Origin of the sequence: Paenibacillus amylolyticus, assembly GCF_050990605.1 — a bacterium.
GTDB classification, from domain to species: domain Bacteria; phylum Bacillota; class Bacilli; order Paenibacillales; family Paenibacillaceae; genus Paenibacillus; species Paenibacillus amylolyticus_H.
The window spans coordinates 1,557,130-1,670,421 of sequence record NZ_CP158832.1 but is presented as its reverse complement, the minus strand read 5'-3'; the positions used below and the strand labels follow the sequence as shown (position 1 = coordinate 1,670,421).

Here is a 113,292-nt window from a genome sequence, read left to right as displayed (position 1 = left end):
GTGAAGGCAAACAATTAAAAAGGAGATTGATGAACATGTTTAATGTGAAGAAACTGAAAAAGAAACACTGGATGTTAAGTATGGGGGCCCTATTGCTTATTACAGGAGTAAGTACATCCACCGCAGTATGGGCATCAAACCATACCGTTAAAGTAAAGGCCGAGGCTACTGAAGATGTGCCTGTTCCTTCAGTATCTGAGACTCCTGAGATCGTGGCTTCTCCCTCTCCAGCCGGGGTTTCCGAAGCTGTAACTGTTCCCGCTGCTTCCGAAACACCTGAACTCGTGGCTCTACCTGAGGATGAAGTGGCAGAAAATGTACCAGCTCCTTCTTCCGTTGAACCTTCTGAGAATGAAATTGCAGAATCAGCCACAGTTCCTTCTTCTGCTGGATCTTCTGAGATGGTAGCCTTCCCTTCCGAGAACAAGGCTTCCGAGGCCGCAACCGTTCCTTCTCCTGCCTCATCTTCTGAAATGGTAGCGCTCCCTGCGGATCAGGTTTCGGAAGCTGTGCTTGTTCCTTCAGAGAAGTAACCTAACGTTAAGGAACAATAACATCCACATATGCAAACAGGACGAAGCATGGATCTCAAGCTTCGTCCTGTTTGCATATTTAGATAAATGTTTTGATCGTAGCAAAATATTCACGAATCATGTTAACCGGCTTCAAATATCCTGGTGACGGGGCGGATATGCCGTATTCTGCCGCAAAACCGTTCTTGGCAGCGATATACTTGGAGCGGAACATATGATAGTCACTCGTAACAATCATGATCTCCGGGTGCTCCAACCCGGATTCCTGAATAATTTTTTTGGAAAAGGCCAAATTCTCCTGTGTACTTGTGGAGCGATCTTCCATAAGGACTTGCTCAGGGCTAATCCCCTGTTCAACCAGATAGTTTTTCATAGCGAGCGCTTCGGGAATCGATTCCCCTGGTCCCTGTCCACCCGATACAATGACCGGCGTCTGAGGGTGACTGCGAATGTAGTCCAGACTGGCATCTAACCTTTGCTTCAAAGTCAAAGACAACTCCGTTCCACGGATACCTGAACCCAAAATAATGACATAGTCCGCTTCTTCCGGATCATTCGCACCCAGCTGTGTGAATACAAGCGCCTCAATAATGACAAAAGAGACGGCTGCCACGCCAAATCCGGTAAGGATAATCCGTTTCAAAATAACATGCTTCTGATAGTCAATCCGTCTTAATACAACAAAAGCCACCGTGATCATTCCGAAAAACATGACTGGAAATCGTTGGCCCCAGAAGACCAGAAACGCCACAAAACATGCCAACAGGACCAGATCAATGATCAGTCCATATTTTTGTAAGAACTTTTTTATCAAGTCCGTAAACACTCCTTTTGTACCAATTCCGCGTATCTCTATGATTCAAGCTGTTATTATCGTTAATTTGGGCCATTGTTCCTTCCAACACTTCCTATGGACACGCTGATTGTAATAGTCATTATCCATGAAGAACGGACTTTTGCGGACTACGAGTTGATACAGATCGTGCAAAACATCCCAGACATAATTACGAATATAACCTGCACCTATGTAACATTGTGGCAGATGGAGACTCTGAACGAGCTGTAGATCGTGCATTAATTGCTCGTGATCCGTAATTGCTTGAATGAATCTCTCCTCATGCAACATGTCTGCCTCCTGCGGTTCACCTTATAGTTCTCTCGTATTAGCGATAAACCCTTGTTCCAATATATCATGTTACTTATCTGCAATAAAATGAACAACGCTCGAACATTCACTTCACTGCTTCAAATTCTGAATCTATCACCTACAAAAAGCCCGTAACAGCTTGGGTTGTCCAAGTGTTTACGGGCTACATTATACTGAGATGGAGTTAGAAACGGTTAAAATTTATTTAATCGGTATCCAAATTTGTGGTGGCTGGTTCGGCCCAGGGTATACTTCCAGCTCTGGCATGTACGCATGCTCATAAGGATTGGATGGAAACCATTCCGAGATAATCCGTTTCCACAGAAGCTGCATACTTTCCGGCATCGGGCCTTCTACCTCAAATACACTCCATTTGGAAGCAGGCATGGTGAAGCTTGATAATCCTTCCGGTACTTCACCATCGTAATTCGTAGCAATCCAGTATTGCATCTGTTTCTCCTGAATTTCACTCTGATCCACAACGACACCGAGTAAACCTGGAATATCCCCGTTGTTCAGTTCAAACAAACGATCCTCTGTACCGCTCGTCCACGCTTCCTGCCACATCTTCCCGATCCCATGCAGATGTTCCCCATCTACATATGAGAAAGTCTGCTTCACTCCCACTAATGTAAATTCAGGATGTTCAACAATCTTATATTTCATCGGTTCTGCTCCTTTTAGACTCACTTGAATCACCAGACGATTATACGATTGGACAGAGCTACTCTTTTTGCGTGCCTCACTTGGTGCGATACCATGTTGTCTCCGGAATGCTTTGGAGAAAGATTCAGGTGTGTCATAGCCGTATTTAAGCGCCAGATCAATAATTTTGTGATCACTTTGCAGAAGCTCATGTGCCGCCAATGTCAATCGTCTTCGTCTTATGTACTCGCCCACAGTAACATCTGTTAATAAGGCAAAGGTACGCTGAAAATGAAATGGAGAGATATGAGCCTCCGCTGCAATTTGCTCCATCGTCATATTTTCGAGCAAGTGGTCTTCCATATATTGAATAGCGACCTGTAATGCGTTGATCCAGTTCATGTAATAATCACTCCTTGATGTCTAATATAAGGGATAAACAACCCAACAACCTGTCATGCTTTGCTCTCATGTGTCCAGTTAATGGGCAACGACGTAGTTCATATAACGACATCTCACAAAATTTGACAATGTAAACGATTTACTATAGCCTACAAGTATAATGATCGTTCTATCTTATTTTGAAGGGAGAGTGTTATTGCATATGAGCAGCAAAAAAGAAATGCTGTTGAATGTGGCTGAAGAATTATTCTACCTCCACGGCTTCCATTCCATCGGCTTGAAGCGTATTATCTCGGATGCCGGGATCGCCATCATGACGTTATATAACCATTTTGAATCCAAGGATGATCTCATCGTCCAGGTGCTCCTGCGGCGCGAACAGCGGTATTTAGAACAACTCCGGCAATATGCAGACAATAAAGCACAACCCATGTTCCTCAATCTGGCTAAAGGACATGCAACTTGGCTGAAAGAACACGATTCAAGAGGGTGCTTATTTTTACGCGCCAAAGAGGAATTCGGAGGTCATGCAGATCATATCATCGTGCAGACAGTGAATGCGCACAAAAGACATATGAGAACGTTAATTCAAACATTGGCACCTGCTGCAAGTGATCGAGATCTATTGCAATTCTCCCTGCTGCTGGAGGGTTCCACGGCACTTGCTGAGACAGAAAATGTAAATAACGTCTGCCGTGAACTGATACATATGACGCAGAACAGTTTCAAGTAATGCTATTCCGGGTGAGTTAGTAGTTCAACTCACTTTTTTTATTTCTTGAGAAATATAATGATCGTTCTATCTAAAAGGCGGTGGATTTAATGAAAAAAATTATCTTTCCAGGCATTGCACTCATCGCTGTATGTTATGCATTCGGGCGATTCAGTTATGGATTGTTTATGCCGGAAATTTCGGAAGCCTTACAATTGAATGATGCAGCCTCTGGCGCGATTAATTCAGGAACGTATATCGCCTACTGTCTGTCCCTTCTAACTGCACCACTGTTGATTAATCGCAAGGGACATCATTATGTCATTCAATTGGCAGGCATCAGCGCAGTGCTAGGATTAACCGGCATTGCCCTGGCTCAGAATGCATGGGTCCTTACATTTAGTGTATTTTTAGCGGGTTTGAGTACAGGCTGGGCCTCTCCAGCCCTCGGTAACACGGTTAATGCCGAGCTTGCACCCGATCTGCAAGCAAGAGGCAACAGCTGGATTAACACTGGAACCAGCTTCGGAATTATTATATCCGGCCCGCTCTACTGGCTGTTCACGGATTACTGGCGTCTAACTTACATCCTGTTTGCTATCATCGGTGTTGTGGTTCTACTCTGGAACAGACGTGTTATTCCAGCAACAAAGACCCTGCCTTGCACCAAGTCTATCTGGACATGTATGAAACCAACCAGACCAGGGTCTGCTCTGCTCATGGCTTGTCTGTTGACAGGTTTCAGTTCTGCAATCTATTGGACCTTTGCCCGAAATTTCCTCACAGACGAGAAAGGGGCCTCCGATTCGGAAGCCGTGTTGTTCTGGATTGTGATGGGTGTTATGGGGATACTCGGTGGATGCGCTGGTCGCATTATTGAACGTATCGAGATTGGGTGGTCCTACCGAATAGGCATACTTTTAATGGCTATCTCACTGGGGGTAATCCTTCTTCCATCCATGACTGCCAGTCTCATCTCTGCGGTCATATTTGGCAGCACGTATATTTTCCTGACCAGTGTATTTATCGTTTGGGCAACGCGACTATTCAGTCCGAATGTATCCATCGGAATTAGTCTTGCCTTTCTCGCGCTGGGTGCTGGGCAATTCTTTGGCTCATCCATGGCAGGTTACACGATTGAAGTGTTCTCCAATACAACGGCATTTATGGCCTTTGCTGTACTCGGCCTGTTCGGATTGTTAATTCGAGTGAAATAAATGACAGAACAACCTTCTGATCGTTGTTATTCTACGCGACGAACACTTCCGGTTACCCCATGTTGCAGCTGCACATCTGTAAAAGTAACCGTCGTCCCTTGTCCAATTGGGGATTGGGCCACAATGCCAACTTTGATCTCTTCCGGGCAGTCCAGACCGAAATAACGAACCAGCTTCCACTTCTCTCCATCCTGAGAATAATGGAATGCAAAACTATTGCCTGCCCGGGCTACACGTAAATAAGGCTTGTTAACGTCTACTGGAGCTGATACAGAATCATCCGAGTTACCTCGAGTAACAACACTGAGAATAGACGGCTGTTCTTCAAAATACTCAAAGCAGACTTTAGCCCAATTCGTATCGTCCACCATTACCATCAGGCAGCCCGAATCATACTGTTCTTTCATGTCCACCTGTACTTGAGTGACAATGCTGAAATCTCCCTTGACTATCGTATGTAAAAATGGAGCTGAGGCTTTTACCGGCTCACCTCCCGGATCAATGAAAAAGTCACTGATTGGCGAAACGGTTATCGTTACTTTGCCGTCTTCAATGGACCAATCTGTTGGCTCGTTCAGCCATCCCAGATTGGCAGATAATGTCTGACCTGAACAATGTTCGAATAGATTCGTCATGTGGCACACCCTTTGTGTTGGAGTTTAAGTTCTCTAATTTCTTTATTTGTATTCGGTATGTGTCATGGTTAATCCTGTATGTTTTTCATCAGGTTCCCATCACCGATATTGTACACCGAAGTCAACGGTTGGATAATATGTTCGTCCCAGACTTGTACCTCTATATATCGTTCCGGACCCTGATCGCCCTGCCGGTTCCATTCCTGCGGCCAACCATAGGTTTGAATCACTTCTATGATTTCATCTTTGGTATAGATCTGTTTACGGTAAGGTTTAGCATCATCAAACCTCATTGTTGGAAATAAGTCCCCGTAGGTAAAGCTCACAACTTCGGCTGTAAGATCTCCCCACGGAATGATCACATGACCGGGTTCTGAATACCAGGACGACAGCCATTCGCATGCACCGAGCGTCAAATAATGGGGATATGATTGTACCGGCTTCCCACCTTTGGCAACAAACTGCTCATATGCTCTTTGCTCAAGTGTTCTGCGGATGGTCATATAATCCGCTGATCGCTGACTGGCAAAATTCCGACCTTGATCACGGATTTGTTGAGTAACCGTCTCGGCTTCCTCAATAGACAGGCTGGAGAGATTTCGGAAAGGACCAAGACTTTGTTCAAAATAATGATACGCATTCCAGTCGTTCAACCATTCTCCTCCTTTGAACAGGATCGATTTGGACTTATAAAATCAGTTGTTAGAAATCGTCAATCTCTATTATTAATAAGGTAATTTTATCCAAAATATGATAAACTGGACATACGAGATTACTTCAATGATATGAATTACAACAGGAGGAGATCAACTATGTTTGGTGTTAACGTGAAAAAAATGGAAGATCAACTGATTATCCGCTGGCAGTTTTCCAAAATTGAAATTCCCATCGCACATATCACATCGGTCACCCTGGATGATACGTACGGTGGCAGCGAACCATCTGCTATTCGGATCGGTCCAGTCAATGGTACAAGCGAGAGGATTCTGATTCGCACGGTTAATCAATCGTACATTTTATTCACTTCCAGCGTGACTTTATATCCCAATATACAATCCATGTTAAATCCGTCAAATTAGATTATTATTCGTGCCTTATTCGCATGTTTCTTGGAAGAAGGGTTCCATTTACATATGTGGCTACCATCAAACGAAGCGTTAGTATTCGCATGAATTCTTACAGCGAATACTAACGCTTCTCTTATTCCAATTCAACAGTCTAATTAACCCACTACACCAGAACGTTCAATACTCTCCACGAAATACCGTTGCACAAACAGATACAAAATAATCAGCGGTGCAATCGCGAGCAAAATACCTGTATCCACAATCATGGCCACATAGTTCGGATCGGCTTTGATGCCCGAGTTCGAACCAAAGCCCATCAGTTGCGGAATCAACTGGTTCGCCTGAGCCGGTAAAGAAGCCACCTTCAGGGAGATCAGTGGACTCTCACTCATGAATAGCGCGGAATAGAACGTATCGTTGTACTGCCACACAAACGAAAACAGAATAACCGTAATCAACGGCGAGATTGCATTGGGCAACATGATTCGAGCAAACGTTTTGAATCCACCAGCGCCGTCAATCAGGGCAGCCTCCTCGATTTCCTTCGGCATCCCCTTGAAGAACTGTCGGAAAATATAGATGAACAGCCCCGCCTTCAGCCCTCCCGCTGTAGCCGCCGTAATCATGGAAGGCCAGTACGTATTCAGCAGATTGATGCCATTCTTCCCCGTGAACAACTGGATGATGCCCATAAAGTCAAAGCTGCGGAAATGCAGATACATCGGCACCATGAGCGTACTTGTCGGCACCAGAATCGTGAGAATCACCAGGATAAAGAGTACATTGCTACCCGGAAACGAAAATCGGGCGAAGCCGTATCCGGCAAGTGCACAGGATATCGCTGTCAGAAGCGTTGTGATGGTAACGAACAATAACGTGTTAGCCAGCAGAGGCAGGTAATCCATCACTTGCGCCGCTAGCCGAATATTATCCAGTGTAAAATGCTGAGGAATCATATAGATCGTTGGATTGTAGATATCCTGCTTATCCTTAAACGCGACTGATACTTTGAGAAATAACGGGTATAAAATAATAAATGAAATACCAATGACCAAAGCATATCTGAAAATGGAGTAGAGAAGGTCCGATGTTTTGTTTCGCACCCGATGCATGTGGTAATTCTGTTTCGGAACCACCACCATGCGATCTGTCCCTGATGCAGCCATAATCTGAAGCCTCCTTAATCTTAACCGTCAGTTGTAATGAACCCGCCGTGACAACACCCAGCCCACTACGATCAGTACAAGGCCAATCACCAGCGTGTACAGCCAGGACATCGCCGAGCTTAAACCAAAATTCTGGGTTTTGAATGCGGTCTGATAGATCGCTTGTGTGACCGGACTTCCGGCAAATGAATCAATGATCGTATAGATGACATTTGTCAGAATCAACGGACTGACCATGGGAAATGTAATTTTCCAGAACGATTCATAGGCTGTTGCCCCTTCGATCTTTGCAACCTCATACATCGATCCAGGTACCGATTGCAGCGCGGCGAGGAAGATCAGAATCTGAACACCTGAGCTGCTAATAATCTCATAGATCCGCATGATGGCTTCAACGATGTAATCCACATAGGCCATCGGCAATCCCACATCCGCCAGCATCCGCACAATGGATACCACGTTGAACGAAGCACCGCCATCAGCTGAAGCATCGACCGCACTCGCATCTCCCATCAGATTGATTAATCCCGCAGATTCGGCTGCTGCGACTGCACTGGAAGCCAGAATAACCGGCAGGAAAAAGATCGCACGTGCCATCGTTCTGCCTCTGAACTTCTGGTTGAGCAGTGTCGCCGTGAACAGACTGAAAAACAGAATCATCGGCACGTTCAGCAGCATAGCTCCAACCGAATCGACCAGAATCCGGTTAAACGTCGCGTCAACCAGAAGCGCATCCTTGAAATTTTTGAATCCAACGAAGTCCAGAACGTATCCGCCGGGAGCAACGGACAGATTACTCAGACTGAACCGAATCGATTGCAGAAGCGGTGTGGCAAAGAGGAAGATGAAACCGAGCAGCCACGGGGATATAAATGCAAGTCCAAGCAGTGCTCTCCGTGACTTCAGCGATAATCGAATGGTTCTCATCGGTTCACTCCTCTCACCACATAGTCCGTCCCGCCAACCATTGTTCCATCCACGGTTACTGCGTCCGCGTTGTAATTCACAAGGATGGATGTACCGCCAGTATAGGTGATCTGGACCACGCCATCCTGAATGCGTTCATGCTTGAGAATCTGCTCATTCACCAGATTTCCCAGCACTTCATTGGCCTGTTTATACAAGGCAACGGCGTCATCCACCCAATATGCATACTCCGTTGCGTAAGCCGAATCATAATTCGTCAGTTTCAGCCTGGATGATGGTTCATAGGTCCATTTAAAATACGGAGCGGCCCCAAGCTCCAGACTGCGCAGCAATTGTTTGCGGAGATCCTGATCCCCCGACGTATTCATCGGAGATGCTGCGTAGTTCATGTATCCATGAATGACCATCGCATAAAAAGGAACATCTTCATCGGTAATATTGAACCGACTCGACCCTGCGGGTACATTCACAACATGTTGTGCACTACCCCAAGCGTAGCTATTTGCGGCGGATATCATCAAGTTCGGATAGGACTGTGCCAATGTTCCCAGTTGCTCCTTCACAATGTGCTTCGCCGTCTCCCGATGAATCACCCGACTATCCCGGTAATCGGAAGTCAGGACCTGCCCGAGATCACGAAGGGATAATCCGCCGATGTCCAGTTGATTGAATTTGCCAGAAAACTCACTCACCACATAAGGAAGCTTGGCCGCGGAGAGCAAATAGTAGCTGTCCCTGCTCTGATCCATGCGATTAAGTGCAGGATTGTATGGATATAGTTCTGCTGTCTCCTTTGTGACAAACCGCGCCGCATCCGAGGAAGGAACAAAACGCATATCATCGTGATAAATGTGCTGGAAAGCCACATCCGGGAACAGAGCTCCACCCGACTGCTCCAGCTTGGCGGACAACGCCTGAAGTTCGGAACGACTGCCTACTTCGCTGTCCAACTTCACCTGGGTTGGCGTATGATGGCTGATGCCACCGCCGAACCATCCCTGATACCGCATTTGTACGCGGTTCACACCATCCTGCTGCAACTTTGCCGCCATTTCGGCAACTTGTTCGTACGTCGTCATTGCTAAAGTGGTCCGATAGGGCACGCTCAGGAACGAAGCCTTTTTGTCCACTGCACCAAGTACATCCACATAGAACGGCAACTCCGTCTGATCTGCGAGCGGCTCCAGTACATCCTGCTCTATCAACTGCTGCTGATACAGGCGGGCCATGCCCGAGTAACTGGCATCTTCTCCATGAAGGAAATGATAACGGACCTGAATATCTCCACGGTAACGCTCTTCGCTAAGCAGCTGAATCTCCTGCATTTTCTGCGAGGTGTACATCTCCAGCTCATCCTCTCCCCGCAGGTAGAAGGTCGCATGCACGTGGTTGTAACTGTTCTGCCTACCTCCAATATCTGCAGAGATACTAGCCATACCATCCCCTTTTTCAATGACTGCAAACCACGCATTCTCCCCGTTCTTCAGACCAAACACAGGCATATACGCGGATTCACTAACCTGAGGACGACTGAGCGAATTATCATTTGGATCTGCGCCGTACACGCGCTGTACATACTGCTCTTCCTGGGTTTTCCCATTGTTCAGGTGAATCAGGCTGCCGGAACCGTCAGGCACGAACATGTAACCCTCGCCTTTCGTATCCGCAGCACCAAAATAAGCGAGCAAATCAATATTGCGAATACGGTACTGCCCACTTTCTTCTATTTGGCTCAGAGGCACGGTCACAACAAGCGCTCCCTGCTCCAGTCGGTATTCTACAGAAATCACAAAGCTTGGCTTATCCGATACACCTCCGCCTTCAACCCCGTTCTCCTGATTGTCAAAAGCCAGATCATCCGCCGTATAACCTGCCGTCTCAAAAGCACCCAGCATCTTGTTCAGCACAAGCTGCTTTGAAATCTGTCCATCCAGCCGTTCCAGAATATCCGGATTGTTCTTGGTTGGATAATAACGGGCAGATGTGTATCTTGCGACAGTAGCGTCCAGTTTGGAAAGCACTTTCTCCTCCAGTCGCTGTTTGCTAATCAACTTCGGCAGTGCATCAATACCAAGCGACGTATCACCAAGCGTATAGTTCACCCGAATCCCCTGATCGATCTGCCCCACTGTGAATTGCTTGTTGCTGATACTGGAACTGAAATTCGGGAAATTCTCCAGTGTGCCCATCGCATCCCGGAAAGACACGTTCAACTGGGAGGACAGCACTTCTTTTTCATATGCGGAAGCAAGACTGTCCTCAGCCCGTTCTTTCGGATTGCTGTACCAGATCTCTCCACTTTTCCCGTCCCGTACGGCAATTTCCGTTGTCTCCTCGTTATAGTACAGGGCCAATCCCTGATCCTTGGCGACCAGCTGCATACCAGGTACACCCTGCGAAGAGTCGCTAAGGAACTGCAACGGGTCCTCCGTGACGGGCATGGCCTGGGTTGTTGTTTCCAAATAAGCCCCGGCTTCTACGGCAGGAATCCCCCTGTTGTTTATATACAACAGCCCGACTGCAATCATGATCACAGCTATTGCACCAGCCAGCACCGTATATAATCGTTGCCTTTTGTTCACGGATGCCGCCTCCTTTAGGTCCTAAAAATCAACTCGCGGTAAATGTTATAACCGAATTCGTACAGCTGTTGCAGCATGCTGAAGACGAGGGCACCAAGGAATACGATAATGCCCATCACAATGAGCGTCAGCACCATCGTAATGATTGTTTTAATCACGGTGTACTGGTGCACCGTCATCATGCCAATGAACAGAAGCAGTACAAACCAGAAAAACGCGATGCTATTGAACAGATAATAAAAAGCAGTCTCCTCCTGTACCATGAACCGGCTGATCACGATCATTGGGGCATAGATCAGAATAACCGGAATGAGCGAGTAACCTGTCGCCAGCAGGATCTCTCTGAACTTGCCTTCCCCTTCCATCAAGGTCGTTACCGCCCAATTGGCCGTGCACCATAGAAAGAACGGGATAGCAACTGTGGCGATCTCGATGATGCTGTTAATCGTGCGAGGATCGATGTAATTGACGAGAAATCCTGCGTACTGCTTTTGCAAAATCATCATGACAATGGTAAGCGCGAGTGCTGCAAAAGCAACAAACAGCCGTCCCCGGTTATCCGACTTGAGGTCCCAGAATGCATCAATGGGGTGAAAAATGAGATGCAGCGGAAACTTAATGAAATCCTGCTTCACGATCAGCCTGCCTCCTCCGTCTCCATTTAGCTGCCACCCGGGTCAGGATCAAAATGACGATCAGCGCGATAACAGCCGTCAGGAATGTACCAAAGTGTTCCTTCATCATCTCGCGCCGATGTCTCTTGAACGCGACAGAATAACTCTTGCGATCCATCCCAAGTTCGAAGTAACCCAGCGCTTCTTCATTTTTCTTCTCCATTAATAAGGACTTGCCGATACCGATATAGGCGATGTCATAGTTGGCATTCAGCTCCAGCACTTCTCTCCATATATTTACGGCCTCCGTATCCTCGCCCCGATAGTGGAGTGCCACCGCTTCATTGACACGGGCACCAAAACGGGTTGGCTCATAGACGACAAGGTTGTTCTTGCCCCGATCCAGAACCAAGTGATGCTCACCCGATTGTTCAATCGCAACTGGCGTTTTGAGCGTGCCCACCTGATTTCCTTTGCCACCGTATATGTAGAGCAGATGACCTTCATCGTCGTACGTGAACACCCGGTTCTGTGTCGCATCCAGTACACTGTACATGCCGTTACCCAGCACTTTCACATCGATGAGCTTGGATGGACCGGGATTGTTGCGAAACCGGATATCGCCTTTGACATCGTAATAACCAAACCGTTTCAGTACATCTTCGCCAGATGGATTCAGCCGTTTGATCGGTTCATTTGAGCCGGGATCAATATTCGTCGCATACACAAATCCTTTGGGGTCGATATCCGCATTGGAGAACTCCGTTGGAACAAACAGGACCATCTGTGCGCGCTGGGCTTTGGTCGATAACATACGCCAGATATATTCGCCGTAGTCCCGCTCCACTTTGTTGGTACCGACGTATCCGATAAATTTGCCACTCTCGTCAAACTGCATAATCCCCTCGTAGACCCCCTGTGCCACAACGTACACCCGGCCCACATGGTCCACCGTCAGTTTCAAAGGCTGGAACTGGAATTGGGTCGATAGGATATCCGACTCGGGCTTCGTGATGGTTTGTATAAGCGTCCCCTCTCCATCCAGGACAACCACACGACCGTTGCCTGTATCGGCGACGTATATGCGTTCTTGTTCATCTACAAACAATCCACCTGGAAGGTTAAAGGTCTCCTTGCTACCATCCATCATGAATCCATCGATTACGCGCAGCAGCTTAAAGTCTGGGTCCAATACGACAATTCGGCTGTTGCCGCTGTCCAAAATGTAGATCAACCCGGAGGGAGAAACGTTCACATCACCAGGGTCTTTGAACTCACTAATGCCGAGATCACGGCCTGATATCGTACGCTCGGGCAGATAGGCATCCGGTGAAGGTACAGCCTCTTTCCAGTAGTTGTAGTTATAACTCTCATACGGCGCCGGGGAGGCCGCCGCAGGCACGGCATTCACCAGCAGCAGAGATACTGCCGCCAGGAGAACAAGCCATCTTTTCACTGTGCGTGCCATATCGTTCCCCCTTAATCCTTCATGCCCGAACTCGCCATCGTCTCAATGATTCGGCTCTGAGAGAAAATAAATAGCGTAATCGGCACACTCATCAAAATCAGTGCTACCGCAGCACCCGCTCCTGCCCGGGATATTCCACCCTGGATAATCTGACCTGCTGCATAATGCAGGGTCTTGAGCTGCTCACTGTAGATATATCCATTGCCATCACTGCCCCATAACATCTGAAACAGCAGAATGATCAATGTAAGCCAGGCTGGCTTCACATTGGGCATGACAATGGACCAGAAAATTCGGTATTCACTGGCACCGTCAATCTTGGCTGCTTCCAGCAGTGCATCCGGGATCTGCTCCATGAACTGTTTCATCAGATACAACCCGAGTGAATAGGCAAATGCCGGGATAATAACAGCCCAGTACGTATCAATCCATCCGAGCCATGACATGATCATATAGTTCGGAATTGCCGTAACTGCTGGTGTGAACATCAGTGATAGTACGACCACTTGGAACATGAATACTTTGCCCGGAAACTTGTGCTTGGCGAGCGGGTAGGCCGCTGCGGAAGCTAGCAGCACATGGCCTACGATACCGATGCCTGTTATAAACACCGTGTTGAATATATAACGTGAGAACGGCACCCACGAGTCGCTTAGCAGATTCAGCAGATCCGTAAAGTTGCTGAACGTGGGATTTTTGACAAATAGCGTTGGTGGAAAGGTGAAAATCTCATCCAATGGTTTGAATGCATTGTTGATTGCATAGATCAGCGGCAGCACCATGAAGGCACCAAATACGAGCAGAAGGACAAACAGGGAGAGGCTTCCCGATAACGAGCGATTCACCCGCTTTTTGCCTGTCGCAATTGCAGCCATAGCTATTCTCCCACCCTTCGAAGCAGTTTCTGTACCAGCAAGTTGGTGCCCACCATAATCATGAACAGCACGGTGGCAATCGCCGATGCGTATCCCATCTCAAACCGCGTTGTACCAAAGTCGATCAAGTGGGTGACCACCGTCTCTGCCGCATAGTTCACGCTTGGAAATCCGGCCAGTGCGATCGATACATCGGCCACGGCAAACGAGGTGGTGAGCTGAATAACTGCACCGAACATGAGCTGCGGACGCATCGAAGGCAAGGTAATGTACCATAGCTCCTGCCAGCGATTTTTGATCCCGTCCACCGCTCCCGCTTCGTACAGCGTCCGATCTACAGTCTGTAAACCGGCGATAAACGCCAGAAATCCGGTTCCGAGACTCAGCCACAACTGCACGAGAATGAGGATGGGCATAATGTAGGCTTCCGTCTTCAGCCACTGGATCGGTTCCAGCAGAAAACCCCATTTGATCAACAGCCCATTGGCAATACCATAACGATCTCCCGAGAAAATCATGAGCCAGATAAAATACACATTGCCCGAGATGGAAGGCGCGTAGAAGATCAACGTCATGAACGCTCTCCATTTCGGTGTTAACTCATTAATGATCCACGCGAAGACGAAACAGGCAATATAACTGATCGGTCCGGTAATAATGGCGAACAGCAGCGTATTCTTGATCGCAATCAGGAATACATCATCCTCCAGAAACAGGCGGGTGTAGTTCTGCCAGCCAATAAACCGCGGGAATTCCAGCATGTTAAAGTAGGTAAAGCTGAGTATGATCGAGATGACAACCGGAATCACGGTAAACATGACGAACAGCAGCATGTAAGGTGCAAGCAGGACATAGGAATGTTTGCTGGCCTTCATTTCCTGGATCTTCCAGCTCCACCACGATTTCAAGCCCATCCTTGACGCTTTCTCAGGAGGACTGTTTTGTCCGTCTCGGAGTGATATTTGTGGCACGGTTAACCCTCCCTCTGCTTACGGAAGACCAAATTCATTACGCTTCACTCGAATCTCGTCCTGAATATATTGGGTATAATCCATGATGGATTCCCTTGCTTCCACTTGGCCAACAACGGTTTTGTAAAATGCATTGAACAGATGGCGGCCTGTAAAATAACCACCGGGTACTTCGGGAATGCCCTTCACCGTTTCGAATTGAGCCTTCAGATTGGCGTAATCCTCCGCAGGCCACGGCAGGGAATCCAGCGCCTTGATGTTGGCCGTTGGATAACGTGCAGCCGCACCCATCAGTCCTTCCATCTCCCGTCCGAATTCGGCCTGAATCGGCGTACTGGTCCACCACTTCATGAATTCCCACGCCGCATCCTTATCCTTCGCACCCTCCAGCATCATGACTGCGCTGCCTCCACCCGGGACGTCCCGATTCAAGGTTCCATCCGCCTGAACGGTTCCTGGTACAGGCACGAAACCCCATAATCCCCGAATCTCCGGTGCAAATACGGACAACTGGTTGTACATGGTGTAATCCGTTAACCCAATAGGCATCTGTCCCGTCCGGAAACGGTTCGCAAAATCATATTCCCGCTCCAGCTTGTAATCGGTATAGAACTCTGTCCACTGCTTGAACGTTTCGATGCCGATCCGGGAATCCAGATCCGACTCCTTGTCATCATTACGATAGAAGGCGCCACCGTTCTGAAGCAGCATCGTGGCATACTGTGAGTTCGGCGGAATATTGACTCCCTGCATATTCGCCTGGGTCACAATCGGCATACCAAATTCCATATGGTTTTTGCTCAGAATCGCGAGTAGAGCCTCAACATCCTCCCAGTTCTGAGGCACCTCAAGTCCCAGTTCTTCGAGCACGTCTTTACGATAAAACAGCATGTTAAAGGTCTGTGTTTCCGGCAGGGCATATACACCTGAATCATAGGCATACGGCACGATCGCGCTTTCCCTGAACTCCTGTTCCACGGTGCTATAATCACTGAATTGCGTAAGATCTACAGCCGAGTTCCGCATCGCAAAGTTCACCGGCAGATCATTGCCGATCTGCATGGCAACATCGGGTCCTTCACCGGACAACGTCGCTGGCAGCAAGGTTCCCATGTTGACCAGCTTCAGATTCACGTTAATGCCACTGTCTGGTGTGAAGGTCTTGTCAATCATCGCTTTCATCGTATTTGCCTGGTCACGTCCACTACCAATCCAGACGGTTACGGTCCGCTGATCTTCCGATGTAGCTACGTTGCCGATCTGGTTATAATCAATGAAGAACGAATGATAGAATATCTTCGCTTCATGACCGAGCTTGGCAAGTGGCCCCATGCCTGAACCGGGGATATCACGGTCAATGGAAGTGACGTACAGTGCGTCGATCTCAAGGGGCTGCTCTCGTGCCTGCTGCACCCATGTGCCGAGACCCCCTGTGTTGGTTTTGTATGCTGCAAGCCTTCTTGGAATGGTATTTGGCTTGTCAATCATCTCGTCCAGTTGCTGCGCCATCGTCTTGATCAGTGCTTCCTGATCGCTGGACTGTCCTGATAGAAGACGAAGCTGTGCGGCTACGTCTTTGAGTCGTTTACTTTCCCCGCTGAACACTTCCAGCAGGTTCGGGATCTGTTCCTCCACCCGATAATCCCGGAATTCATCAGGCTTGGTGCCTGTAATCATCAGAATGCGTCGGTACATGGAGTTCAAGTTGTACAGACTGTCCTCCACATTGCGGATAAGCGGTGCAAAGTCATCGAGGCTGTTCTCAAGCCGCAGCACATGTTTTCCCTTTTCCAAGTAAAATTTGTATGCTTCCTTGCCGCCCATAACATCAATGCGATAGTCACTTTGATAACGGAAAGGTGCTTGGGCCATCTCTGCAAACGGAACTTCACCATCAATGGTGAGCTTGCGTGTGGAATAGATGCCTTTAACGAAATTCTGCTGTGCGGTAAAACCGATATGATACAGTCCACTTTCCGGTACATCCACTTCCCATTCAATCCATTGTCCTGGCAGCCGCCAGTTAAAGCCACCAATCGTATTAATACGCACCTGGGAAGCGCTGTAAGGAGATACTGCAGAACTTGATCTTTCGCTCGTCGGGTATAACGTAGGTGAAGATTTGGCAATAGCGCCTTCTCCTTCAATGCGAATAAGGACATCCTTCGGCTGCCCGGAGGAATCCAACTGTTGTGCCCCCACAGTCTCTGCGTAAGGAAGGGCTGTCTTCTCATTGAAAAGGCGAATGGACCGAATCACCATGGGTTCACGCGATGATTTTAGCGTTAGGCTGTGTTCCCCTTTTTCCAAATAAAACTTGAATGGTGCCTGTTCGTACCCGTCGGAGTCCTGAAACGTCTCTTCCATCCAGCGTGGTTGTTCCACTTGTCTCGGACGAAGGTCATTGCCTTGATTATCCTGCTCCACGACATCTTTCTCATTGGTCCATACCCGGTCAAACTGCAAATAGGCGGCTTCCGCAAAAGGAAGTTCACCGTCAATGTACAATGCACGTTCGATGGCAGAGCTCTTGCCTTCAACGGGATAATAGAGCGCAGACAGGTTATACAGCCCCGTCTCTGGTACGTCAATGATCCAATCGACCTGTCCGGTCTCTCCGGTATGGAGAGATACACCATCCATTCCCTCATAATTATTGAGTTTGCGGACGTCTTCACCTTCGGCTCTTATGTAATTTCCCGCTTCAATGGTGATGTCCACATTCGGCTGTGTAGCCTGATCCGTTCCGGATCGATACTGTTCATATCCCTTCTTCTGCCGGGTCTGCTGCAAGATCGCATCCACTTCAATCGCAGGCAGACTGCCAGGTAGAACGTCCGCACTCTTCCCATCAGCGTCGGAAGTTACATATAGAATGATGCAAGCTGCCGCCACGATGATCACTGTGGACAATATCCATGTCTTACGTTGTAGAATTCCAGCCATCCTGCGAGTCCTCCTCATCAAGGCTGATGCCAGCAATGCCGATTTGGTGGTTCAGGAAAAAGGGGCTCCGTGCAACTTTGCCGACACGAGCCCCTGCCTGAATCGTTTGCTGGTGATAAGTGTTGTTATTGTTTGCCGAGTTTATCAATGGCAGCTTGTGCCTGTGCTTTGTATTTCTCGGCTGTTGCTGTGACGGAAGCATTGTTTTTGATGATATCGTTCACGTAATCTCCAAATGGGTAACCCGTGTAGGCATCATCCAGCAAGATGCGTCCCGTTCCAGCGATGTGCTCGCGAATGATGGCGATATCCTTCTCGTCGGTATAACGACTCTCCAGATAATCCTGACCTGGATACTCTTCAATCTGCGGGATGTCGAAGGTCTCTTCATAGATTTGGTAGACGATCTTTGGATCTTCCACACCTTTTGGAATGAACTTCGCCGATGCCGCGTTGTTTGCATAGGTTACCTCTTTGCTACCCTGTGGCCCGTTCGGAATCGGCACAACCCCGACAGCAAAGGTGAGATCGCCCAACTGCCATTCGGCGGCGGTGAACAAGGCTACGTCTCCATCCTTAAAGGTATTGCTTTCCTCCCAGTTGGTTTTGTCGCCGGTTTTGACCTTCACAACATTCTCCACGTTATACAGGCGTTTAACGAATTCGGCAGCTTCAATCGTTTTCGGATCGGACAATCCTTCTTTGCTATTGGTATCATCCACGATCGTGCCACCATTGGCTGCGGTAAAATGACGAACGACATCAAGGGCCCAGCCTGAGAATCCGTATACGTCAGTTTTGCCGTCGTTATTGGTATCTTTGGTTGCCTGTTTGGCAAGTTCCATGAATTTGTCCCAATCCCATTGGCCTTGGTTATACAATTCTTGCGGATCAGGCAATGAAAGTTTTTTGAACAAGTCACGGTTATAGTGAAGTCCCAGACCGATGCTGGTTGGAGATTCGAAGGCGTATTCGTTGCCTGCAATGGCAGGATATTTCACAATCAGGTTAGCCTCTTGGTTGATGTTGTTCTCAGGTGTAGTGAATTCGGAGATGGGCAACAGTTGCCCTTTGAGGATGGCGGGTAGTGCGGATTTGTACTCCATCTGAACGATGTCGGCGAACGGTTCGCCAGCCAGTGCAGACGTTGTGAATTTGTTCATGTATTCTTCGAAAGGTACATTGACGAACTCCAGTTTTACGTTATATTTCTTCTCGACCTCTGCAATTTTATCGAGTCTAGCCTTATCGGAGGCCGTCTCACCTGCTGGTTTCAGATCCCACCAGGCCGCGACCTTGATGACACGTCCTCCCAGATCAGGTACATTAACCACAGCTTCTTCCCCTCCGCCCTCTTTCTCTGTCTTAGCGACTTCGGTGCTGTTGCCTGAATTCGTTGTTCCCTCAGCATCAGCCCCCGTCTGCGTTGTCCCCCCACCACTGCAAGCGGATACAAAAAGCATCACGGCCAATAACATCAGAGGTAGAACATTCCATCTTCTCATCATGATTTAACAACCTCCCCGAATGTGTATACCAATCATGGTTCACCCTAAATCGTTAACCCCACTCATCAACCAATCGAAAATAAACAACCACCACCATTTGTTATTTTCTTGTTTGTTTTTGACAAACAAAATTTAACACAGCCAAATGTAAGCGTCAACATTTTTATTGTTAACATTTTCTAATTATTCTGATAAAATGCTGATAAAACTGTTATATCTCTCTGTTACAACTTATTCAACACCTTCAATCCTAAGTACACACTTATTAAAACCATGACTATAACTTTGTTTATTTTGTTATTTTTATATAATAACAAAATAATAATTTAACAGACAAATTTCGTCATTCTATCTGAAAATATTTTACTGTCACGTTGAACGTTCATCCTAAAATACTGTGCATCACTAACATTTTGAATTCTCTGTCCGTTATTAGATTAAGAGAAATACATCATGTTATACTAGGATCAGTTGGATATCGCTCCGAATAAGGAATACGGCAGAACTACGAGGGTAAGGATGGTATGATGAAGACAAAGGTAACAATTCAGGAGATTGCACATTTTACGGGTTTGTCGAAATTCGCGGTGTCACGAGCTTTGTCTGGAAAATCGGGAGTTAGCGATCAGACGAGGGATGTCATTCTCAAGGCCGCTGGCAAACTTGGATATTTCAAAGATAACAGCATGTTGTCTGGTGAACTGTCTCACAGCAGTGAATCACATGACTCGAAAAACACACGTTCAAGCGGTACCATCTTGATTTTGTTTCCCAATGTTCGGTACCAAAATCAAGACTCCGTATACTGGGGACCCGTCTTTAACGGGATTTCTTCCAAGCTGAACCAAAAAGGGATTAATATTCTGACCTTGACGGAACCCTCAGCAGACCAGCTATTTACCCTGCTCAACCCGGATGCCATTCGTGGAATCATTACCGTTGGCTCGATCTCAACCCCGATTCTGCTTGAAATCAAGCGTCTCAGTATTCCGGTTGTGATGGTGGATCATCTGGACCCTGTTTTTCACAGTGACAGCATATTCACCGATAACTTTGCATCCATGCGCGAGATCATGCTCTATTTGCTCCGCAAGGGTTTCAAAACATTCCAGTTCGTTGGAAATATAGGGGATGCTCAGAGCTTCTATGAGCGCTGGATTGCATATACTTCTGTACTTATGGGCCATGGGATGGAAATACATCAGATTCCTGAGCTGAGTAATCAGGCATTGGATGAGTTCCGCCAGACGTTCACTTCGGTAATCAATAAGGATAACCTGCCTGAAGTGTTTGTATGTGCGAATGATTTCTATGGGCTATACACCATAGAAGCCCTTGAGAGTATGGGTATTCGTGTACCCGATCAGTGTGTTGTCACGGGATTTGATAATCTATACGACAATATCCCATTACTGGCTACAGTCAATGTGAACAAGGAATTGCTCGGTGCACGTGCAGTGGATCAGATGTTATGGCGCATAGCGAATCCGGAAAGCAACGTCGAGAAAAAGTTGATTCTTGCTGACGTCATTATCCGTGAACAGTTCGGCAGGCATAGTGGATAAAAGCATATATGGATAAAGCTTATGTCCACACAGAACAGCACGCCAAACACCCCTTCAACCGTATTCGTGCGGCTATAGGGGTGTTTGCTTTGTTGTATGTTGTGTAATGTTTATTGTTTATTACATTAGGCCGTAACATCATCCAGTTCTACGTGTCTGTACGCACATCATCCCACGCCTGATCCAGATAACAGATCAACCAGTTCAATGCACGGTGACGTTCATAAGCCACTCCACCATTCAGTCCAGCGGGAGGTGTTTTGTCATTCACACGACTATCCACACACACCCAGTTATAACGGTAGATCAGATCTGCTTCATTCAGAATCTCGCTCTTGTTACGCAGAGATGCATCGGAGAGAAAGTCGGCAAAGCTGTCCTTCTGTTGCAAATAACCGACATCCTTCCCTACGTTACACAACTCCGTCGGTGCACCCAGTTCCTCCACATAACCTAGCGCCCACAACAACACGTGGTAAGCTTCATATCCCCAAGAGAATGCGATGATCTCCTGTTGCTCCGCTCCGTGCTGGTTGATAAACCTCTTCTCTACGGGTGAAAAAAAGGATTCAGCCTCATACTTGTCGATCACTTCCTGAACCAGTGCTGCGGTATCATCCGCACTTTCGCCGGCTCCCAGACACTCACCCTTAAGCGCGGCGAGACACAGGGCAACCGCACGACGCGCGACTTCCTCTTTACTCCGAATCGTGGTGTGCTCGTCTCCAGCCCTTACGGGCAAGTTCGCATTATACGGTACGCCTTGTTCAGTCAACAATTGCTCTGAACGCGCTTTACGTTGAGTTGCAGACTCTGTCTGGGTTCCAGCATCGTCCAGGAAACTGGTGTGCGCTGTCACCGTGTAATCCTCCACCTCAGATTCTCCACTCACATCCAGCAATAGCTGGCCTTGTGCATTCAGCAGAGATCCACCTCCCCAGAAGATCACAGCATCCAGAGCATCAGCCAGTTGCAATAACTCGCCGAAGAATTCCTCCGAAATATCCTCTTCCGTCTCAATACCAACCACCATATTGAGGGTGGAACATTTGATCAATACCTTTTCCTGAAGCGAAGCATTGCGCCCTTCAATCTGACTCAAAAATCCAAGCATTCCCTGAATCATGGTCGTAAATTCCTCAGGATGTGTCTGGCTGGTCATGATATTGAAGCCTTTTGTTTTTTTACTGAGCCATTTTTTCTGAGTCACTTGAATATGAGTCTTGTCTTCCCGGCGTTTAATCGTACCCTGAGGATAAATGGATTGAATTAATTCAAACAGCTGATCCAGGTCAAATTGAGAGCTGTATATCGCACAATTTCTCATGAAGTCCACCCTCTTCTTTCTGACTAATCCTTATAAGGATCGAATTCATTACCTCCGGCCATGGCGACACCAACGGGACGCAGCACATGGTTGATTTTCAGCGTATTCGCATGTGCGTTCAGTACGTCTTGCAGTTTCTTATACACAAACGGACTTTCATCTGTGCCCGCTCCCCGCAGTTCCACGCCATAGGCGCGAATCGCCTCATGCATCTGTGCTTCGCTAATCTCACCGCCCATGCGTGTGCGCAGCTTGTAATTCATTTTGCCAGCCGCCTGGGTTCGGCTCATCGTGCGACCTGCCCCATGTACGGTGCTGCGGAATGACTCGGTATTCTCTTCACTGTGGATCCCTTCCACAATTACCGAGATATCTCCCATACTGCCTCCCACAAAACCGAGTTGCCCGGGTGCCAGTGGCGTTGCGCCTTTGCGGACCACGACTACCTTTTCACCCATGTGCTGTTCTTTCCAGGCAAAGTTGTGATGATTATGTACGGAATATTCGGCATGTGCCCCAAGAATTCCAAGCACCTGTTCAATGACATAATCACGTCCTGCATAAGCGTATCGGCCCGCCAAAGTCATTCCATCCCAATACATATCACCCATTTCGCTGTTCAAGTCAAACAACGTAGGCGGTTGATCCATGGATTCGCCCGGCGCTTTGCCACTGAACTGACGCCCTGCGGCCAGGTTAAGGAATCCACTCGCCACTTTGTGACCGAACCCGCGGCTGCCAAAATGATTTGCGATCCACACCTTTCCCGTTGCCTCTTCTACAAAAATATCCACGAAATGATTGCCACTGCCTACGGTTCCGAGTTGGTTGCGTGCGAGTGTCTTCAGCTTATGTTGTAATCCAGGTTCAATGGTATCAAACAGCTTCCAGCTCGCGTCCTCGAACAGTTCATGATCCACGGGTGTTGGATTGTTACGACCCACGCCGAAAGATATGGTCGAATTGATGTCATCCATAATCGTACCAATCTGATCCCGAGTATCCTCCCACATCAGATTGGTACGCACAGCCTTGTTGCCACAGGCAATATCATATCCGACACCTGAGGGACTGATCATATTTCGATAAGCGACAACACCACCGATGGGTTGCGAGTAACCTTTGTGATGGTCAGCCATTAGAGCCACACCCATTACATCTCCATATTGCGAGCAAGTCACCGCCTGACTTACGGCGTTCTCCAGCGGCTCCCCCCAGACTTTAATGTTATCTACGATACGCATGATTGTGTTAACCTCCTATGTACTTTTTTGAATATTTTATCTTAAATTTCTGGCTGTTGCTTTCCTTAGTTTAACAAAGATCAGCATGACCCGAAACTTTCTCTTCCTTTAGATCACCAATTATTTACGCATAGAAAAAAGAGAGCTCAGCTCCCTTTTCTCACGGTTGGTTCCTATTCACTTCTTGCTAATCTTAAACTTGAACGCCCAAGTCGCTGTGTTACCAGAATATCGGCCTCTGTTCTCGGTCACTACCACGGAAAGTGTCTTGTTGGTTGATTTGGAGAACGAAGATAGTTTGACGTTGGTGCTTTTACTCCCGTAATCAGGAATCTTGTCTTGCTCTTCGGCGATGGCCTCCAGTTTCAACGTACCAGTGGACTTCAGATTTAAGGTGACCGATGAACCCTCTTCCAGATCTTTGCCGTTCACACTTGCTCCGATGGCCCACTCATTACCGACAGAATTATTCTCGACAAGTTCTGCGCTCACCAGCGTCACGGTCACCTTAACCGTTTTGGCGGCAGCATAGGAGGTTGGGGAACATACGGCGAATACCAGGCTCAGAATCATGAAAACATTAGCCCATTTTTTGAACACGAGAGTGCCTCCCTCTTATTCGTTCCTTTTGTTAAGACTATGCCTTATTCGCCACGTTCCCTAAGTAATCCTTCCACTTGTGTAAGAAATTTTCTCTTGAAGTGCGTGTTAAAGATGCTTCCGATAACCCTGAACCTTCTCATCCTTGAAACCCAGCTTCTCATAGAAAATATGTGCTTCCTTGCGCTGATCGCCAGACACCAGAATCATGTAACCACAACCCAGATCTTTCGCAATCCGCTCAATCTGGAGCATTAACCTCTGCCCAATGCCCTGCCTGCGTACCTGATCCGATACAATCACATTCTCTACAACCATGAACGGTTTGCATGGCCCTACCAGATCCATACACTCAATCCCCATAACGGACCCAACCAGTTCGCCATTGTAAAATGCCCCAAGCACATGATAATGACCGTTCTGCTGTATGTAATGAAACATCTTTTTCATCTGCTGCTCGTTGGTAGGCATTCCCATCAGCTCATCATACAATTTGCTTAAAGCCGACAAATCCTGTAGTTCAATAGCTTTGATCGTAACCATACAATATCCCCCTGACGTTCACTCTAATTTAGTATTCTATCTTAAACGAGGTCTTTCTTGAAATAATAATGTTGATGCCCTGTCGGTGCATTCTCGATCGTTGTGATCAATTGGTAGCCGTGCTTCTTGTAAAATTCCGGTGCTTGGTAAGAGAACGTGTTCAACATGACAAAATCACAAGATTTCTCACGCGCAATGCGCTCCACCTCAAGCAGCAATTGGGAGCCGTATCCCCGATGCCGCTGATCGGAGTCCACCCAAAGGATATCAAGCTCTACCCAGTTCCAGCATAGTGTACTAAGCACACCTGCGACAATCTCACCAGTCTCATTTTTGATATTGAAATTCAATTCTTCGTAACGATGCCTTAATTCCTCGCTCACATGCGCAGCATTAAATGCAATAAGTTGCTCGCGAACATATTCTGAATCTTGCTCGGTACTTGGGGTTATATTTCCTTTAGACATCTCCTATTCACTCCTCACATCCATGTCAGCTAACTGCCCTTTTTTCCATTTACGAATTCGGGTCCGAAAGGATTTAAAAGGAGCTACCGAATTAATCTGGATCCACTTCACCATAGCCCATCCGGGCTTGTTACCCGTCCACTGTCTCATTCCCTCTACAAATAACTCTTCTTCACTCAGTGAGTCAATCCAGTTCTGCCACTGTTGCTCTGTCTCCCGAAACAAAGAGCGCAGCTCCTCCAGCGTATAATCTGAATACTTTTCGTAAAATGATTCATTTAACGGCCCCAATCGGTTCCATTTATACCCTGGTGCAGGCATATGACATTCATGTCCCAACTGTTCATTTCGCTCCCAGTCCATCACCAGGTTCATCCATCCTATCTGGTAGGCAAGCATCTGGGCAGGCGTCTTATCCACACCTTCAACCCGTTTATCTTTGTCGCTGTTATGGATGTCATTGAATTCCCCCTCAAACAATACATAGGTGCGTCGAATCGTCTCACTTAACTCTTTCTTCGAGGCATATAGAATCCCAGGCACGCTACTCCACTCCCCTCGTTTCACCGTTTTACATGAATCAGAAGCATGGACTCTATCATCATTTCGACTCAATTCCATAATCATCCTTTTTTTCATGAGGCATTATACTTAGAAAAAGAAAAAAGAGCAGTCTGTAATCATTACAGCCGCCCTTTACTCAACCTATTTTGCTATATCAGCATACTCCTGATCCCAATTCTACAAAGCTTCCTTAATCACCCGTTTATAGTACCACACAGACAACAGACCAAAAATCGAATATAACAATGTATAGACTATCATGACAATGACCGTGGGTGTCGCCAGCTCCGTACCAAAGAAAAACCAACCTGATTTCACGGCAAAGTAACTATGACTCAATCCCACCACAAGCGGAATACCAAAGTTAAACAACTGCTTGATCTGAATACCCCCCAACAGATTGCTTTGTGTAAATCCAAGTTTACGAAGAATGGTATAATTGCCCTTCTCCTCTTCACTCTCATTCATTTGTTTAAAGTACAGGATACATCCCGATGTGATCAAGAACGTCAAACCAAGGAATCCAACAATGAACATAATTAGGCCCATCGTGTTACGTTGGTTATTTCTGAACTCAATCTGGGAGAAACTTGGGGCTTCCAACTGCTGCTCCTTATATACGGCGTATGCATCTTCAGCCTGTCCCTCGTTCACAATACGTACACCATAGTAGTCAGCCCACTCGGCTTTCTGCAGCTCGGGATCGATGTCCTGCTTCAGTTGCTGATATACCGTCTCATCCACGACCGCTACAGGCGTGCCCCCAGTATAATACGCGGGAAGAACTCCACGTTTGGTTGTTCCAATTAGTTGTTGTGCCAGCGTATGTTTCAACCCGTGCAAGACGATTGGACCTTTCTCCTGAATGGAAATTAACTGCTCAACGGCATTTCCATATCCCATAAAGACCGCTTCGCCTGGTTGCAGATCAATGTTATCTACCATGTTGTCACTCAACACACTACTGAACAGGTACTGTTCCGTCATGGACTCATCCATCACTTCATGAGCATCAATTTCAATATAAATAGGCTCTCTGTGATTCTCTTCATATGGAATCTGTTTGTTATCCAACTCCGCTACAAAGCGATTTTTTACATCCACCTGAGCAAAAGAAAAATCCTCCGGCAAACTTTCCTTGGCCTGCGCCTCTGCCGAGTAATACGAAATGTAACTGAGTGACAACATGCCAATAGCAAGCGCCGACACGGTTGTAATAATCGTGAGCAGCAATGCATTAGATTTCATGCGGAACATGATTGAAGATAAAGACAACACCTCATGAATGGTAAGGTATCCGTTTTTACTTTTGCGAATCAGATTAAAAATAAAACTTACCGAACCCTTATAGAACAGGTATGTCCCCAGTATGACCGAGAACAGAATCAGGATCATTGTATACATCAACTGCTGCATATCCATTGCCTCACCGCTGAACAACCGTGCAGACATGAAGTATCCATACACAATCAGGGCAATACCCAAGACGCCAATAATCATCTGTCCAAACGACATCTTCTGCACCTGCTGCTCCGAAGTGGCAGACACCCGAAAGAGCGAGAGAATGCTCTGTCTTTTGATAAAGGTGTAGTTCATCAGCATGATGAGCAAATACATAATCGTAAAGACAATCACCGTTTGCATCAGTGCCATCGGAGAGAAATACAATCTCGTAATCGCGTCCACACCGAGAATTTTGAACAATATCATCAATACCAGCTTGGACGCAAGAAACCCGATTAACACACCGATAGCCATGGAGCCAAAATAGAGAATACTATTCTCCGCACTCAAAATACCAAAAATTCTGCCTTTCGTCAGTCCGATCAATTGAAATAATCCAATTTCTTTGCTACGCCGCTTGATAAAGATCGTATTGGCATAGAGCAAAAAGATGCCGACAATGACAATTAACAGTACCGAAGATGCGCCTATAGCCGCTGCCCCTTTTGTTGAAGCAGCTACCTCATCCATGGAAGGATCATATTGTAACGTCACAAAGGAAAAATATAAGGCCACACTGAACACAAGCGCAAAAACATAGAGATAATAATTCTTCAGATTTTTCCTGAGATTGCGGAAGATAATATAATTCAAGCTCATTGCTGTACACCACCCAATACGCCCTGGGTTTTGATAATATCGTTGAAAAACGATTGCCGTGACTCATCTCCTTTATTCAACTGGGTGTAGATCTGACCGTCTCGAATAAAAATCACTCTGCTGCAATAACTTGCGGCAACCGGATCATGGGTAACCATAATAATAGTCGCCTTTCGTGCGCTGTTCATATCACTTAACTTGCCGAGCAGATCCGAAGCGGACTTGGAATCCAGCGCTCCTGTCGGCTCATCCGCAAAAATGATACTCGGCTCGTGGACAAATGCTCGTGCTGCCGAAGTCCGCTGCTTCTGACCCCCTGAAATCTCAGATGGATACTTGTCTTTCAATTCGTAGATTCCCAGTTCACGCGCGATCTGTTCAAACTTCCGGTGTGCCTCCTGCTTTGGAATGCTCGTAATCGAGAGCGGTAATAATACATTTTCCTTCACCGTAAGGGTATCCAGCAGATTGTATTCCTGAAAAATAAAGCCCAGATGATGTTTGCGGAACTCAGCCAGCTGTTTCTCCTTCATTCCGGTGAATTCCTTGCCCTCAATATCAATCGTGCCCTGACTCACCCGATCAATGGAGGAAAGTACATTAAGCAGCGTTGTTTTACCCGAACCCGAAGGCCCCATAATACCAACAAACTCTCCCTTACTTACCCCAAGATCAATCCCCTTTAGCACTTCCTGTTTGTTCAGTTTATTGCCATAGACTTTATGAATTTTTTTGGCTTCCAGTATCCACATATCCCACTCACTCCTCTTAGATCTTCTGCAAAATGCTCATGTCTATATCATAGGCGGAATGTGCAGTGTTATCGTGTGATTCACCGAACAAAACCAAAAAGCATGTGACATTGTTGTCACACGCCTGCAAGATGCACCATGTCGTTTTTTCGCGGAAAAGTAAGTGTGACGGTTGTGCCCTCACCAAGAGAAGACTCTACATGAATGCTCATATGAAGCGTCTGGACAACCTGACGAACCAAATATAATCCCATCCCGGTAGCCGCCCCATCCATTCTGCCTCGGGTGGACGTAAAACCTTTATCAAATATACGCGGCAGATCTTGAGCCTCAATCCCTCGCCCGTGATCCTGAATTAGGAGTATGATGTGTCCATCCTGTTCCCGACTTTCAATGAGGATGTCCGATGAATCGCTATATTTCACCGCATTACTTAACAATTGCCGGAGGATGAAGCCTAACCATTTGCTGTCTGTGAGCACACTGGATGCCATTAGCGAAACATCAAAGCCAATGCCCTTGGATATGCACCACGATTTCAGCGCTCGAATCTCACTATTCAATACCGGCTCAAATTCCGTCTCTTCGATGAACAGATCATTATGCATGAACGGAATACGCTTCTGATGAAGCTGCTGATCCAGCAACTGATGGATTCGTAACCATTCATATGTCATTTGGCTCTGCAACTTGTCATCTGGCAAACGCTCGATCATCAGTTGCAACGCAGTCAGTGGGGTCTTCACCTCATGAATCCAGGACAACATCTCGTCCTTCTCCTGTTCCAGAGCGATAAAATGATGTGACGACTCCCTACGATACCGCTCTGTCTGGGAACTGACGGCCTCATGTATGATCTGCTCATATGGACTTTCGGCGATATCGAGTTCTCCCAGATCATAGGTTTGATCCCAGGTGCTCAATTTTTTATAGAAACGAGTCTCTTTCAGGTATCTCGCCCAAATAAAAACAACACATACCACCACATTCAGGACTACGATATACACCACAGATTGGAATGGAATGGACGAGTCCATGTAGGCCACCAATAAAATAATAAGCTGCATACTTGCCAGTAGCCATAACCAACTAGCCCTTTCTCGTATGTACTTTCCGATCATGCTTCTGCCTCTTCCGTTGCCATGTACCCTTGACCTACTTTGGTTTCAATGTACCGCTCCAAGCCGATGGGTTCAAGCTTCTTCCGTAACCGGTTCACGTTAACCGTCAGCGTATTGTCACTCACGAAATGCTCATGATCCCACAAGCTCCGGATGAGATCCTCACGGGTAACAATCTGATTTTTGTGCTCGACCAGCACTTTAAGGATGAACATCTCATTTTTGGTTAACAGGACGGATTCATCCCCACAGGTCAACGTATTTTTCACATATTCAATAGCCGCACCACGCCAGGTTCGAAGTTCAATATGCTCTGTATTATAGTTGTACACCCTCCGCAAAGTTGCTTGGATCTTGGCAATCAATACATCGAAGTGAAAAGGCTTCTGGATAAAATCGTCTGCACCCAAATGCATGGACATGACCATATCGGCAGGATGATCCCGTGAGGACAAAAAGATAATCGGCACATTGGAGTGCGAACGAATGATCCGGCACCAATGAAACCCGTCATATTGGGGCAACTGAATATCAATAATGACCAGTTGGGGCTGAATTACGCTGTACTCCTGCAATACCTTGCCAAAATCCTGCACACCATACACATCATACGACCATTGGGACAAACGTTCCTTGATTTCACTGAATAACGATTCGTCGTCTTCAATGAGCATAATTTTAAACAAGAGACTTCACCACGTTTCTGATCTTCTAAGGTTGAACCAAGGTAAAGGTAATTAGACTCCGTTACTGGAGGGTCGTCACCGTTATGATTACGAATCGTTGCTCCGATCGCTGTTATCAGTGTACAGGGAAGTTGGACTTATATCAAAAGGTATCATACTTCGCAAGAAAACGAGCAAAACTACGTATACGATATTAGCTCCCGGTGGAGTGCGTAACATGGCTTGCATCACTGTGTTCGTCGATCCGCTCGATCAACTGCATCGCCACGTCTTGTGGTGATCTTAATTGGCCTGCCTCATATACTTGATTGAACATACCTGCAAGAGCAAACTCCTCTGTACTTTTGCCTCGTGCAACCGCCTGTAACTCCGTATCAACCATCCCCGGATCAAAAGCAATAATCTCAACAGGGTTCTGTTGGCCCGTTTGCTCCAAAGATACACATTGGGTGAACATGTTCAAGCCTGCCTTGGATGTGCAATACACTGCCATTGATGGAGCGGGATAACTTGCCGAACCCGATGAGAGATTAACAATCTTACGTCTGGCGGACAGGTGATTCGTTTGTTGAATAAAAGAAGAACTCCATATCATTGGCGCTGCAAGACTGATGTTGAGACTCCGACTTATCTCTTCCGCACTGCATTGATCGATAGGTCTTAGTGGCTCCAGCATCACTGCATTATTAATAAGTCCAATGAAATCGACTTCTTGAGACGGAATTTGGCTCAATACACGTGTAACCAAATCATCAATTCCTGTCAGATCGGCTAAGTCGTACTGAACATGGCGGTAACGCCCGATCCATTTCTCGCCTGATTCCAACTCATCTGAACGCCCGCGTGAAATACCGCAAACGTAATCCCCCTTAGCCAATAATAACTCTGCAAGTTGTAACCCGATCCCTTTGGATGTGCCTGTAATGATAAAGTGTCTTCTTCCTGTTTCTGTTTCTTTTTTCATTCCGATACTTCCCCTCCTCTATTTCCATTCGATCATGTCCCCATATAAGCTTATGAATCTTTCTTTCTCCACAACGTAGCCCACAGAAACGGTACACCAAAATACGGTTCATGCTGCTCCATCGCCTTCATTGCACGGAACTCCACGCATTCAAAGCCATCTTCCAGCATGTAGCGAAGCTTCTCCTCTGTGAACGCAAGACCACCTCGCATCGACTTCTCTTGATAGACCTGCCAATCATTCATAACGATCTCAGGCCCACCAATATCACCAAAACCCGGGGCAAAACAAGTCATTCCAAAATATCCTCCTGGACGGAGTGCATTGTGGATCATTTCTATGTAGGGAATGCGCTGATGTGGTAACAGATGATGTAGACAACCCGAGTCGTAGACAAGATCATATTCTTGCTCTGGAGCCAGTTCGAACACGGAGCGACATTCAAAATGTACGTCCAGTTGCTCTTCTGCCGCCCTCTCCTTAGCCCAGGCAATCGCTGTCTCCGAAAGATCATAAGCATCTACCTGATATCCTTGGCGGGTCAGATACAATGCATTTCTGCCTGGACCACAACCCAGTTCCAGTGCCTTGCCGCCGCTCAGCACACCTGCGTTCACATGCGCTACCAGATTCTCATCCGGTTTGTTTGGGAAAAAGGGGATGGGTCTGTTCCGATCCTCATAGAAAGGTTCCCAAAACTGCTTGGCAGATCTGAAGTCCGCATCGAGCATATCATACAGATCCTGTACACTTTTAATCGTCTTTTCCACAACCACATTCCTCCTTAAATGCTCCATCCAAACCTTCATTTCCGACTATCCATTCCTCGTCATTTTCAATAAATTAGCCACACTCTATTATAACATTTTTACCCAGTAGTTCTCTATTTTTCTTGTGCTTTTCTACTCCAAAATAGAAGCTTTTTCCCAACAAAAAAACGACCGACATGAATGTCGATCGCTTACAATCGTAGAGGTTTTGAGTTGTAACTTACTTCGCCCGTTCCAAGACTGCAAAGTAATTTCCTTCGTTATCTGCAAAGTTGAAGACACGCCCGGTGGGCATCTCAACAATCTCTCCCACCGTTACATGTTTACCAGACAAGTCAGCATATAACTGATCCAGTTTTTCGGTGAAGAACATTAACGAAGGTGTGCCCAGATTTACACCCGCCGACATCCGTTCGACGAACTCTTTGTCATGGAGAATAATACGCGTCTGCGAGTCTGCGGTAGGCGCAATCTCAAACCATCTCATGCCCCCATCAAGGTTTACTTCATCCACAATGTGGAATCCTGCGACTTCGGTCCAAAAAGCCAGAGATTCATCTTGATTATTGACATACAACATAATTTGGCCGACCTTGCTAAACATGGATCAATCACTCCTCTGATCATCGAATCTCTCAACATCCTGCTTATCATTCCTCAAATTCCAATAGAGTATAACATGCAAGACAGCTTTTTTATCATAAGTGGATTTATTTATGAGTATCAATCTTAAGTTATCAATGAATCTCCTGAAGTTACTTATAGTGTTTTAACAAGTGAAAGTCTATGAAACCCTGAGGTATAATAATTCATATCGATACTTTCCTTTTGAAAATTCATTCGTTCATAAAATACGAGCGCTGCTTCATTTTCTTCATGATCAAGTGTGTAAAGCATGACTTCACCACTGCCGAACTCAGCTATTTTCATACATATGTTTGTGATTAGTGTACGTGCTACTCCCTGTCGAAGGTGTGATTTGCATGTAACAACGCCAACAATCTCATACCGATTAACAGTAGGCTGAAAGATGTAACCAGCATGACCTATGACAACATCTGCTTCGTCAACCATGACATAATAAGCACTGATACGTTCATCCGTCATATTTAAATATGAATCCCAGCGTGCAGGATACTGATCGCGTATAAACGAAGGAAATTGAAAGTGATGATCCGTCATCATTTTCAGCACTGCTGACTGATCAATCGCTTGAAAAAGGCGAATAGTCATCTTTTTATTACCTACCCTTCGTGTCCATGTAAACATCTTGTAAGTTACCAACTTCATAATATTTCATTGCCGCCACCAGTCCTTTCGTTCCCTGAATAATAAATAAAGTGTTTGATCAAAAGATCAAACACTTTGCCCAGGCGTACGGCATATAATATATGTGCTTCCTCGTGGTTCACTCCACGTTTACGCCAGTCACACATAACAGATATTTAACAACTAGTATACATGACATATTTTGTCATTGTATATATTATGAAATTATTGCGTGCCTTTTAACTTCTTCGTAAGATAAAGTACAACATCGTCGTCCATAATTGTTTCTTCACCTGGCTGAATGTAATGATCGTGTCTGTGAACACCATGACCGTCCGGTATATATCCGCGATGGGCATATAAAACTTGCGCCTTGCCATAATCGGTAAATACACCTACACCAATACCTGCTACATCCGTTCGTTCCGAAATAACTTCCTCTGCGCGGTCCATCAACCGTGAACCAATACCTTGGCGCTGAAACTTGATTAGCACGTTGAAATCGTTAATTTCGGGGATGCCTTGTTCCCTGAAAGAAGGGTATTTGGAATGCCACAATACATTCACGTATCCGGCAAATTCTCCGTTCAACTCCGCTACCAAGGTTACACGATCCCCATTCTGCTGTTCAGCCAAGTAATGAAAATACTGCTCAGCGAATCTCCCCCAACCCTGCTCCTGGAACGCCTTGGATATAATGACAGGATCGCTCTCGTTTAATAGTCTGATATGTACAGTCATTAATGAATCCTCCTTAAAAAAGTATTCCTCCTAGACTATATTCCCAACCGATCTCGAAGCGATGTGATATGAGCAACATGGTGTTTGCCATGCCAAGCATACATGCCCAAATTGTAATCCAGTCTTGTTGTTTCTTCCGATGAGGGATGATAAAATTGCTTGGCATAATCTGCATCTGCCAACGCGTTTAACAGAAACACCCAACGACGATGGAGCGCATCCAGAATCTGAAGCGAGAATTCAACATCCAGGTCCCTTGAATCACTCAGTTCAGCCCAACGCTCTTCATAATAAGGTCGAATCGTAGGTGTGTCCTCTGTGAGTGCCAACTTGAAACGAATCATACTGTTCATATGGCTGTCTGCCATGTGGTGAATGACCTGTTTGAGCATCCATCCACCTTCTCGATACGGCAGACTTAATTGCTCTTCACTCAGTCCCTTTACCGCTTCTCGCGCGCGTTCAGGCAACTCAGCAATGTCCTGAATCCACTTCTCCCGCTGTGCCAAAGTAACTTCACCCGTGTGTACAAATGGTCCTATCGGAAATCTTTCATCCATCCATTATTCCCCCTTGTTACTATGATTAAAAATAACGTTTAGTATTATCTAAGGCGCATATTCCATGAGCCAACAGTCTCTCATCTGTCCTTCATGCTGCTCATGTTTCTCCAACAGCTTAATCTTTTGGAAACCACATTTCTCGTAACAGGATATCGCTCGCAAGTTCCAGGCTTGAGGGTCCATAACCACTTTACGGGCTTGTTTTTCGTTTATCAGATAAACCTGCATCGATTGTACCAACTGTGTACCAATGCCTCTGTTCCAGTAATCTACCTCACCAATAAACTGATCCGTCCCATAGATAATCTCATCCGTGTCTTCATAACCATACTCCGTTCGTTCTTCTTCCTCAAGCTCATAGAACTGAATGTATCCAATCAGATTTTCTCCATACTCGACGATACAACGGGTAGCATTATCATCCTGATTGTAAAAATGCTCTCTAACCATCTCCAAATCATGCGGCCGATCACGCCCTTCATAGTATTGAAGAACCTTAGGGTCCGTCAGCCACTTCATCAGCTGGTGTTCATCTTCAATCTCCAAGAAACGTACGGTGATTTCGTTCGATTCATATACATTCATCACTCTGCATACTCCTTAATAATTTCCAGATTCTCACCCGTAACCCAACTCAGATCCTTCCCCAACAACTGCTCGTTGTGAACATAATACACCATGGGATTCTCAAGCGGCTGAGTCGTTCCATCGAAAGATCTGAGCGTTAACCGCAACTTGTAACTCCCTGTCTCATCAGGTATCGCAAATCCCATCAGATTATCGGCTAATTTCATGGTTTCCCCCTGCGCCTTCAGATACTTTTCCAGAATGACCTGATCAAAATAGGAGCTGCCAACAGACGAAGGCATGTACCACGCATCATCTAGTTCTTCAGTGAATGTGACCCCTTCCCATCCAGGGACAACGGGATACACCATATGTTGATTCTTGTCTTCTCTTTTTCGCGTTATCTCTAACTCTACCTCAACTGCATCCGTATCAATCTGCCTGATTGTGCCTGCCATCACAACATCCTGGGCACTCACACTTGGAATAACATAGCTGTATATGAGCAGAATCACCAAGAGGATTATCGTTATTCCCGTAATCCCAAATATTGTACTTTTACGCATCGGTCTGATCCTCCCGTCTAGTTAATCATACTTCTGGAGCAGCTCCTTCTCTGTTAAAGATTGAGTTAACCTATCCAACTCAGGTGATGCCGTCCAATCACTGGAGGTATTCAATCCATGTTTGATGGTATGGATCACGCTATGTGCAGACATGTATATATTATGGTGGATTCCAGGTTGGACAATGATATGCTCTCCTGCACGCATCACTTGAATTGAAAGCACCTGATCGTCTCCATAACTGGCATAAGCAATCCATCCGGATTGCACCACATAAAACTCCGTTAGATGGATATGTACATGACTGTTTTGCCATGCTCCCTGGGAAGAAGCAACGGTTCTACAGTAATAACTGCCATCTTCTGATATCATTTTATATTTCTGTTCCCCGTTCGCCATCTGCTCGAAGCTGGTTTTGACACCGGTCTCACCATATTTCTGTTCTGAAAATTCTGTGTTCAATTGTCTTCATCTCCTGACAAAAAATCCCTTTAATCTAACATTCGACATCGACTAAGCGAATCTCCTGTTTGAATATGCGAATATCTTTGCCAAAATTTGAAACGCTTCTCTCCCAGCTTCCGTATTAAGGTCGAAGTCGTATGTATGCCCTATAATAAAACCATCTGATCTGGAGGTTGAGCGCATGTCATTTTTTAAGAAAATGTTAGCCAGTGTAGGTGTTGGAGCAGCCAAAGTAAATACGGAATTGCATACACCAGAGGTCACACCTGGAGGAATCATCTCGGGGGTTGTGTACATTGAAGGTGGAGATGTGGAACAGAACGTAGATCGAATCTATCTTTCAATCAAAACCCATTACATACGGGAGCGCGATGATCGTAAAGTCAAAGAAACAGCCGTTATAGCCAAATATTTGCTCACCGAAGGTTTCACCTTACAGCCTGGAGCCAAATTGGAGAAAGACTTCTCATTTGACCTGCCAGAAAATCTGCCGATTACACTACACCGTGCAGAGGTGTGGGTAGAGACAGGCCTCGATATCTCCAGCGCCGTGGACCCCTCAGATCGGGACAGACTGCATGTTGTTCCTAGCAAAGACATGAATACCGTGCTCGATGCCATTGATATCCTTGGCTTCAAGCTGCGTGAAGTGACCAACGACTATGCACCGAAATTGGGCGGAAATCTGCCATTTGTGCAGGAATTCGAATTTGTACCAACACACAAGTTCCGTGGGCATCTGGATGAGTTGGAAGTACTGTTCTATCCGATGGGCGATTCGCTCGAACTGCTATTACAGATCGACCGCCGCGCTCGCGGGCTCAGTGGGATTTTCTCCGAAGCCATGGGTACCGATGAAAGTTTTGTCCGCCTGCATCTGTATGAAAGACATCTAGCGCGGGGTGCACATTCTGTCGCTCAGGGTCTGGAAGAAGTCATATCCAAACATATCTAATCTATCGTCTGTGAAAAAATAAAACCGTCCTCTGTCAGAAAAATCTGATAAAGGACGGTTTTTGATTTTTGGGGTAGTAGGGCTTCGAAGTTACCCCAGGATCGCAAGCCTTCCAGTTGTAGCTCCTACCGAATGACAGTAAAAACGCTGAGTCACCTTAACTCAGGGCAGTTGTAATTCGTGTACTGTAAAGGCAACGTAAGTAAATCGGGCATGGCGTTTACGAGGACAAACCTTCAGGAACGCTGTGTCCAGCGCTGCATTCCTATTCGAAGACTGTAATATGCAGCGGCGAGCAAAATGAACCCGGCAACAGCCATTATTATGGTTGTTGTATCCCACCGAACAATAGTTCCAAAAGTAACCTTGGATTGCAATGAGGTGCTGGAAGAAGCTGTGTTTGTCAGATCAGGTACGTAATTCATAGTCTTAATCATGCCTTGAACGATATTCCAGACCACAAAACCGATGATGAATAACAAGGTGACCAGAACGGATTCCATTGCTAATCTTTTGTTCATGTGTGTCATTTCGCCTCCTCTTCCCATTCAATTAGACAAGAAGTGCTGCATCTCCTTTTTCAGGAGATCTTTGTTGATATCCACATACTGATACAGCAGGTCGAAGCTTTCTTCATTATCCGATTGCATGCTTAAATTCGCGGCTTCCAATTCAATCTCCTGCAATACCTCATGAATCTGTTCCCCGTGTGTTTGCAGACTTGTCGTGATGTCGTCTTCGGACAGGCCATTCACATTATCTCGTAATTGCCCGTGCGTTATGCCGCTTTCGGACAACATCTGCTCTATTTTCTTCAGGATCACAGCATCTGCATCATTGCCGGTCCGCTCCATCGCTGCTATTGTCTCAACCAGATACTGCCCGCTGGCATTCTCAAGGAAACCGGTCATCCCGTTCATGGACAGCTCGGTATCCAGATCGATGATCAGAATGATATCTCGCAGCACTTGCGGAAGTTCCGACCCACTCTCTCGAATCGTTCCAAATTCAGCCCGATAAAGGTCCATGGCAACACTCCCCACCACTTCTTCACCTGACATCTCTTCAAGCTGATCGAGTGGTAACAACTCCTGCAATTCTTCTTGTAACTTGTTCATCTTTCTCTGCCTCCTGTATCTCTCTGTCTGAATAGTTTAACGAATTTTTACACTGGACCACTACGCGGCCAGAATAAACTTCCGATCGCTGTTATCCCCAGATTTTTTCATTTCCTTTATTATAGGGGAAAATCTGGTGATAAAGGCGCCCGCTTCGCTTCTTCAGTTTTTTTCTGCCCTCTCCGTTATCGTGTAAATTTCAATTTCAACTACGCCGACACGTTATTACATCATAGCAGAATACGCTATACAAGTTGAATTTATAGAAGATGAGATTTTGCATCCTGTTATCAAATTTTTAGGGAATATCGCCAAGTTAACATGCACTTGACCTCGGGAAAATGTTCCGCTGTTATGATCTTGGCATCACGAGTCTTGGGAGGGGTAATGATGCGCCTGGCCTTGTTCACAGACACCTATCTTCCGGAAACCAATGGTGTTGCTGGCACGCTCCACCGCTTGAGTCACCATCTGAACCGCAGAAGAATTGAACATCTGCTGTTTACTCCGAACTCCGTCATTGAAGGAAGCCATGAGACTCAAGTCAGATCGGTTGCCAACATTCCTTTTTTTCTGTATCCCGAATGTCGCATTGCTCTACCCAACAGAGCAGACACGCACAAGCAGCTACAGACCTTTCAACCCGATCTGCTGCATATCGCCACACCTTTTAATATGGGACTGCTTGGTCTGAGGTATGCGCTCAAGCATCATCTTCCGCATGTTGTCTCCTACCATACCCACTTCGATCGTTATCTTGAATATTACCGGTTGAAAAGTATGATTCCGCTCTACTGGAAATATATCCAATGGTTTCACCGTGCCTGTGATGCGACACTCACTCCATCACAGGAAACGTTAAACACTCTTGAAGTCCAAGGCATTCAGCGTCTGAAGCTATGGTCTCGCGGGATTGATTGCAACTTGTACTCCCCTGATAAACGCAGCTTGGATATCCGTGAACGATACCACATTACCGCTCCCCTTATTTTACTCTACGTTGGTCGCATTGCCCCGGAAAAAGATATCGCTACACTCACAACTACCATGCAGCAGTTGCCCCAGGAAATGCAATCCCGTGTACACTGGATTATCGTTGGTGACGGCCCATCTCTTCCCAAAATGCGTCTTCAAACCCCACCCAATGTCACCTATACAGGGTATATGCATGGGGAAGAACTTGCTGTTATGTATGCTTCGGCAGATCTGTTTGTGTTTCCTTCCTCTACCGAGACATTTGGTAATGTGGTGCTGGAAGCGATGGCTTCAGGGCTTCCTGTATTGGCGGCTAATGCCGGAGGTGTAAAAGATCTGGTATCTCACCACCGCAATGGTGTGTTGTTCGAGCCAGGTCAGGCGGACGCACTGATACGAGAGATATGTCTCTGGGGAGATCACAGGAACCAATTGAGAATGATGGGATTGGAAGGCAGGAAGCTGGCTGAGCAGCGATCGTGGGAGCATATTTTTGATACACTGATCGGGGATTATGAGGAAGCTATAGAACATCGGAACAGACAAAGGAAAGATCGAATTATTATAGCGTAGTCTTGATGAAGGCCGAGTAAACAAAATGCACAGGAGAAGAAGAGATCCGCAGGAACAGCAGATGATGATATTAAAAAGACATGACCCCCTCCAACGGGTTCATGTCTTTTATTGTGCAGCAAACTACTTGCTGAATTGATTAAGGGACCTTGATCTTTACAGACTCCTTTGGCTCAAATGATTTCGTTTCTTGCATTCTGTTCCATATTACCTGTGGAGTGCCCTTTAGGTCTGTTCCGCTCTGAACGTTGCCAATCCAGATATCTTCTGCTCCTGGGTGTTGTAAATAGTGCCTGAGCGTTGCTTTGATCAGAATAGACGAATGCAAGTCCAGCACCTCATCCAGCGGTATCCAGAATAACTCTCCTTCATCGGAGGGCACAACATGTCGATGCCTCGTCTCTCCGAAATATACAAACTGCTGCCAAATCTCACCACCGCTAACTTCCAACAGGATATATCGAAGTCGAAAGTGTTCGATATCCTCTTGCTTGAACCCGGTCTCTTCTTCAATCTCCCGATAGCTGGCGGTCATGGGTGTGTTCAGCTCTCCTTGTTCCAGGTGCCCGCCGATGCCACCCCAGAATTCAAAATTAAATAGTCTGCTGCCCGCCTTCTTCATCATCAGCATATCTGAACCATTGCTCAAAAACGCTGTAGCCATCTGTCTAATCTCCATATGTACCTCGCTTTCCAGACCGTGATTATCAAAGTCTACTCCGTTTTGTGTAAAGGTTATATTTATTTAATATAATCGCCTTCTACAGCAATTCCTTTAGCTCACTTAGATGTTCAATCGTATGTAAAGGACTAGTCGTGATGCTGTCCTGCCAAGGTTGGTTGACCTTCATCCAGATGGTGCTCATGCCTACGCTTGCTGCTCCTTGAATATCGTTCACCGGATGATCACCAATGTAGATGCACTGCTTTGGGGTTAGACCAAAATGCTCAAGTGCAAGCTGAAAGATCCGAGGATCAGGCTTTTTGACTCCTGCCTCTTCTGAAACAATAATATGGTCGTAGTCATCCCGGATACCAAGTTGATCGATTTTCCCATACTGAATATCGGTCTGCCCATTGGTAATTAATCCGGTTCGATATTTCCCCCGCAGATGCTGAACGATTTCTCGTGCCTCTTCCATCAGAACTGAACTTCGCACATACTCTCTGCCATAGAACTCCATCAGTTCTGCATGTGGCGGATGTTCTGCCCAGGGTAGTTCATGCAACAACTCGTTGAACAGAAGGGGCTTGTCCTTATAACCGTCCTGATCGAGTTCAATTATTCGCTTGCTTATCTCTTCGGTTGACTCAAGGTGACCAAAATAAGTCTTAATCAAACTCTGGGTGAAGACGTCAAAGGTCATCGTTCTGTTCAGAATTGTATTATCCAAATCAAAAATAACAGCTTTAATATGATCCATCGCTCTTTCCCCCTATTCAACAATGTGAAGCACCCGTTACTTTTTCTTTTTATGATAGTGATAACCCGTGCACAGACCCTTTTGCTTGGATTTGGCTGAACACTTATGTCCACCGTTCTTATCTAGTCTGCCTGGATGAGCCTACGCGGAAGAGGATACACCAACAAGTACGACAAGAGATAGGATTACGATAACAATCTTTTTCATAAGTCACCCTTCGATAACCACCCTATGCTTTAGGGCTTAATACGTGCTATATCATTCTACATGAAAATCCACAATTGGGATATCCTTCATCTTTTTTATACGTACATTCTTATAAAATCTTAAATTGCTTCAATGCATGGGTGACGCCATCTTCACTTGCCCATTCGCCGAGATGATCGTTTCGATTCCGAGATTTCTGAATTCTTCGCATAAATTATAGGGCCTGCCTGTGACAAGTACGACTTGAACGCCTTTACGAAATAATTCCCGGATCGACTCTGCTGTCCGCGGTGATAAACTCCGATCTATTTCGCTCAGTAATGTACCCTCTACATCCAAGAATACAGCTTTCATCAAAATATCCTTCCTCCTCTGTCTTCTAGCAAAAAGAGCAAGTACAGAATAACCTGATGTGGTCTTCCTGCACTTGCTCTTGTGATTAACGGGTCTGAACATCTTGGGTACGTCCCATGTACCAGGATTGAAATGATTCCGCCGTACCCAGGGGAATATCATCTGCACGATGATGCAGAACAGGTTTGGCACGGTTTACGGTATGAATGGAAGCCACACCAAACCAACGCTGTAACACATTACGGGTGATCTGCACTTCGATGACTTTCTCACGTTTGGAGATGAAGAGTGTTGAAGTGAGCGCACCGGTTCGAAGTTGAATGAAATTCTGATGCAGCATGTATCGGGTATGGAAAAAGTCCATCACTCTACATGTTGCAATCCACACAAGCAGAATCGCTGAAATCATCCACCAGGCATGCTTCTGCCCTAACACCAATGGTTTGAAGTACCACAATAAACCCGTGATCATGATCCACCCCCAGCTTGGTTTAAGCAGGCGCAGCCATAGTGATATTCGTGGGAGTTTTTCCATCTCCTGCGTAACCCGATAGGATGGCAGGATCTCCTCAATCATGGTATAGGCTTGCTTAACAGGCAAGAAAGGATAGAGCGAGTTCACCTCCTGCTCGGATTCCCCCAAACTACCCGCAGTGGTGAGTTCTACTTCCGCTAATCCAAGCAGCCTTTTCATCGGAGACTGTGTAATTTTCACGGCCTGAACGCGTTCTTTCAGGATTGAAAATGACGTTTGCTCCATCATGCCCTTCGTGATATAGATCCGCTTGGCATCCGAGGTGATCTGGAAATCTCCATACTTCACGAAGGTTCTGACAACACCCAAGGCAATAGATATGATCAATAAAACCAAAATCATCAAACTGGCAATCCACCAGGAATCCAGCCAGGTTAACAACAAACTTTCCGTTACTTCTTCATCGGGGAAGAAGTCCTTTACCCAGGAATACAGCGTAGCCAGGACCGGAATCAGTACGAGAAAACTAAGCGAGGTAAAGGATGCTTTGAATATGTCCTTGCGAGTGGAATGATAATGAACAACCCGTTCCTGTTTTTCTGTTGCAGGCAGAGACATGGCTTCATCAGTTATAAAAGGTTCGGATTGCGTCTCTCCCTTTTCCATAGCTTGAACTGCATCCAACGGTTCATGTTCCTTTGTTACTCCTACTGTACCTGCATCTTCTGCCATATAACCCGCTACAATCTTCTCCAACTGCTCCGCTTCGGAAAGGGAAACAACGTTTAACTGAAAGGTAGCATCTTCTCCCTTAATCCCTGTCTCGAATCGGATCGACGTCACGCGGAACAACCGATGAAACAACGTCGTATGCCGGTTCACGTTCTGGACCTTGGTATACGGTATCGTTCTTCGAGTACGGTTGAACACCCCACTGTAGATGTGAAAGGCCTTATCATCTGCTGTATAACGAGAGCTAATCCACTTCCAGATAATTGACACGATGCCGATAGAAATACCTGCATAAAACGCGATTCTCCCATAGAAGAGCCATTGGGATCCTGAGCCCTGACGGAAAACAAACAAAAACAAGATGATGGCGAACGAATTCTTCACCAGTTTCCACAGGCTCCACAGTATGGTTAATGGATGATGTCGCTTCATATCGATCATTCATCCACCTCATTAATCCGTGCATAGGACGCAATCTGATAACGGAGCGCAAGCGCAACTTCCTCTGGCAATGCCGGGATTTCATGAGATGAACCCATCGTGCCAACCGATACGGAATAGAGTCCATATTTTCGCATCAACGGTCCTTGATTTGTTGTAACCGATTGCACTTTGGCCATAGGGATGGTCTGATGTACCTTGGTTAGCGCCCCACGCTTTATTTGCAGAAACTCCTCATTCACATCATAGTACCAATGCTTGTATAACCATGAAGGCTGGATGAAAATATCCCACACTGCATAGAGCACCGATATGGCCGTAACGCCCCACAGTATCCAACCAATCCACGCCTTCCATCCATAGATAGAATCAAGTATTAACAGGACGGCAAGGATCAGAAGGCCTATCACATTCCATATGATGGCGCTGATTCTCCATAAGTTCACCGCATGAGGGGAAAGCCTTTGCTCGGGTATGTTCCACTGGATAGACATATGTTCACTCCTTTTCCTAACTATAAATTAACAATAACAATTCTATATTTCAATATATTTTTATCGTTTATCAATAAATAATTATTGATTTTTATATTTCTTCCCCGTATATTAAGGTTAAGAGGCGGCCACTACACCTTCCTCAAACTAATTGTCAAAGGGGTTTATTATGAAATCGAATTGGATGTTTAGTGTTGGATCTAAAATTTGTAAGATCTTGTTTTATGCACTATTTATTGTTACCTTCTTTATTATTATGGATCATGTCGCACATCTTTGGTTCCCAGACAGCGGGTTCACACAGAGCTTAGGGCCCTTTCAACCCATATTCAGTTATGGGTACATTACCTTTAATCAGGACCCGGTATTGTATACGGAACCAGGATTTATCGGACTTTCATTCCTCTCAAACATGAGTATGATAGTACTGGCTCACATGTTTCTATGGTATATGCATCGCCTTCTTCGTCATGTGGGGAATAACAGTTTGTTCATGTACGAGAATGTTGCCATTTTATCTCGACTTGGCCTCTTCATCATCGTGATGGGTTCCCTCTTTTCCTATTCCGACGATCTCCTGTTCTCCAAAGCATTGAGTAAACTAGACATCACCAATGGTCAACTGATGGTGGGTTCCCTGTCGTATATCGACTTTGTACTGGGCGGAGTGGTTCTTCTAATCATTGCTTCCGCACTGAAGAAAGCCGTTCACGCCGTAGAGGAAAATAAAAATACAATCTAACCGCAAAGTAGGCGATAACGTTGATTCGTATCAAATTGGATGTGATGATGGCAGAGCGGAAGATGTCACTGAACCGGCTGTCTGAAATCGTAGGCATTACTCCAGCCAATCTTTCGATCCTGAAAAATGAAAATGGTAAGGCCATTCGTTTCACCACCTTGAATGCACTCTGCAAAGCCCTGCAATGTCAACCTGGTGATCTGCTGGAGTACATCGAAGACACACATGATACACTGTACGAAGAATAGTCCACGATTGATGCAAAAGATTTGGCCATACAAGTTTTACTAAAAATATTTAGTTGGACTTAACCAGTAAAAGAGATGACCCCTGTACAATACAGGTTGTCATCTCTTTTGTTCATTTTACTATAAAATTCTCTACTTTACACAACCAAACCATATGATCCATTCCTTCACCCCAGTAGTTCTTTGCCACCACATAGGGTTCACCGAATTTACGTTGCCACTTCTTTTGTGCAATCTGATAACCGCTATCCAGACAGAATTGCTGAATTCCACGCCGCTGCAATTCGTTAACCAGTGCCAGTATGAGCGCCGAACCAATCCCCTGACCTTGAACCTCGGGCATCACGTACAGGCTACCCAGTTCTCCAATGTCGTTTACTCGGCCCTCTGTACATTCTCGAATCTCCTCACCACAAGGTCCATACGAGATCGTGCCTACAATAACATCTCCCCTCTTGGCGACGAGGAAAAACACACTTGATTTGATGTTGTCCTTTGCTTGCAATGCCGTGTGAATCATCGCTTTTTTGTGTGTTATTTCATCCTGGATATCATTCAGAAGTGAGCCTATACCCTCCTGTTCGAATGCTGCGGGGATCGTTGTCTCGAACACGTGATACGCTCCCTCTGCATCCAATCGTGTCATAGGTTCAATGGTAATTTGGTCATCCACAGGTTCTTCTCCGTTCCTATACCTTCTTAATCTGTACGTCGCTGAATCAGTCTTCTTAGTTGATTCGCATCCTCAAGGGATATGCTATATCCAGTGTGCGTGTCTTCCTGGTTTACTAACAAGCCTTGCATCTTGGGATCCATTCCTAATGAAAAATCATACCGTGTTATCGAGCTGTCCGCATCTGTTATGCTCATAACGTACTGTGTACCATAATCAAGAATACCCGGCATACGCTCTGCCTTATGTATGGCCTCCATCACGATCCGTATCTCGTCAGATCGATCAAACTCAACATCTTGGCATGGTTCCAAAGCAAGGTTGGGATTACACGTTAAAGTGATCCGTACAGGAAGCCCTTCTTCCACGTTCAATTCATTTGGTTTGCTGCACCCTGCAATGAACGAGGCAATGACGACTGCGAGCAGCACTCCTATATATCTCACCATATTGCGTGCCTCCCCGACTTCGTGTTAAATAGACAAGTAATGAATAGAGAAGTAACCATTGCAGCATCTAATGACTCAACTGCACTAACTATCTGTATTCATATCCAGTTACGTAACTCCGGGTCCCATGAAGACAACATAGAGATCAGTCGCTCTACGGTCTCTTCCACAAATACCTGAACTCTCTCACCCGTAATGAACTCAGGAGTTATTCCCGGTTCTTCCCCATTCAAAAAAGAAAACGTGTGGTCCCGCCAGCGAATAATCTCATCAGCAGTTAAACGATCCGTCATGTCATAACCCGGTGAGCTGTTGAGCACCTGCCATACCTCTTCGCTCCAACTTGAACCTTGATAGAGATTGAAATCGATCTGGTCTGTCTCCTGATAATATAAACGCGACAGTTCTTCCTTGGATCTTCTCGTACCTATGGGCAAGTCTGCCTTGTTGAGCCGTTCGACGAATTCAGGATGCACACTCCGGAACCAGTAATAGTCTGTCAGCACATGCATAAAGTATCCTCGCACAAACCACTTCCATCCTTCATCGGTAAGTTGTTGAACATAGGATGAATAGAGTTCCTGAAGTCGTCCAGCGTAATCTCCTTCGTCCTCCGGATTGAAGTGGGTATACTGCTTATCCTCTCTGGTTGTACCTTCACGCATATGTATGGAATCCGGGGCGATGTTCCCCAGATAGAATGAACCTTGTGCAGCCTGCATTTGCAGCAAGTCTGCAATTCGATTAGCGATATTGAGATGAACCATAGGTAACGGCATAGAGTTGATCTCCTTTTATCGGAAAGTATTCTACTATACTTAGGAAAAGAAACGATATACCCTACTGGTGCAACGTACAGATCACTCGAATAGTGAGACTCCGCTATGTTCCAGCTTTTTTCACCGTGTAATATGTGACTATCCCTGAATTCTCTCCAATTGCATCCGATCAAACAGCTGCTCCAGATCCGTATGGTACTCCGGCTGTTCCTTTACGAGCAGACTAATATATTCCGACCCACACTCATAGAATACCAGACGATTATACGGAGCTGTATCTCCAAAATGATTGCTTTCCTGTCCGAATTTTGCCCGAATTAGATTCTCAACATACCTTGCGTAACCTTCGTTCCACTCCAGCCAGCTCCAATACTCGGCTTGCTCTTCATTTAATGAATGGAACAACGCCTTTCTAGCTGTTTGTATTTCTGTTAGGTCTTTACTCTTCAAAGCAGACAACAATGAGTTAATCCGCTCCACAACGATTTCGTCTTCATACGGAAATTCATAATCCAGTTCCCATGTTACACGCTTCAGTTGGTCCATTTTATGCTTAATCTGAAGACGATTCACGAACCGTTCATCATATTTCTCATATACATAACAATGAACATATTCGTGGAACAGGTAGACTTTCTGCTCCAGATCTTTGAACGCTGCATCCGTTACGATCGCACACATTCGTCCGTCCATATGAGGCACTGGCATGGCGGCAAGGCATTCATCTGGAATATATAAATCATCCGGCACCGTCTTTACCCACACGTATTGTTGCGTCTTGGAAGAATAATCATAGATATATAATAAAGCCTCATAGGCGACAACCACTGGGTAATGTTCTGCAAATAAAGGATGTAGGCTAACCAAGTCTTTCTGAAGCTCGTTTAATTCGTTAATTTGCTCTAAAAAAGCATCCATGTCATGAACCCCTCTTTACTGGAATGATGCGTTAATCATACTAGAATAGAAAAGATAAAACACTGAGAGAAAAATGATAATCCTGTTCGAGTATGAGATGGTGAACGTTAAAAAATGCTCTCCAATGTACACTTTTATGATTGGGTCAAGTTTCCCTGGTCCACGGATTTCTGAATAAGCTGCTGCGCATACTCCCACAATGTCTCGGAACCGTTCGCAATCTCACGGTTTCTGTTTAACACCTGATCACTTGTAATGTTATATTTCTGCCATGTATCTCCCTCATTCTGATGGTTGTGGATAATAGGCTGCAACCGATCGAGAGAGGAGGCGAATTGCGCTTCAGGTGTCTGTTTTGCTTCAAACTCCAACCATAACTGGAGTAGTTCTTCAGCCTGTGCCTTAGGCAACATACCAAACAGCCGATGCGCCGCTTTGATTTCACGATCATATTTATCCGTATTCCCCACCGCATCGTAGGCAAAGGTATCTCCGGCATCGATCTCAACCAGATCATGAACGAGAAGCATCTTAATGACTTTGAGGATATCCACATCCTTGTTGGCGTGACCCTGTAGAACCAAAGCCATCATCGCCAGATGCCAGGAATGCTCCGCATCATTTTCAAGTCTCTCACCATGCATAATTCTTGTTCTCCGTTCAATCGTTTTGAGTTTATCAATCTCAATGAGAAATTGAATCTGATCCTGTAATGATTCGCTCACAGCACATCCTCCTTCATGTCAGTAATTGAATCTGATATTCATAGATTCTCGTCTCTTCATCATCAAGCAGATATCCTTTACCGATATAGGCAATGTTAATCTCCCTTCACTTGGATCTGATTCAACATATATTCCGCATACTCCAGAAGTACGGATTCACTCAAATTCACATTTTCCAAATCACCATTGTACTTCGCAAGGCATTGTGAGATGACATCCTTGTATTTAGAGGGAAGCTCTGTGAGCGCCCATTCTCCTGCTTCTCGTTTGGAGTGAATGACCGAATTTCTCACGTATAAAAGAACACGGCACAGACTCAGTACATAGTAGACTGGGTTGTCCACAATTTCTTCCAAAGCTGAACTCGCGTCCGATGTAATTGAAGCAATCATATGTTCACGATTTTCCGGTTGGAACAGGTCCTTAATGGGTTTACCGGCGAGTACAATACCTCGATCATAGATGACCGCCATATGAGCTACCAGATCAGGATCTTCATATCCACCACATAGATATTGCTCATCCGTCCGATATTTCTCCCGGTGATAAGCAGAGTAATGAAACTCGAAAGGAGTAGGATATGCCATAGCACCAACTGTAGATTCCAGTACGATACTGAGTTCAAAACCTTTCGTAATGTGCATCTCATCTTCGATCTGCATTAACTTTTGTGCAATCCTTCGATAGGTGTCGGCAGATCGCTTTTCTTGGCTAACGACCAATATATCGATATCACTCTGATTTGGATGAAAGCATCCCATGGCCATGGAACCGTGTAAATAGATTCCCACCAAGGCATCCGTTAATTCTTCTTTCAAGACATGAGTAACGCTATCTATAACCGTCTTTTCATTCAACAGAAGCAACTCCCTTATGTATAGATCAGGTATCCAATTCAACGTTTAGTTCACGTACAAATACAGCTGTCCCCTTCATTCTGACATCCATGTCGTCACCATCCCGAATCACATTCACTTGAACCTTTCCATCTCTTCCAATCTCATGCCCTTGTTCTACCACAAACTGTACCTTATCGATCTCCGGTTTCACATAGGTTAAATAATATGCGCCCATCACCCCGGAGGCTGTTCCAGTCACTGGATCTTCCGTCGTACCTGAGTAAGGGGAGGAAAAATGTCTGGCATGCATCATGGCATCGGCGTTACGGGTTTCAAAACAAAAGGGATGCAGGGAAGCTTTGGGGTTCTCAATTAAAATTCCTGGGAACAAGGAAGAATCCGGTTTCATTTTTATAAAAGAGTTCAATTCACGAATGGGAATTAATAACGTCCACGTTCCCGTACTCCCATAAACAATTGGCGTAGAAAGGTCGACATCATCCAGAGTTAGGTTTATGGCGTTTACCAGCTTCTCGATATCCCCCTGGAACGGTATAAACTGCGGTTGATCCTGTTTCATTTCCATATAAAGGGTGTCGGCATCGCGCTCAAATCGTATGGGCAATATACCTACATTGGTTTCAATCGTGATTAACTCTTGGTCACCCAACATACCACGCGTCTTCAAACCATACAGTGATGCCATTGTGGCATGACCACACAGATTAATCTCATGGCCCGGCGTAAAATAACGTAATCGGACGTCAGCTACTTCAGAGTTCAACACAAATACCGTCTCATTAAAACCAACTTGATAAGCAATCTGCTGCATCTCCTCCTCACTGAAATGATCAGCATCAAAGACCACTCCTGCCGGGTTACCTTGACTAGGAACTGTGGAGAAAGCATCATAGTGGTAGACCGTAACATCACTCATCAACAGACCCACTCTCTCTGTTATCTACGAGAACCACATTTCCATATAATTCTACGCTTTCACCATTCATTACAAGCCCGCCACCATCTTGACATGCATAGACTGTCGTACGGTTAATACGAGTATACTCTCTTAATGACTGCAGGGCATCTTCCGAACCATCCCAATGCGGTGCAAACTCAAAATCAACAAGACCCAGTGCTATCATATCTTTCAGATCTACATTGTTCTCATCTGCATCTTCCCCATACCCAGCAATCTCTATGTTAGGTGTAGTTAGAATACTGCCTGCGCTGACCCCGATCAGCATGCCGCCCCTCTTCACATAGGAATGAAGCAAACCAAGCATATTTCTCTTCTGTAATAGACTTAGAAAATAAAACGTGTTTCCGCCAGATAGATGAATTGCATCACACTCGAAAATAGAGCCAAATGTGCTCTCATCATACTCCAGATCAAGATCATAATAGTGAATGTTATCTATTCCTATTTGATTATAGTAACGTCTAGTGTGCTCAAAATACCTTCGCCCCGGATCAGAACATGAAGGAATATAGCCGATGGAAGGCTGTTCACTGTTGAATACGCTTCGTATTTTCTGATTCAATTTATCGTTAGATTCGAAGACCAAATCACTTAGCAGAACCAGCGTAGTCATCTGATTTCCTCCCCCACCTATTAGACTGGCTTAAACTCTTTATCCAAAATCGAGAAAAAATACTGGTCTGTCCACTGATTGTTCCACCATAACTCTTCCTGGAAGATGGCCTCCCGTGTCATACCCACATGCTGCATCAGTGCCGCTGAGCGGACGTTTTGTGAATTGCACATGCCGACGACCTTATGAGCTTGTAACTCTTGGAATGCAAATTGTAGCAAAAGTCGGGTAGCTTCACTCCCGTATCCTCTACCTGCGTATTCCGAAAGTACAGCAAATCCAAGTTCCCAGCTTTTTCGGTGATCCACATAACTCCACATCTGAACAATACCAATGGGTGTATCCTCTGGATCATTCATACGCCGTATAACGAAATCATAGGCATACGGTTTCTCATCTGTGACAGCAAAATGGCTGCGATATTTCTCACAGACCTTTTCCTCATCCATTTCAACAGTTTCCTCAAAGCTCCATATATTTGTGTCACATTCAAGTTGACATATGAAGTCGAGGTCCTGCTCTGTGACTGTGGTTATTTTGATCTTCTGTCCCACGAATTCCATGTGAATTCACCTCCTTAGGATTATGCCACCATTCCCATAGACTACTGCATCAGCCCGTTAATATATCTTCTGTGACTTGCAGATGCTTCTTTAACCCACAAGTCCAACTCAACTCTACTCACAAAAAATTTATCCTGAACCTTAATGAACGGAAACATTCTTCCATCAAAGAAACCTGCCACCGTGAAACTCCCTTGCTCAGCCTTAATAATACTCATCACCTGTTCTTCAGTCATACCCAGATACTCGGCAGTTTCTTGAATCGTCAATAATGCTTTATCGTTAGGCACTTCTTGTTCTACTGTCTGAGTTGGTTCACTATTTCTCTCCTGAGTCGTTAACAACATGCAGCCAGTAATAAACGAGATCCCCAAAATGACACTAGCTAAAAGTATAGAGAACGGAACAGATTTCATTGTTTTTCCATCTCCCACTCTGTATTAAGCACCCCTCTACCAATATTCCATTTGGCGAGCAAAGCTCTCTGTTTATTTTCCAAATCCAGATAGGGAGCCGCAACACAGGATAACGTGTCAAACATATGGATAAAATGAGGTCCTTCCTTGAAACGTCGAAGCCCGCCGTACTCTTCATCATCCGCTGCCCATACAATCTTTTTAATTCCCGACATTAATATCGTACAGGAACACATAGGACAAGGTTCACAGGTAGTATACAGTGTCAGATCGTTCTTCGTGTATCTCTTCTTCTCTACATCCAGCAAATGTTGTCCGGCCCGACGAATGGCATCCACTTCAGCATGTGCGGTGGGATCGCACGCAGAGTAGACCCGGTTCCTGCCTTTACTCACGACATTCCCATCTACATCCACGATTATCGCACCAATTGGATACGTTCCTTCAATAAATGATTGCTCTGCTTCTTCCATAGCCAAAGTTAAATATTCATAATCCGATAACTTCATTGAATATCCCCCTAAGTACAATATTGTTACTTAAAAAACAGATTCCTTCTGCATAAACCGGGTTACATCCGGTTTAGTAAAATGTTCATACACAACCTTTCGGTCCGCAATGGTTAACTCTCCAAGGTGCAATCGTTCAGTCTCTATATTAGGAAAATAAGTCATGACCGGATCTTCTTTACTCGTTAAACGTTCCTCATTGTGTACTGCCCTGCTTCACCAAGAAAATCACTTTTGGTTAACCCTTCTTCTCCGAGCAACATCCTGTAGTTCGTTATCGTACCGTCATGTGTAATGACAAATGTGTTGCCTCTCTGTTTCCTGCACCACTCCAGAAGCTGTTCAGCTAATATCTTGAATCGATATGCCCCCATCTGATTAATGCTTTCTTCCCAACAATCCAAACCCAGCTCAACCATTCTTATGCCAGGATACTTATGGCTGAGTTCTTCCTTGGAATAGATCTGATCGCAGACGAAAGGGACAAACTCCGGATTCTGAGGAAACATTCTTGGGCCAACCAGCGGGCTGAAGAACACAAGATTTTTGTTAGGGATCAGAAGTTGTGCTGTTTCAATAGTACGTTTCGTTGGACTGACCAAAATGACGTCTTCAGGCGCAAAAACCAGTTGTTTACGCAACGCTATGACCTGAATTTTTCCCAATTCAGTGAGGCCAGGATGCAGACAATTTAATTGGTTTGGATAATCCATCAAGTGTTCGCCATGACCATGACGAATGAATGTAATGTCCATAAGCCCTCTATTCCTGAAGATGCTCAACCGATATATTTTTGTTTTCTAAATACTCATCTTGCCGACCATCCATCAGACACTCCATCTATGAATCCCGTGATGAATGAAAAAATAACGAGTCCGAGCAATAAAATAAAACTGGCTATCCCCCATTTAAGCAATGGTTTACGTTTCGTTTTTGTACCAAATACCAACAATAGAGCCGTTACAACTATTAATACTACTTCAAAAAAAGCCATGAAAATAAACCTCCGTTATGTATTATGCTGAGCAGTTTTCATATATGTTCTGACCTGTTCTGCAAACCGAACTGCTTCCGCCTCCGTTTCAAAAGATCGTTTCGGAATCACATGTGCACTTGCCTTATTAATGAAAATAAAGAAATATTGTTTTGTCTCACTGAAGCTCTCCAAACCTTTCCATTGTGTTACACCTGAAGTCATATCATTGCTCCAGCGAATCTCCTGCTCTGAGATTTCTAGCTGATGATCACCCAGTATTCCTTTGCTCTCACGTGCCAATTTCTTAATTTTCTTTTTGGTTCGTATGTAGGTCATACCATTGGCAAATATACTGCAAAGCAGCGCAGCAATAATAGCTTGTATCCATGAAAAATCAAGTTGTCTAAATAGGATGGCAATAGCCACAGGCAGCACACATACAGCGATCAGCATCCCCTTCCCATACAGTTTAAACATCGCAAATTTGTTCATTTGCCAGTAATCTTCTTCTGTCAGCTGAATATGCATCATGTTACTAACTTCCTCCACTCGTTATAATCTACCAAACAGCTTCCAAAAATGACGCTATCAAATTATTCTGCTATCCATCTTCGACTTCATTTACAAGCTCAAATAACGTTTTGTTCATGTTGTTTTGTTCTCCTGCTCTCGATGTTCATAACTTCGTAAGGTTACTCCAGAATTTTTTCCAGTTTGCGCCTACAAACCTCCAGGTCGTAATCCGAGTTATCCAGCCAAACCTTATCCATCTGAAGTAACCCATAGATTTCGGACTCCAGCTTCTTTCTTTCCTGTAAAACCTGTACCGTACCCTGAACACCCTGATAACCTTGCGCTTGCCCCAAACCCTGATTCGTATAATAGTTAATAAAACCTTCTGACCACTCCTTCGGTCTTTCACGAACTGCCTTATCAAAAGTAAAGGATATATCTTTCTGGTCGATATAGATGAGAAGCGGATTCAGCGCATGAATGATACGCCCCAGTTCCAATACATACTGCACGTTCTGCTCTTTGGATTGATTGCATTTTACGAGACCCATGGTCAGTGGATTCTGGATAAAACAACACTCAAATATCGTGATGCAGTCATCATTCGTGCTTAACACGTTTTGGGTAAAATCTTGCCACTTCTCAGTGATCAGCTTCACATTCTGCTCAAAAGGAATTTCGTAAATATCTCGGTTGAAAATATCCTGTACGATGTGATCGGGGAGCTCTATTCCCCATTGTTCTCTCATCTTACGATAAGGAATCAGAAAACCATCGCCATGGGCAGTTGCATTGCTTACCAGAATTTCTCTGTATTCTTCATGTCTTGTCAATAAAATTTCAAAGTCTCCAGCATAATAAAAGGATACGCCCTCGTAATCAGCAGGGTGATCCAGGTTCCCTTCTTGAAATAGTTGTACCTTCTTGCCCTGGCTCTTTAAAATTTCGGATACCATTTGGGCAACCGTTGACTTGCCTGAACCCGGTAATCCTTCAATCAGTATTAATCGCCTTGTCATCATTACATCACCCTTTATGTTGTGTGAAGATAAGCATCTTCCATGTGTCAGACATTATTCTATTAATCAATATCTGCAATAACCCATTGCGCAGAATCGCCATCTTCTTTCTTTTTCCAAAACACCATCGTATTGCTATACTCTTCGTCCTTCTCATTTATCTCGTTAACCATCACCACTGCCTGATAGAGCTTCCTCTGCTCCTGTATAGTTATCTCGCTCATGGAAGTAACCTTGAGAACTGTGTATCTTCCCATGCCTAATATAGGAGATTCAGGATCAATCAGACTCATATATGCTGCTTCATCCTTTTCGTATAAATAACGCATACGTGCATTCATAAGTTTGACAATTTCCAATTTGTCCCCGGTATAGCTTGTTTCATCGAGGTACTCTGGTGGGATGCCTTCCTTCTCTTGGGATGTTGATATTTCTTCATTCTGTTGTGCCTCTTTTTCTGTGACATTTAAGGTTGAGGAATCTATTGTTTGCTGTGCATCTTCAGTGTTTGCCTGGTTCTGACAAGCCAACAGAAGCAGAAATAATAATGGAACTACGGTTAACTTTTTCATAATTAGCCCGCCCTCCAATCACCAATCTTCTACATAAGAAGACTTCCTATCTATGTAAAATTTTCTCTCATGGTACATCATAACCCATAATGTGGGATTTGCGAATCATAGAAGTAAACCATCTCTGTTTCTCTCGCATTTCACACAAAAACACGCTTCTCTGCACGAGTTACTTCATGCAAAGAGCGCGAATATCAGCAGAAATTTCGTCCATCTTTTTTAACTGCCAAAAATTAATCTACCTATCTATTAAATAGCATTTTCATTATGCCAACCGCTTCAATCAGGATCTCTTTTTCTTCATGATCCGAGAAAAGATAACTATACGTTGAAAAGATTCCCATATGGCGTATATGTCCACCTTTGTAATGAAGCCTCTTTTCGTCACCGTCGATTGTCTGCGTAAACGTACTGTCTTCATTCACATTATACGAAGCATGGATGCCATGTTCACTTGAGAGCCAGGCAACAAAATCCTCTTCGTTTGGATTGGTCATGACCAGAAAAACGAGCAGAGCAACAAATACAACAATGCCTGTTCTTAGTCCTGTCTTCCTCTTGCTACCATGTTGCGTGTATTCAGGCTTCATCCCATTCACCTCGCTTCTTGAACAGAAATCTCTACGTTCTTGGCCAGAACCCAACCACTCAATCCATACGAGGATGAGATCACCATGTACTTGTATTTCTCCTCAATCAGCCGGGTGTGTAATTCGTCATCGGAATCATAACTGACAGGCCAGCCTTGACCTTTCCCCGATTCCAATAACTCGCGATTATTTGGGATAAAATGCCCTAAATCCCACTCATCCAGATCCAGAATAATGCTGCCATGCAGCGGTGTATCAAACGCATGGGCCATTACACCAGAGAATAAGACATCCATATTTTTCGGCACAGCATGACTTGAACGAGTACGCATCCTGATTCTTTCGTTCTCTAAATCAACTTCGTAGCTTAATATGATGTTGTCATGCAAACTTGTCATACTTCCCCTCCTTCCAATATGTCCGTTAGCTCGTTTATCCTCAAACACCGTAATATCGTTTATAGTCAGAGACCCATTCCACTTTGGAGAAATCAACAAAATCATACGGCTCGCACTGTCTAAGGTACAGCAACTCCTCGTGCGCCTGTTCCCCATCCATATTTTCCAGGTAAAACAATGTCTCCTCATACCCTGCACCACATAATAACTGCACATCAATATAACTGCTCGTATCCTGATTCTTCTGTTTGGCCTGCCAGATCAGCGTGGTGTCCTCTACATTTCCGATACAGAACAGCATGATGCACAGTAGTTTCAGAACTTCGTTATCCTCTGACTGCCAGTTCTCCATCTCTTGATGAAGCAACTGACGAATGGCCTCCCGGTTTACCTCATCAGGTTCCAACCCGTACAACTGCAATAGTTCTTCCTCGTTCATATTTGTTCCCCTTACCTACTTGAGAATGTTATTTAACTCTTCCGCTTTTTTCCTGCTATCCATTCTAGCATAAAAATAAAAAGCGATGATGTGCAGCACGATAGATAATAACCACATGCCGGGGAACCAGGGAGCGATGAACTGGAACATATCTACCGAGAACAACCATACCATCGCCATACCTCCTGCAATATTCAATGTGGAAGAAATAACGATATTCCATACCGGTTTTAACGTAAAATAGTTCCAGAGCGCATTGTACATCACGCCAAACAGCACAGCTGCGATAGCTGAAATGCCGGCAATATTCCACAGATAGCCCATTTCGATGCGTTGATCATTATAGAATAGGGTTAGTAGCAAGGTCGCCCAGAGTGAAGTAACGGTGAATACTTGAAAAAAGGATTGTCTAAGCTGAATCATCATGATAATTTCCCCCTAAAGTTTTTAATATAAAATCGGCTGACAAAGTAACTGGAGTTATCGTTCATGTCTACCTTAATTCGTGCATGGTCTGTTGCAGAAAATGCGGTGATGTATCGTGTATTGATGATCGTTTGATTATTGATTTTCACAAAATGAACGTCATCCAGATCCTCTTCTACAAATTTCAGACGTTTATTAAGCAAATATCTTTCACCTGAGATCACCCTGACACAGCACATCCGATCCTCTGATTCAAAGGCAACCACCGAGCTCAATTGGATCTGCATATTGCGATTATTCTTGGCATGGATGACCGTTAAATGAGTTTCTGATTCGCAGATCGCCTGCTGAATACGATCCCACTTCGACTTCTCCTCCGGATGTGTAATGACCTTGGCTACCCTTTTTTCAACTGCCGTGTCCTCTTCAAAAATGACTTTCATGTGTTGGACCTCCTCTCACAACTCATATTACAAGCATAGTTACGACAATCCCACTGTATTGCGTTTTGTTGCATGATTTTGCAGGTTTGTTGCATCGGCACTGCACAGATACCAAAAAGAACCACTCCATAGGAGCAGTTCTTCTATGTACTCATCCCAGAACATTCAAGGCATGAGCTATTCTTTTCATATAATGGTGCTGCCTTAACCTACTCAACCTCCAGATACATCTCCTGATTTTGCAGAATCACCTTGTTCATGTGTATTATAGCTGCTTCTGCCACGAGCTGATATGCAGCATATAATGCCTCTGTTCTCTGGAGCAGGATAGGGTCCTTCTCCAGATCCGTTGCTAGCACCTCACGCCACTCTTCACCCACTTTATTTTGGTCCGTAATGAGACTTTCAATCTGGTCCAGTACAGTCACCATCTCATCTAAATGAAAAAAGCGCATCCCATTTTTTATTCCATTCCAACTTTTGATCTGGGTGATGTTATATGCCGAGAACCAATAAAACTCTGCCAGACTCTTCGTGTGATTGTGATAGGAATAGAACAAAAATAAACCTTGTTGCCCTTCATGTAACTGTCGGTATATCTCTGTTTTGGCGGCCATATCTCTGCCCCGTACCGAAACAAGCATGGGTTCAATACACAGCCAGCTAAGTTGCTTGGAATGTATATCTTCTGGTCGAAGTCCAGCCTTCATAACATGCTCCTCTCTATTCACCACTTTATGGATTCTCTGGTGCTTCCACTGCCGGTTCATTCTCGCCGCCCATTCTGCTTCTGGATGTCTCCATTTTCCCTGTCGAAGGCACATGTTCAGACGCTTTAGCTAATCCGAATTCGGGCATGTTGGCGTATATGGTCTCGAAGGAACCCGATTGAGCCTTGTATGTTTCATGATAGATCCCTACCGTTCCATCGGAACCAATGGAGCGGTTGAATCTTTTCCAAGCTTCCAAGTGCAGTCCGCCCCGTGCGTATTTCTCCAATTCATCGTAAGAGCGCCAATATTGTAGTAGCGTCACCCCACGCCAGCTTATAAAATACTCTGTACTCAAAAATCCAGTCTCCGGATTCATATAGAGTTCTTTGATCATCGGCCCCATGGACTGTAGAACAGGCAGCCATTTATGTATAGCCCACAGACGATTAATCCTCATTCCGATGATAAAAACAACAAATTCTCCCTCAATCTGAGCTGAATATCTTCCCTTATGAATATTGACCATGTCACTCCTCCTTTCAACATAAAACCAGATTTGTTTTCTGCATCATGCTATTTCCTTTCACATAAAACTTCATACACATTCCATTCCGTATACAATTGTTTTAGCGCTAATCCTGTTGTATGTATGAACTCCTCCATAGCTTCCATGGATATAATATTGAAGTCACCCAAAGGTTCGTTGTCAGGGTTAGCTAAAAACTCAAGTTTCTTTGCCCTATACTGATACACCTCAGCTTCCAGCAGTCCGCCCAATTCAAATGCTCTCCCCACATTCAGCTCACTTAACCAATCGTTGGCCTTGATCCGATTCCGTAAAATCATAAACTCCAGCTTCTTAACATCATGTGTATACACGCTTCTTCCATTGGGGCGGACTTCATACGCAGGATAGATATCAAATGTCCACACGCGATCCGTATAGATGTGGGCGATGTAACCGCACAGATATTGCAAAAATTTGGGATCACTATAAGCTAACTGTTTGTTTGACTCAAAAAAGGCTTTAAATTCTTCGTCTGTTGCAAATCTCCCTTCCTCTGGCATGAGGTGGGTTTTTGCCTTTTCGGTACGGAGATTGGTTCTTACATGGATGGAATCAGGAGCGAGGCTTCCCAATAACAATTCCGGGGATGGCTCGGAGATCAATTCGGATGCAATTGCAAAATGAACCATAGGCCAAGGCAATGTAAAAACTCCTTTCGATATCAATGTAAAACTACTGTATTAACGCTATCACTCGCGTAATAGTTTAGACTCTCCTTGCTTCAAATCTACAAATATAGGCTTCTGCACATTGTTTATTGTCGAAATATCAATCTCATCAAGATATCTGAAAACAAGCTGTAATGATTCCTTTTGTTCATCTTCAAATAAAAGAGTTACTTGATCATCACAGAATTTTCCTTCCAACTCCGCAATAACGTCAAATAAAAACATTACAAATACTACTTCATTTCCATCCGGATACGTATAGTGCATCCTCTCACCCGTGTAGATCGAGGACAATTCATAAGAGCTCACTTCAAGCCCTGTTTCCTCTTTCACTTCTCTAATCATGGTTTCTTCGATTCGTTCACCTGGCTCCATACCACCACCGGGTAATCCCCAATCTCCATAATCTGATCTCTTTTGCAGCAGAACCCTTCCCATATGATCTCGAATAATAGCTCCACCCGTAACTACAATACGACTAGTCATATCTCTGCTCCTCTCTGTTGGGTTGCTTCTCAACAGCATACGATTTTAATCAGAAAACATTTCTATTGATTTATATCCCAAAATGCACAATACATTTTCCATTTACCCCTGCATACACTGCCATGTTCGCAAGCTTATGTAATTCGTCGATTAATTCAACTTTATTGTACACGAGTTTCTCGTAGCAGCCCTTCTGTTCTTTTTCATCAAAACAGTAATTCCCTGTTAGAACAATCGGATCTGGCGCATGGCTGAACACATCAATCCAAGCCCGAATCAGTTGATGAAACTTTAACAAAGCATCCTGTTCTTCAATAACAGTTATTCCATCGTTGTTCAGTCCACTACATCGCATACAGGTAGATGGATTCCATGTATCCAACCATTGAAGAGAATCATAGAGGTATGCAATGAATTCGTCTTCCAAGGTTGCATGATTCTCCGTGGTTAATCCACTTCCATGTATTCTCCCTTGTGAATCCCATGAGTAGTAGGTATGAATATTCCCGTCTACTTGCGATTTGTTTTCGATAACAAAATGATGCTTCGGCATACCTACATGCGCCCCCTTACACGCTCACTCCCATAGACTCCTCTTAATTCATCATAACCCATGTATTGGTAAATGGAAATTGAAATAGATCCTATCTAACTCCCAAATTAGGAGAAGCAAAATAGGACCGTGAAAAAACTTCCTTACATTCATAAAACCCTTCGTCTATTCAGAAATTCTGTTCCTTCTTCTCGATACATTTCTATAAATTCATTGGTCACATGATCATGCCTCAGTGCTCCCATGTAATCTGTTCCAGGTTTCTTCGGTCTATAATCTGAATCCACTGTGTAGATATTGAAGTGCACCTCATCTTCGTCCTCTGATACTTCCGTATGATCGAAAAGTGAAATCACTTCATCTTTGCCTAGAAACCTAAATAGAGATTCCTGACGCTCTATAATATAAAAAGGATAGGTGATGTTCTCTATCTGAATGAATTCTTGGTATACCTTAAGCTCATCAGGTATAAGATCCATGTACTGTTTAGCGACATCTTCTGCCTGAAATACACCTGAAATCCACTTCAAATTCCCCTTAGTTCCAACGATAATAAACAAGCTAATCACCTACTAAGTTACATATTATTTCTCTCTTTCACGCACAAAAGTCTGAGACAAAATCCGGTGGCTGCCAGTGATATTGTCAATCTCAATGTTATATTCAGACTCAGTATATTCAATCTGATGCTGCTCATAATACTTTTTCCAGAATGAAACTGCTGCCGCATTATTAGCAAGCTGTTCCACTTTGAATGAACCCCGAAATTGAGCAAAAACCAAGTCGACCGCCTGTGCTGCAAGTCCCTGTCCGCGATACTTTTTGACCAGGAACAGCTCCTGCACGGTATAATCCACTTCTTCCGGCACATATGGAGGTGAACACACCAGGACGAATCCAATCACTTTCCCATCGTACTGAATCAAAAACGGATGCAACTCATCGCGTTCCAAATATAGATACGTGTTGGTTGGATCGTATGTACCCTCTTCCAGCAGATCTTCGCCCGAGAATTCGGACAGATCATATAAATACAAGTTGAACAGATTGAGAAACAATTCCTTTTGTTCTGCCAAAATACGCGTAATTTCTACATTCATCTTCATTGCACCTCTCCCTTAGTTTATGAGTTGCTTAGTGATCGCTACACGACTTTCCCGATATCCACAACGAGCTTGCTGTGCCCTGTTTCTCAATATATCGTTTCAACCCGAGCAGATATAGGCAAAGTTTGGTTTAAACCATAGAGTAACCTTACATTCACGGTCGACATGCACATATGTACAAAAAAAGACTCCCTACAGAGTCCAATTATTGATCTTATCTTTATTTTTCACCAAATATCCACTTGCCTTTAGCCAACACTTATTGAATTAGATAATCAACCACAGGATATGAGATCACGTTGCGATCTCTGTACGTTGACATCACCGCTTCGCGATATGTGCTAAGAATTCCATTTTGCAACATCACCGGCCGGAAACCTCGCTCCATCGCTCCGTTGTAGGTGAATAGAACACATTCCTCTGCGGCAAACCCGGCGATAATCAATAGTTCAATACCATGACTCTTCAACATCTGCTCCAGATCAGTCTGCCAGAAAGCATTGGACGCTTCCTTCGTAACCGTGATATCCTTCTCATTCACATCTACCTCGGGAATAATGCGATACTCATCTGGCGCTGCCTCTTCCATACCTTCCACATCCTGTACGTGAACGACCACATGGCCATTCGTGCGCAGCACATTAGCCACATGATTAATGTACTCGCAGGCATGGTCTATCGAAGTCTGGTCCATCTTTTTCCGCACAATACTCTCTTGCATATCAACAATTAGCAAACCAACTTTCATCCGATCGCTCCTCAACAATACATTTTACGTTGCATGGTTTAGTATTTTCCCTTGTTTACACGAACGAATAACTTAATTTAGTCCTTAAAAAGTTCATTCAATATCCGGTCGCGGTTCTCCAGAAAGCTGCGAGTAATCTGATAATGGTCGGTATCCTCATAGGTTACCTCTTGTATATGGCTATCGTCAAAACTTAAAATTTCCGCCCCCGGATATCCGAGCAGAATAGGTGAGTGCGTTGCAATAATGAATTGTGAAGTGCCTGACAGATCATGAAGGATACGCAATAACGAGAGCTGCCTTGCTGGAGATAAAGCGGCTTCGGGCTCGTCGAGCAGATAGATGCCTTTAGAACTGAAGCGGTTGACGAACAGACTCAGAAAAGATTCCCCGTGCGATTGTTCATGCAACGAACGCCCGCCATAATATGGAAGCGACTCCGGCATCTCATCCACATGCGATGCGAATTGATAGAATGATTCAGAGCGCATGAAGAAGCCATTCGTTATTTTGGGCAACCATGCCAGCCTTAGATAATTCCCGAGCGAGGATTCCGAAGCATGTGTTTCATAGGTATTATTCCTGCCGCCCCCTGCGGTATTGAATCCACATTGATGAGCGATGCCTTCCAGCAGCGTAGATTTCCCTGAACCATTTTCACCTACAAAAAAAGTAACGTTATTCGTGAGCTCCAAACGTTCCAAGGACCGGATCGCGGGGATGTCAAAAGGATATTGGTCCCGATTCTCGATCTTGGCCGACATGAGTTCCACACTTCGAAGATACATCGGCATACTCCTATTCATATTAGATTTGGCTCCATCTACGGCAGGTACCTTTTCGTTACACATTCCTATATTAAACTACGAACAGATGGATGACAAAAATTATGGTTGACGGTGGCAGATCAGCTTATATATTATGTAGGAAGAACGTTCTGATAAAAACATAAAATGAATTGGCGTGTTACCACCCCAGAGGGCATGAGCCAAGAAGCGAACATGAGACTATACTCGCTTCTTGGCTCTTTTTGCGTTCCGGAGGCATGAAAGCGTTAACTTTAGAAACGAGGAGGCGGTGAACCGTGAGTAAAGAAATGATTCTGCAGGTGGAACGGGTCGTCGGCAGTAATATTGTTCTGGCCCGGTCGCACCAGAATACCAAGGAGTATGTACTGATTGGCAAAGGGTTGGGATTTGCGTTCAAGGTAGAAAGCACCATTCAGGCCGATGATCCGCGGATTGAGAAAAGGTTCCGGTTGGAAGACCGGGAGGAATGGGGGCAGGCGCAGGAGCTGATGAGGGACTTGGACCCCAATGTCATCGACATCTCTGACCGAATCATCCGCCTCATCGCTGATCAGTTTCCCGGCAAGCTGAATGACAAGATCTATCTTGCTCTTCCGAGTCATATTCAGTTCACCTTATATCGTATCCGCAACGGGATGGAGATTCTGAATCCTTTCCTTACGGAGACAAAGCTCAGTTTTCCGAAAGAATTCGAAATCGCCTCGGAAGCAGCGGCCATGATCGGAGAGGCTTTTGGCGTAGAGATACCGGAGGATGAGGCGGGGTTCCTGACATACCATGTGTACTCCTCCGTAAATCACGTCCCTGTCGGACAGTTGGTTAAGGTATCCAATGTGATCAGCAAGCTTCAGTCGATTATTGAAGAGGAGGGTGGCATTCGCTTTGATCAGGGCAGCCTTAGCCAGGCAAGACTCATGATACACCTGCGCTTCTCCATGGAACGCCTGTATCAGCAGCCGATGACGGCCCCCAGCTTCGCACAATATGTGAAAAATGAATATATGTCCGAATACCAGCTAGCCAGAAAACTGAGCGCTGTAATGGCCGAGGATTTGGGTACAGAAGTGCCCGAGGAAGAAACGGCTTTTCTCGCGATGCATTTATACCGGCTTTTTCAAACCCATGCCAAAACCAACAACAGAAAGGACAACACACAATGATCTGGAAATGGAAAAACAACAAATCTGCCAAAACATCTGAAACAATATCTGTCGCCTCCCCGCTCACCGGAACCTGCGTCAGTTTGGAAGAAGTGCCTGACGAAGCGTTCGCGCAAGGACTTATGGGACCGGGAGTCGCAATGATTCCCCAGGAGGGACGGCTGGTCGCCCCTATCGACGGCACTGTGGTGCACCTGATCAAATCGCACCATGCCGTAATGATTGAACATGCTTCCGGGCTGCAGCTGCTGCTGCATATCGGTATGAATACTGTCAGCCTGAAAGGACAGGGCTTCACCCCCCAAGTGCAGACCGGGGATGAGGTCACTATCGGTCAGACCCTGATTGAATTTGACCTTAATGCGATCGCTTCGGCAGGTTATCCAGTCATCACCCCTGTCATCGTTGCGAATGCGGCTGAACAGCCATGGGAGTCGCACCCGGAGTATGGCAGCGTAGAAGCAGGCATGGGAACTATCATGAAAGTCAGCTTGTCCAAATAACCTAAATCAAAAAAAGAAAGGAAGAACAATATGCTGAAATCACTGCAAAAGCTTGGAAGATCCCTGATGCTTCCTGTAGCTACCCTGCCTGCGGCAGGTATTCTTCAAGGCCTCGGTCTTCTTAATTATGAAGAGGACATTCCGCTCGGTCCCGTGATCGGGGGATTTCTTAATCAGTATGTAGTTCCATTCCTAAACGAGGGAGCGGGGGCGATCTTCGGCAACCTTGCGCTCATCTTCGCCATTGGGGTGGCAATCGGACTGGCAGGGGATGCAGTCGCCGCTCTTTCCGCCCTGATCGCTTATATGGTGCTGACGCGGATTCTTGGAGCCGTTCCAGGTGTATTCGGCTATATTCCTGACGATGTCAAGCTGGATATGGGCGTATTGGGCGGGATATTTGCCGGACTGCTTGCAGCCTATATGTATAAAAAATATCACAATATCAAGCTTCCTGACTGGCTCGGCTTCTTCTCCGGCAAACGCTTTGTGCCGATGGTCACCGCCGGCTCCATGCTGGTGTTGGCCATCCTGTTCGGCATGGTCTGGAGCCCGATTCAGGATGCCATCGGCGCTTTCGGCGCCTGGATTGTAGGTTTTGGAGGCGTTGGCTCCATGGTGTTTATGATCGCCAACCGCCTGCTCATCCCGCTCGGTCTGCATCATGTCCTCAACTCCATCGCCTGGTTCCAGATTGGAGATTATACCAATGCAGCCGGGGAAGTTGTGCACGGCGACCTGACCCGCTTCTTCAACGGAGACCCTACAGCAGGCATGTTCATGTCTGGCTTCTTCCCGATTATGATGTTCGCTCTTCCGGCGGCCGCGTTAGCCTTGATTCATACAGCCCGTCCTGAAAAGCGCAAAATGGTTGCTTCCATCTTTATCGGCGCAGCGGTGGCTTCGTTCTTAACGGGTATTACCGAGCCGCTCGAGTTCTCCTTTATGTTCGCGGCGCCTCTGCTGTATGTAGTGCACGCTATTCTTACCGGTGCAGCGGCCCTGATCATGTACCTGCTGAATGTTAAGCTGGGATTTGCGTTCTCTGCAGGTCTGATCGATTACCTCGTGAACATGAAGCTGTCGACCAATCCGCTGCTCATGATCCCGGTCGGACTCGCATTTGCGGTCGTCTATTATTTCCTGTTCCGGTTCATGATTGTCAAGTTCAACCTGAAAACGCCGGGGCGCGAGGATGACGCTAATGATGCCAATGCCCCCACTGATACTTCCGCCGTGGCAGCGTCCGCCGACACCAAGGCTGGCAAAGTGCTCGCTGAGATCGGGGGAACAGATAATATCGAGAGCATCGACGCCTGCATCACTCGCCTCCGGCTAGTTGTTAGGGACGACAAAGCCGTCAACGATCGGGCGCTCAAACAGCTTGGCGCTTCCGGTGTCATGAGGCTCGGTGGTGGAGCAGTGCAGGTCATCTTCGGCACCCAGTCCGAAATCCTGAAGGATGAGATTAAGAAGCTGATGTAACGCTCGTCCTCCTGTGAGTATAAAAGGTCGAGAACAAGGGTATGCCTACCCCTGTTCTCGACCTTTTTTGTTAACCAAGAAGCGCAGGATATTCTTTTGAAACGGTTTTGATTGAAAAAAGAGAGCAAGCTATATAGCTATATGTCCACTCTCTCTCTCTCTCTGTGTTAATAGACAAATCTGCGCTGTGCCCAATAGCTGAACAAAAAGATGGACACCTCCGTCAATAATTTGGCTGCAAGCAGCGGGATAATTAATGTTTCATTATAAAAGTACAGCAGTCCGTAATTTAATAGCAGTACCAGAATGACCAGTGAAAAGTATTTCGGTAATGACTGGTGCACCTTGGAGGTTTTCCCGGCTGAAAATACGTACTTCCGATTCATCGTGTAGTTGAAGATGGAGCTGCACAGCCTTGCTGCGACAACCGACAGAAACAGATTATGCGTGAAATACTGGATGACGAATAGTAATCCAAAATCAATCAGAGCAGACAGAACCGAAGATGTGCTGAACATCAGAATGGGCATATAGATACGGAACGAATCAACCAGTGGGCGGAAATGAGAGGACTCATTGTGATCCAGATACACCGTATCAATAAACTCCTCGGTAATCTCATACCCTTCCTTGTGTGCCGTTAACAACATGTTCATCTCGTATTCAAACCGATCCCCGGGAATCTGGTTCAGCCAGTCCAGCATGGCGTAGGGAAAACCGCGTAGACCCGTTTGCGTATCATATACTTTGGTACCTGTCGTGAGGGAAAAGACCGCTCGTGTGACTGTGTTGCCAAAACGACTCCGTGCTGGAATTTTACCACTGAAACGACGACTGCCGAGTACAATTCCGGGTGTCGTTTGTGCGAGCAATACTTCGAAGATACACTTAATATCATGTGGCAGATGTTGCCCGTCACTGTCTGCACACACTACACCGCCCTGAGGTCCATACTCTTTAATGTACTGAAAGCCTGTCTTCAATGCTCTGCCCTTCCCGAGATTGGCGGGATGTGTCAGGACCGTACAACCATAGGCTTCTGCCGTTTCGAAAATTCCACGGTAACCGGGTCCACTGCCATCGTCCACTATCACAATAGGTCCAAGTTTAAATGTCTGTAACTGCAGAACAAGATTCAGTAAACGCACATCGGGTTCATATGATGGAATTAATATCGTCATGATCCTTGTCCCTCCGTCAGATATAGAATGTCACTTACGCCACGTTCCTGGTTACGCCCCAGTGGATTATTGACGACCCTGCCCATAAAATACATCGTGGATGAACCGCCGCCGTCCAAGTTGTAGGCTTCGGTTGCTCCGAGGCCTTTCATGACATCAGCCAGTTCCGCCAGGGTCATGCCACGGCTGTCATCCTGCCGTCCGTCCACCACCACGAAGACATAATGATTCGGAGCAATCATGCCGATTGCAGTTCTTGGATTCGCGTCCTGAATGGAACGGTTGCCGAAGTTGTTGTCAATTTTAACACTGCTAAAATCACTGACAATCTCGCCATCCTGTATCAGAATGGGCCCGAAGGATAACGTATTGGTGGCACCTTCAGCCAGCAGTTCCGAGGAAGAAATCTCGTTCTCGTTATATGTTTTCATGGTCCCATTGTTGAACAGGGCAAGTGCATCCCGCGTCGGGCTGTCCCGATACAATGTTCCATTTCGGATAATGACACCATCATCACGGAAGCCATAATAGTCACCATTAATGGCAAAGATCGCATTGTTGGCAGCGGCAATCTCTGACGTATTCTCGGTAATGTTCGTTCCAAAACTGTTATCCGCCAGTGCTGTTCTCAGGCTGCTTGCATCCGTTAGCTGAACATCAGCGACATAATACGTAATCTGATCCGAGCCAGAGCCTGTCTGTACTTTTTCAATATTGACTTTCATATCATCACTCGAATAATTCCAATCATCTGATGTTGCATTCACTTCAGTCGTATTGGTCGCAGTACTGCTGGAATCATTGGTGTTGCCTGTTGTTGCCGTTGCCGTGTTCTCATCCGCCACAACCACCTGCACATGCCGGATCAGATAACGGTCAGCAAGGCTGTACAGGATTCCACCTACTGCAAGCACGATGACAAGTGTGATGATGAGCCATCTGCGCTTTCTTGGGGAGATCGGTCTTTTATGTGGGTCTTTCCGGTTTGGTTTCTCATAGATTTTCATCATGTAAAGCTCACCTCTTCATCTAAGTCTTAAGGCCATATTAGGCCGGGTAGCTTAAATGAATCTGAAACCGAATGAATTGAACTAAGGAATATTCACACTGACACTACGATGACAGAACAACCTTCCAATCGCTGTTATTGTGTGAATGAATAGTTCAATAAAATAAGGTGATCCGTTTTCCCATTGAGGAAAGCAGATCACCTTGATTTTCAATCTATAGAACCCTGAAGGTCATTTCTATCGGAATACATATTTTATTTAACACACATATCTTCAACAGGTCTTCCTGTTATGCGTCTGCAAACAGAGCATCGTATGCGGGACAAGGGCGCTTTTCCAAAAATTCCGTTAACGCCGGGGGCTGCTGGGCAAAGATATCCTTTAACGACGTTCCGTTATAGATATTGCCAATCACGACAGGATGACATAACTCACAGATGAGAATATCCCCGTTGCCGTGCAAGTGCAGCTGTTTCGTGCCATCCACACAATTCGAGAAATACACACCAGGTTGTTCACGCAGATTCAGCTGTTCAGCGAATCGGTCCATACAGGTGAAATAGAGCGTTGTATCTGACTTTTTATGCTCAATTAATTCCGTTACAGATCGAACAAGAGACGCTTTGGATACAATCTGGCTCCAGTCAGTATGCGGCATCTTAATGCTGTTCTGGATCTCATGGATGCGCACACCCAGATCATACACCTTATCGCTAATGGCCTGCATGTTCGCTTGATTACCTTCAAACAGCAACGTTTCCAGCACCGTCTCCAGACCGGCCTCCGTGCACAGACGGATATTCTGCTCCAACCTTTCATACATGCGAGGATGCACACGGTAGTACGCAGCATAGGCCTCTGCATCCGTATAATTGAACGAGATATGGATGTTGGACAAGCCTGCATCCCGCAATGCAAGAATTCGTTCTTCAGTCAGCAGACTGGCATTACTGTTCAATTGTGTATCGATGCCATGTGCCGCACAGTACGTCACGATCTCCAGGCAATCCTGGAATTTCAGAGTAACTTCTCCCCCTGACAATCGCACGCGTTTGAGACGAGGAAGCTCACTAATAATACGGATGACTTCCTGACTACCGATGCACGCTCCATCATCCCGATTGTAGGCGCAGCAATAATCGCATTTATAATTGCAGTTCGATGTCACTCCCACTTCAAGCCCCTCCAGCTCATATATGCCGGGTGTTTCCAGTTCGAGTGATTTATATCTGTTTTTGGTCGTCAATTCGTTGTACCTCCTGGTTCCTTCATTCAATCCACATTTGGATAACTTGAAGAGTATAGCGGATGGCACCCGGTTGACGATATGACATTATGTACGTTGCTTGCTGAAAACAAAAATAAAACCCATTTCCTCAATGATCGGGAATGGGCCAGAGCTTGGCATATGATTATTGGATTAAAACACATTCTTTATTTAATACGAGTTATAGAAGTCTTCTTTTAATATGGCATACATCTTCAGATCCTGAAGTTCATTTTTCACCTTCATGTATTTCCTCAACACACCTTCAAATTGCATGCCTGCCTTCTCCATGACCTTGGCGGAACCTGTGTTTTCCACCAAACATCTGGCCTGTATACGCTCGAGCCCCACTTCGTCAAATCCAAATTGGATGATCCGTTTCACCACTTCGCTCATGTAGCCTTGATTCCAATACTGATCAGATAACACATATCCCAGCTCGACTCTCCTGTTATCGCTATCACACCCTAGATAGTTACAACTCCCAATCAGCCGCTTGGTTTGTTTATCTTCAATGCCCCATGGGCCTATTAAATTCACATCATACCGGCTCATGACAAAATCCAAAAAAGCTTTGGTATCTTCTTTGCTCTGATGTGCGTCCCAGGTAGTGAACTCCGATACAGCAGGTACAACACAATAACTATACATATCATCCAGATCATCATAGGTAAGCCGCCGGAGTATCGTCCGTTCGGTCTCCAACACGGGAAATGGTTCGAAGAAGCTCTCAATCGTTTTCATAGACTCACCCTCCAAATCAAGGCCACAATCGGAATGTCTTCCACTGCCCATCTTGCATCACATATTGGACTCGTACATGCTTGCGCTCTGAATCTCCCTGCCAGAACTCCACCTCTTGTGCATTCACGGCATATAATCTCCAATGAGGTGTAACGACACTGGGGTCACGGCTTATCATTTCTTTCTGAGCTTCAATGGAATGATCCAGCACTTCCTCGCTATCCAAAACCTCACTCTGATGCCCTGTCAAGGCAACTGCTCTCGCTCCAGCTGAACGTTTGCGGAAATCAATAGCGCCCGCTTGATCTCCCTGATCCTCAGCAACGCCCCTTATCCGAATCTGTCTTCCCAGGGAAGGCCAATAGAAGGTGAGAGCCACATGCGGGTTTTCCTTCAACTGCTGCCCTTTTCGACTCTCGGAACTGGAGGCAAAATAGAATGTTTCGTCAATTACGTTTTTCAAAATCAACACCCGCGCATCAGGATAACCGTCGTGATCCACGGTAGAGATTGTCATCGCATGAGGTTCTTTCACTTCATTTTCAACCGCCAATCCCAACCACTCCAAAAATAACTTCCCCGGCCGCTCCGGCAACTGCCCTGTATCCCAGGTTGGAAATGGGCCGGATAAAGACTTCAAACGTTGTAGCAGTTCAATGGGTTGATCACTCATGTCATCGCCTCCGTCTTCTATTTTTCTAATCTAGATGACTTAACACATTTGCGTTGCTAAGTTTCCAACCAAGCCTTCCCTTTTCAACGGTATGTACACTGGTGTTGTCCATAGGATAAAAGTTGGACTTATTGCTCCATTCCCGCTTCTCAAGCAGATAATACAGGATGTTAATCACTCCGCCATGAGTAATTAACAGGACATTGGACTGGGCTGTGTGTTCCTCTACATCTCTAAGAAGACTCTCGAAAGATCTGCTTATCCGGTTATAAAAATCCCTTGGACTTTCTCCTCCCGGAAAAGGGACCTTCATCTCAAGGGTGTTGAAATAAACTCCAGGATAATGTTCTTCGGCATCCTTATGGAGCATACCTGCTAAATCTCCGTTATTCATCTCCCGCCAATCTTTCATGAAACTAGCCCGCATGTTTAATCTCTTCTCAATTTCCCGTGTTGTCTGCGCTGCACGAGGAAGATCACTGCTAATAATCGTATGTATGTTGTACTCCTCAGCATGATGAAGCAAATATTCTCCCAGTTTTCTGGATTGATTGATTCCCTGTTCCGTAAGTCCACGATCGCTCCATCCGCCTCGATATCCTTCCTCGTCTATCCCATGCCTTACCAGATAAATTTTCAAGATCTTCCCTCCTTTTCCCTTCCAACTGAACAGATTCCTTAACACAGATACATACTTTACGTTTATAGATACTATCAATAGAATTAAAAAAACCGACCTCAGATAGCTTCTATCCAAGATCGGGTATTTCCTGCTTATCTTTTATCTTACAAATGTGTTATGAACTCGCTCGGATTTGATAAAATAAGGAATCCAGATCGCACAAGTAAGTACCGACTTGCCAATATCTCTTAACGAGTTTCCATCCTCAAGTTCTCTCGCCATCGGAATCTGAAGCAACAATAAATAATCAATGACACTAACGGCTAGACTGACACTATAAAATATGATCATAAGACGAGGAAAAATCGATTTTTTACTATACAAAGCAATGATGGTATATATGCTAAACACTAGAAACAGTGCGTTATATACCGTTTCAAAAATAACAACCGGTCCCCATAGCGGGTGATAATATTCAGATTGCTCTGAAGTTAGCAACTCCCAAGTTTCTGCTGTAAACATGGGCAAACAATACAGAACCAATTGGAGCGCCAGGAAAATCAACGTAAGAAATAATCCAATCTGGACGAGAATCAGCCAACCACCTAAACCCGATACGCCTAGTGGACGGTAGTCTGTCTTTTGCTCTTGAATATGTGGTTCCACCTCGTAACACTTCCTTAACCAGTTTTGTTTTTCTGAGATGAGTCTTCCTCGTAATAGTACTACTCCAAATCGAATCTACGGGTGCTTCTATCTCCTTACTCCAAGTGCGTTGTATGTATGTTCTGATACTCTTCTATAGCTATCTCCCCACCCTCCTATCATATATAATTTTACACAACTTCCTTATTGTACTACGAGTGTCAAGTACTATATGAAGATGATCAGCCCTTTAAGCAGGCACGGCAGGATTTTCGCCAGGATCGTCTGTTACTCAGTGAAGGTAACTTGTTGTATCGGGTAACGATGGAGGGGATTACTTCCGCTTCTGGTTTGGATTAGTGGAACAGCGAAGAGGGTTATTTCTTAAAAGACAATCCCTCTTCTTCCAAAGCGCTTCGCAATTTAGGCATAACAGATGGCCCGATTCCATGCAGCTTCAGGATCTCTTTCTCCGTGTACTCCGCAAGTTGTAGTAGTGTTGTAATGCCTTCATTCTCCAAGGCACGTCTGGCGGGAGCTGACAATAAGGCTAGAAATCCCTCTGTCGGTTTACGTTCAGCTTCGCACGTTGGACAGATTGGGCAATCACTTTTTTTATAATACGAATGTCCTTGTTCGCATGTTCTGAGTGTTCCTTTATCGTTTGCCATGTGGGCATCCCCTCCTGGATTAAGTGTTGTTACATTCGGTTAAATCACAATCCATACTCCGCAAAAATGGCTGCATATTTCTTTTCAAATATCGTCCAGCGCTTTTGGGATCCGTATTTGTCATGTAGTTGCTGTAGATAGTGCTTGGCTTCGTCCTTTTTTGTTCAGAATCATGTCTGTTCCATTTTATAAAGATACTATTTAGCTTCTTCTCGCAGTACATAAGCCAGTTTGTACATTTCCGCAATGTCATATCTGTTCTGTTCCTGGAACCTCCGAATTGCTTCATCAATCTCTACCACTTCAACTGCAACCACCTGCTCGCCATCCTCTGGATTCAGCGGATCACTGACAAGTTCAACATCTCCATATCCGATGATTCGCACAAAATGGGGATGTGGGATATGTGGCCGATACGGCTCCAACGTACTGGATGTACAGTGGAATTGGCCAAAAATCTGATAGGAACGCATTTCTGCCCCAAGTTCCTCCATCAGTTCGCGCTTCAGTCCGTCCATATACGGCTCACCTGCTTCAAGCGTCCCCCCAGGCAGCTCCCAGTCTCCATTATCCAGTTGGAAAACAACACATTGATCCCCGACAAACGGAATGATGCTGATATTGCTCACCAGCGTTTCATCCACGATCTCGTTCAATCTGAACTCCGCCTCAATAATCCCCCAATGAATCGACGTACTCAGTGCCGGGAACTGTTCTGTATTCAAGCTGCTCATCCGCACCGTTCCTCTCTATGTAAAATAAAATCTCTCATCTATTATCTTCTCTTCCAATTATAGATGAAAATGAAGAAAGAAGGCCACCTTCCCACCGGGAATATATGACCTTCTCGTCCTTAACCACATCAGATCGTTCCGTTCCTGACAACTCACCTAATGTTCTAATGCTGCACCAGCTTTCCCTTTTCCAAAAAAAGAACCCGGCTACAGAGCGGCAAAATCCGCTCATCATGCGTAACCATCACGGCACTCTTGCCCTGCTCCTTTACGAGCCGTGCAATCATGCCGACAATATCCAGCCCACGCTCCGCGTCCAGGCTGGCTGTTGGTTCATCCGCAAGCAGGACAGCCGGATCGTTCATCAAGGCCCGTGCAATGGCGACCCGCTGACGTTCCCCGCCTGACAGCTTCTCCGCATACGCCTTCCGTCGATGAGTCAAGCCTACCGTATCCAGCAGCGCATCCACTCGTTTCTCCGCTTTGCTTTTATCCGTTCCGGCGAGCTTTGCAACGACCATGAGTTGTTCTTCCACTTTTAGATACGGAATGAGATTGGCACTTTGAAATATAAAACCAAGCTGCTGTAGTCGCATATCGGATATGTCCTGTTTGCTTTTGCCCGTGATAGAGGCTCCATCCAGTAGAACCTGTCCTTCCGTTGGTTCAAGAAGTGCCCCAGCAATGGACAAGAATGTACTTTTACCCGAACCGGAAGGCCCCATCACAGCTACAAGTTCCCCTTCGGCAACCTCAAGGTCCAACTTGTCCAGTATCGTACGTTTGCTGCCGCCATCTTCAAAGCTCTGTGTAATTCCTTGCAATACCAATCGGTTTCTCATGCTGCAGTCCTCCCAATCGCATCAAGTGCATCAATTTTGGTAACCTTCCACACCGAGAATAACGAACCCGCCACAGACATGAGGATGAATAATACACAGGTCAAGGCAAGCGTGGATAAACCTAATTGAAACGGCATCGATGCTGGCAGAATGGACTCAAACAGTCGAACCAACAGTACGCTAATGACCAGACTACCAACCGACAAGACCAAGACTTGTAAAGAAACACTACCCGCCAGATATCCATTCCGCGTTCCGATGGCTTTTAATATACCGAACTGACTCGTTTTCTGAATCGTGATGACATAGAAAAAAACTGCAAGCACAAATGCGGAGATGACATATAGAAAAGCGATCATCATAAGCAACGATCCCTGCTCTTCCTTATATCCAGGAATCGCCGATACGGCATCCGACTTCGTGATGATTTCCGTATTAGGCATTGCAGCACTCAGACTATCTACCTGCTCGCCTTCACCCTTGATCGCAATGGCATTGTACATTGGAGCATTGGCGTTGGTGTCAGCTGAACCTTGTGAAGTTCGTGAACCTCCTTGAAGCGTAAGCCATTCCTGTTCATTCAGGAACACTACCGGGGAGTGACTGAAGGACTCATTTTGTACAAATCCACCAACGGTCCACTCCATTCCCGAAGCTTGATCGACGAGAACAGTGCCAATCGTTACGCCAGATTCAGACAACTTATGATCTACCACAACCTGACCTTTGGTCTGATCCGTAATCGGAGATCCTTCGGTAACCGTTGGAGCAAGCCAACCTTCCGGGTTCACCATGAACAGCGTGACATCAATCTTTTTCGTGTCGCCTGTTGGACTAACGGTTGTCATTTTCACACCGAGCGGCTCAGCGTTCTCTTGCCCCACCACGGAGCGAGCTTGATTAAGTTGATCCTGATCCACTTGTGACCGGGTAAACCGATGATTCGAATCCTGTTCCAGCACAAAATGGGATGCTGCCATATTTTTGACCGAAGCTGCGTTATCATACGCCAGCCCCTGTGCAAGACCTGTAACAAACAGTACCAGAAATGAAACCAGCACCATGATTGTAGCAATTAAGGCATACCGCCCTTTGGCATACCTCATTTCCCGAATAGCCAAGTACATGTTCTGTGACCTCCCTCTTGATAACCCAAGTATAGGAGGCGAAAATGAACGGAAAATGAATAACAGATTACATCTGCCGAAGGGTCACGGTGAAGACCGTACCCTCAGGCGAACTGGAAACCTCGATTGTACCGTCATGAATTCGAATAATTTTCTGCACAATGGCAAGTCCAAGCCCGGTTCGTCCGGAAGAACGTTCCCGCGCACGGTCCACCCGATAAAATCGATCGAACAGGAAAGGCAGATGTTCCGCAGCAATTCCATCCCCTGTATCCCGAATCTGAATCACACACTGGTTATCTGTCTGCTCGGCATGGATCTCGATGCTTCTTCCCTGTGGCAGATGATTCACTGCATTACCCAGCAGATTCATCCACACTTGCATGAGCAGTACTTCATTGCCAACCAGCTGGATGGATTCGGGCACCGATATCCGGAGCAGCAGTTCTTTTTCTTCCAGTTGCCATTGCAACACCTGAACCGCTTGCCTGAATTGATCTCGAAGAGAGAACTTTACTTTGGACAGATCTTCGTTGCCTTGTTCAAGGGAGGACAGGAGAAGCAGTTGTTTACTGAGTAAGGAAAGATGACGACTCTCCTCCTCAATGATCGATGCATAGTGCTCTCGCTCCTGTTCAGGCAGATCCCGATCCGCAACTAACTGGGCAAACCCCTGAATCGAGGTCAGCGGTGATTGAATCTCATGGGATACGTTTGATACAAACTGCTGCCGTGCCTGATCAACCCTCTCCAATTCACGACTCATCGTCATGAAATGCTGGGCTAATTGTCCGATCTCGTCACGCCGTGCGGTGGGCAATTTCAGATTATATTTTCCTTGTGCAATACGCTTGGTCGCCTCGGACAGACGTTCAATCGGATGAACCAGATAGCGGGTACTGATCAGAAAGATCAGAATATTAATGCCCACCGTAAATGCCCCAATCAGTGCAAAAAAGATTCGCAGCTCACCGAATTGCAGAATTACATCCGGTCTCATAAAGAGGGCATAATTCGCATTGTCCAACTGTAGATGAACACCCACGGTGTTACTTAATTGATTATCGAAGAAACCGGTAATGAACGGTTTGCTTGGAAACTGCGCGACGCCATGGTATACCTCACCCCGCAGCACCAAATCTACCGCTCGCTTGTCAAGGTCCTTCTCACGGAATTCGCGGCCGTAGAATTGGTCGTTGCCTTTTCCATCCGTCACATAGATTTCGTATCCAAGATCGGCGGCATTGTTCAAATATTGCTCCATTGTGTCCGGTTGCTGCTCCACAAACTGTTTCATTTGCGTCGCGATGCCTACCAGCTTCTCATCATTGAAATCCTTGAGCTTAGCATGATAGTAGATATTCGACAAAAGAAAACCGAGCATGCCGCTGACCACAATCACCGCAACCGTAATGAGGAATACCCGAACGTACAAGGTCCTCAAGGTGCTTTCACCTCCATCTTGTAACCAATGCCCCGGACCGTTTGGATGACGAAATCATCCGTATAATCGGCAAAACGATCACGTAGCCGCTTGATATGTACATCAACGGTACGGTCATCTCCTTCGTAATCTGCTCCCCATACAAGCCGAATGAGTTCATCCCGCGAGAACAAACGCCCTGGAAACTGCGCAAGTTGTGAGAGTAATTCAAATTCTTTCATGGGCAAAAAGAGAATGGATTGCCCGTCCGTAACCTCCACATTGTTACGGTCAATAACGATCCGATTCATGCGGATGATATCGCTGGATGTGCGATGGTATCGGCGAAATAACGCTTTTACCCGATAGACCAGTTCTTCCGGTTCAAACGGCTTGGTGACATATTCATCCGTTCCTTTCAAATAACCGTCTCTCTTGTCAGACAGCTGATCTCGTGCCGTCAGCAACATAATTGGTATGTCGTAATGCTGCCGAATGTAATCACATAACTCCAGTCCGTCCATGCCAGGCATCATGACATCAAGGATCGCCAGATCGATCGGCGTTTCTTGCATCAATTTGACCGCTTCCAGTCCATCCTGCGCTTCATGAACCCGATAGCCTTCCTTGCTCATGACATGCCGGAGGAGTGCTCGAATATTCGCATCATCGTCTGCCAGCAGCAGATGTTTCATATGGTTGTCCGCCCTTCTATGTAGCGAGAACATCTCACTATGATCCTGCACAGATGGTAGCACAAAAGCAATCTCATTCGCCAGCACGTGCATGGAGATACACTGATCATGTTTACATTTCCTTAAATCTGGTTGACACTAAGATGAGGCGCAACTATAATAAAACCATAACATATGAACAAAAGCTCATATATTCATTTGTTATTGAATAACCATTGCTAAAGATTCATTTATAACCACACTAGAAATCATATTACATAACGGAGCCTCGCTCCAAAGGAGAGGATTTATATGTCTGGACATCAACACAGTCATAACCATGGGCACGATCATGGACACAACCATGCTCACACCACCAATAACAAGAAAGTACTGCTGTTTTCCTTCATCATTATTACTGTCTATATGGTCGTTGAAGCCATTGGCGGATTCATTACCAACAGTCTTGCTCTCATCTCGGATGCAGGCCATATGTTGTCTGACTCCATTGCACTCGGGATCGCTTTGCTCGCGTTCACGTTTGGTGAAAAAGCAGTGAATACTGGCAAAACGTACGGATACAGAAGATTTGAAATTCTGGCTGCCACGTTAAACGGAATCACGTTAATCGCCATTGCGCTCTACATTTTCTACGAAGCCATTGGTCGATTCATTAACCCGCCAGAAGTTGCAACCGTAGGTATGCTGATCATCAGCGTCATTGGTTTGCTCGTGAATATTCTTGTTGCCTGGATCATGATGCGTGGTAGCGATACGGAGAATAATCTGAATATGCGCGGTGCTTATCTACACGTAATCAGCGACATGCTGGGATCGGTTGGGGCCATTGCGGCAGCACTGCTCATGATGTTTTTTGGCTGGGGTTGGGCCGATCCACTCGCAAGTGTGATTGTCGCGGCACTGGTATTGCGTAGTGGTTTCTATGTCACCAAGTCCTCCCTGCATATCTTGATGGAAGGCACTCCGGCCAATGTGGATGTAAATGACCTGGTGCAGACTATTAAACAAGTGGAAGGTGTCAAAGGGGTACACGATGTGCACGTCTGGTCCATCACCAGTAACCTGAATGCGCTGACCGCACATATCGTGGTGGATGGAACGATGGATGTGTATGCATCCGAGATCTTGGTTCAGAAGATTGAACATATGCTGGAGCATAAAGAAATCAAACATGTGACGCTCCAAGTGGAGTCTGAGAAACATCTGCATGACACCTCGGTATTATGTACCGTCAAAGGCGACACACCAGATGCCCATGCGCATCATCATCATTGAGATGGATACGAAATAAGCTACAAACCAAAACAGGGCATATCCCCATTGAAGGGAACGCCCTGTTTTTTTGTTTATTGGCAGAAATTCAGTTTTTTACATGAATAGAAAATGGAATAGCCTTTACCTTATCGCACCAGACTCTGGACTACTTGTATCTGGAGAGCAACTTCTCTTTCTTCTGATCAAATTCATATTCTGATATGATATTTTTCTCTTTTAATTCACCCAACTGTAGCAGCTGTTCATGAACATTCACAGGGGTCTTTTTTCTCTTGCTAGATATGATTACAGCTACAATCGAGAAAAACAGACCATACAGGACAGCCAAAATCCCCATTCCTGCTGCGGCTTCCGAACTTTCCAAGAAAGCTACTAAAAAGAAAAAATTGAGTACGTACCAAATAAGACTGACGATCGATAATGCTTTCAATGAATATTCCTCCTAAAGATTATGTATGTTTCTGTTCAAAAATCAGGAAAGGTCGGTCAGAAGACTAAATATTAACCTCGTCCCAGTTTATGATGACGTATCCAAGCTGAAACAACAGGATGACAATATAACTGATGTTGATACCCAAACTGGTCTTAACTTTCTTGATCTGATCCAAGAAATCTTCTTTGTTCATTTTTCCGCGTTCCAGCTTGGACTTCATCTTTTGTTTTTCTTTCCATAACATGTAGAACTCAAGTATAGCAAATATTCCCCATGCCAATGGATATACCAGTAACACTGCATTAGCAACTGACAGCAGCATAAGGGAACCTTCATCCAAACCTTTCTCAATTCCTAGCTTAAAGCTTACATTCACACTCAAAGTCAGAATGACTAAAACAAATCCTATAAAGCTTAAATACGGTGTGAATTTGTTGCTTCGCATGTGTTGTTCCTTTCCGGCAATCTCCATTTGTCTAGTGACTATTTCATTCACGATTGCAGACTCCCTGTAGCCCAAGTACTCAACTTCATTAATCTCCGCCACCACCACAAGATGAACAGCTGGATGAGCTGCAAGAAGACTCGGAAGATGATCCCGAGGATGATCCAGATCCTCCTGAGGAACTACTACTGTCCGTACATTGATCCGCATAACAGCTGGAACTGCTCGTGCAACCACTGCTTGATGAGGAACCATAGGCTGCCTTTTCCTGTGGAAGAATTTCCTGCTCCAGCCGGCCCATGTGTAGCCCATATGTCGCCTCATTATGCATGGAGTAATACACCATGGCGCTAGCCATGACGAGAGCTACATCGCTACTTCCGGAAGATGCTGGAGATAGCTCTTCTTCACTTAGCGTTGCGGATCTTCGTAGTTGATCAATCAAGTAGGCAATCACCTGAGCAGCTTCAGGATCCTCCTGCATGCGTCTGGCATGAAACAGTTCATTCACCAGTTCAGATTGATCTCCCTGTGCGATCAGCTTCTGTGCATCACTGGATAATGGATAAGTGAAAAAATCACCCCAGATTGCAGCACTGTAGGGGGTGAACTCGAATAATTGACAGTACACCCAGTCAAACCATGCACGTGCTCCTGGCGTTTCGCGGCGGGTGATTGCAGGCTCATGGTGTACCGTGGAACCCATGAATTCGGCACAAAAGTCAGCGTAAGATTTCGTAAACATTAGCATCTCATGCCACAAATCATCTACCTCATCACTGAACATGGGCACCTGCTTAAGTAATGAAGCCATAATGAAATATCGCTTAAGCTCTATCAATTTCCACCGATACTCCAGCGTTTTCATGTGAGGATATTCCTGTTGAATTCGGATCTTGAGTTTGTTGGCAAAATGCTTATTGTAACTCTTCTCCAATTGAAGAATGGTTTGCTGATAGGAAACTTCTTCTCGAAGTCCAAGATTCAATGGTGCTTTTTTTCGTCTGTACGTAACTTTCATCTGTTTTCTGCGTCTTCCTGCTGCTGGTCGGAAAATCTTGAGCTTACGTCGAACCAAATAGGCTGTTACAACTAATAAAACTGCTGCAAGGTAGTAGTAGATCGGCATAAAAAACCGCTCCTCTCCGTTGATCTTCTCTATGTAAGGTTAAACTATCATTAGTATAAATGAGGAACGGCAATGATTAATAGAGCCCTTTGGCATACATGTCCGGGCTCTATTTTTGTATATTTAGTTGGTTGTTGCTCGTTGTTATGTCATGGCAACGATCACACTCGTTATCAGCATCAACAACGTTACGGGCGCCCAGATTCTTCGTTCCCATACACTTCTCGTGATCAGATTCAAAATCGTCCCCAACACCAAATACCCCACAATAAACCAAATCGCTGTCCTTGCCAAAACAGACCACTGGGGCCAAAGCAATCCTGCTTTACTCAGAACAATGATACCCATAAATGCCAAAATCGCGATCTGAACTATGCAGGCAAAACGCATGGAGATGGGGTATTTCCCGGGAAACTTCCCACCCATAGCATACTCGCCCCACGGTACACCTACCGCTAAAGCAACTTGAAAGAGAATCACGATCAGAATCAAAACAGTGAATACGATTGCTGACGTTAATACGACCATGAGCACGCTCCATTATTCAATGTGGTGGTAGAATCACTCCATGATTGGGGTGCCTTATTTCAGTCATAGATCCTTCATTCTCTACAGCGATGTAACAAGAGTGTTCTCTAAATTATACAGGATGTTCCACTAAATCATACTTTCTTTTTTTGCCTCATTTTTACCCGTTAAGCTGAGTCATCATTTCTTTCATATAACGTGTTCCATGGACCTCATTTTGGGGACTTACCTTTTCAATTCGAGCTAAGTCATCAGGTGTCAGTTCAATCGTTGCAGCGTTCGCATTTTCCTCCAGATATTTGATTCGTTTCGTTCCCGGAATCGGCAATGCGTTATTAGCCATTGTCCAAGCTAAAGCCAATTGTGCAGGCGAACAACTCTTCTCCATGGCAATCTCTTTGATTTTATCCACAACTTCTATGTTTTTGAGGAAATTATCTCCTTGGAACCTCGGCATATATCTGCGCAGATCATTAACATGCAAATCTTCAAAACTCCGTATCTCACCTGAGATAAACCCTCTGCTTAATGGACTGTATGCAACATGTGTAATATTCAGTTCTCTCGCAGTCGGCAGAATCTCGTCCTCAATATCCCGGCTCCACAGGGAATATTCGCTCTGCAACGCAGAAATCGGATGAACGGCGTGTGCCCGGCGTAAAGTGGAAGCCGATGCTTCCGACAGACCAAGGCAGCGGACTTTCCCCTCTTTAACCAAGTCAGCCATCGCCCCAACCGTTTCCTCAATCGGAATCTGAGGATCTACCCTGTGTTGATAGTACAGATCAATATAGTCGGTGTCCAGTCGGCGAAGACTTGCTTCTACAGCCTTTTTCACGTAATCCGGATGACCATTCAACGTCTCATAGTTCGGGGTATACGCAAATTTGGTAGCAATAATGGCCTGATCGCGACGACCCTTCAGCGCTTTCCCCAGTAGTTCTTCATTATGACCATTACCGTACACGTCAGCTGTATCTAGCAGTGTAACTCCAATCTCCAACGCGTGATGAATGGTCTTTATGGACTCCTCATCATTGGTTTCCCCGTACATGCCTGGAGACATGCCCATTATTCCCAACCCAACCGAAGATACAACAATATCGCTATTTCCCAGCACTCTTTGCTTCATTTCTCCATCTCTCCCTCCGTTAGTATTAGTCTAGTCTTTGCCGATGCTTTCCATTTGGTCTAGCAGCTTGCTTTCTGAAGGAAGCTTTCCTGACTCTATGTCTTCATAGATCGTCAATTTGTTATTCACCGCTGCAAGTGCTTCAGCAATCTCAAGTTGGCGGCGATGTAATTCCTCTTTATATTCGTGAAGGATCGCTTTCCGTTGTGGAATCGTTGAATCACCATCCAGCGCCAGACTAACCATATGTTTCAATGTAGAAACCTTCATACCCGTTGCCCGGAAACAGGACATCAGTCTCATCCAATCCAGATGCTCTTCCTCGAACATCCGATTTCCATGTTGATCCCGCCTAATGTAAGGGAGCAGTCCCTCCTTCTCGTAATAACGAATTTTATGTGCAGGACAACCCAGCCGCTCGGAAGCTTCTTTTATCGAAAAAGCCATAATGCTGACTCCTCCTTTATGTTCATTTATGGATGCATTTGGCCGGTTCTTTTACATCCTAAGGCTTCATGTTCACATTAAGGCAAGCACAAATTTCAAAAAAATTCAGAGGAAAAGAACCTGGAGATACTGGCTACTGCTTCGTATGGCGCGCTTGCCACCTTTGCCTTGAGTGGATACAGTGTTGTTTAGTCTGAACTAAGGCATTTGCGATAGCTGTAGAAACTTTGCTAGTTCAACGTTCCCGACATAATCGTTTCCATTCCTGCCATGCCTTCAAGTATTCAGGCAGATCGTCAGGATGATGTTTGTTACTTAACCCAATTCGGCAATATAGATGAACCAGAGCTTCCTCAATCAATCTGGATTTATCCATATCTACATGTTCTAACAGTTCGAACGTAGTAAATAAGGTTTCGGTGTTGATATCATCCGGCGAGGAGCTAAAAGCATACAAGAAATCATAGAGGATAGGTCCAACCATTGGAGAAGGGTCAATAACGCCGATGAGTTTATTTTGATCGTACACAAAATTATGGACCCCCGTATCGCCATGCAAAAGAAACTTCTCCTCTTCCTCATGAAACAGGCGATCCACTTTGGATTGAACCAGATGATAATCATCTGTCGTTAAAATACTTCCGATATTCATCTTGGCTTCATGAATACTAATCCGATTGAATTCTTTCCATGTCTTCTGTGGGAACTCCATTCTGCCCCATGATTTCGTATCTGTAGAACGCACATATGTATTGAACATCTCTTTCACCAGACGTGTTAACCAGTCTCTCTTCTGCCCCCGGTTGAAATGGGTCGTGCCTTCCATATACGTATAAATAAAATAATTATTCTCCGGATCAGTCAACAAAACTTCAGGCAATAACGAAGAATGCTTATACGTGTCCAAAAACTGCTTGGTCATGAGAATCTGTTCGGGTTCATCTGATTTCAGAATATAGTGCTTATTGAGACTGGTACTTAACCGATAAACACGTCCAGTTGTGGTACCTGATAAACTTTGAATTTCAGTAATCACTTCGTTGATATGATGCATCTTGAATAAGTTATTGATCTCATTTATCGTTGGATTGATTAACATATGGTTCTCCTCAACATGCTGAATTATCTTTCAAAATGGGCTCGTTCTTCTTGATTGGAACTAAAAATATAATCTGGGTACTGGTTTGCCATGGGTGGAAGCTGATCCTCGGGGAAAAACTGCAGTTCCTTCATCTCTTCATTATCGGGCGTGAGTTGCCCCGACTTGATCCTGCAATCAAATACGATAGTCAAATACTCAACCTGATGACCATTACTGTATGTAAAGCGTCTATCTTCACCCCCGTACACTCCGAGAATCTTCTCCGGTTCAACAACTAGACCCGTCTCTTCCAGTGCCTCTCTCGCCATCGCTTGCGTCGGTGTCTCACCAAGCTCAATGGCTCCGGCAATCAATCCCCAGGTTGATTCGTTATGTTTACGACCGAACAGAATCTCCCCTTGTTCATTTCGGATAATTCCAGCCACACCCGGCATAAAAATAAGCTCGTTGCCGATCTTGTCCCTGAGATTTTTGTAATAGTCTGACATGCCCATACACAGTTACCTCCTTTTTTTCTATTATCTGGATTCCCTTCCATGAATGATCCATTGTACGGCGTCCCAAATATCTGCTGCGATATAATCAGGTTCGGTCTCCATCCATTTGTCTCTAAATTTCTTTAATGAAGATTCCCCCCAGCCTGTTCTCACCATGATCTTGGTCGCTCCTACGGCATGGGCAGCAAGCATGTCTGTATCTCCCACATCTCCAATAACTATGCATTTGGATAAATCCAGACCGTGTTCCTCGGAGGCCTGTAATAACATACCGGGTTTAGGCTTTCTGCAACTGCATTCTTGCTCATGCGGACATATATAGGAGTGATCGAATCCGTACTCGCGAAATTGCGCTTCAAAATCCTCAACACTTGCTTCTCCACGTGAGATCCGGTATTGATTGGTAAAAGCCAGTACCATAATTCCTTTTCGTTTCAAAAGCCTGATTGCTTCCAACGCATTTGGGTATAATCTGAAATCTCTCGGATGAATAAAATGACCTGTACCACCGATGGTTCCATCCCTGTCTATAAAAACAGCTTGTACGTTCCCATTTACATTCAGCATGTCTGATCCTTTCCGAGAACATATTATTGGATCTCTCGCCTCTGATCTAAAATCGTTTCCCTATACTTTCTCATCAATTATATGCTTGCTATCATCTTGCTGCTTATGGTTTTGCTGTTTTTTGATTTCAGTTTTAAGATAGTGTACTTCTTTAATTAATGCGTCCAACTTTTTCGATGTTTTGGATGAATCTACGGCATACCGTATGATTGCCGCAAAGATAAGAACTACAATAAAACATATCAGTGATACAACTAGAGCCACGAAAAATTCCATAATGGTGTCCAACTCCTTGCTGACTTAAAACGTCCATTGTCTAATGGTACCATTTTATTGAAATTAGAATAGCGGAAATCCACTTTTTTAATTCACCAAAACTCTCCTTCTCACCATAACTCAGCGAATTGATCCTGTAGTTGCTGACTATTGTACGCATCGTCATAGTTCATATTCCCGGTATGAAACGCACGTTGCCGGGCCTGTACCGCTCGTAGATGTTCCTAATTTGACAAATTGCACATCCAGGGCTCCGGAGTGGCGCATTTGCCAAATTCGCTCATCTAGCCGGAATCCCGGTCGATGATATAGCAGCCTGTTGAACCCTCGTTATCCTCTTTAAATAAATTTCCTAAAAATTTCAATTTTACTGTAACATTATTTGACTTGACCCGTTGTCTAAAGAGAAGGAGGAGGAAACTTGAAATGAGGAGTGATCTATATGCAGAACTATTCAAGCAGTACCAATCCTCCCTGCATCTCTATCTATACCGTATGTGTGGATCTCAGGAGACTGCTGAGGAGTTAGTTCAAGAAACCTTTTACAGAGCCATGGTATCCATGAAAGCCGAGCATGCAAATTACGCCAGAGCCTGGCTATACAAAGTAGCTCGGCATTTATTTATTGATTGGTATCGTAAATATCGTGGAGAAATTCAAATGAATCGAGAAATGGAACAGCAAGCGACAGAAAATACATATCGTTCCCCTGAAGAAGTGCTCACAGCTCGTGAACGTACCCTTCGTATTCAACAAGTTATGAAGAAACTTCCCGAACAGTATAGAACCATTTTGTTGCTAAGAGAAATGAACGAGTTATCTTATAACGAACTTTGCGAGATTCTGGATATGAACATGAATCAGGTCAAGGTCACCCTTTTTCGTGCCAGAGAACGATTCAAAGTAGAAATGCTTCTAATGAAAGGAGATAATTAATAATGCCCAACAAATCAGAGCATGATGAGCAACGTGTACTCCAGGAAGATTATTTTGAGAATCAGCCCCCTGAATGGGGACAAAAACAGTTTAAACGAATGGTATGGAAAACGAGATGGAAATTTTTCCTTAATGCAGGAGGAGCTCTTTTTTTAGTATTTATGGTTTATCACATTTACGTGTCAGCTCTCCATATCTATTTTGATCAATCAGAGGTACGTAACAATTTCATGCGGTCCATTATATCTGTTGTTGAAATGCATGGTGACGGACTTCGTGTAGAAAAAAAAATAAATGTTCAACCTTTTGAAGTAACCCCGTTTTTAACTCAAAAAGCTAATTTGAAAATATATCGACATGTGGGTTCATGGGAGGTAATCACTGGTGAAATTCATGCTAAACTCAGTATAACTGGTAAATTCACCTATACGATCACAAACACAGGAGCCTATATGAATGGTAACAACCCTGGCCCGTTCTACCTCCCCTACTCCTTAGTAGATGGTAAACCTGTTCATGATGATTCTGAGGACAGTATTAACATAAATCGGCTTCGTAAAATTGATGACGGACATGTCGCAGAGATGTCATTATCCTTGAAGAATCTAGCGTCTCCCGATCAACTGATGCAGCTTCTTACAGATTATGATGTTGCAGTAACCGCCATGCCGATCTATTCAGGCGAATTAAAAGATCAAGATATCTCTTACTCTCGCGCAGGTATGTTCAACTATAATATTCCTCATTTGAGTCTTAAACCTCTTTCTGAATTCAAAGAGGATGGGGCAAATTGGTATAACTATTTCATTCCAGAAGATTCAGGTCAGATGCAGGAACAGGTTCAAGCGATGATGTCTGATCTAAAATGGATGTCAGACCATCTTAAGTACAGTGGTGCTGAACTGGATAAACGACGTTTTGCCTATTTAAAAAAGAATGGCGTACAAGTATATGGTGCGGTGGTTACTGGTCCCGTACGAGAGTTAGAGAAGATTACAAAGCTATCGGAATTCCATCATTTTCAATTGAATCGTGTGGAGATATGGAATTGGGATTAAAATTTATCATAAAAAGAGATGATACTTTTTTTACATAATAGTATCATCTCTTCTTTCGTATTTTCTTTGTAGTGTGTTACATCATCTCGTGAACATCGAGTGATTTGTCACTCTGTATGCCTCCCGCCCCGTATTGTCTTCCACTCAATCTAAGGAGTTGCAAATAACACAACCCAAACAAGAGCGATATGCTCCATGTTTTTGGCATTTCGGGTAGCCTTCAGGAATTGTCGGTTCGTATTCATCCTCTTCGTCAAGTGTGGTCCATTCCATGTAATGTTGTTCATTAACATGATTCTGGTTGAATGCCTGAATCACCGTGAGAAAATGATGAAGTGTCATGCGACTCCACTCCTCACCAGGAACATAATCTAAGATGTGCCATTGAGTTTTGTTTATAGCCGTATCAATCATTCTCAACATAAACTGCTTCATTAAATCAACATCATTTTCCAACCATGGCATCTCATCAAGGTCGAATCCTACTGTCCCACGTCCAACCACATTCTGATCTCTCTGCGCCAGCCAAATCACAAACTCCTTTTCTCGGTCTGTTTCAGCGATCAGTGAACCACTAAGAACCAATATTTCTATAAAAACGGAAGTAGCGGTATTCGTCATTCACAATGGTTCTACGATATGTTCTGCAGAAAGAGGCATCGATATTCATTCATTGTATCCTGTCCCCCTTAGGCGTTGAAGGCAACATTTCACCTAATCTCTTGCCCCTCACTCTTCTTCCACCAGAATGTCAACACAACGAACAATTAGCTCAGGCATATTCTCTCCATCAAATAGAACATGAAGCTCATATCCGTTATCGATCCGGTACAGCTCCTGATACAACCAGTAAGTGCCTACAATCCCACCATCCTGCTTGATGATTTCTGGTGCAACCAGCGTAAGTTTGTTTATATTGGTGAAGCCCCCGCGGGTGTCAAAACGAATGAGCACTTCCTCTCTTGTCAGCAGTTCCGTTACCGTACAATCATGAAATTGAACCCGTCTATGTATTTCATCGGGAATATCCTGTGCTATAATGGCTTCCCAGTATTCATCCGATACACGCTCCATCTCTCTCCTATTTTCTGCACTCTGTTTCTTCAGCTGTAGCATAACTTCTTTCGTACAGTAGCCCAATGTAAACACACGGATATCCGCAATTTGTTCAAAGATCTGCCGTACATAATAATCTGCGATTAATTTCTCAATTCGCTCTCTTTCTTCAGCAGCCATCTGATATACTTTTTTTATCATCTTCCGATATTTCATTCCCACTAAAAAACTTTTCAGCAGGGACTAAAACATGACCATTTTGCTCCAGCAAAAAACGAGGATCTATATTGTACATCTCACGCTGAAGCTCTATATACTCTTTTTCTTTTCTTTTATACCGTCGTAGGAAAAGTGCTTCATTTAACTCATACGTTCCTCTATGTACCCTCATCCCAAAATGAAGTCCTGTTCGTTGACACAGCTCATACCATTCTTTCGTTAGATATTTCATGGGCATCTCTCCTGCTGATTTTTAGATTTACTTTGCTATGGAAGCGTAAAGCTTTTTAATTTGTGACGAGAATTGAGCTGCACCTGGAATATGTGTGCGTTTAAAATAAGCTGTTAATTGTTTAGGATGGTTTTTGACCATATCATATTCAATGATGGTGTTAGCGATAACAGATCTCGTAAAACCTAATACCTCGACCACTTCAGATCGATCTCCTGCCTCAAGCTCCTCGCCTTCTGGAAATTCTCCATCTGGATCATCTTCCAATTGTTCACTGAATGTTAAGCGAGCCAGAACGTAGGACATGATGTGGTCCTTATCTCCGTCCATCTGCTCCATGATCCACTGTATACACTCTTCTTCGGTTGGAGACGAGACGCCAAAGCCTACCAGCACATATTTCCGTTCACTAAATGATTCCATTAGCAAGGATGCTTCGAAACTGGCATGCTCGACAAATTGGACCTGAGGTTTAAGCTGAATGATTTCAGCTGTTACCTGTTTATACCGATCACTCGTTAGAAATTGCTCTATGGTTTGCATTTGCTACGCCTCCCCTATCTTCAGCCTTAACAATTCCTTATACTCAACAGACGTACGGGTCTACGCCAAGGTTTGAAAAAATCTGTGTTTTATTTCTTTGTCGTTTCGCGCCGCCCATTCATACACAGCTTCTACGCCTGCGGACTCCTGACCTCGTTGAAAATAAAAACATAGATCCATCGGCACTAACCGTTTACCGTAGAGTTTGATGCCAATCCGTCTGTAATTCACATAAATACACTCAATCTGAGATGCATCATATCTCTTATGTGTTGTAGAGATCACATGATCGCTTTCCAGCGTAATACTGGGTTTAGTGAAAAATAAACGCCAGATCAGGAAAACGATATAACCCAGAATAAAGGTTACTATAACGATCAGGGAGTACTTCAGAATCCCATTTTTATCGTAAATACCATCCCTGAGAAGTATTGCTTCAATGACCAACATACATAATAGGCTCAACCATGCTCTTGGATAAATCGTCTTGTATGTGATGAGTTCCACCTCCTAAACATTCTCTCCATGAATCCGAAGCCACTTAGAAGGGACTTTTCTGGCAAAATGCTTTTCAACAAAATCCAAAATATTATCAATTCCGGGCAATGCCGCATTTTCCTTGGCTTCGTCAAACGTCATCCATTGGTACTCGGTATGTTCATGATTTAATCGGACAGGCTGGCTTTCATCTACATATCCTACGAATACGGGAGCGGTATAGATATAGTCCTCCATGGGTGAATAATATTGTTCGAATTGATTGGCAGAATACAAGCGGACTTCCGTGATACCTGTTTCCTCGTGTACTTCTCTGAGTGCAGCTTCCCATGCCTTCTCGCCCTGCTCTATACCCCCGCCCACATAACACCACTCGTTATGCAACATGCGGCCAGCCCGCTTCAGCATCAGTACACGGTATTGATCGAGGTTCTTCTTCAAGAGAACTACAGCCACTCCTTCACAACGAATGGGGACTGCGTGTTTCACGTGCTCTGCACCATTCAATTTCTCGCCCCCTTCTCTTCAGAATCGAAGTCCTCCAGAACTTTAAACTTATCCCCATGGATTTTGTCCAGATGCTCTTCTCCCCAATAACATAGATGGTCCAAGGCAGGCTTGAGTCCCCAGCCGTAGTCTGTTAACTCATATTCCACTTTGGGAGGCACCTCCGAATATACCTTGCGCTGTACGATCTCATCCTTTTCCAGACCTCTGAGCTGTGTTGTCAGCATCTTCTGCGTAATGTCCGGTATCAATCGTCGAAGCTCCGACGTGCGTTTCCGTCCTGTCATCAAGTGGTAAATAATCAAAGGCTTCCACTTCCCGCCCATCACTTCCAAAGCCGCCTCTACGCCTACTTTATATTTCTTTGGAGCATTCGTTTCTCCATGTTCCGTCATTTTTGAACCCCTCCATAATCAGGCTATATCAAGGTGAATCATAATCTTTTTGGTGCTCTTCTTTCTATTATTCAGCTCATTTCGAGGCATCCATTTAGGGTACTTTGATGTTCCTATGGCACTTCATTCTTCCTATAGAACAATAAAGTGCGTACTTCCAGATGTTCTCATACCTGTTTATAATAGCATCAGCCATTGATTTATGGCTACAAGACCGTAATCCAGAAAGGTAGTGAAAGTTAAGATGAACGTACTCGTTGTAGTATCCCACCCGCGAAAAGATTCCTTGACCTTCCAGGTAGCTGAACGTTTTGCAAAAGGGCTTACCGAGGCTGGTCACGGTTATGAGATATTGGATTTGCATGGGATTGGTTTCGACCCGATTCTTCGTGAGATGGATGAACCCGACTATACCCAAGAGAATCAGGTGTTCTCACCAGAGGTTGAAACCGAGATGGAGCGTTTGAAGAAGCACGATGCTGTGGCTTTTGTGTTTCCTCTCTGGTGGTGGCATCTGCCAGCCATGTTGAAAGGTTATGTGGATCGTGTCATGAACAACGGGTTTGCGTATGGCACGAACAAACTTCCTCATCAGCAGATATTGTGGATCTCTCTTTCGGGTGTGACGGAAGAACAGATGCATAAGCGCAACTATGGTGAATCAATTGCCAATCTGCTCAATGTAGGTATTGCCGATTACTGCGGCGTGTCCCAATCCAGGGTTGAGTTTTTATATGAAACGTTGGAATCCAAGCCTGAGCATTATGAGGCATTGCTGAACCATGCGCATAACCTGGGACTGAACTATGCCAACGGTACTTCGACGCTGTAAAGGTATAAAAATATGGAATGAGACCCCAATATGAATTCTAAAAGTTTTTTGATACGTTCTGTGAATTTAAGCCTTCTTTGTGAAAATAAAATACGTTGGTCATTACGCTGAACTCCCGGCGTTTACGGTAAGAGAACAACTCCGCTTGAACACGGCAAAAAGGTCGCTCCGAAGAGCGACCTTTTTGCCGTGTCCGGCATTATTTTACTGTCGAGAGAAGAAACTTCTCCAGCATAGTGGTATCGGTAATACTATGGTTACAAGCTGTGTTATCCATGCATACGTACTGGGCCACGGAAGAAATGTTGTCCGCCGTATGGCTCTTGGTCTTCACGTTGAAGAATCCGAGCTCCTGATGGCGATGACAGAACATGCAGTACCCTTTCTTGTTCGTGGCTGTAAGCCGTCCCTCAATTCCGAGGAATCTGCCTTCGTGCGGATACACGATGAACAAGCGATCGGTAGCAATGTCGGTCCATCTCAGATAAGTTGTACGTGCGTAATCGATGGATTCCAGATCCGGCACTTTGAGCTTCTTTACCTTGGGAAACAGCTTCTGAATCTGCTTCGCGGATACTTGTGGAAATGGAATCAAATATGCTTCCAGCTGGTTCAGATAGGTCTGTAATTCATGTGTCGTCTCATACGTGGATAACTGCTCCAGCAGTTGCTTTTGTTCCGGCGTCAGATCATTGAAGATGCCAACGGCATTCGTGCTGACGGTATAACGGACCGTATCCAATACTTTGGGGTCCACGACAGAGCGCAGCGTTTTGAGCAAGAAATCAGCTTGTTTATGAATATAATTGAATTGATGATTGTGAATAAATGGTGTTTGCATGGCTTTCAGCCCCTTATTTTTATTAGGAAAATAAAGTAAGGTGCAAAGCCTGCGGGTTGAACCATCATGATGTTGATGTTGATTTCAGGGCAAACGATCTCATTTTATCGCGCCCTACACAAAGTCCGCCCCTATTCAGGCTTTGCGTAAGGCTTTCTAGCGAACGAGCAATCCGGCATTATCCATATTGCCACGTCATAACCCCCAATGCAGTAGATATACCGGAATTATATCAGGGTAGCATAGCGTAGGCAACGGGCTTCGTTCCAGTTTTCAAAAATAGCTTTGTTCTACATTTATAAATGCTAAAGTCGAAAGTTCTCTAGATCTATATTGAATTTACCTTCTGTAAGTATGTCTAGTCCTAATAAACCGTTAACATTATGTTCCAAATTCTGGACAAACAACTACAAATAATGCCGTTAATGCTGTATCAGGAATTTTCATGGTCAATTCTGATGGCAAAGTTTTTGACGCTCAATATAGAGCAGGGTCAGAAGGGAATATTGGTACAGCTTGGGGTGGAGTGTTAAGTCAATGGGGAACACAATATATTGCTCAAAATTACCGAGAGTATAACTACTACACTATACTAAGCTATTATTACAGTTTTTCTGATAAAAGTAGTGGATACATCCAAACAGGTAACTATTAATCATTTCGTTCAGATTAAAACGTCAAACGTAAAGTTTGGCGTTTTTTTGGAATTTTAATTCATTTTTTATATAATATAGATTATTCGATCAAAATTATAGACGGAGGTGATGATAATGACAAAAAAAGCATTCTATCTGCTTCTTTTTTTCCTTCTTCTTCTCACTGCGTGCACTTCTGAAGACTCTGCGAAAAATCATGAGAATGAGGATGTGCAAAGAATAGAGTCTGCACCTATGATCACGAGTATTAAGACTAACTTCCCTGAAAAAGAAGGTTGGGTTGTAGTCCCTGCAAACAGTTCTGATATAACAGTCACTGTAGAGACGACCAACGCGGAAACACTCCTTTTCTGGTCCGTTCCAACTGGGACAGAGACGTGGGGAGAAAGAGAACTAATCGGATATGATACCAGTGGGAATGATGGTTGGAAAATAACGTGGAATATTGCGGGTAAGTCCTTACACAATCGTCTAGTGGTTCAAGCATTGGGGAGTGACGGAAAAACGATCACTGATGAAACGATAAGTATTACGAATGAGTAAGTTTGACTTAGATAATTAATTAACGAAGATAAAATAAACAATGGATGCCCACTTTAGATGATTGTCCATTGTTTATTATGCCGTTGTCTCTGAACCATTTAATCTTGGTAAGCAGCTTCTTTTTATTTTGCTCAAATTCAGAATCTAAATGAATGGCGCTAAGCCTCCTGATTGTAAATCTTCTAACTTGGCAGGTGGGATGCTTTCTTGTAAATCTCCATTCATAACATCCATCGCTTCCCATTCAACGAACACAACAAAGTTTTCCGTCAGTATGGAGTAATCGGACCAATTCGTTTTTTCATTAAGGGTATACGCGACTTCTTTCCACAAGTTCTTGCCTTCTTCCCACCAATCTCCATTACTACGCCAATACATAATAAGAGTTCGAAGTTTCTGAATTAAATGTTGATCCGTAAGTTCCTGTTGATCGTTCATCGGATGATCTCCTGAATTCCAGATCGTGTAATAATATTCTTCCTCATCATTATCTTTTTCTTCTATTTGCTCTTCTCTTACTTCTTGCAAGCCAGGATGGAAAATAGGTGAGTATACCGTATGCACTTCATCATGCAAGTAAATCGACATAAAACAATACTCTTTGCCTGATTGATTTTCACAGAGATCACTAATGATTTCAATTAAAGCTTGAATGAGTTCCTCTTTTACCTTTTCTCTGAGTACTAAGACTTGCTCATATGGCATCCTTACGTAGATAACACCTTTGGTCCCATCTAACACTCGCAAGAGATCGCCTTGCTCATCATATTCAAAATGGGTTCGAAGAAGGTGATCAAAATAAGCATTATTTTCATATTGAGGTTGATATATTTGAACCAGAATAGTTCCCTCATAGATATAGTCTTCAACCTCTAATTTATCAAATCGAGGGAAATATTCCACTGACTGATCGATCAATCCATCTTGCAACAAATACTCTTTGATGGAATCCAAAATTCCATTGACATACGTTCTGGTAGTTTTTTTATTTTCTTCATAGGCAGTATAAGTATACCCATCAATTAAATCATCACAAGCCGAGATCCTAATGTTTTCATGCTTATCAAACCCATAATATGTATCCGTCTCTTTATCTGAAATATCTCCAGGGATTTCACCTTGGCGTGCAAACCAATATGGAGAAATGTCATAACGCTTGCTGGTGGTATATTCTCTTCTATGTATTGATGCTTCAGCCTCTTCCTTGTAAAATGTATAATTCTCTTGGGCATTTTGACTTAGCTTTGCATAATATTCTTTGTCTATCATAATTTTTACTCCTCCGTGTCAACTGTCTATGTCTTTCTAGATCGCCTGTAATTGCCTGTGCTCGCTCTCTTATCAAGTCTCATTCAAAAGAAAAGAGAGAATTCCTTCTCTCTTTCCATTTAAGTAAGACAACTTAGTAAGATAACCAACCATACGTACGATAATCATGAGGTACTGGACGATAAAATTCTTCACAAAGCATGTTCTGTTTGAATTGTTTTCGAAAGCTTCTTTGAGTGAGTCTTCGAATGTACTTAACCTCGTTATTATAATAATACTTGGTTTTTCTGTGATTTCGATACTCATTTAATTTCTTGATTCTGGGGTCGAAATCTCTTTTTATGCTCTTCCATGTATCCAGATCCTTGTCTAGCTGTTGCATTTCCCATGCTTGCATTTCGTCGTTATCTTTGAACAAAAAGATCCCCGGCACGCACTTTAGATTTACCTAGAATAAGGTATGAGTAGTAACGTACCTAGAGGTCTATAACATATGGAGGTAGCAAAACTATAACCTCACTTCCATCATGGATTGGTACTATCTTACAACAAATTAATAGGATTGAAAATATTTACACAAAAAGAGCCACCTCCCTGGCCTTCCCCAGTTCAGTGACTCCCTTTTCATAATACATTCATTTAGGTTGAGCAACACATGTTTACACTTACGTTCCCCTACTCCTTAACAGCCCCAACCACGATCCCGGTTACAAAGTACCGTTGCAGGAACGGATACACAAGCAGGATCGGCAGTGCACTGATAAAGATCTGCGAAGCCCGAATTGTCCGTTGGGACAGGTTCTTAACGGCTTCCGGATCAAGCTTCGACATGTCGGCCTGTACGATGATCGTCTGCATGAATGTCGCGAGTGGCAGTTTTTCCGCATCACGGATGTAGATAATTCCGTCAAAATACGCATTCCAATGTCCAACCATCATGAAGAGCGAAACCGTTGCAATAACGGGTACGGAGACAGGCAGATAGATTTTGATAAACGTCTGCAAATGCCCTGCGCCATCGATAAATGCAGCTTCCTCCAGATCCTTCGGAACGGTACGGAAGAAATTCAGCAACAGAATGATGTTAAACACTGCAACCAATCCTGGCAGGATCAAGGCCAGCAATGTGTTCATCAGTCCCAGCTTCAGAATCAGGATATATCCCGGAATGAGGCCACCGCTGAACAGCATCGTGATGACAAAGTACCACAGATAGATGTTACGTGCGCGGAACACCCGCGTCTCTTTGGAAAGCGCATAAGCTGCAAGCGTATTAACAATTAACGCAAGTCCCGTACCGAGTACCGTCCGCTCCACAGATACCCATAAGGAGGAGAGGAAGTTTGTATTGGCAAATGTCTTCGCATACGCCTCCAGTGTAAATCCAATTGGCCAGAACGTTACGAGACCAGCATTTGCAGGTGCAGATGCGCTAAGAGATACCATGAGCAAGTGATACAAAGGTAGCAAGCAGAGCAGTGAAAGCAGGGTCAGTAACACATTGTTGAATATGCTGAATATGCGGTAAGGCATCGTTTTATGATACATTCGTTCGTCCTCCTTTCTAGAAAATTCGGTATCCGGCGAATCGGTAAGCCAGTCGGTACGAGATCACAATCAGGATCAGGCTGATGATCGATTTGAACAGATTCACAGCGGTAGCAAAACTGAACTGCCCACTAAGCAGACCTTCTCGATACACAAACGTATCGATAATATCTCCTTGTTGGTAAATCAGCGGACTATATAAGTTAAAGATCTGGTCAAAGTTGGCGTTAAGCACATTCCCCAGTGCCAGGGTTGCGATGACGATCCCAATCGGAATAAGTGCCGGGATGGTAATATACATCGTTTGCTTCCAGCGTCCTGCGCCGTCCACCTCAGCCGCTTCATACAGAGCCGGGTTAATGCCGGACAATGCCGCGAGGAAGATGATCGTGTTGAATCCAAACTCTTTCCAGACGTCACTCGCGATAATCGTGAACCGGAACCAGCTGCCATCCCCCAGGAAGAAGATCGGCTTGATGCCGAATACCGAAACCAGGAACTGATTGACAATACCCGTCTGGGCCAGAATGTCGATCAGGATACCGGATAACGTTACCCAAGACAGAAAGTGTGGTAGATACACGAGCGTTTGAATCGTTCTTTTCAGCGCCATCTTCCGTACCTCGTTGAGCAATAAGGCGAAGACAAACGGAATGATCAGATTCATGACAATCTTCGTACAGGCAAAAAATAGCGTGTTCCACGTAATTTGCAGGAAGTAATCATTTTCCCACATGTATCTGAAGTGCTTCAGTCCTACCCATTCGGAATTGAAAAATCCCAGTGCAGGTTTATAATCCTGAAATGCCATCAAAATCCCGGACATCGGAATGTATGAAAATATAAAGACCATAATGGCCGCCGGCAACACCATGAAGTGCAGAATCCATGGCTGTTTGTAGCGTTTTTTTCTCTTTTGTTCCAGCTTGTTCCCAACGTTTGCCTGCGGGACCCGCTTACCCTCCAATTTAGCCTCCATAGCACTGCTCCTGTTCCCAAAAAAAGTTTTTGTGTGTGATGGGGTTCTCTGATATAAATAGTATCAAGCCATTCTGAGGTCTGCTATATAACATTGTTAGGCTTGATAGTGTTTTGTTAGGGCCATCCTAGAAGAAGTTGTTTACACACGAATTAGAAGGAGACTTTTTATGTATATATGGAAGCGCTTTATGCCTTTTCAAAATAAAACCAGATCCCGATTCAGTCTATTCGCCAAAATAAATCTGTTAATTGTGGTCTTGTTTATCCCCATTCTGATCATGTACACCTACTCGAATAACGTCACCTATGATGTCGTCAGCAAAGAACTGCAGATCTCCAACACGAAACAGCTCACGTTTCTGTCCAGTCAGATCGACTCCCGCATCAATCAGATGATGGATTTCAGCCTGATTCTCTCCCGAGATCCCAATGTCAGAGCATTCAACGGTCTTAACATGTGGGATGATCGATATGACCGGATGCAGACCCGATATGTGATTCAGGAGAAGATGACACTTCAGACGGGCGTTACCGATATATGGCCTACCCGATATGCGGTGCATTCACAGCAGAATAAGGATGTCATCGCGAACTACAACCGAACTACAGGATATGATGAGGCGTACTTGAAGAAAAATATGAGCGGACAATGGACCTACGGGGATCAAAGTGCGGAATCACAGGATGAGATGAAATCCTTCTATTGGTTCTATACGGACTCCCTTGCCCAACCGGGGATGCTCACCGGAAGTAATCTGGTGATTGAAGCCAGCTTCAGCTATGAGAACATTCAGAATATGCTGGATACGTATAAGGCGGGCGGACAAGGCGATCCTTTCTTATATCACAAAGGAAATTCACCCATTCTAAATCGCAGCGCGGACAAGCAATTATCCGCAGAACTTATTCAGTATCTGGATACGCATTCTCCCGAAGATACCACACAGGACGTGGTCGAACTGAACGGGAAGAAATATCTGGTTAGCTCTGTGAAGTCAACCTATCTGGATTGGCATCTGGTTGATGTGATCCCGCTGTATCAGATTCTGAAACCCATCTCGCTCAGTCAGAATCTGTTCTACACTAGTATGATTTTGCTACTCGTGGTGGGCATCTCGGCTTCCATCCTGCTGTACCGGAATGTGCAATATCCGATCAAACAGCTGATCAAAGGTTTACGCCGTGTAGAGCAGGGCGATTATTCTGTCCGACTGCATAGCAAAAACCAGAATGAGTTCTCATTCCTGTTCCGCCGATTCAACGATATGTCCCATCAGATTCAGGATCTGATCGAGAATGTGTTCCATGAGAAGATTAGAGCCAGGGAAGCTACGCTGAAGCAATTACAAGCACAGATCAATCCGCATTTCCTATATAATTGTCTTGGCTATATCATCAACATGGCCCAGATGAAGGACGAGCAAGCTGTGGTCTCCATGGCACATAACCTAAGTGCATATTATCGCTATACCACCCGTATGGAAAAGGAGACATCTTCGCTTCAGGAAGAGATCAAGCTGCTCATCAACTATCTGGATATCCAGAAGCTGCGCAATGGCCGAATTGAATATCACATCGATATCCCTGAGGACATGCTTGCCCAATCGGTGCCGCGATTAATGCTTCAACCGATGGTCGAGAATTCCGTCATACATGGTGTAGCGAAATCTTACTCTTCAGGGGAAATCCGAATTACCGGAGAGCGCAAGAATGGTTTTGGCAGAATATACATCGACGACGATGGTCCTGGCCTCAGCCCGGAACAGTACGAAGCACTGAACTTGAAGATGCAGGAACCTTTACAGGAAGAAATGGGCTGCGGCCTTTGGAATACGAATCAACGAATCATGCACACATTCGGAAGTCATTCCTACCTCCTATTCGGCCCATCCCCACTAGGCGGATTCCGAACCGAAATCATCTGGGAGATACCAAAAGAGGACACGGATTCCGATAAAGGAAATACCGATACAAATTGATACGATACTAACGATAAGTTGATATTTGATTTTGAATGAACCATTTACACGGACATTTATATAAGGCCTTGTTTAAAATAAATGATTAGAATTTACGTGAACTCAAGCGAAGGATTGAAGGGATTCTGTAGAAACGAAGTGTTCGCCTTTCAAGCACCATTTTAACCTTATAATCATCTAATTCAGAAAATGGGGCTTGAACAGCGATCAAAAGAACCCTTCAAATCCGTAGCGATTTTGTTCACTTCACGTATCCTTTGATTTTGATTATTGGCCTTATATACCAACCACCAAGGGAGACATTATAATGCACATGATGATCGTAGACGATGAAGCACACTGGGTCGATAACCTGTCCATGACCAAACCCTGGCACACCCTGGGGATCGAACATGTGCACAAAGCATACTCAGCACACGAAGCACTACAAATGATCGACACGCACCCCATCGATATCGTGATCTCGGACATTCAGATGCCTGAAATGACAGGTATTGAACTGATCGAACGCATCCGCATACGGGACAAAAAAATAAAATGTATTCTGTTATCCGGATATTCCGAATTTGATTACGCCAAAAAAGCCATCCAGTTCGAAGCTGTAGACTATCTGCTCAAGCCCCCGACTGATGATGAATTAATGGGGGCTGTGCAGAAGGCCATCGATCAATTGAACAACGAATGGGAACTTGTCAGTTCACTGACACGAACGCAGTTTACGTTGCGAGAGAATCTCCCCCATTTGCGGGGACGACTGCTCCTAGGGGCTTTGCAGGGACAACGAATCGCCGCTGCCGAATGGGATCGGAAGCTCGCCAATTACGCTCTGCCCTTTCATACCGGGGATGGCTCATTAATGCTGGTTCGTTTGGAAGAAGAATTCGGACACTATGACAGCAATGATGCGACCCTGATCGAATATGCCATCATCAATATGGCCGAAGAGATAATGGGTGAGTTTATGGAAGTGTGGGGCGTGAAGGAGGAGCACGGATATCTGGTGTTTTTACTTCAGTTGAAAGAACGGAAAAGCGATATTGGCAAAGAAACCATTTTGGAGAAGCTATCCATTCAGCTTCAATCCAAAGTAAAACAATTTCTGAAAGGCTCCCTCTCCATCGTTATCACCGAGTGGTTCACCTTTCCGGATCAGCTTTACGATCGTTTTCGTCAGGCTTCCGCCTATTTCCGACAGATCGTCGGCGACGAACGCGAATTTGTTATGCGTGTCAGCGATGTCGAGACACCTGGGGCGCAAGGTCCACTCGACGTACTGTACACTCCGCCCACCTTCATTAGTTTGCTAGAGAGTGGACAGTGGGATGCCGCCGAAGAGAAAATTCTCGCGGTCTGCGCTGAGCTGGATGAGAAATGGTCGGAATCGTGGGAACATTGCATGGAGGCTGGTTTTCTCATTACAGCATCGTTCACCAACATCGCCCATCGGAACAAGCTGACTCTGACCACTTTAATGGGAGATGATGTCGAGGATTTGCAAAGCGGGGAAGTTTTCGCTACCATCAGCAAATTGCGGAAATGGTCACTCAGTGTGCTTGGCAAACTCAAGGAGGGCACGTCCAACGAGATCAAGGATATCCGGTCCGATTATGTGAAGAAGATTCAAGATTTCACAGATAAGAACCTGCATCTGGATGTGTCTTTGCGTGTACTGGCTGACCATGTCAATCTGCATCCGACCCATCTGTCCAAGATCTATAAGATCGAAACGGGCGAAGGCATCAGTGATTATATCTCGCGCCTGCGTATGGATCGGGCCTGTCACAAGCTGGTGACGACCACCAAAAAAGTGTATGAAATCAGCATGGAGATTGGTTATATGGACCCGGCTTATTTTATCAAAGTGTTCAAGCGTCAATTCGGCGTTACGCCGCAGGAGTACAGAGACCAGCATAAATAACATGACTGAAAACCGATCTTTTGGAACATTCACTAATAGAGTCCTATCGAAACTAACAAACTCATATAGATGCCCTCCCGCCCAAATTGGTACAGTTACATTGTAGAGGTTGTTCAAAAAGTCCGCTTTTGATTACGAAGGATGCCTAGCGGCATCATCAGCATCGAATATGGAATTCAGCCGAAATAAGCGGGAGGCTTACGAAGTATGTTTCCTTTGGAAACATTGTAGTTGCTCACGTAGCTCTATCTACGCTCCGCTACTCCATTTCTAGCTTCATCCCATCTTCTCGGTACTGAAAACCGGCCTTTTTGAACACGCATTTGTAAAGATCATACACCGTAGGGGGATTGAACAATGATCAAATTCAAAACATGGTGGTCACTGCTCATGGTTATCGCGCTCATCACGATCACTGCGTGCGGCAGTGGCGAGACAGCCAGTGACAATGATACCGATAATACGCCGGGAACAGTCGGCTCAGCTGAAGCAGAAGCTGCTTTTGCTAAAGGAAAATATGACCCACCCATCGAGTTCAGTTCGGTATTGATGCCGAAGAAATACGTGCAAGGAGATACCAAAGAAAATAACGTACACGATCGCTGGATGCTCGAAACGCTGGGTATGAAGCATAAAGATACCTGGTATCCGGCCAATGACGATCAATACAGACAAAAGCTGCAACTGGCTATCGCCTCTGGCGAGAAGCTCCCTGATTTCGTCACCGTACCCACCAATGCGGTACTGACCAATCAACTGATCGACTCCGGTCAATTCATCGCCATCGATGAGTTGTTCGACAAGTACGCGAGTCAGACCCTGAAAGATCACGCAGCAGCACATCCTGAACTGTGGTATCCGTTCACCAAGGACGGCAAGAAATACAACATGCCGATCATGGAGTACACCGATAACGACGATACGTTGCTCTGGCTCCGCGAGGACTGGATGGAGAAACTGAACCTGGAAGCTCCGAAAACCATTGCTGACCTTGAGAACATCATGGACAAATTCAAAAACGAGAACCCGGACGGTCTGTCTCCAGACAAAGTATTCCCGCTGGCAATCTCGCTGAAAAACAACACCAACACCTGGATGGGTCAGCTCGACTGGTTGTTCGGTGCATACGGCACAATCGAGGAGCAATGGAACAGAGACGCAAACGGCAATCTCGAGTACGGCTCCGTTAACCCGGGTGCCAAACAAGCCCTTGCCAAGCTGGCGGAATGGATGGATAAAGGTTATATCCACGCTGACTCCGCTCTGTGGGACGAAGGCAAATCCGCTGAAAGCTGGACAGCTGGCAAAGCGGGCATTCTGCCTGGCGCCAACTGGGTACCAGACTGGCCTGCACCTGACCTGCTGAAGAACGTACCTGGATCAAAGTATAAAGCTTACCCTGTTCCAGCTGGCCCAGACGGCAAGATCGGTACGAAGTGGCAGAACTCTGGTGTCAACGCAAGTATCATGATTAACAAGGATGCGAAACATCCAGAAGCCATCTTCCTGTACTACAACTACTTGCTGGATAACCTGGCTAACCCAGCTGCGGGCAGTGAGTACGAATACGGCTTCGCCAAAGGTTACGACTGGGATATCATTGACGGACAACCGACCAGTGACAAAGAGAAGATCAAAGACTTCTCCAACGAATTCCCGTTCCTGACCGGCCCAGCACGTATCCCGGATCTGTACATGAAAACACTCGTGAAGCTGGCGAACGGCGAGAAGCCTGAGACACCTTACGAGAAACAAATGGCCGAATTCCGTAAACCGGAGAACTGGTATGCTGGTAAAGTCGTTATGTCCCAGATCGACGTTCGTAAACAAAACTATTTCACTGGCGCTGCAACACCAACCATGGTATCCAAATGGAACCTGCTCCGCCAGTCCGAGATGGAAACCTTCAACAAAATCATCTACGGCAATTTGCCAATTGATGCCTTTGACCAATTCGTCGCCAACTGGAAATCCAATGGCGGAGATCAGATCACGCAAGAAGTGAATGATTGGTTTAAGTCGGTAAGTGCGAAGTAAGAATTAGATTTTGGGAAAGTAAAGAGTTAAAAAAACAGCCGAAGCGTTTAGTTATACGCTTCGGCTGTTTTTATTTAGATAGAGATTAAGGTCGCTCCCCCTGACTTATGGGTTCGCGTCAGTGGTTTGATGAGCCTTTGTATGGCTCTCCTCCAACATCGACTGACCCAGCAAGGAAACTGTGAGATGAATGCCGTCCCTCAGTCCTTGCATGTACAACCGCTCATTCTCTATCCCTTTGGTGACAATGTATCGGCTCTCCCACTCAGCATATTCAGGTGTCTGCTCGACATCTTTGCTAGCAAACAAAGCTTCAAAAGCTTCGTCTGTTCCCCCACGCAATCGACTCATTTCAGGATCATGTTCGATCCGGGCGGATACCTCTTCCAACCTTGCTTGAATCGCTCGTTGCATCCACCGTGGTAAATTCATTGCTTCTCCTCCCCTACGCATTATGTACCTCACACATCACCGTACAACTCGGTTATGTCTCGCCTTCATTTCAACCACTCGGGCCACCAGTTCATCCACCCTCGGCTCTGTTCCTGAACCTCGGGGTTATCCCACAACGGAATCGCTTGCTTCAAGGATTCACCAAGCTGATTAAGCTTGCGCCGTTCCTCTTCCAATAAGTCAAGCAACCGGCTATACATGCACCTCTCTAATACTTTTTTGCCTTTCTAATACTAGACATGAGTAAAATTTTTAATGCGATTATCTATCCCTTTGAAGTTTTATACATGTTATTCTGGTCTCTCCGAATTGTAAGATAAAATAGGATCACTTTAATGCGGGGATCGAATTAAATAAAAAAATACCGAAATAAATTCTAAGGTGTAAAAAAAATTAATATTTGTTCCCAAATTGTAAATATCAGCAAAAGTAAAGAAGTCCAACAAAGAGAAACTCTAACCAAATTGCAAGCAATATTTGATTTGGATATCATTCAGACCAGTCTTTCCCATCTGGAAAGGCAATATTGACTGTGTTCAAGATTATAAAATGGTGGTAAATCACGAAGACTTTGGAGGTTTCTGTTGGTTATTTGGTTATTTGCTTAGGAAGGTATTTACATAGCTTTCTTTTAGGAGAAACTAACCCATGCCAAATTACCAGCAGTGTATTTAATTTCCTTTTAATGCAATACATGCTAAATGTGAATCACAAAAAAGTGACTCACATTTAGCATGTATTATGCAAGTTTATTATGTACCAAAAATAATTGTAGGTAGTCAGCAAGTGACTTATGAGTATAAGCATACTGACTTAATTCAGAAATCATATTCTTCTTACTTTGATTAATTTTAACACCAGGACGTTTTTTAATTATAGGTTCCTTCTTAGTTAATTCATTTTTTAATGACTCAATAAATTCAAACAAAAAATCTATTTCAAACTTACCTCGAAATCTTTCTTGCGGATTAACATTTGCTATCTCTTCAAGTTTCAAATCCAAAGCTTCCTTGGTTATTACTTTTGATTCAGGAAACAATTGCTCAAGTTTAGTAATAGTATAATTTGAAGTTACTTCAAAGAGCGATATAACAGGTACAATTTTCTTCAAATTAAACTGATCTAAATTAAGTTTTGAGTTTTCTGCAGAGCTATATAAATCTCTTTGGCACCATAACCAAGCATTTATTAATTTTGTATGAGTATGAAACTCAATTTGACGAGCTGTGTATAAATCTAACAAAATTTTAAAATCGTGCTCTGCTTCCGTAACGTTAAATTCATACTTCAAAATCTTTTTAAAGGCAGATATCGTTGTATAATAATTTTCCACTGAATAAACCGGTGTTTGATAAATATGTGTGCTATACTTTTCGGAGAGATCACCATCAAAATCTTTATCAACAAAATATGATATTTTAACATTTTCGTAATGATCATCTTTATTAATCATATCATAAAATTTTATGACTTCTGCTTTTCCTCCACAGTTAAAAAAGTGCATATTATCAATATCTATTTTTAAAATATTTTCCACTCTTGCCCCGTAGTATTTCACGTCATCGCCCTCAAAACAACAGAAGAAATCACTTGAATGTCTTTCCTTAAGTAGGGTGAATTTCATAAAAGCTACTGTTGCACCTCTTCTACTCTCTTTGAGCATGTCTATTCTTGTCATGAATCTAGTTCCCTCACATATTTATTCATATCATCTGCCAATAAATCCAATTCGTTCTCAAAAATAAAAGGCGAGTGTGTAACTGTAAGTAAAAAGGAACATCTTTCCGATTTTAGAACATCAGGAAGCAACATTCTTTGCCATTCTATTGAAAGAGATAATTCTGGTTCATCAAAAAGCACTATTAACTCGCTCTCCGTTTCGAGATAAATCTTTGCAAACAAGGAAATTATTTGCTTTTCTCCAGAAGAAAGGTTCTTCAGTTCTATTTCTTTCCCATTATTCTGAATAACACTTATCTCTACTTTGCTTTCATTATAGATAACCTTTTTACCATTTAAATATCCATTACATACATTCGCAAATCCTTTAATAAGATTATCTAAAGTTTTCTGTTGGTCATAACTCTTAATCAGGTTAGACAAAAAATTTATTAGATACTTGTATTGTTCTTCCTTAACAAAAAGCTCCTTCGAATTAACTAATTCTATTATTCTTTCTTTATAAGTAGGAGAAATATTTTGTCCAACTCGTTCAAGAATGATTTTTAATATATCAGGTTGAATTCTATCTTTAATTTTTTCATCAATTTCATTGAGTCCATCTACATATTGACTTAACATCTCACCTGTAATCGCTGAGAAACCATCAATAGCTGAATTTTTTATATTTAAAATAACTCTATTAAACGTCTCTTTTACATCCTCCATACCAAATTGAATAAGACGTTTATCGTCTTTATCCAGTTCAACCTTTCCAGTCCCTAAATTATGTAACTCTTCTTCTATTCTTCTATAAGTAGGAAAATACAAAACCTCTCCCTTTATTTCATTTCTTATAATCGACTTGATCTCGCCTAGTTTTCCATATTTATCATCAAAAATCGACATAACTGCCCTTCTTATCAACCTAGGAGAGTAGGCGGAACGTCTAGACAGACTATAAATAATAGAACTCATTTTATCTCTGTCTACAGCCTCAGTACTCTGTGAATATATATATAATTCTTCTCTTTCTTCATTTGTTAGTAGCCTATTAATTCTTTCCATTATTTTACTTTCTTCGTATTGGTTAATTTCATCATCCGAAATCAGAAATAAATCCTCTTTTTTGATTTCAACAGTTCTTCCAGATGTAAACTCAATTTTAATTTTATCAAAAACAATTGAGTTCAATTTGTGAAATTTACATGTTAAACAAAAATAGATTGTATTCAATATTGTGGTTTTTCCCAATCCATTCTCACCAATCAATATATTAACACCTGAATCGAATGGGATTGCCACATCTCTAATTCCAAATAATCTTATTATAGAAAATTTTTTCACTGGTGACCTCATATTAGTCATTAATCTTCCCTCCTTAATTATACTACTTTATTATAATAGCATTTTTAAAGAAATCATAGCTTATTTGACCTTATTTACTTTTAATCGCCAATGAAACCATCTTATATTTTGATTCTTTGATTAACGTTTCTTTATCCTCTCGTGACTCTAATCAATGCAACGTGGATACTATGTTATCCGTAAAATCCGCATATTCTTAATTTAAAATAGATCATATTTCAAAATCTTTAGTGAATGCTTCAGCAATACTTGGATAAAAGGTTAATAGTACTGTTCAAGCCAAAAAGGCCTGCGCAATCTGATCCACGATGCCATTAATACCTGTCGGCCCATAACAACCGATCCAGGTCGCAGCATCGACCGAGTATAAGTGCTGCCGCTCACCCTCATCAAGCATGCCCCAGACACACTGCTCTGTCGCGGATATGCCATCCTGAATGAGTTCATTACTCAATAAGAAGTAGTGACTGGCATGTACAACTGGTAGTCTATCCACCGAAATATGATAAGCCGTGTCGGAGGTATCTGCTACAAATAACGGAGCAGGCAGACCTAGATCACGGTACAGCACAGCACCTGTACGATGAGACGGCGAATGTACACGAATGAGAGACACCAGTGGACGAAATCATGCGCGTCTTTGCTTTCATTATGCATCAAAGGATGAGGTTTTATCGGATGTTGTTTGAACCCTTCTATGTGCTTTGAAAAACAAAAAAGGAAGGCCCATCTTCATCCCATAGGGAATCAGAAGACAACCTTCCGATGCTTTCGGAACATTTGTCAACTTTAAAAGTAGAGATGCGCAAAGCAAGTTCAATAGCAAACCGCTACTCCATAGCATCTTTACCCAAGCTGCACTACTGATCATTTTGTTCAGATTGATAGCAGTAGACGATTGAACCCGCAGGTATTTCGTCTGGGGATATACTTTTACCCAAACATATACCGATATTTTTTTTACCGGCTATAGAATGGTTAATTTGAGTAGAAACAACTTCAAATATTTGCTCTTCCCCATCCGTTTTTTTGATGATAATCTGTTTACCGATCATCTCTTTGATTGTTGAAGGAAGTAGTTCATCCAACTCTTTATTAGCCCCCATAACAACGGTTCCGAATTCCGGAGTATCGAAGACTAACCCCACGCCAAACAGCATTTTAGTTTCCATTGTATGGCCTCCTTATCTCTGATCTATGAATAGCTCGCCTTTGACATCTCGCACTCTGAGATCGGCATTACGAAGTCTAACCATCGCATCTCTCAATAAAGCATACCGTTCAGTAGAATTGAGGTCAGGAGCAAACCTTGCTGCCCGAATACTTGCCTGAGCCTCATCAAGAGCATAGTTTCTTTTGATGACTTCAGGAGGAAGATCATAAAGTGGGAACGCTCTACCTGCAATAGAAGCCTCATAATGTCCAACGATCTCGTGAGCTAGTGTAGCATTCATTGAAATTCGAGTATTTGCACTCAAAGTCCCTACTCCTGGGGCTGCTGCTGGTAAGACATCCGTATTGATCACCAAGCGATTATACATCATGCCTGTATTCCAGGTATCATAATAACCTGGTTGTGCGATTAAGATATTTTTTTCGGGGAAATCAAGCTTGTTCAAGTAACTCTTTATCTCAAGCTTTTGGTTATCCGTCAGCGGAAGCTCATTGCGTTGTCCGTCACTGAGAATCTGTCTAAAATCTACCGCGCCATCGTATTTGACAGGGGTATCGATATGCAGCTTAGGTTTGAAAACAGAGCTGACGCCTAATACCATACCACCTGTACCAAGCATACTTGCCCAATGTTCACTTGACCAAGCATTTGTAGGCAAAACGGCTTCTCTAATCGTTCCATGGACTCCAATTGTCAACCAGTTCAGTGTGTCTTGAGGTGACTCAAAAGCTTTGTCAGCTCGATCAACATACCCGTTTACGAGTCCACTCGGAATACCAAATGTCCAGTAATCCAGAAATCCACCTACACTATCATATCTCTTCTGATATCGGTCATCTGCCGATTGTATAAATGCTTGTCCTAGCTCTTTTAAACTATCTACAGACTTCTCAACTGCATTCCGATCGTCTACACCTTCCTGTGGGCCACAAGCATTCGGTGGTGGTGGTAAACAGTTTATGTCTACTTGCCCTTCCGACCCGTGGTCAGCTTGGAGAAATCGTTCTCCATGGTTATGTAACACAGTTGATATTGAACTCATAAGTGTGACAACTTCAGTCATAACAATCTGTGACTTCTTGAAATCATAGTAGAACCTTTCTCTAGTACTCCCATCCCAGTTCGCTTCAATATCAGTCATACTTCGCAGAAGACTTTCATTCATGTGTTGAAGAGTAGTATAAGCTGTAGAGAACTGTTTACTAATTGCGAAAAGTTGCTCTGGCGTAACCATAATTCTCGTCATAGAATACCTCACACCTACTAAAGAAATATTTAGTTTCTGAATTCAGGGAATATCTGGATTTTACTGTTCATTTATTACCTGTGTCAAATAATGCAGCAATAAGCCACTGAACAATCTGAACTAGAGCCCTTTTCTCAAATGCAATTACACTCTTTTCAGGAGAGAGGTCGGAGAAGTTCTCCTTTCCAATTAACGATGTTTATTTCTTTATCTTTGAAGAGGCACCAATCAATGATTTCACCTATCAATCTTGGCGTGATGATCTCATCGCTCCATTGCGGTGTTAATACTCTTCTGTATCCTATATATTCTGTTATCCAGCCTTCGAATTCTTCTCCTATGATGACTATATATGGGGGCTTGTTCTTAATACTGTGTTGTCCAACTTCATAAGTGACGATTAACTTCTTATCCTCAGAAACGATATGTAATTTGATTATCCCTTCATCGTCAATACCCGGTTCAACATACCAATAAAATAATCGATTGGCTCGAACGATTTTACGTTTATATTTTTTTCTTACGCCCATAACTCACCTCGCATATTTCCGTTTCTTTGATCGCAGTATTTGGTATGTTATCCAAGACAGAGCTAGAGTAGCTTTGGGATCTGTTATTAAAATCACACTAAGTTTAAGGAGTAGTACTCTTGTAAAAATCAATTACTCTATCAAAGATCTCGATCTCTCTTTTTTTTATGTCCGGTAATGTCTCGCGCTTTACAATATGATGTACATTATCTGCTATAGTCTCTGCTTTATGAATCCCCACATATCCTGGTACGAGTTCATTAAGGTAACGAAAGTATCTCATTTGAGGTTCAATCATGCGCAGATGTTTATCAAAATTCCTTCTGGATCTTGTCTGATCCATCTCCTTTCGCTTGCGCAGCTCATCTTCTTCAGCCCAGAATAGTACATAAGCATCCGGTAATGATATTTCATTCTCCAATAACTTCTTTCTAAAGAAGTTTGCTGTTTCATCTAAAGATAGGTGCTCATAACCATATATCCAACTGTACCAAATCTTAAATACATCACCATCCAAAATCACATACTCATGTTGTCGATTCTTCTCATATGCTATATGCCATCTATCGATTTGTCTCTCCAGCAACCACATCATAAGTTCCTTACCTTCAAGTTGAGGAGATTCAAAAAGAAACCCTGTTTCTGGAACAATAAATGCATCATATTGTGTAGCGAACTGCTGACAGGTCGTACTTTTACCTACGGAACTGGCACCTTCGAGACAAATTATAGTCATTGAAATACATTACCTCCTGATATGACTCATAAAATGATTAATCAGCCTTCATTGGCTCTTAAGTGATCATGTTGAATTACTTTGTTAGACTATGTACTGTAAGTTTCTTTGATCTTTAGCCATGTTTCATACCAAAAAGTTTTTCGTTTAAGAGGTTTTATCACCTTAATTTGGACTTCTTTTCTTTTCAAATAAACCGTGCCATCCACTTCGATGAGTCTATCGCCATATGAAAATACAGTATCCTTGCATTCTCTGTGATACTGATTCTCTCTTGTTTCTGACCACCCCGCTTTTTCAATAGAATGCCGTTTTCTCATTATGTAAGATCCTCCTTTAAGGAAACCACTATTTTCAGCAAAAAGTATGCCTGTCCCACATCATAAACACTTTGTTATCCGACATTGATGAGCCTTAAGATTCATTCATTCCTACGACTTGTTCAATTGCTATATTGTTCCTTAACATTAATGTTTAACTCATAATTCCTTCTTTATCAAGCACTTTGGTATCTAATCTAAAAGTACCTGTCAGTGCTTTCGAAGTATTTTTCGTTCAAGTAGAGGATGAAGATCTCGGCCACTCACTGGATCTACTTAACAACAGACCACGAAAATGCTTGGGTTGGAGAACCAATCACGAATCTTTTACAGAAGAACTGACGCAATTATTTTTACAAAATATCATATTGTAAACCAATAATTGACATATTATATATCATATTGTATTGTAAACCTCTAAGACTAGAAAACTATCCCATAAAAGAGAGGTGTAGGGTTGTGAATTTCAAGAAAAAGTATATCGCGTTCTTTCTAATTGCTGTAATCTCAGTATTCTCTAGTAGTCCGAGTCTAAGTGCTCATGAAATGTATTATTCCGGATCAGCTCCAAATTGGACAGCAATCCCTGTTAAATGGAATAACTTAAGTAACGGGAAACCTTATCTTAAGGTTAACGGGGATCGATTAAATCCCGATTATACAAGCGCTTACACAACAGCAGCTACGTTATGGTCGACATATTCTCAGAAAATTGTAATTGATAAAGTCGGTTATGGCTCTTCAAACGTTGACATAGCCACAGGAACAAAAGCATATTGGTCAGATAGATTTGGTGTGGGTGGAGCCGGGACACTGGGAATAGCAGATCTTAAGACAACAGACGGAATTGTTATAGATTCATCAACTGTGCAACAGTCTTCGAAAAGGATTTCGTCAGCTCAAATATATATGTCACCATATGTCGCTAACTATAGCAGTTCTAATCCAGGCAATCACAAGGTTGCTACTATAGTCCATGAAATAGGGCATGTTCTGGGTTTAGGTCATCCCAATGTTAGTTACTATCCTACAAGTGTTGAGTCAATCATGAGATCAGGTGGCCAATATGAGGGTTATTATGTACCTAGACAACATGATCTAAATGATATTAACAACAAATATTGAGATGGAGGAGATTAAGATGAGAAAAATCTTGATAACTATATTAATTTTAAGTGTAGTATTAGTTGTATTGGGTTGCTCAAGTAATAAACCAATTTCCTCAAGTCTTTCGGATGAAAGAATTCTAGAACTTCGCAATGAATATCCTCTTTCAGAAGGTAGTGCTAGTTTAGCCCAATCCGTTGATGTTCCCTTCGAACAAATATTAGAAATGTCAGATGCAGTAATCATTGCTGAAGTTGTTAAACAAAACCCTAGTTTTCAATCTATCTTAACTGCAGAACCAGGAACACCAGAGGGTGATGCAGCAGAGAAAGATAAAGCTCAAGGTATTGAGCCATATAAACCTACTTTTGTTTCATATGAAGTAAAAGTGGATGAGGTGATTGTGGGGGAAGAGGTTGATGAAACTACTAACTTGTTCTACAATGCTGATTTCATAGGAGTTGAACCAGATTTAGAACCAGGTATGAAAATTGTTGCTTCAGTGAAAAAAGGAA

The 113,292-nt window shown here is 44.3% G+C and carries 135 protein-coding genes, 2 pseudogenes and 1 riboswitch (2 of these 138 cut by a window edge); of the genes and pseudogenes, 23 read left to right on the top strand and 114 right to left on the bottom strand.

The features are described from left to right. Nucleotides 1–533: the end of a M56 family metallopeptidase gene (locus ABTV53_RS07690; protein WP_433752080.1), read on the top strand. 838 nt of this gene lie to the left of the window's left edge; the window shows 533 of its 1,371 coding nt (coding positions 839–1,371); the start codon falls outside the window, past its left edge; its stop codon occupies nt 531–533. Between the two features lie 79 nt (nt 534–612). Here the strand turns inward: ABTV53_RS07690 and ABTV53_RS07685 are convergent, their stop codons facing one another. The 3 genes from ABTV53_RS07685 to ABTV53_RS07675 all read right to left on the bottom strand — a co-directional run bounded on the left by ABTV53_RS07685 (nt 613) and on the right by ABTV53_RS07675 (nt 2,727). Beyond that, a complete protein-coding gene (locus ABTV53_RS07685; protein ID WP_433752079.1) occupies nt 613–1,347 on the bottom strand; it encodes a YdcF family protein in 735 nt (244 codons plus the stop codon). A 45-nt stretch (nt 1,348–1,392) separates the two neighbouring features. Continuing rightward, nucleotides 1,393–1,659, bottom strand: a complete 267-nt coding sequence (locus ABTV53_RS07680) for a nucleotidyltransferase family protein (protein WP_433752077.1) — start codon at nt 1,657–1,659, stop codon at nt 1,393–1,395. 222 nt (nt 1,660–1,881) lie between these two features. Further along, complete coding sequence (locus tag ABTV53_RS07675) at nt 1,882–2,727, bottom strand: AraC family transcriptional regulator (RefSeq protein ID WP_433752075.1); 846 nt, start codon at nt 2,725–2,727, stop codon at nt 1,882–1,884. Between the two features lie 202 nt (nt 2,728–2,929). Between ABTV53_RS07675 and ABTV53_RS07670 the strand changes: the two genes are divergently transcribed. Next, a complete protein-coding gene (locus ABTV53_RS07670; protein WP_433752074.1) occupies nt 2,930–3,460 on the top strand; it encodes a TetR/AcrR family transcriptional regulator in 531 nt (176 codons plus the stop codon). Nucleotides 3,461–3,549: 89 nt separating this feature from the next. Then, complete coding sequence (locus ABTV53_RS07665; protein ID WP_433752072.1) at nt 3,550–4,656, top strand: MFS transporter; 1,107 nt, start codon at nt 3,550–3,552, stop codon at nt 4,654–4,656. Nucleotides 4,657–4,682: 26 nt separating this feature from the next. Here ABTV53_RS07665 and ABTV53_RS07660 read toward each other — a convergent pair whose 3' ends face one another. Both ABTV53_RS07660 and ABTV53_RS07655 read right to left on the bottom strand, forming a co-directional pair. Beyond that, nucleotides 4,683–5,291 carry a DUF1349 domain-containing protein gene (locus ABTV53_RS07660; RefSeq protein ID WP_433752070.1) on the bottom strand — a complete coding sequence of 203 codons (609 nt, stop codon included), beginning with the start codon at nt 5,289–5,291 and terminating at the stop codon, nt 4,683–4,685. A 68-nt stretch (nt 5,292–5,359) separates the two neighbouring features. Further along, nucleotides 5,360–5,944: a hypothetical protein gene (locus tag ABTV53_RS07655; protein WP_433752068.1), complete on the bottom strand. Its 585-nt coding sequence runs from the start codon at nt 5,942–5,944 to the stop codon at nt 5,360–5,362. A 159-nt stretch (nt 5,945–6,103) separates the two neighbouring features. Between ABTV53_RS07655 and ABTV53_RS07650 the strand changes: the two genes are divergently transcribed. Next, complete coding sequence (locus ABTV53_RS07650) at nt 6,104–6,370, top strand: hypothetical protein (protein WP_433752066.1); 267 nt, start codon at nt 6,104–6,106, stop codon at nt 6,368–6,370. A gap of 143 nt (nt 6,371–6,513) precedes the next feature. On the opposite strand, the gene ABTV53_RS07645 is transcribed toward ABTV53_RS07650, so the two are convergent. The 9 genes from ABTV53_RS07645 to ABTV53_RS07605 form a co-directional block, all read right to left on the bottom strand. Continuing rightward, nucleotides 6,514–7,524, bottom strand: a complete 1,011-nt coding sequence (locus tag ABTV53_RS07645) for a carbohydrate ABC transporter permease (RefSeq protein WP_433752065.1) — start codon at nt 7,522–7,524, stop codon at nt 6,514–6,516. A gap of 27 nt (nt 7,525–7,551) precedes the next feature. Then, nucleotides 7,552–8,451, bottom strand: coding sequence for a carbohydrate ABC transporter permease (locus ABTV53_RS07640; RefSeq protein ID WP_347388003.1), 900 nt, complete (start codon nt 8,449–8,451; stop codon nt 7,552–7,554). Continuing rightward, a complete protein-coding gene (locus tag ABTV53_RS07635; protein ID WP_433752063.1) occupies nt 8,448–11,033 on the bottom strand; it encodes a DUF5696 domain-containing protein in 2,586 nt (861 codons plus the stop codon). The genes ABTV53_RS07640 and ABTV53_RS07635 overlap by 4 nt, the downstream gene beginning before the upstream one ends. A gap of 14 nt (nt 11,034–11,047) precedes the next feature. Then, the gene (locus ABTV53_RS07630; RefSeq protein WP_433752062.1) at nt 11,048–11,668 is read right to left on the bottom strand and encodes a YIP1 family protein; all 621 of its coding nucleotides are present in this window, start codon (nt 11,666–11,668) and stop codon (nt 11,048–11,050) included. After that, nucleotides 11,649–13,115, bottom strand: coding sequence for a gluconolactonase (locus ABTV53_RS07625; protein ID WP_433752060.1), 1,467 nt, complete (start codon nt 13,113–13,115; stop codon nt 11,649–11,651). Before ABTV53_RS07625 ends, ABTV53_RS07630 begins: the two co-directional genes overlap by 20 nt. Before the next feature lie 11 nt (nt 13,116–13,126). Next, the gene (locus ABTV53_RS07620) at nt 13,127–13,990 is read right to left on the bottom strand and encodes a carbohydrate ABC transporter permease (protein ID WP_433752058.1); all 864 of its coding nucleotides are present in this window, start codon (nt 13,988–13,990) and stop codon (nt 13,127–13,129) included. A 2-nt stretch (nt 13,991–13,992) separates the two neighbouring features. Beyond that, nucleotides 13,993–14,904, bottom strand: a complete 912-nt coding sequence (locus tag ABTV53_RS07615; protein WP_433754113.1) for a carbohydrate ABC transporter permease — start codon at nt 14,902–14,904, stop codon at nt 13,993–13,995. Between the two features lie 75 nt (nt 14,905–14,979). After that, nucleotides 14,980–17,907, bottom strand: coding sequence for an extracellular solute-binding protein (locus tag ABTV53_RS07610; protein WP_433752056.1), 2,928 nt, complete (start codon nt 17,905–17,907; stop codon nt 14,980–14,982). Nucleotides 17,908–18,032: 125 nt separating this feature from the next. Beyond that, nucleotides 18,033–19,415, bottom strand: a complete 1,383-nt coding sequence (locus ABTV53_RS07605; RefSeq protein ID WP_433752054.1) for an ABC transporter substrate-binding protein — start codon at nt 19,413–19,415, stop codon at nt 18,033–18,035. Nucleotides 19,416–19,942: 527 nt separating this feature from the next. Here ABTV53_RS07605 and ABTV53_RS07600 point away from each other — a divergent pair. After that, nucleotides 19,943–20,980, top strand: a complete 1,038-nt coding sequence (locus ABTV53_RS07600) for a LacI family DNA-binding transcriptional regulator (RefSeq protein WP_433754110.1) — start codon at nt 19,943–19,945, stop codon at nt 20,978–20,980. A 148-nt stretch (nt 20,981–21,128) separates the two neighbouring features. On the opposite strand, the gene ABTV53_RS07595 is transcribed toward ABTV53_RS07600, so the two are convergent. From ABTV53_RS07595 to ABTV53_RS07505, 19 genes are all read right to left on the bottom strand, one after another. Then, nucleotides 21,129–22,307 carry a DUF4272 domain-containing protein gene (locus tag ABTV53_RS07595; protein WP_433752053.1) on the bottom strand — a complete coding sequence of 393 codons (1,179 nt, stop codon included), beginning with the start codon at nt 22,305–22,307 and terminating at the stop codon, nt 21,129–21,131. Nucleotides 22,308–22,330: 23 nt separating this feature from the next. Next, nucleotides 22,331–23,551, bottom strand: coding sequence for an RtcB family protein (locus tag ABTV53_RS07590; RefSeq protein ID WP_433752052.1), 1,221 nt, complete (start codon nt 23,549–23,551; stop codon nt 22,331–22,333). 177 nt (nt 23,552–23,728) lie between these two features. Then, complete coding sequence (locus ABTV53_RS07585) at nt 23,729–24,151, bottom strand: hypothetical protein (protein WP_264930265.1); 423 nt, start codon at nt 24,149–24,151, stop codon at nt 23,729–23,731. A gap of 108 nt (nt 24,152–24,259) precedes the next feature. After that, the gene (locus tag ABTV53_RS07580; protein ID WP_433752050.1) at nt 24,260–24,694 is read right to left on the bottom strand and encodes a GNAT family N-acetyltransferase; all 435 of its coding nucleotides are present in this window, start codon (nt 24,692–24,694) and stop codon (nt 24,260–24,262) included. 41 nt (nt 24,695–24,735) lie between these two features. Continuing rightward, nucleotides 24,736–25,161, bottom strand: a complete 426-nt coding sequence (locus ABTV53_RS07575) for a GNAT family N-acetyltransferase (RefSeq protein WP_433752048.1) — start codon at nt 25,159–25,161, stop codon at nt 24,736–24,738. 3 nt (nt 25,162–25,164) lie between these two features. Next, nucleotides 25,165–25,704 carry a ClbS/DfsB family four-helix bundle protein gene (locus tag ABTV53_RS07570; protein ID WP_433752047.1) on the bottom strand — a complete coding sequence of 180 codons (540 nt, stop codon included), beginning with the start codon at nt 25,702–25,704 and terminating at the stop codon, nt 25,165–25,167. A gap of 198 nt (nt 25,705–25,902) precedes the next feature. Beyond that, entirely contained in the window at nt 25,903–27,828 is a 1,926-nt protein-coding gene (locus tag ABTV53_RS07565; RefSeq protein WP_433752045.1) for an FtsX-like permease family protein, read from the bottom strand. Further along, complete coding sequence (locus ABTV53_RS07560) at nt 27,825–28,580, bottom strand: ABC transporter ATP-binding protein (protein ID WP_036610294.1); 756 nt, start codon at nt 28,578–28,580, stop codon at nt 27,825–27,827. Before ABTV53_RS07560 ends, ABTV53_RS07565 begins: the two co-directional genes overlap by 4 nt. 116 nt (nt 28,581–28,696) lie before the next feature. Next, nucleotides 28,697–29,701: a sensor histidine kinase gene (locus tag ABTV53_RS07555; RefSeq protein WP_433752043.1), complete on the bottom strand. Its 1,005-nt coding sequence runs from the start codon at nt 29,699–29,701 to the stop codon at nt 28,697–28,699. Further along, a complete protein-coding gene (locus ABTV53_RS07550) occupies nt 29,698–30,387 on the bottom strand; it encodes a response regulator transcription factor (RefSeq protein WP_017689733.1) in 690 nt (229 codons plus the stop codon). The genes ABTV53_RS07555 and ABTV53_RS07550 overlap by 4 nt, the downstream gene beginning before the upstream one ends. A 193-nt stretch (nt 30,388–30,580) precedes the next feature. Next, complete coding sequence (locus ABTV53_RS07545) at nt 30,581–31,351, bottom strand: SDR family NAD(P)-dependent oxidoreductase (protein WP_433752041.1); 771 nt, start codon at nt 31,349–31,351, stop codon at nt 30,581–30,583. A gap of 50 nt (nt 31,352–31,401) precedes the next feature. Then, nucleotides 31,402–32,148: a class I SAM-dependent methyltransferase gene (locus tag ABTV53_RS07540; RefSeq protein WP_433754108.1), complete on the bottom strand. Its 747-nt coding sequence runs from the start codon at nt 32,146–32,148 to the stop codon at nt 31,402–31,404. 193 nt (nt 32,149–32,341) lie between these two features. After that, a complete protein-coding gene (locus ABTV53_RS07535) occupies nt 32,342–32,725 on the bottom strand; it encodes a VOC family protein (RefSeq protein WP_433752039.1) in 384 nt (127 codons plus the stop codon). A gap of 155 nt (nt 32,726–32,880) precedes the next feature. Next, nucleotides 32,881–33,390 carry a GNAT family N-acetyltransferase gene (locus ABTV53_RS07530; protein WP_433752038.1) on the bottom strand — a complete coding sequence of 170 codons (510 nt, stop codon included), beginning with the start codon at nt 33,388–33,390 and terminating at the stop codon, nt 32,881–32,883. Nucleotides 33,391–33,481: 91 nt separating this feature from the next. Further along, nucleotides 33,482–33,563: riboswitch (ZMP/ZTP riboswitch) on the bottom strand. 52 nt (nt 33,564–33,615) lie between these two features. After that, entirely contained in the window at nt 33,616–34,131 is a 516-nt protein-coding gene (locus ABTV53_RS07525; protein ID WP_433752036.1) for a GNAT family N-acetyltransferase, read from the bottom strand. A gap of 35 nt (nt 34,132–34,166) precedes the next feature. After that, complete coding sequence (locus ABTV53_RS07520) at nt 34,167–34,691, bottom strand: YfiT family bacillithiol transferase (protein ID WP_421897978.1); 525 nt, start codon at nt 34,689–34,691, stop codon at nt 34,167–34,169. 48 nt (nt 34,692–34,739) lie between these two features. After that, complete coding sequence (locus ABTV53_RS07515; RefSeq protein ID WP_433752034.1) at nt 34,740–35,279, bottom strand: GNAT family N-acetyltransferase; 540 nt, start codon at nt 35,277–35,279, stop codon at nt 34,740–34,742. After that, nucleotides 35,279–35,827 carry a hypothetical protein gene (locus tag ABTV53_RS07510; protein WP_433752032.1) on the bottom strand — a complete coding sequence of 183 codons (549 nt, stop codon included), beginning with the start codon at nt 35,825–35,827 and terminating at the stop codon, nt 35,279–35,281. Before ABTV53_RS07510 ends, ABTV53_RS07515 begins: the two co-directional genes overlap by 1 nt. Before the next feature lie 21 nt (nt 35,828–35,848). Further along, entirely contained in the window at nt 35,849–36,289 is a 441-nt protein-coding gene (locus ABTV53_RS07505) for a cupin domain-containing protein (protein ID WP_433752030.1), read from the bottom strand. Between the two features lie 184 nt (nt 36,290–36,473). Here ABTV53_RS07505 and ABTV53_RS07500 point away from each other — a divergent pair, with 184 nt between their 5' ends. Beyond that, complete coding sequence (locus tag ABTV53_RS07500; RefSeq protein WP_433752028.1) at nt 36,474–37,247, top strand: sporulation protein; 774 nt, start codon at nt 36,474–36,476, stop codon at nt 37,245–37,247. Nucleotides 37,248–37,483: 236 nt separating this feature from the next. On the opposite strand, the gene ABTV53_RS07495 is transcribed toward ABTV53_RS07500, so the two are convergent. Both ABTV53_RS07495 and ABTV53_RS07490 read right to left on the bottom strand, forming a co-directional pair. After that, nucleotides 37,484–37,768 (bottom strand): hypothetical protein, encoded by a 285-nt coding sequence (locus ABTV53_RS07495; RefSeq protein WP_421898005.1) that lies wholly within the window; start codon nt 37,766–37,768, stop codon nt 37,484–37,486. Between the two features lie 27 nt (nt 37,769–37,795). Next, nucleotides 37,796–38,365: a DMP19 family protein gene (locus tag ABTV53_RS07490; RefSeq protein ID WP_433752026.1), complete on the bottom strand. Its 570-nt coding sequence runs from the start codon at nt 38,363–38,365 to the stop codon at nt 37,796–37,798. A 387-nt stretch (nt 38,366–38,752) separates the two neighbouring features. Here ABTV53_RS07490 and ABTV53_RS07485 point away from each other — a divergent pair, with 387 nt between their 5' ends. Continuing rightward, nucleotides 38,753–39,913: a glycosyltransferase family 4 protein gene (locus ABTV53_RS07485; protein ID WP_433752024.1), complete on the top strand. Its 1,161-nt coding sequence runs from the start codon at nt 38,753–38,755 to the stop codon at nt 39,911–39,913. A gap of 139 nt (nt 39,914–40,052) precedes the next feature. Here the strand turns inward: ABTV53_RS07485 and ABTV53_RS07480 are convergent, their stop codons facing one another. From ABTV53_RS07480 to ABTV53_RS07455, 6 genes and pseudogenes are all read right to left on the bottom strand, one after another. Further along, nucleotides 40,053–40,577: an NUDIX domain-containing protein gene (locus tag ABTV53_RS07480; protein ID WP_433752023.1), complete on the bottom strand. Its 525-nt coding sequence runs from the start codon at nt 40,575–40,577 to the stop codon at nt 40,053–40,055. Nucleotides 40,578–40,674: 97 nt separating this feature from the next. Beyond that, nucleotides 40,675–41,337 carry an HAD family hydrolase gene (locus tag ABTV53_RS07475; RefSeq protein ID WP_433752021.1) on the bottom strand — a complete coding sequence of 221 codons (663 nt, stop codon included), beginning with the start codon at nt 41,335–41,337 and terminating at the stop codon, nt 40,675–40,677. A 36-nt stretch (nt 41,338–41,373) separates the two neighbouring features. Beyond that, nucleotides 41,374–41,472, bottom strand: a pseudogene (locus ABTV53_RS07470) (YHYH domain-containing protein); the annotation flags it as partial. Nucleotides 41,473–41,703: 231 nt separating this feature from the next. Continuing rightward, a pseudogene (locus ABTV53_RS07465) lies at nt 41,704–41,901 on the bottom strand (HAD family hydrolase); the annotation flags it as partial. A gap of 82 nt (nt 41,902–41,983) precedes the next feature. After that, complete coding sequence (locus tag ABTV53_RS07460; protein ID WP_433752019.1) at nt 41,984–43,546, bottom strand: PH domain-containing protein; 1,563 nt, start codon at nt 43,544–43,546, stop codon at nt 41,984–41,986. Continuing rightward, complete coding sequence (locus tag ABTV53_RS07455) at nt 43,543–44,040, bottom strand: PH domain-containing protein (RefSeq protein WP_433752017.1); 498 nt, start codon at nt 44,038–44,040, stop codon at nt 43,543–43,545. The genes ABTV53_RS07460 and ABTV53_RS07455 overlap by 4 nt, the downstream gene beginning before the upstream one ends. A gap of 169 nt (nt 44,041–44,209) precedes the next feature. Here ABTV53_RS07455 and ABTV53_RS07450 point away from each other — a divergent pair, with 169 nt between their 5' ends. Next, on the top strand, nt 44,210–44,782 hold the full coding sequence (locus tag ABTV53_RS07450; RefSeq protein WP_433752015.1) for a DUF2975 domain-containing protein: 573 nt from the start codon (nt 44,210–44,212) through the stop codon (nt 44,780–44,782). Between the two features lie 20 nt (nt 44,783–44,802). Further along, nucleotides 44,803–45,030 carry a helix-turn-helix domain-containing protein gene (locus ABTV53_RS07445; RefSeq protein ID WP_339303364.1) on the top strand — a complete coding sequence of 76 codons (228 nt, stop codon included), beginning with the start codon at nt 44,803–44,805 and terminating at the stop codon, nt 45,028–45,030. Nucleotides 45,031–45,142: 112 nt separating this feature from the next. On the opposite strand, the gene ABTV53_RS07440 is transcribed toward ABTV53_RS07445, so the two are convergent. The 30 genes from ABTV53_RS07440 to ABTV53_RS07295 all read right to left on the bottom strand — a co-directional run bounded on the left by ABTV53_RS07440 (nt 45,143) and on the right by ABTV53_RS07295 (nt 63,502). Then, nucleotides 45,143–45,703, bottom strand: a complete 561-nt coding sequence (locus ABTV53_RS07440) for a GNAT family N-acetyltransferase (RefSeq protein WP_433752013.1) — start codon at nt 45,701–45,703, stop codon at nt 45,143–45,145. 26 nt (nt 45,704–45,729) lie between these two features. Further along, entirely contained in the window at nt 45,730–46,152 is a 423-nt protein-coding gene (locus ABTV53_RS07435; protein WP_433752011.1) for a hypothetical protein, read from the bottom strand. A 98-nt stretch (nt 46,153–46,250) separates the two neighbouring features. After that, nucleotides 46,251–46,931 (bottom strand): zinc dependent phospholipase C family protein, encoded by a 681-nt coding sequence (locus ABTV53_RS07430; RefSeq protein WP_433752009.1) that lies wholly within the window; start codon nt 46,929–46,931, stop codon nt 46,251–46,253. Between the two features lie 138 nt (nt 46,932–47,069). Then, nucleotides 47,070–47,849 carry a hypothetical protein gene (locus ABTV53_RS07425; RefSeq protein WP_433752007.1) on the bottom strand — a complete coding sequence of 260 codons (780 nt, stop codon included), beginning with the start codon at nt 47,847–47,849 and terminating at the stop codon, nt 47,070–47,072. Between the two features lie 134 nt (nt 47,850–47,983). Then, the gene (locus ABTV53_RS07420) at nt 47,984–48,574 is read right to left on the bottom strand and encodes an HD domain-containing protein (RefSeq protein ID WP_433752006.1); all 591 of its coding nucleotides are present in this window, start codon (nt 48,572–48,574) and stop codon (nt 47,984–47,986) included. Nucleotides 48,575–48,669: 95 nt separating this feature from the next. Continuing rightward, nucleotides 48,670–49,431 (bottom strand): aminoglycoside adenylyltransferase domain-containing protein, encoded by a 762-nt coding sequence (locus ABTV53_RS07415; protein WP_433752004.1) that lies wholly within the window; start codon nt 49,429–49,431, stop codon nt 48,670–48,672. Nucleotides 49,432–49,456: 25 nt separating this feature from the next. Then, entirely contained in the window at nt 49,457–50,350 is an 894-nt protein-coding gene (locus ABTV53_RS07410) for a PhzF family phenazine biosynthesis isomerase (RefSeq protein WP_433752002.1), read from the bottom strand. Next, entirely contained in the window at nt 50,343–51,008 is a 666-nt protein-coding gene (locus ABTV53_RS07405; RefSeq protein ID WP_433752000.1) for a Type 1 glutamine amidotransferase-like domain-containing protein, read from the bottom strand. Before ABTV53_RS07405 ends, ABTV53_RS07410 begins: the two co-directional genes overlap by 8 nt. A gap of 20 nt (nt 51,009–51,028) precedes the next feature. Then, complete coding sequence (locus ABTV53_RS07400; protein ID WP_433751999.1) at nt 51,029–51,571, bottom strand: GNAT family N-acetyltransferase; 543 nt, start codon at nt 51,569–51,571, stop codon at nt 51,029–51,031. A 41-nt stretch (nt 51,572–51,612) separates the two neighbouring features. Continuing rightward, complete coding sequence (locus ABTV53_RS07395) at nt 51,613–51,987, bottom strand: hypothetical protein (protein ID WP_433751997.1); 375 nt, start codon at nt 51,985–51,987, stop codon at nt 51,613–51,615. Beyond that, nucleotides 51,984–52,496, bottom strand: coding sequence for a nucleoside deaminase (locus ABTV53_RS07390; RefSeq protein WP_433751996.1), 513 nt, complete (start codon nt 52,494–52,496; stop codon nt 51,984–51,986). The genes ABTV53_RS07395 and ABTV53_RS07390 overlap by 4 nt, the downstream gene beginning before the upstream one ends. Before the next feature lie 185 nt (nt 52,497–52,681). After that, on the bottom strand, nt 52,682–53,251 hold the full coding sequence (locus ABTV53_RS07385; protein ID WP_433751994.1) for a phosphoglycerate mutase family protein: 570 nt from the start codon (nt 53,249–53,251) through the stop codon (nt 52,682–52,684). 53 nt (nt 53,252–53,304) lie between these two features. Next, complete coding sequence (locus ABTV53_RS07380; protein ID WP_433751992.1) at nt 53,305–53,490, bottom strand: hypothetical protein; 186 nt, start codon at nt 53,488–53,490, stop codon at nt 53,305–53,307. A 15-nt stretch (nt 53,491–53,505) separates the two neighbouring features. Then, on the bottom strand, nt 53,506–54,003 hold the full coding sequence (locus ABTV53_RS07375; RefSeq protein ID WP_433751990.1) for a YcxB family protein: 498 nt from the start codon (nt 54,001–54,003) through the stop codon (nt 53,506–53,508). 161 nt (nt 54,004–54,164) lie between these two features. Next, nucleotides 54,165–55,007 carry an adenylyl-sulfate kinase gene (locus tag ABTV53_RS07370; RefSeq protein ID WP_433751988.1) on the bottom strand — a complete coding sequence of 281 codons (843 nt, stop codon included), beginning with the start codon at nt 55,005–55,007 and terminating at the stop codon, nt 54,165–54,167. A 59-nt stretch (nt 55,008–55,066) separates the two neighbouring features. Beyond that, a complete protein-coding gene (locus ABTV53_RS07365; protein WP_433751987.1) occupies nt 55,067–55,576 on the bottom strand; it encodes a hypothetical protein in 510 nt (169 codons plus the stop codon). A gap of 242 nt (nt 55,577–55,818) precedes the next feature. Then, nucleotides 55,819–56,166, bottom strand: coding sequence for a hypothetical protein (locus ABTV53_RS07360; RefSeq protein WP_433751985.1), 348 nt, complete (start codon nt 56,164–56,166; stop codon nt 55,819–55,821). A 5-nt stretch (nt 56,167–56,171) separates the two neighbouring features. After that, nucleotides 56,172–56,564, bottom strand: a complete 393-nt coding sequence (locus ABTV53_RS07355; protein ID WP_433751984.1) for a hypothetical protein — start codon at nt 56,562–56,564, stop codon at nt 56,172–56,174. 40 nt (nt 56,565–56,604) lie between these two features. Continuing rightward, on the bottom strand, nt 56,605–57,003 hold the full coding sequence (locus tag ABTV53_RS07350; RefSeq protein ID WP_433751982.1) for a hypothetical protein: 399 nt from the start codon (nt 57,001–57,003) through the stop codon (nt 56,605–56,607). A 15-nt stretch (nt 57,004–57,018) separates the two neighbouring features. Continuing rightward, nucleotides 57,019–57,429: a hypothetical protein gene (locus tag ABTV53_RS07345; protein WP_433751980.1), complete on the bottom strand. Its 411-nt coding sequence runs from the start codon at nt 57,427–57,429 to the stop codon at nt 57,019–57,021. Beyond that, nucleotides 57,426–57,872 carry a LytTR family DNA-binding domain-containing protein gene (locus ABTV53_RS07340; RefSeq protein ID WP_433751978.1) on the bottom strand — a complete coding sequence of 149 codons (447 nt, stop codon included), beginning with the start codon at nt 57,870–57,872 and terminating at the stop codon, nt 57,426–57,428. The genes ABTV53_RS07345 and ABTV53_RS07340 overlap by 4 nt, the downstream gene beginning before the upstream one ends. A gap of 209 nt (nt 57,873–58,081) precedes the next feature. Next, a complete protein-coding gene (locus tag ABTV53_RS07335) occupies nt 58,082–58,582 on the bottom strand; it encodes a hypothetical protein (RefSeq protein ID WP_433751977.1) in 501 nt (166 codons plus the stop codon). Between the two features lie 25 nt (nt 58,583–58,607). Further along, nucleotides 58,608–59,111 (bottom strand): DUF4188 domain-containing protein, encoded by a 504-nt coding sequence (locus ABTV53_RS07330; protein ID WP_433751976.1) that lies wholly within the window; start codon nt 59,109–59,111, stop codon nt 58,608–58,610. Between the two features lie 47 nt (nt 59,112–59,158). After that, nucleotides 59,159–59,794, bottom strand: a complete 636-nt coding sequence (locus tag ABTV53_RS07325) for a zinc dependent phospholipase C family protein (RefSeq protein ID WP_433751974.1) — start codon at nt 59,792–59,794, stop codon at nt 59,159–59,161. A gap of 48 nt (nt 59,795–59,842) precedes the next feature. Continuing rightward, on the bottom strand, nt 59,843–60,307 hold the full coding sequence (locus ABTV53_RS07320; RefSeq protein WP_421898106.1) for an NUDIX domain-containing protein: 465 nt from the start codon (nt 60,305–60,307) through the stop codon (nt 59,843–59,845). A 70-nt stretch (nt 60,308–60,377) separates the two neighbouring features. Next, complete coding sequence (locus ABTV53_RS07315) at nt 60,378–60,860, bottom strand: hypothetical protein (protein ID WP_433751973.1); 483 nt, start codon at nt 60,858–60,860, stop codon at nt 60,378–60,380. A 149-nt stretch (nt 60,861–61,009) separates the two neighbouring features. Then, nucleotides 61,010–61,420, bottom strand: coding sequence for a hypothetical protein (locus tag ABTV53_RS07310; protein WP_433751972.1), 411 nt, complete (start codon nt 61,418–61,420; stop codon nt 61,010–61,012). A gap of 24 nt (nt 61,421–61,444) precedes the next feature. After that, nucleotides 61,445–61,966 (bottom strand): GNAT family N-acetyltransferase, encoded by a 522-nt coding sequence (locus tag ABTV53_RS07305; RefSeq protein WP_433751970.1) that lies wholly within the window; start codon nt 61,964–61,966, stop codon nt 61,445–61,447. A 259-nt stretch (nt 61,967–62,225) separates the two neighbouring features. Next, on the bottom strand, nt 62,226–62,714 hold the full coding sequence (locus tag ABTV53_RS07300; RefSeq protein WP_433751968.1) for a cysteine hydrolase family protein: 489 nt from the start codon (nt 62,712–62,714) through the stop codon (nt 62,226–62,228). A 77-nt stretch (nt 62,715–62,791) separates the two neighbouring features. Beyond that, entirely contained in the window at nt 62,792–63,502 is a 711-nt protein-coding gene (locus ABTV53_RS07295; RefSeq protein WP_433751966.1) for an AAA family ATPase, read from the bottom strand. 296 nt (nt 63,503–63,798) lie between these two features. Here ABTV53_RS07295 and ABTV53_RS07290 point away from each other — a divergent pair, with 296 nt between their 5' ends. The 3 genes from ABTV53_RS07290 to ABTV53_RS07280 are packed head-to-tail and all read left to right on the top strand — an operon-like array spanning nt 63,799 to nt 66,671. Then, nucleotides 63,799–64,683 (top strand): PRD domain-containing protein, encoded by an 885-nt coding sequence (locus tag ABTV53_RS07290; RefSeq protein ID WP_433751964.1) that lies wholly within the window; start codon nt 63,799–63,801, stop codon nt 64,681–64,683. Continuing rightward, entirely contained in the window at nt 64,680–65,186 is a 507-nt protein-coding gene (locus ABTV53_RS07285; RefSeq protein ID WP_433751963.1) for a PTS sugar transporter subunit IIA, read from the top strand. Before ABTV53_RS07290 ends, ABTV53_RS07285 begins: the two co-directional genes overlap by 4 nt. A gap of 30 nt (nt 65,187–65,216) precedes the next feature. Further along, a complete protein-coding gene (locus ABTV53_RS07280) occupies nt 65,217–66,671 on the top strand; it encodes a PTS transporter subunit EIIC (RefSeq protein WP_433751962.1) in 1,455 nt (484 codons plus the stop codon). A gap of 167 nt (nt 66,672–66,838) precedes the next feature. Here the strand turns inward: ABTV53_RS07280 and ABTV53_RS07275 are convergent, their stop codons facing one another. The 13 genes from ABTV53_RS07275 to ABTV53_RS07215 form a co-directional block, all read right to left on the bottom strand. Further along, on the bottom strand, nt 66,839–67,852 hold the full coding sequence (locus ABTV53_RS07275; RefSeq protein WP_433751960.1) for a GtrA family protein: 1,014 nt from the start codon (nt 67,850–67,852) through the stop codon (nt 66,839–66,841). After that, a complete protein-coding gene (locus ABTV53_RS07270) occupies nt 67,849–68,862 on the bottom strand; it encodes a phosphodiester glycosidase family protein (protein ID WP_433751958.1) in 1,014 nt (337 codons plus the stop codon). The genes ABTV53_RS07275 and ABTV53_RS07270 overlap by 4 nt, the downstream gene beginning before the upstream one ends. 289 nt (nt 68,863–69,151) lie before the next feature. Then, entirely contained in the window at nt 69,152–70,108 is a 957-nt protein-coding gene (locus ABTV53_RS07265; protein ID WP_433751956.1) for a radical SAM protein, read from the bottom strand. A gap of 192 nt (nt 70,109–70,300) precedes the next feature. After that, the gene (locus ABTV53_RS07260) at nt 70,301–70,873 is read right to left on the bottom strand and encodes a GNAT family N-acetyltransferase (RefSeq protein WP_433751954.1); all 573 of its coding nucleotides are present in this window, start codon (nt 70,871–70,873) and stop codon (nt 70,301–70,303) included. Nucleotides 70,874–70,889: 16 nt separating this feature from the next. After that, on the bottom strand, nt 70,890–71,546 hold the full coding sequence (locus tag ABTV53_RS07255) for a pyridoxine/pyridoxamine 5'-phosphate oxidase (RefSeq protein ID WP_433751952.1): 657 nt from the start codon (nt 71,544–71,546) through the stop codon (nt 70,890–70,892). A gap of 25 nt (nt 71,547–71,571) precedes the next feature. Beyond that, nucleotides 71,572–72,186, bottom strand: coding sequence for a histidine phosphatase family protein (locus tag ABTV53_RS07250; protein ID WP_433751951.1), 615 nt, complete (start codon nt 72,184–72,186; stop codon nt 71,572–71,574). 141 nt (nt 72,187–72,327) lie between these two features. Beyond that, nucleotides 72,328–72,834, bottom strand: a complete 507-nt coding sequence (locus ABTV53_RS07245) for a DUF2569 domain-containing protein (protein ID WP_433751949.1) — start codon at nt 72,832–72,834, stop codon at nt 72,328–72,330. A gap of 356 nt (nt 72,835–73,190) precedes the next feature. Further along, on the bottom strand, nt 73,191–73,484 hold the full coding sequence (locus ABTV53_RS07240; RefSeq protein WP_433751948.1) for an RNA polymerase alpha subunit C-terminal domain-containing protein: 294 nt from the start codon (nt 73,482–73,484) through the stop codon (nt 73,191–73,193). Between the two features lie 197 nt (nt 73,485–73,681). After that, nucleotides 73,682–74,218, bottom strand: coding sequence for an NUDIX hydrolase (locus ABTV53_RS07235; RefSeq protein ID WP_433751946.1), 537 nt, complete (start codon nt 74,216–74,218; stop codon nt 73,682–73,684). A gap of 164 nt (nt 74,219–74,382) precedes the next feature. Then, a complete protein-coding gene (locus ABTV53_RS07230) occupies nt 74,383–75,060 on the bottom strand; it encodes an ABC transporter ATP-binding protein (protein ID WP_433751944.1) in 678 nt (225 codons plus the stop codon). Next, complete coding sequence (locus ABTV53_RS07225; protein ID WP_433751942.1) at nt 75,057–76,187, bottom strand: ABC transporter permease; 1,131 nt, start codon at nt 76,185–76,187, stop codon at nt 75,057–75,059. The genes ABTV53_RS07230 and ABTV53_RS07225 overlap by 4 nt, the downstream gene beginning before the upstream one ends. Before the next feature lie 67 nt (nt 76,188–76,254). Beyond that, nucleotides 76,255–77,631, bottom strand: a complete 1,377-nt coding sequence (locus tag ABTV53_RS07220; RefSeq protein ID WP_433751941.1) for a sensor histidine kinase — start codon at nt 77,629–77,631, stop codon at nt 76,255–76,257. Next, a complete protein-coding gene (locus ABTV53_RS07215) occupies nt 77,628–78,305 on the bottom strand; it encodes a response regulator transcription factor (protein ID WP_421898180.1) in 678 nt (225 codons plus the stop codon). The genes ABTV53_RS07220 and ABTV53_RS07215 overlap by 4 nt, the downstream gene beginning before the upstream one ends. A 291-nt stretch (nt 78,306–78,596) precedes the next feature. Between ABTV53_RS07215 and ABTV53_RS07210 the strand changes: the two genes are divergently transcribed. After that, a complete protein-coding gene (locus ABTV53_RS07210) occupies nt 78,597–79,580 on the top strand; it encodes a cation diffusion facilitator family transporter (protein ID WP_433751940.1) in 984 nt (327 codons plus the stop codon). 145 nt (nt 79,581–79,725) lie between these two features. Here ABTV53_RS07210 and ABTV53_RS07205 read toward each other — a convergent pair whose 3' ends face one another. From ABTV53_RS07205 to ABTV53_RS07165, 9 genes are all read right to left on the bottom strand, one after another. Continuing rightward, nucleotides 79,726–80,010 (bottom strand): SHOCT domain-containing protein, encoded by a 285-nt coding sequence (locus tag ABTV53_RS07205; protein ID WP_433583282.1) that lies wholly within the window; start codon nt 80,008–80,010, stop codon nt 79,726–79,728. 64 nt (nt 80,011–80,074) lie between these two features. Further along, a complete protein-coding gene (locus ABTV53_RS07200; protein ID WP_433751938.1) occupies nt 80,075–80,509 on the bottom strand; it encodes a hypothetical protein in 435 nt (144 codons plus the stop codon). A 37-nt stretch (nt 80,510–80,546) separates the two neighbouring features. Further along, the gene (locus ABTV53_RS07195; RefSeq protein WP_433751936.1) at nt 80,547–81,587 is read right to left on the bottom strand and encodes a hypothetical protein; all 1,041 of its coding nucleotides are present in this window, start codon (nt 81,585–81,587) and stop codon (nt 80,547–80,549) included. A gap of 144 nt (nt 81,588–81,731) precedes the next feature. Next, nucleotides 81,732–82,115 carry a hypothetical protein gene (locus ABTV53_RS07190; protein WP_433751934.1) on the bottom strand — a complete coding sequence of 128 codons (384 nt, stop codon included), beginning with the start codon at nt 82,113–82,115 and terminating at the stop codon, nt 81,732–81,734. A gap of 160 nt (nt 82,116–82,275) precedes the next feature. Further along, nucleotides 82,276–83,247: an aldo/keto reductase gene (locus tag ABTV53_RS07185; protein WP_433751932.1), complete on the bottom strand. Its 972-nt coding sequence runs from the start codon at nt 83,245–83,247 to the stop codon at nt 82,276–82,278. 30 nt (nt 83,248–83,277) lie between these two features. Then, the gene (locus ABTV53_RS07180) at nt 83,278–83,694 is read right to left on the bottom strand and encodes a MerR family transcriptional regulator (RefSeq protein ID WP_433751930.1); all 417 of its coding nucleotides are present in this window, start codon (nt 83,692–83,694) and stop codon (nt 83,278–83,280) included. A gap of 235 nt (nt 83,695–83,929) precedes the next feature. Next, nucleotides 83,930–84,793 (bottom strand): phosphotransferase, encoded by an 864-nt coding sequence (locus ABTV53_RS07175; RefSeq protein ID WP_433751928.1) that lies wholly within the window; start codon nt 84,791–84,793, stop codon nt 83,930–83,932. 23 nt (nt 84,794–84,816) lie between these two features. Next, the gene (locus ABTV53_RS07170; RefSeq protein WP_433751927.1) at nt 84,817–85,290 is read right to left on the bottom strand and encodes an NUDIX domain-containing protein; all 474 of its coding nucleotides are present in this window, start codon (nt 85,288–85,290) and stop codon (nt 84,817–84,819) included. Between the two features lie 24 nt (nt 85,291–85,314). Next, the gene (locus ABTV53_RS07165; RefSeq protein WP_433751925.1) at nt 85,315–85,860 is read right to left on the bottom strand and encodes an HAD-IIIA family hydrolase; all 546 of its coding nucleotides are present in this window, start codon (nt 85,858–85,860) and stop codon (nt 85,315–85,317) included. Between the two features lie 702 nt (nt 85,861–86,562). Here ABTV53_RS07165 and ABTV53_RS07160 point away from each other — a divergent pair. Both ABTV53_RS07160 and ABTV53_RS07155 read left to right on the top strand, forming a co-directional pair. Continuing rightward, nucleotides 86,563–87,072, top strand: coding sequence for an RNA polymerase sigma factor (locus ABTV53_RS07160; protein ID WP_433751924.1), 510 nt, complete (start codon nt 86,563–86,565; stop codon nt 87,070–87,072). 2 nt (nt 87,073–87,074) lie between these two features. Then, nucleotides 87,075–88,130: an anti sigma factor C-terminal domain-containing protein gene (locus ABTV53_RS07155; RefSeq protein WP_433751922.1), complete on the top strand. Its 1,056-nt coding sequence runs from the start codon at nt 87,075–87,077 to the stop codon at nt 88,128–88,130. A gap of 144 nt (nt 88,131–88,274) precedes the next feature. On the opposite strand, the gene ABTV53_RS07150 is transcribed toward ABTV53_RS07155, so the two are convergent. From ABTV53_RS07150 to ABTV53_RS07120, 7 genes are all read right to left on the bottom strand, one after another. Next, nucleotides 88,275–88,751, bottom strand: a complete 477-nt coding sequence (locus ABTV53_RS07150) for a hypothetical protein (RefSeq protein WP_433751920.1) — start codon at nt 88,749–88,751, stop codon at nt 88,275–88,277. Between the two features lie 108 nt (nt 88,752–88,859). After that, nucleotides 88,860–89,387, bottom strand: a complete 528-nt coding sequence (locus tag ABTV53_RS07145; protein WP_433751919.1) for a DUF4085 family protein — start codon at nt 89,385–89,387, stop codon at nt 88,860–88,862. After that, a complete protein-coding gene (locus ABTV53_RS07140) occupies nt 89,356–89,637 on the bottom strand; it encodes a hypothetical protein (RefSeq protein WP_433751917.1) in 282 nt (93 codons plus the stop codon). Before ABTV53_RS07140 ends, ABTV53_RS07145 begins: the two co-directional genes overlap by 32 nt. Nucleotides 89,638–89,664: 27 nt before the next feature. Continuing rightward, complete coding sequence (locus tag ABTV53_RS07135) at nt 89,665–90,180, bottom strand: hypothetical protein (protein ID WP_433751915.1); 516 nt, start codon at nt 90,178–90,180, stop codon at nt 89,665–89,667. 60 nt (nt 90,181–90,240) lie between these two features. Next, a complete protein-coding gene (locus ABTV53_RS07130; RefSeq protein WP_433751913.1) occupies nt 90,241–90,630 on the bottom strand; it encodes a hypothetical protein in 390 nt (129 codons plus the stop codon). A gap of 60 nt (nt 90,631–90,690) precedes the next feature. Continuing rightward, nucleotides 90,691–91,185: an NUDIX hydrolase gene (locus ABTV53_RS07125; RefSeq protein ID WP_433751911.1), complete on the bottom strand. Its 495-nt coding sequence runs from the start codon at nt 91,183–91,185 to the stop codon at nt 90,691–90,693. Next, complete coding sequence (locus ABTV53_RS07120; protein WP_433751910.1) at nt 91,182–91,580, bottom strand: winged helix-turn-helix transcriptional regulator; 399 nt, start codon at nt 91,578–91,580, stop codon at nt 91,182–91,184. Before ABTV53_RS07120 ends, ABTV53_RS07125 begins: the two co-directional genes overlap by 4 nt. 244 nt (nt 91,581–91,824) lie before the next feature. On the opposite strand from ABTV53_RS07120, the gene ABTV53_RS07115 reads away from it, so the two are divergent. Next, entirely contained in the window at nt 91,825–92,412 is a 588-nt protein-coding gene (locus ABTV53_RS07115; RefSeq protein ID WP_433751908.1) for an NAD(P)H oxidoreductase, read from the top strand. A gap of 199 nt (nt 92,413–92,611) precedes the next feature. Here the strand turns inward: ABTV53_RS07115 and ABTV53_RS07110 are convergent, their stop codons facing one another. Next, nucleotides 92,612–93,253, bottom strand: coding sequence for a FusB/FusC family EF-G-binding protein (locus ABTV53_RS07110; protein ID WP_433751906.1), 642 nt, complete (start codon nt 93,251–93,253; stop codon nt 92,612–92,614). A 445-nt stretch (nt 93,254–93,698) separates the two neighbouring features. On the opposite strand from ABTV53_RS07110, the gene ABTV53_RS07105 reads away from it, so the two are divergent. Both ABTV53_RS07105 and ABTV53_RS07100 read left to right on the top strand, forming a co-directional pair. Then, entirely contained in the window at nt 93,699–93,908 is a 210-nt protein-coding gene (locus ABTV53_RS07105) for a hypothetical protein (protein WP_433751905.1), read from the top strand. A gap of 115 nt (nt 93,909–94,023) precedes the next feature. Further along, nucleotides 94,024–94,452: a hypothetical protein gene (locus ABTV53_RS07100; protein WP_433751904.1), complete on the top strand. Its 429-nt coding sequence runs from the start codon at nt 94,024–94,026 to the stop codon at nt 94,450–94,452. Nucleotides 94,453–94,596: 144 nt separating this feature from the next. Here the strand turns inward: ABTV53_RS07100 and ABTV53_RS07095 are convergent, their stop codons facing one another. From ABTV53_RS07095 to ABTV53_RS07085, 3 genes are all read right to left on the bottom strand, one after another. Next, on the bottom strand, nt 94,597–95,721 hold the full coding sequence (locus ABTV53_RS07095; protein ID WP_433751902.1) for a hypothetical protein: 1,125 nt from the start codon (nt 95,719–95,721) through the stop codon (nt 94,597–94,599). Between the two features lie 675 nt (nt 95,722–96,396). After that, nucleotides 96,397–97,269, bottom strand: a complete 873-nt coding sequence (locus ABTV53_RS07090; protein WP_253432288.1) for a carbohydrate ABC transporter permease — start codon at nt 97,267–97,269, stop codon at nt 96,397–96,399. 16 nt (nt 97,270–97,285) lie between these two features. After that, nucleotides 97,286–98,143 (bottom strand): ABC transporter permease, encoded by an 858-nt coding sequence (locus ABTV53_RS07085; protein ID WP_433754106.1) that lies wholly within the window; start codon nt 98,141–98,143, stop codon nt 97,286–97,288. Nucleotides 98,144–98,417: 274 nt separating this feature from the next. Here ABTV53_RS07085 and ABTV53_RS07080 point away from each other — a divergent pair, with 274 nt between their 5' ends. The 3 genes from ABTV53_RS07080 (at nt 98,418) to ABTV53_RS07070 (ending at nt 104,184) form a co-directional block, all read left to right on the top strand. Next, complete coding sequence (locus tag ABTV53_RS07080) at nt 98,418–100,229, top strand: sensor histidine kinase (RefSeq protein ID WP_433751900.1); 1,812 nt, start codon at nt 98,418–98,420, stop codon at nt 100,227–100,229. A gap of 307 nt (nt 100,230–100,536) precedes the next feature. Beyond that, nucleotides 100,537–102,147 (top strand): response regulator transcription factor, encoded by a 1,611-nt coding sequence (locus ABTV53_RS07075; RefSeq protein ID WP_433751898.1) that lies wholly within the window; start codon nt 100,537–100,539, stop codon nt 102,145–102,147. 357 nt (nt 102,148–102,504) lie between these two features. Further along, entirely contained in the window at nt 102,505–104,184 is a 1,680-nt protein-coding gene (locus ABTV53_RS07070; RefSeq protein ID WP_433751897.1) for an ABC transporter substrate-binding protein, read from the top strand. A 105-nt stretch (nt 104,185–104,289) separates the two neighbouring features. On the opposite strand, the gene ABTV53_RS07065 is transcribed toward ABTV53_RS07070, so the two are convergent. From ABTV53_RS07065 to ABTV53_RS07020, 10 genes are all read right to left on the bottom strand, one after another. After that, the gene (locus ABTV53_RS07065) at nt 104,290–104,616 is read right to left on the bottom strand and encodes a hypothetical protein (protein ID WP_433751895.1); all 327 of its coding nucleotides are present in this window, start codon (nt 104,614–104,616) and stop codon (nt 104,290–104,292) included. 65 nt (nt 104,617–104,681) lie between these two features. After that, on the bottom strand, nt 104,682–104,837 hold the full coding sequence (locus ABTV53_RS07060; RefSeq protein WP_433751893.1) for a hypothetical protein: 156 nt from the start codon (nt 104,835–104,837) through the stop codon (nt 104,682–104,684). A gap of 539 nt (nt 104,838–105,376) precedes the next feature. Further along, nucleotides 105,377–106,315 (bottom strand): DUF4435 domain-containing protein, encoded by a 939-nt coding sequence (locus ABTV53_RS07055; protein WP_433751892.1) that lies wholly within the window; start codon nt 106,313–106,315, stop codon nt 105,377–105,379. Continuing rightward, the gene (locus ABTV53_RS07050; RefSeq protein WP_433751891.1) at nt 106,312–107,664 is read right to left on the bottom strand and encodes an AAA family ATPase; all 1,353 of its coding nucleotides are present in this window, start codon (nt 107,662–107,664) and stop codon (nt 106,312–106,314) included. Before ABTV53_RS07050 ends, ABTV53_RS07055 begins: the two co-directional genes overlap by 4 nt. 274 nt (nt 107,665–107,938) lie before the next feature. Beyond that, on the bottom strand, nt 107,939–108,280 hold the full coding sequence (locus tag ABTV53_RS07045; protein ID WP_433751889.1) for a hypothetical protein: 342 nt from the start codon (nt 108,278–108,280) through the stop codon (nt 107,939–107,941). Between the two features lie 244 nt (nt 108,281–108,524). Further along, nucleotides 108,525–108,836: a hypothetical protein gene (locus tag ABTV53_RS07040; protein WP_433751887.1), complete on the bottom strand. Its 312-nt coding sequence runs from the start codon at nt 108,834–108,836 to the stop codon at nt 108,525–108,527. A gap of 12 nt (nt 108,837–108,848) precedes the next feature. Further along, nucleotides 108,849–110,084, bottom strand: coding sequence for a WXG100 family type VII secretion target (locus ABTV53_RS07035; protein WP_433751885.1), 1,236 nt, complete (start codon nt 110,082–110,084; stop codon nt 108,849–108,851). A 155-nt stretch (nt 110,085–110,239) separates the two neighbouring features. Then, nucleotides 110,240–110,614 carry a hypothetical protein gene (locus ABTV53_RS07030; protein ID WP_433751884.1) on the bottom strand — a complete coding sequence of 125 codons (375 nt, stop codon included), beginning with the start codon at nt 110,612–110,614 and terminating at the stop codon, nt 110,240–110,242. Between the two features lie 103 nt (nt 110,615–110,717). Then, nucleotides 110,718–111,350, bottom strand: coding sequence for a chloramphenicol acetyltransferase (locus ABTV53_RS07025; protein ID WP_433751882.1), 633 nt, complete (start codon nt 111,348–111,350; stop codon nt 110,718–110,720). Nucleotides 111,351–111,439: 89 nt separating this feature from the next. Continuing rightward, nucleotides 111,440–111,670 (bottom strand): hypothetical protein, encoded by a 231-nt coding sequence (locus tag ABTV53_RS07020; protein WP_433751881.1) that lies wholly within the window; start codon nt 111,668–111,670, stop codon nt 111,440–111,442. Nucleotides 111,671–112,129: 459 nt separating this feature from the next. On the opposite strand from ABTV53_RS07020, the gene ABTV53_RS07015 reads away from it, so the two are divergent. After that, the gene (locus ABTV53_RS07015; RefSeq protein ID WP_433751880.1) at nt 112,130–112,795 is read left to right on the top strand and encodes a zinc-dependent metalloprotease family protein; all 666 of its coding nucleotides are present in this window, start codon (nt 112,130–112,132) and stop codon (nt 112,793–112,795) included. A gap of 16 nt (nt 112,796–112,811) precedes the next feature. After that, a protein-coding gene (locus ABTV53_RS07010) for a hypothetical protein (protein WP_433751878.1) crosses the window boundary here: on the top strand, nt 112,812–113,292 show its 5' portion. The gene runs 185 nt beyond the window's last position; the window shows 481 of its 666 coding nt (coding positions 1–481); it begins with the start codon at nt 112,812–112,814; its stop codon lies off the right edge, out of view.

What these genes read in the sequence shown, in the direction of transcription:
- ABTV53_RS07680 (WP_433752077.1), bottom strand. Translation starts at nt 1,659, where the DNA reads ATGTTGCATGAGGAGAGATTCATTCAAGCAATTACGGATCACGAGCAA.
- ABTV53_RS07675 (WP_433752075.1), bottom strand. Translation starts at nt 2,727, where the DNA reads ATGAACTGGATCAACGCATTACAGGTCGCTATTCAATATATGGAAGAC.
- ABTV53_RS07670 (WP_433752074.1), top strand. Translation starts at nt 2,930, where the DNA reads ATGAGCAGCAAAAAAGAAATGCTGTTGAATGTGGCTGAAGAATTATTC.
- ABTV53_RS07665 (WP_433752072.1), top strand. Translation starts at nt 3,550, where the DNA reads ATGAAAAAAATTATCTTTCCAGGCATTGCACTCATCGCTGTATGTTAT.
- ABTV53_RS07660 (WP_433752070.1), bottom strand. Translation starts at nt 5,291, where the DNA reads ATGACGAATCTATTCGAACATTGTTCAGGTCAGACATTATCTGCCAAT.
- ABTV53_RS07650 (WP_433752066.1), top strand. Translation starts at nt 6,104, where the DNA reads ATGTTTGGTGTTAACGTGAAAAAAATGGAAGATCAACTGATTATCCGC.
- ABTV53_RS07645 (WP_433752065.1), bottom strand. Translation starts at nt 7,524, where the DNA reads ATGGCTGCATCAGGGACAGATCGCATGGTGGTGGTTCCGAAACAGAAT.
- ABTV53_RS07640 (WP_347388003.1), bottom strand. Translation starts at nt 8,451, where the DNA reads ATGAGAACCATTCGATTATCGCTGAAGTCACGGAGAGCACTGCTTGGA.
- ABTV53_RS07625 (WP_433752060.1), bottom strand. Translation starts at nt 13,115, where the DNA reads ATGGCACGCACAGTGAAAAGATGGCTTGTTCTCCTGGCGGCAGTATCT.
- ABTV53_RS07620 (WP_433752058.1), bottom strand. Translation starts at nt 13,990, where the DNA reads ATGGCTGCAATTGCGACAGGCAAAAAGCGGGTGAATCGCTCGTTATCG.
- ABTV53_RS07615 (WP_433754113.1), bottom strand. Translation starts at nt 14,904, where the DNA reads ATGGGCTTGAAATCGTGGTGGAGCTGGAAGATCCAGGAAATGAAGGCC.
- ABTV53_RS07610 (WP_433752056.1), bottom strand. Translation starts at nt 17,907, where the DNA reads ATGGCTGGAATTCTACAACGTAAGACATGGATATTGTCCACAGTGATC.
- ABTV53_RS07605 (WP_433752054.1), bottom strand. Translation starts at nt 19,415, where the DNA reads ATGATGAGAAGATGGAATGTTCTACCTCTGATGTTATTGGCCGTGATG.
- ABTV53_RS07600 (WP_433754110.1), top strand. Translation starts at nt 19,943, where the DNA reads ATGAAGACAAAGGTAACAATTCAGGAGATTGCACATTTTACGGGTTTG.
- ABTV53_RS07595 (WP_433752053.1), bottom strand. Translation starts at nt 22,307, where the DNA reads ATGAGAAATTGTGCGATATACAGCTCTCAATTTGACCTGGATCAGCTG.
- ABTV53_RS07590 (WP_433752052.1), bottom strand. Translation starts at nt 23,551, where the DNA reads ATGCGTATCGTAGATAACATTAAAGTCTGGGGGGAGCCGCTGGAGAAC.
- ABTV53_RS07580 (WP_433752050.1), bottom strand. Translation starts at nt 24,694, where the DNA reads ATGGTTACGATCAAAGCTATTGAACTACAGGATTTGTCGGCTTTAAGC.
- ABTV53_RS07575 (WP_433752048.1), bottom strand. Translation starts at nt 25,161, where the DNA reads ATGTCTAAAGGAAATATAACCCCAAGTACCGAGCAAGATTCAGAATAT.
- ABTV53_RS07565 (WP_433752045.1), bottom strand. Translation starts at nt 27,828, where the DNA reads ATGAGCTTGAATTATATTATCTTCCGCAATCTCAGGAAAAATCTGAAG.
- ABTV53_RS07560 (WP_036610294.1), bottom strand. Translation starts at nt 28,580, where the DNA reads ATGTGGATACTGGAAGCCAAAAAAATTCATAAAGTCTATGGCAATAAA.
- ABTV53_RS07555 (WP_433752043.1), bottom strand. Translation starts at nt 29,701, where the DNA reads ATGATCGGAAAGTACATACGAGAAAGGGCTAGTTGGTTATGGCTACTG.
- ABTV53_RS07545 (WP_433752041.1), bottom strand. Translation starts at nt 31,351, where the DNA reads ATGAAAAAAGAAACAGAAACAGGAAGAAGACACTTTATCATTACAGGC.
- ABTV53_RS07540 (WP_433754108.1), bottom strand. Translation starts at nt 32,148, where the DNA reads ATGGAGCATTTAAGGAGGAATGTGGTTGTGGAAAAGACGATTAAAAGT.
- ABTV53_RS07535 (WP_433752039.1), bottom strand. Translation starts at nt 32,725, where the DNA reads ATGTTTAGCAAGGTCGGCCAAATTATGTTGTATGTCAATAATCAAGAT.
- ABTV53_RS07530 (WP_433752038.1), bottom strand. Translation starts at nt 33,390, where the DNA reads ATGTTTACATGGACACGAAGGGTAGGTAATAAAAAGATGACTATTCGC.
- ABTV53_RS07525 (WP_433752036.1), bottom strand. Translation starts at nt 34,131, where the DNA reads ATGACTGTACATATCAGACTATTAAACGAGAGCGATCCTGTCATTATA.
- ABTV53_RS07520 (WP_421897978.1), bottom strand. Translation starts at nt 34,691, where the DNA reads ATGGATGAAAGATTTCCGATAGGACCATTTGTACACACGGGTGAAGTT.
- ABTV53_RS07515 (WP_433752034.1), bottom strand. Translation starts at nt 35,279, where the DNA reads ATGAATGTATATGAATCGAACGAAATCACCGTACGTTTCTTGGAGATT.
- ABTV53_RS07510 (WP_433752032.1), bottom strand. Translation starts at nt 35,827, where the DNA reads ATGCGTAAAAGTACAATATTTGGGATTACGGGAATAACGATAATCCTC.
- ABTV53_RS07500 (WP_433752028.1), top strand. Translation starts at nt 36,474, where the DNA reads ATGTCATTTTTTAAGAAAATGTTAGCCAGTGTAGGTGTTGGAGCAGCC.
- ABTV53_RS07495 (WP_421898005.1), bottom strand. Translation starts at nt 37,768, where the DNA reads ATGAACAAAAGATTAGCAATGGAATCCGTTCTGGTCACCTTGTTATTC.
- ABTV53_RS07490 (WP_433752026.1), bottom strand. Translation starts at nt 38,365, where the DNA reads ATGAACAAGTTACAAGAAGAATTGCAGGAGTTGTTACCACTCGATCAG.
- ABTV53_RS07485 (WP_433752024.1), top strand. Translation starts at nt 38,753, where the DNA reads ATGATGCGCCTGGCCTTGTTCACAGACACCTATCTTCCGGAAACCAAT.
- ABTV53_RS07480 (WP_433752023.1), bottom strand. Translation starts at nt 40,577, where the DNA reads ATGGCTACAGCGTTTTTGAGCAATGGTTCAGATATGCTGATGATGAAG.
- ABTV53_RS07475 (WP_433752021.1), bottom strand. Translation starts at nt 41,337, where the DNA reads ATGGATCATATTAAAGCTGTTATTTTTGATTTGGATAATACAATTCTG.
- ABTV53_RS07460 (WP_433752019.1), bottom strand. Translation starts at nt 43,546, where the DNA reads ATGATCGATATGAAGCGACATCATCCATTAACCATACTGTGGAGCCTG.
- ABTV53_RS07455 (WP_433752017.1), bottom strand. Translation starts at nt 44,040, where the DNA reads ATGTCTATCCAGTGGAACATACCCGAGCAAAGGCTTTCCCCTCATGCG.
- ABTV53_RS07450 (WP_433752015.1), top strand. Translation starts at nt 44,210, where the DNA reads ATGAAATCGAATTGGATGTTTAGTGTTGGATCTAAAATTTGTAAGATC.
- ABTV53_RS07435 (WP_433752011.1), bottom strand. Translation starts at nt 46,152, where the DNA reads ATGGTGAGATATATAGGAGTGCTGCTCGCAGTCGTCATTGCCTCGTTC.
- ABTV53_RS07430 (WP_433752009.1), bottom strand. Translation starts at nt 46,931, where the DNA reads ATGCCGTTACCTATGGTTCATCTCAATATCGCTAATCGAATTGCAGAC.
- ABTV53_RS07425 (WP_433752007.1), bottom strand. Translation starts at nt 47,849, where the DNA reads ATGGATGCTTTTTTAGAGCAAATTAACGAATTAAACGAGCTTCAGAAA.
- ABTV53_RS07410 (WP_433752002.1), bottom strand. Translation starts at nt 50,350, where the DNA reads ATGAGTGATGTTACGGTCTACCACTATGATGCTTTCTCCACAGTTCCT.
- ABTV53_RS07405 (WP_433752000.1), bottom strand. Translation starts at nt 51,008, where the DNA reads ATGACTACGCTGGTTCTGCTAAGTGATTTGGTCTTCGAATCTAACGAT.
- ABTV53_RS07400 (WP_433751999.1), bottom strand. Translation starts at nt 51,571, where the DNA reads ATGGAATTCGTGGGACAGAAGATCAAAATAACCACAGTCACAGAGCAG.
- ABTV53_RS07395 (WP_433751997.1), bottom strand. Translation starts at nt 51,987, where the DNA reads ATGAAATCTGTTCCGTTCTCTATACTTTTAGCTAGTGTCATTTTGGGG.
- ABTV53_RS07390 (WP_433751996.1), bottom strand. Translation starts at nt 52,496, where the DNA reads ATGAAGTTATCGGATTATGAATATTTAACTTTGGCTATGGAAGAAGCA.
- ABTV53_RS07385 (WP_433751994.1), bottom strand. Translation starts at nt 53,251, where the DNA reads ATGGACATTACATTCATTCGTCATGGTCATGGCGAACACTTGATGGAT.
- ABTV53_RS07380 (WP_433751992.1), bottom strand. Translation starts at nt 53,490, where the DNA reads ATGGCTTTTTTTGAAGTAGTATTAATAGTTGTAACGGCTCTATTGTTG.
- ABTV53_RS07375 (WP_433751990.1), bottom strand. Translation starts at nt 54,003, where the DNA reads ATGATGCATATTCAGCTGACAGAAGAAGATTACTGGCAAATGAACAAA.
- ABTV53_RS07370 (WP_433751988.1), bottom strand. Translation starts at nt 55,007, where the DNA reads ATGATGACAAGGCGATTAATACTGATTGAAGGATTACCGGGTTCAGGC.
- ABTV53_RS07365 (WP_433751987.1), bottom strand. Translation starts at nt 55,576, where the DNA reads ATGAAAAAGTTAACCGTAGTTCCATTATTATTTCTGCTTCTGTTGGCT.
- ABTV53_RS07360 (WP_433751985.1), bottom strand. Translation starts at nt 56,166, where the DNA reads ATGAAGCCTGAATACACGCAACATGGTAGCAAGAGGAAGACAGGACTA.
- ABTV53_RS07355 (WP_433751984.1), bottom strand. Translation starts at nt 56,564, where the DNA reads ATGACAAGTTTGCATGACAACATCATATTAAGCTACGAAGTTGATTTA.
- ABTV53_RS07350 (WP_433751982.1), bottom strand. Translation starts at nt 57,003, where the DNA reads ATGAACGAGGAAGAACTATTGCAGTTGTACGGGTTGGAACCTGATGAG.
- ABTV53_RS07345 (WP_433751980.1), bottom strand. Translation starts at nt 57,429, where the DNA reads ATGATGATTCAGCTTAGACAATCCTTTTTTCAAGTATTCACCGTTACT.
- ABTV53_RS07340 (WP_433751978.1), bottom strand. Translation starts at nt 57,872, where the DNA reads ATGAAAGTCATTTTTGAAGAGGACACGGCAGTTGAAAAAAGGGTAGCC.
- ABTV53_RS07335 (WP_433751977.1), bottom strand. Translation starts at nt 58,582, where the DNA reads ATGAAGGCTGGACTTCGACCAGAAGATATACATTCCAAGCAACTTAGC.
- ABTV53_RS07330 (WP_433751976.1), bottom strand. Translation starts at nt 59,111, where the DNA reads ATGGTCAATATTCATAAGGGAAGATATTCAGCTCAGATTGAGGGAGAA.
- ABTV53_RS07320 (WP_421898106.1), bottom strand. Translation starts at nt 60,307, where the DNA reads ATGACTAGTCGTATTGTAGTTACGGGTGGAGCTATTATTCGAGATCAT.
- ABTV53_RS07315 (WP_433751973.1), bottom strand. Translation starts at nt 60,860, where the DNA reads ATGCCGAAGCATCATTTTGTTATCGAAAACAAATCGCAAGTAGACGGG.
- ABTV53_RS07305 (WP_433751970.1), bottom strand. Translation starts at nt 61,966, where the DNA reads ATGAAGATGAATGTAGAAATTACGCGTATTTTGGCAGAACAAAAGGAA.
- ABTV53_RS07300 (WP_433751968.1), bottom strand. Translation starts at nt 62,714, where the DNA reads ATGAAAGTTGGTTTGCTAATTGTTGATATGCAAGAGAGTATTGTGCGG.
- ABTV53_RS07295 (WP_433751966.1), bottom strand. Translation starts at nt 63,502, where the DNA reads ATGTATCTTCGAAGTGTGGAACTCATGTCGGCCAAGATCGAGAATCGG.
- ABTV53_RS07285 (WP_433751963.1), top strand. Translation starts at nt 64,680, where the DNA reads ATGATCTGGAAATGGAAAAACAACAAATCTGCCAAAACATCTGAAACA.
- ABTV53_RS07280 (WP_433751962.1), top strand. Translation starts at nt 65,217, where the DNA reads ATGCTGAAATCACTGCAAAAGCTTGGAAGATCCCTGATGCTTCCTGTA.
- ABTV53_RS07275 (WP_433751960.1), bottom strand. Translation starts at nt 67,852, where the DNA reads ATGACGATATTAATTCCATCATATGAACCCGATGTGCGTTTACTGAAT.
- ABTV53_RS07270 (WP_433751958.1), bottom strand. Translation starts at nt 68,862, where the DNA reads ATGATGAAAATCTATGAGAAACCAAACCGGAAAGACCCACATAAAAGA.
- ABTV53_RS07260 (WP_433751954.1), bottom strand. Translation starts at nt 70,873, where the DNA reads ATGAAAACGATTGAGAGCTTCTTCGAACCATTTCCCGTGTTGGAGACC.
- ABTV53_RS07255 (WP_433751952.1), bottom strand. Translation starts at nt 71,546, where the DNA reads ATGAGTGATCAACCCATTGAACTGCTACAACGTTTGAAGTCTTTATCC.
- ABTV53_RS07240 (WP_433751948.1), bottom strand. Translation starts at nt 73,484, where the DNA reads ATGGCAAACGATAAAGGAACACTCAGAACATGCGAACAAGGACATTCG.
- ABTV53_RS07235 (WP_433751946.1), bottom strand. Translation starts at nt 74,218, where the DNA reads ATGAGCAGCTTGAATACAGAACAGTTCCCGGCACTGAGTACGTCGATT.
- ABTV53_RS07230 (WP_433751944.1), bottom strand. Translation starts at nt 75,060, where the DNA reads ATGAGAAACCGATTGGTATTGCAAGGAATTACACAGAGCTTTGAAGAT.
- ABTV53_RS07225 (WP_433751942.1), bottom strand. Translation starts at nt 76,187, where the DNA reads ATGTACTTGGCTATTCGGGAAATGAGGTATGCCAAAGGGCGGTATGCC.
- ABTV53_RS07215 (WP_421898180.1), bottom strand. Translation starts at nt 78,305, where the DNA reads ATGAAACATCTGCTGCTGGCAGACGATGATGCGAATATTCGAGCACTC.
- ABTV53_RS07210 (WP_433751940.1), top strand. Translation starts at nt 78,597, where the DNA reads ATGTCTGGACATCAACACAGTCATAACCATGGGCACGATCATGGACAC.
- ABTV53_RS07195 (WP_433751936.1), bottom strand. Translation starts at nt 81,587, where the DNA reads ATGCCGATCTACTACTACCTTGCAGCAGTTTTATTAGTTGTAACAGCC.
- ABTV53_RS07190 (WP_433751934.1), bottom strand. Translation starts at nt 82,115, where the DNA reads ATGGTCGTATTAACGTCAGCAATCGTATTCACTGTTTTGATTCTGATC.
- ABTV53_RS07185 (WP_433751932.1), bottom strand. Translation starts at nt 83,247, where the DNA reads ATGAAGCAAAGAGTGCTGGGAAATAGCGATATTGTTGTATCTTCGGTT.
- ABTV53_RS07180 (WP_433751930.1), bottom strand. Translation starts at nt 83,694, where the DNA reads ATGGCTTTTTCGATAAAAGAAGCTTCCGAGCGGCTGGGTTGTCCTGCA.
- ABTV53_RS07175 (WP_433751928.1), bottom strand. Translation starts at nt 84,793, where the DNA reads ATGTTAATCAATCCAACGATAAATGAGATCAATAACTTATTCAAGATG.
- ABTV53_RS07170 (WP_433751927.1), bottom strand. Translation starts at nt 85,290, where the DNA reads ATGGGCATGTCAGACTATTACAAAAATCTCAGGGACAAGATCGGCAAC.
- ABTV53_RS07165 (WP_433751925.1), bottom strand. Translation starts at nt 85,860, where the DNA reads ATGCTGAATGTAAATGGGAACGTACAAGCTGTTTTTATAGACAGGGAT.
- ABTV53_RS07160 (WP_433751924.1), top strand. Translation starts at nt 86,563, where the DNA reads ATGAGGAGTGATCTATATGCAGAACTATTCAAGCAGTACCAATCCTCC.
- ABTV53_RS07155 (WP_433751922.1), top strand. Translation starts at nt 87,075, where the DNA reads ATGCCCAACAAATCAGAGCATGATGAGCAACGTGTACTCCAGGAAGAT.
- ABTV53_RS07150 (WP_433751920.1), bottom strand. Translation starts at nt 88,751, where the DNA reads ATGACGAATACCGCTACTTCCGTTTTTATAGAAATATTGGTTCTTAGT.
- ABTV53_RS07145 (WP_433751919.1), bottom strand. Translation starts at nt 89,387, where the DNA reads ATGATAAAAAAAGTATATCAGATGGCTGCTGAAGAAAGAGAGCGAATT.
- ABTV53_RS07140 (WP_433751917.1), bottom strand. Translation starts at nt 89,637, where the DNA reads ATGAAATATCTAACGAAAGAATGGTATGAGCTGTGTCAACGAACAGGA.
- ABTV53_RS07135 (WP_433751915.1), bottom strand. Translation starts at nt 90,180, where the DNA reads ATGCAAACCATAGAGCAATTTCTAACGAGTGATCGGTATAAACAGGTA.
- ABTV53_RS07130 (WP_433751913.1), bottom strand. Translation starts at nt 90,630, where the DNA reads ATGTTGGTCATTGAAGCAATACTTCTCAGGGATGGTATTTACGATAAA.
- ABTV53_RS07120 (WP_433751910.1), bottom strand. Translation starts at nt 91,580, where the DNA reads ATGACGGAACATGGAGAAACGAATGCTCCAAAGAAATATAAAGTAGGC.
- ABTV53_RS07115 (WP_433751908.1), top strand. Translation starts at nt 91,825, where the DNA reads ATGAACGTACTCGTTGTAGTATCCCACCCGCGAAAAGATTCCTTGACC.
- ABTV53_RS07110 (WP_433751906.1), bottom strand. Translation starts at nt 93,253, where the DNA reads ATGCAAACACCATTTATTCACAATCATCAATTCAATTATATTCATAAA.
- ABTV53_RS07105 (WP_433751905.1), top strand. Translation starts at nt 93,699, where the DNA reads ATGGTCAATTCTGATGGCAAAGTTTTTGACGCTCAATATAGAGCAGGG.
- ABTV53_RS07100 (WP_433751904.1), top strand. Translation starts at nt 94,024, where the DNA reads ATGACAAAAAAAGCATTCTATCTGCTTCTTTTTTTCCTTCTTCTTCTC.
- ABTV53_RS07095 (WP_433751902.1), bottom strand. Translation starts at nt 95,721, where the DNA reads ATGATAGACAAAGAATATTATGCAAAGCTAAGTCAAAATGCCCAAGAG.
- ABTV53_RS07090 (WP_253432288.1), bottom strand. Translation starts at nt 97,269, where the DNA reads ATGTATCATAAAACGATGCCTTACCGCATATTCAGCATATTCAACAAT.
- ABTV53_RS07085 (WP_433754106.1), bottom strand. Translation starts at nt 98,143, where the DNA reads ATGGTGTTGCCGGCGGCCATTATGGTCTTTATATTTTCATACATTCCG.
- ABTV53_RS07080 (WP_433751900.1), top strand. Translation starts at nt 98,418, where the DNA reads ATGTATATATGGAAGCGCTTTATGCCTTTTCAAAATAAAACCAGATCC.
- ABTV53_RS07075 (WP_433751898.1), top strand. Translation starts at nt 100,537, where the DNA reads ATGCACATGATGATCGTAGACGATGAAGCACACTGGGTCGATAACCTG.
- ABTV53_RS07070 (WP_433751897.1), top strand. Translation starts at nt 102,505, where the DNA reads ATGATCAAATTCAAAACATGGTGGTCACTGCTCATGGTTATCGCGCTC.
- ABTV53_RS07065 (WP_433751895.1), bottom strand. Translation starts at nt 104,616, where the DNA reads ATGAATTTACCACGGTGGATGCAACGAGCGATTCAAGCAAGGTTGGAA.
- ABTV53_RS07060 (WP_433751893.1), bottom strand. Translation starts at nt 104,837, where the DNA reads ATGTATAGCCGGTTGCTTGACTTATTGGAAGAGGAACGGCGCAAGCTT.
- ABTV53_RS07055 (WP_433751892.1), bottom strand. Translation starts at nt 106,315, where the DNA reads ATGACAAGAATAGACATGCTCAAAGAGAGTAGAAGAGGTGCAACAGTA.
- ABTV53_RS07050 (WP_433751891.1), bottom strand. Translation starts at nt 107,664, where the DNA reads ATGACTAATATGAGGTCACCAGTGAAAAAATTTTCTATAATAAGATTA.
- ABTV53_RS07040 (WP_433751887.1), bottom strand. Translation starts at nt 108,836, where the DNA reads ATGGAAACTAAAATGCTGTTTGGCGTGGGGTTAGTCTTCGATACTCCG.
- ABTV53_RS07035 (WP_433751885.1), bottom strand. Translation starts at nt 110,084, where the DNA reads ATGACGAGAATTATGGTTACGCCAGAGCAACTTTTCGCAATTAGTAAA.
- ABTV53_RS07030 (WP_433751884.1), bottom strand. Translation starts at nt 110,614, where the DNA reads ATGGGCGTAAGAAAAAAATATAAACGTAAAATCGTTCGAGCCAATCGA.
- ABTV53_RS07025 (WP_433751882.1), bottom strand. Translation starts at nt 111,350, where the DNA reads ATGACTATAATTTGTCTCGAAGGTGCCAGTTCCGTAGGTAAAAGTACG.
- ABTV53_RS07020 (WP_433751881.1), bottom strand. Translation starts at nt 111,670, where the DNA reads ATGAGAAAACGGCATTCTATTGAAAAAGCGGGGTGGTCAGAAACAAGA.